Below are 91,681 nucleotides of genomic sequence, written 5' to 3'. Positions count from 1 at the left end.
CGCGCCGGATGTGTTGAGAGCCGTTGCATCGCGCTCCCCCATGCTGCGCCATGTCTTTGCGGATGGCGGTTATGCAGGACCCAAACTGCGCGATGCGCTGAAAGCCATCGGACGTTGGAGCGTCCAGATCGTCAAACGCTCCGACACCGCCGACGGGTTCGAGGTTCTGCCACACCGATGGGTGGTCGAGCGCACCCTTGCTTGGCTGGGCCGATGCCGCCGCCTGTCAAAAGATTGGGAAAAATCCATCGCCAGCGCAGAGGCGTGGATCACAATCGCCCACATTCGACGCGTCACACGCCATCTCGCAAGGGATTAATAATGCTCAGATAGTTTTGAATCAGACTCTAAGGTGACGGCACCGCGCCCGCCTCGGTGGACCGGGTCGCACGTCCTGTCGGAAAGGAAGCCAATTTGGCCCCGGCTGATGAAAAATCCATGACCAAGGACGGCGCAGAGATGTCTGCGCCGCAGCAGACGCACGGGCAGCTTGTCCCGTCATTGCGACGCGAACGTCCCAAGGCATCGCTCCGCTGGCGGATCTGGGTCTTGCTCGCCGCTCTCGGGCTGGGCTTGGCGGCGCTGGTGCTGGCCCAGAATTGGATGAACCGCCCGCCGGTCGTGCCGGTCGAGACTGTCGCGCCCGCGCCGGTCACGCGTGTCCTAGCGGTCAACGGGCGGATTGCTGCGGAGAACTCGGTCGAGGTCACGCCGACCGTGACCGGCACACTCACGGCGCTGCCCGTGGCCGAGGGTGATGCCGTCGAGGCCGGGGATACCCTCGCGCAGATCGACGCTGACGCGCAGCGCACGCTGTTGCGTCAAGCGCAGGCCCGGCTGGATGCGGCTCGGGATGCGCGGGCCGAGGCGCGCGCCGAATTCGACCGCGCTGCTGCGCTCGACACCACAGTGGCGCGGTCCGTGCGTGACACCTATGCCCACAAGCTCGAGGCGGCCACGCAGGAGGTGGCCCGCCTCAGCGCCGCACTCGATCAGGCGCGCATCGCGCTCGAGAACCACACCATCCGTGCGCCTGTCGCTGGCCATGTGGTGGAACTCGACGTGGAACAGGGGCAACTCGTCGGCCCTTCCACCCCCCTGATGACCCTCGCCGATCTCGGCACACTGCTGGTCGAGGCCGATGTGGACGAGGCCTATGCCACGCAGATCGCCACCGGCCAGCCCGCCGTGCTGCAACTCGCCGGAGAGACACAGACCCGCGCCGGGCGCGTGAGCTATGTCTCGCGCCGGGTCGATATCGCCACCGGCGGGCTGGCGGTGGAGCTTTCGTTCGACACGCCGATCATCGCTCCGATAGGGCTGACCGTCGCGACCAACATCATCGTGGAGACGCGCGCGGCGGCGCTGACCGTGCCGCGCAGCGCGCTGACGGAGGTGGAGGGCAAGACCGGCGTTTTCCTTCTGCGAGAGGGCCGCGCCATGTTCCGGCCCGTCTCCGTCGTGGACTGGCCCGCCGCGCGGCTCATCGTCACCGAGGGTCTTGCCGAGGGCGACCGCCTCATGACCGAGGCCAATGGAATCACCCCCGGTCAGGCCGTGACGATGGAGCAGCCCTGATGCTATACGCGCTCAAGATCGCGGCGCGTTACCTGACCGCGAACAAGGCGCAGACCGCGCTTCTGGTGTTGGGGGTGGCGGTCGGGGTTTTCATCTTCATCTTCATGTCGGCGCTGATCGGCGGGCTTGCGCAATTCATCCTGTCGCGCACGGTGGGCGATATCGCACATGTCACCATCGAGGCCGAACCTGACGATCCGGCAATCCTGATCGCGCCCGAGGGCTATGTCCTCGTCGTGGCACAGCGCGGTCGCACGCGCACCGCCTCTCTGGCCGAGGCCGCCACCTGGCTGCCGCTGATCGAGGGCGTGCCGGGGGTCAAGGCGGTCTCGCCACAGATCACCGGGGCGGGCTTTCTCACGCGCGGCGCGCAGGTCGAGCAGGTCAGCGTGACCGGGATCGAGCCGGGACGCGAGGCCGCGATCCTCGATCTTCCCGGCTATATGGTCGAGGGGCGGGCGCGTGTGGGCTCGGGGTTGATCGTCCTTGGCCGGGAACTGGCCGAGGATCTCGACCTGTCGCTGGGCCAACCGCTACGACTGGAAAGTTCCCAGGGTGTCACCGCCCTGCTCACGCTCTCGGGCATCTTCGAGACCGGCAACGGCGCGCTCGACGGGGCGCGTGCCTTTGTCAGCCTTTCGACCGCGCGCACCCTCTTTACCATGCCGCAGGGGGCCAGCCGGATCGAGATCAAGCTTTTCGATCTCAACGCCGCCGATGCCAAGGCCGCGCGCATCCGCAGCCTCACCGGGCTGGATGCCGTGCCCTGGACCGACGGTGCCGAACAGCTGATGGAGGCGCTCGATGCGCAGGCGCAGACCGGCTATTTCCTAAAGACCTTTGCGCTCATCACCATAGTGATCGGTGTCGCCTCGGCGCTCTTGCTCTCGACCTATCGACGCCGCCCGGAAATCGGCATCATGCGCGCCATGGGCGCGGGGCGCGGCTTTGTTGTCTTTGTCTTCGTGGCGCAGGGCGCGCTTGTCGGGCTGATGGGCGGCGTCATGGGGGCGGCCTTGGGTTATCTCGCGCTGCTGCCCTTCCCCCCGCGCGAGGCGTTCGAGCCGGGCACCCTGCCGATGGACATCACCCAGGGGTCCTACGGGCTGGCCATCACCCTCACGGTGATCGGCGCGATCCTCGCCTCGATCCTGCCTGCCCGCTCAGCGGCGCGGGTCGATCCCGTCACGGCGATCGGCCAATGAGCGCGCTGCTGGATGTCCGCGATCTGGTCAAGACCTTCGGGACCGGCGAGGCCGAAACCCGCGTGCTGCGCGGCCTCTCGCTGCATCTGGAGCGAGGTGAGATGGCAGCTCTGCTTGGCCCCTCCGGATCAGGCAAGAGCACGCTTCTGAGGATCCTGGGTACGTTGATGAAACCCACATCGGGCCAGTATCTGATGCTGAGCCAGGATCTCATCGCCGCCGACGACCGCGCATTGACCGAGTTTCGCAACCGCCATATCGGCTTTGTCTTTCAGTTCCATAACCTGCTGCCCGATTTCACCGCGCTGGAAAACGTGATCTTCCCCACAGCCGTGCGCGAGGGCCGCGAGACATCGCAGGCCCGCGCGCGCGGACGCGCCCTGCTCATCCGCATGGGGCTGGCAGACCGAATCGACTTTCCCGCCACCAAGCTTTCTGGCGGCCAGAAGCAACGCGTCGCCGTGGCGCGCGCCCTGATGAACAGCCCCGAACTGGTCCTGGCGGACGAACCGACAGGCAATCTCGACCGCGTCTCGGCGATGCAGGTGATGGACCTCATCGCACAGATCAACCGCGAGGAGGGCACCACATTCCTGATCTCGACCCATGACGAGAAGATCGCAGACCTCTGTCAGCGGCAGATCGTGGTGGGCGACGGTGTGGTAACGGGCTAGGTCCTTCGCCTGTAGCCAACACGGAGGTTCTTCACGACATACCGCACTCCTTTTAATTTCGATCTCAACCGTCGGTCCATGCTGAAGGGGGCCGCCGCGTCCGGTCTTGCCGCAGGGCTGTTCGGTGTCGCGTCCGGCCCGGCCCGCGCCGCACCGTCGCGGGGCGGCACGTTTCGCGTCGGCGTGCATGACGGCAGCAGCACGGATAGCTGGGATCCCGCCACAACGGCGAGCATCCTTATGATCCACTCCAGCCACGTCGCCCGCGCCTATCTGACTGAGATCACCAACGAGAACACGCTTGGACCCGACCTTGCCACCGATTGGCAGGCCCTTGGCAAGGACGGAAGCGAATGGCGATTCGAGCTGTCGCGCAACGCCACCTTCCACGACGGGCGCGCAGTCACGGCAAAGGACGTGATCGCCTCGATGAACCACCACCGAGGGCCCGAGACGACCTCGGCCGTGGCACCGCTTCTATCGGACGTCACCGATATCCGCGCTGACGGAGAACACGCGGTGATCTTCACCCTTTCGACCGGCAATGCGGACCTGCCCTATCTGTTGTCGGATTACCATCTGGTGATCCAGCCCGCGACAGAGGATGGCGGCATCGACTGGGCGAACGGTATCGGCTGCGGTCCCTACAAAGTGACCGAATTCAAGCCCGGCATCCGTGCCGCGTTCGAGCGGCACGACGGCCGGCACCGCGCGGGCAGCGGGGCATGGTTCGACGCGATCGAGATGACGGTGCTCAACGATCCCAACGCAAGGCAGGCGGCGATCGTCGCCGGCGATGTCGACGCGGTGACCGATATAGACCTCAAGACCGCCTCCATGCTGGCCCGGGCCCCCGGGGTCATTCTCGACGATGTGCCCTCGGGCACGCATATCACAATGCCGATGTTCTGCGACGTGGCCCCGTTCGACGATGTCAACGTGCGGCTCGCGCTCAAGCACGCGATGAACCGTCAGGAAATCGTCGACAAGATCCTGTTCGGGCGCGGGGTGATCGGCAACGATCATCCGATTGGCACGACGATCCCGTATCATGCCGACCTGCCACAGCGGGAACAGGACCTCGACCGCGCACGCTATCATCTCAAGAAGGCCGGTCATGACCGGCTCTCGGTGCAGATCTCGGTCAATGACACACTGCTGTCACGGGCCACGAACATGTGTTCCCTCTTCGCCGAACAGGCGCGCCCCGCCGGTCTCGACATCAAGGTGAATCAGGAGCCGGCCGATGGGTATTGGTCGAATGTGTGGCTGAAAAAGCCGTTCTGCGTCGTATCCTGGGCCGCGCGCCCCACACCGGACGTGATGTTCTCGCTGGCGTACAAGGCCGGGGCTGACTGGAATGAAAGCCATTGGGAAAACGAACGGTTCAACACCTTGCTGCTTCAGGCCAAGTCCGAACTCGACGAAGCTTTGCGCGCCGAGATATACGCCGAGATGCAGTCCTTGTGCCGCGATGATGGCGGCACCATCGTGCCATTTTTCCGAAACCGCACCTCGGCGCGGCGCGACAACGTCATGCACACCGAAAGCATCGCCTCGGTCTGGGAACTCGACGGCGCGCGGGGCTATCACCGCTGGTGGTTCGCCTGATCCCGAGCGGACGTTGGCTGACTGATCGTCTCGCGACATCGGTCGGCCAGCCAGCCATGGCCAGACATTAGGCCCAGGGTGAAATGAACGCACCAAGGTGCCAAAGACGGATGATGGTGGCTGAGGGCTTTTTGACCGGATAGGCTGTTGTCTGGAACAAGACTGGATCTGGAGGATAGCACGATGAAGAAACTTGCCTTGGCACTCTGTCTGACGCTGGCGGCGGGGACGGCGATAGCGGACGGTGCCGTCGGGATCACCAAAGATATGCTGTCGGTCACCCTGCAAACCGCGAATGGCCCGGTGGAGATCAACAGGATCCAGGACACCGAAAACACGATCAGCGGCGAATGGGCACTGACCTCACGTCCCTGTCCCGAATTTTGCATTCAGCCGCACAGCCCGCTGGAGGGTGTGACCACGATCGGCGAACTCGAGTTGATCGAGATTCTACAGGATCAGGAGGCCGTGGTGGTCGATAGCCGAACCAGCGACTGGTTCGCGAGCGGAACGATCCCGGGCGCGATCAACATTCCCTATACATACGTTCTGGACGAACTGGCCCGGTTGGGCTGCGAGCCGGATTTTGACGGGTGGGACTGCGAGCAGGCAAAGCGCGTTGCACTGTTTTGCAACGGGATATGGTGTGGCCAGTCGCCAACTGCGATCCGCAACATGGTCGAGGCCGGATACCCTGCCGACCGCATTTTCTATTATCGCGGTGGCATGCAGGTCTGGCGCCTGCTCGGCCTCACGGTCACCGGCGACGGGTAACGGACCATTTGCTTGGGTCTCGTTCTCGCGGTCTCAGAAACAGAGGCTTTGGGCCTAGTTGTCCCATCCCGGATGATCATATAGACCCTCGCCGAACTGCTATGCATCCCTGATATTGACGCGGTCACAGACAGTTCACGGAGGATGAAATGGCAGCGCAGGAACAGGACAACGCAGATAAGGTCACCGTTATCAAGGTGCCCGAAGCGGTCGGGGTGTTCGACACGTTCGAACGCTTGCAGGCGGCATTCTATGACCTGCGCAGCGTGGGTTTCCACCATTCCGACATCAGCCTTCTGGGAGAACAGGACACGCTGGAGGAAAAACTCGGGTCGGCCTATTGGCGGGCACCGGAGCTCGAAGATGACCCCAGAGCCCCCAGAGCACATTTCGTCTCTGAAGAGGCGATGGGAGAGCTTGAAGGGGCCATTGCGGGCGGGTTCTTCTTTGTCGGGTCCTATATCGCGATGGCCGCGATGCTGACCCCGGTGAGTACGCTCGCGGCCTCGATCGCCGCCATCGCAATCTGGGGGGCGCCGTCAGCGGTGATCGGGACACTTCTTGCCAGCCGCGTCGACAAGAAACACCGGGAATATTACGAAAATCAAATCCGGCATGGTGGCATTCTCATGTGGGTGCGCACCCGCGACAAAGAGCACGAGGAACTGGCGGTCAAGATCATGAAGGAGCATTCAGGACGGGACGTGCATGTGCACCCCTGGAGTGAATAGCGTCTGGTTGCAATGTTTGAACAGGCCGATCCGCTGGTGAGGGCTTATGACTACAGCGATCGTCCCGGTGCAGACCCGGGCGTGCACGCGTTGCCACGGTTTTTGACGACGTAAATGTTGAGACATGCCACGGCTCGCAGCATGCAAGGAAAAGATTCGTGATCGACAGAATACGCGCCAGCCAGACCAAAGACGCCCTGCTGCAAGATCTCTACGAGATGCGGGGGCGCATTCCCCTGAGTTTTGAGGTGTTTCCGCCCAAGAGCTCTGACCTGTGCATGGCACTGCATCACACTGTCGATCAGCTCGCCCCGTTGGCGGGTCGTGGGTTTTCGGTGACCATGAGTTCAGGGGGCGCGACGCGGGACCGCACCGTTGATACCGCGGCCGCGATCGCGACACGCACAGGTCGTCCGGTGATGGCGCACCTGGTATCGCTGGGCCTGTCGCGCGACGCGGTACTCAACACGGCTGACGACCTATGGGCGCGTGGAATCCGGCGCATCCTCGCGCTGCGTGGGGATCGCCCCAAGGGAGAATCCGGGGGCTTGCCGCCGGGGTTCGACCATGCGTCCGAACTGGTGGAGGCGTTGCGCACGAGGCATGACTTCGAAATCGCCGTGGCGGCGCATCCCGAAACGCATCCCGAAGCCGAAACGCTGGACCAGGATATCGGGTATCTCAAGCGCAAGCTGGATGCCGGGGCCGGGTCCGCGTTTTGCCAGTTCGTACTGGACCCGGCAACCTACAGTCGGTTCCTTGAGGACTGCGGGCAGCACGGGGTCGATGAGCCCATCGTTCCGGGGCTGATGCCGCTGGAAAGATGGCCCCGCCTGAAACGCTTTGCGCGGATGAACGGGGCAATGGTGCCGGATTGGCTGCCAACTTTTCGCCCGCGCCGAGACCACGCCCGAACTTGAACCCTATCTTGCGGCGACCATGACGAGCGAACATGCCCGGCAGCTGATCGCCTATGGCGCGCCCGAGATGCATGTCTACACGATGAACCGCTGGCCACTTTCGATGGCATTGGCAACGGTCCTCGGAAACAAGTGACGCGTCAGGACAGATGCCTGGCCAAACTTTACGGCCAATACCCGGGAAGGCCGCCAAAGACAGGTCCACGCCGACCTTGAACAACGAAAGAGTTCGTAAGCCTCTGCGGTACCGAAAGGTCCGCCGATGTCAATCCAGTGTATCATGTCTGATTGCCGCGCAGCCCGAAAGGGCGGACCCACCGGCCCCGGACGCAGCCTTTGCCAAATCACGCAAAGCGCTGCGCAGCACGTCCTCGAGAATGGGATGGTATAACGGCATCGCCAGCATGCCTGCCACCTTCGACCGCCAATGACAGCAGATGGGCCAGGTGCTCGGCGGCGGGCGTACAAATCCCCGCACCCAAAGGCTGTCCCGTGTCACAGGTGGCATAGATGCGCAATACACCACAGCTGGTCTGGGCATACGCGCGTGCTTGTTCTGATATATCGAAGCTCGCCGTTTCTAAGTCGCTATCCTCCAGATCGGAGAGCGTCGCGCCGATATGCGCGACTTGTGGAGTTGAGTACACGATGGATAGGGAAGTACGCCCGGCAAATTCGGTTCCAGTTGAATCTAGCGCAGCCATGCAGCCCGCGATATGGCCTTCGTCGGCAGCCTAGTGCATCAGCGCGCGGATGCCGCTCGCGTCGCCGGCCAGAAACAACTGATGATCCCCGATCCGACCGTAAGAGACGCGATGCAGCACGCTATCACGCGATCAAAACATGAACATGTGCCGCACACGGCATCACACAACATATTGAAATTAAATTTAAATCTTTACAATCCATCATCGGGCCGCCTCTCATTCTAACATATTGTTTTACAGTAGATACTCCTCTTTGGGCAAACTGCTAACGGCGGATATGACTACGCTGGAATACGGCGCAGTATGTCAGAATTTGCCCCTCTACGACGACACGATGCACACACAGTGCACACGAAAATTTGGTCTGCCGCCATATCCCCTGCAGTGCCTGCCGGATCCAGCAGCTCCGTCTTTCTCGATGCGATGCTTGGCGAGATCAAAGAAGGCCATGCAAGGAGCGCTGAAGTCATGCGCCTACGACCAGGAGGCCGCGGTCAAGATTCGATGGGCTATCGATACAGCTTCAGCTCACTGCCGCAATTGCACTGCTTACGCGAATTTCCCACGCAAGCACTAGGTCCAAAAATGCGCAGAAGTGTAAATTATTGATTTATATTGTTTTTTGGCGCACCCGAGAGGATTCGAACCTCTGGCCTCTGCCTTCGGAGGGCAGCGCTCTATCCAGCTGAGCTACGGGTGCATACCGTTCGCGAGTTGCTTACGCCATGCTTACGCAAGAATTTCGTCGACATGAAGAGCAAACCCGACATTCGCTCAAACCGTTGTTTAGTCACTTCTTTCTTCCAACACAACCAAGCATTACCAGCCTTGACTTCTGCCTTCGGAGGGCAGCGCTCTATCCAGCTGAGCTACAGGTGCCTTAAAGCGGGGTATATCGACGCTCGCCAGCCGTCGCAATCGAAAAAGCGTCAGGCAAAAAGCTCATGCGCCAGTTCCAGCGCCTCGATCAGACGATCGACCTCTTCGCGCGTGTTGTAGAGCCCGAAGGAGGCCCGGCAGGTCGCGGTCAGGCCCAGATGATCCATCAGCGGCCCGGCGCAATGATGCCCGGCGCGCACGGCGACACCCTTCTTGTCGAGAATGGTCGAGATGTCGTGGGCGTGTGCGGCACCGTCCAGTGTCATGCTGAAAATCGCCGCCTTGTCAGATGTTTGCCCTTGGATGTTCAACCAGTTCAACCCATTGAAACGCGTCATGGCATAATCTCGGAGCCCGGCTTCATGCGCGGCGATATTGTCCATGCCGAGATCCATCATATAGTCCAGCGCCACACCAAGCCCGATGATCTGCACGATCGCAGGGGTGCCGGCCTCGAACTTCATCGGCGGGTCGTTATAGGTCACCGCGTCGCGGCTCACCTCCTTGATCATGTCGCCGCCACCGATGAAGGGGCGCATCTCGGCCATGCGGTCCTTTTGCACATAAATCGCGCCGGACCCGGTCGGCCCATAGAGCTTGTGCCCGGTGATGGCATAGAAATCGCACCCCATGTCAGCGACATTCACCGGCAGATGCACCGCCCCCTGAGAGCCGTCCACCAGCACCGGAACGCCCTCTTCGTGGGCGCCGGCGCAAACGGATTTCACATCAACAACGGTCCCCAACACGTTGGAACAATGGGTAATTGCGACAAGCTTCGTCTTCGGTCCAATGGCGTCGATCACGGCCTGCGGATCAAGATGGCCCTGCGCGTCCACTTCGACCCATTTCAGGACCACGCCCTGTCGTTCGCGCAGGAAATGCCAGGGCACGATATTGGCGTGATGCTCCATCACGCTCAGCACGATCTCGTCGCCCGGCTCCATCCGCGGCATGGCCCAGCCATAGGCGACCATGTTGATGCCTTCGGTGGTACCGGTATTAAGGACGATCTCATCCTCACTGGCCGCCCCGAGAAAGCGAGCAATGGTTCCGCGCACGCCCTCGTACTTGTCGGTGGCCAGATTGGAAAGGTAATGCAAACCTCTGTGAACATTGGCATATTCCATGGAATAGGCCTGCGTGATCGCGTCGATCACCACCTGCGGCTTTTGCGCCGAGGCCCCATTGTCGAGATATGTGAGCGGCTTGCCGTTCACCTCGCGCGCTAGAATTGGAAAATCGGCACGGATCTTGTTCAAGTCATACATCGTTCAGTCCATTCCCATCGCCGTCACGCCGATCAGCGACAAAAGTAGTGTCAGTCCGATCGAAATCCCGATCAGGGCAACGACCAGCAACATAGCGGACCTGCCAAGACTGTCGAACCCATGGGCGACATTCATGAAATTGAGCAGAATCCATATCCCGTAAATCCCCGCCCCCATCACCAGAAGCGCCGCCAGACCCGGCAGCAGGAACATGAACACGAGCGCCGCGACCTGAACGGCGAGGCGCATGAACTGCAACCATGTGATCATGCCCAAAACGTCCTCGAATCGCGCCGCGCCGCCAAGTGCCCGTCCGCCCCAGAACAGCATGATGATCGTCAACACGGTTGTGGCAAGAAGCAGCGTCAGCACCATCACCGGCGAGGATGACAGCGGCAAGAGCATCCCGGCGGAGGGGGCTGGAAATAGCGCGGTGGAGACGAAGAAGATCAGCGTATTGAGGATGCAGGCCAATACCAGCGCCGACCAGAGAGTCGCGCGCGGCAGGTTTGTCTCCATCAGCATCGCGCCCGCCCGCGCCGGTGCCCGGATCGTCTCGATGAAAAGAGGTCTGAGGGTGTCGATCACGTCGCGTTCCTTCCTGCCTGAACCAGCCCCGCGATCCAGAACCAGCCGAAGACCAGCAGCCAGATCAACCCGACCGCTTTTTCCCCGGGTCCCGGTCCGATAAACCCTGCGATCATCCCATGTAACAATAAAATCGGGGCAGAGGCCAGCAACGCCCAGAAGAGCGCCAGACGCGCGGCATAACCTGTAACCTCGCGTCGCAAAAGCCGAAACGGCAACAGGCTCAGGAACGCCAGAAAATAGAAGGCCAGCGGCGCGATGAACACCCACGCCATCAGGCTGCCGCCCAGAAGCGGGTTGAGCGCCTCGCCGCTCTGATGTGCCTGCCGTGCGAGCCTTGGCCATTGCGCCACGAACACCAGCCCGCAGCCCGCCATCAGAAAGGCAAGCGCCCGGTCCTCGCGCGGGCCGGCGTCGAGAAACCGGGCGATGACCTTTTGCGGGCCGCGATAGGTGGCCAGCATATCGCGCGTCACCGACATCAGCCGCTGCGCCGCGAGAGCCAACCTTCGAGACGCGCCGCCATTTCGGTGCGCAATGTCTCGTCCTCGATCTCGTCCACCGCCTGGGCCAGAAAGGCCAGCGTCAGAAGGTCGGTGGCGACGTTGCCGGGAATCCCCCGTGCGCGCAGGTAGAACAGCGCATCCTCGTCGATCGCGCCGGAGGTGCTGCCATGCGAACAGGCCACATCGTCGGCGTAGATCTCAAGCTCTGGCTTGGCGAGGAACTGGCTGTCGCCATCGAGCAGAAGCGACTGGCTGATCTGATAGCCATCGGTTTGCTGCGCGCCCGGTTTGACGAGGATCTTGCCCTGAAACACGCCGGTGGCGCCGTTGCGCAGCACCTTCTTGAACACCTGCCGCGATTCGCAATTTACCGCGTCATGGGTGACAAACACCGTATCGTCACCGTGAAAATCCCCGTCGCCAAGCGCCGCGCCGGCCACATGCGCCACCGCGTCGTCACCCGTCAGTTCGATCACGCATTCGTTCCGCGTCATCTTGCCGTTGACGGTCAGCGTGAAGGATTTGAACGTGCTCTCCCGCCCCAGCCGGGCAAAGATATGGGTTGCCGCGCGGCGTTCGTGATCGCGCCCCTGCGCACGCACATGATGAAACGCGGCGCTGTCGGCCACGTCGACCTCCATCACCTTGTTGAACCGCGCCGCTGCCGGCCCGTTTTCCAAAAGAGTGAGGGAGGCTCCCTCCTCCACCTTCATGACATGGTGCAGAATCGCATCGGAAGATGTTGATTCGTGGTGATAAATCAGGCTGACAGGTTTGCTCACATGGCCCGTGACACGGATCAGGATACCATCGCTCGCATAGGCGGTGTTGAGCGCGGCAAGCGGGCGGTCCACCGGCGTCTGTCCGCGCGTTTCCAGCACGCCATAGAGATCGCGGGCCCAGTGGATGTCCTGCGCCGCGACATCGGCGAGCCGCTCGATCTGAAGCCCCTCGCCCTCCAGCGGGTCGGAGGCCGCCGCATCGAACACGCCATCCACGAAGACGATCTTCAGCCGCTCGATTCCATCAAACACCGGCGCCTCGTCATGGCGGAATACCGCGGCCTGCGGGGCTTCGGGTTGCACCAGCGTTCCCGGCGGGGTGAATTTCCAGTATTCGTCGCGCGCCGCGGGAAGGCCCATGGTCCTCACCCGGTCCTGCGCGGCCCCCCGCGCACGAGCCAGCCATACGCCGCTTTCGGGCAGGCGCAGCGCGGACAGACGCTCCTCGGTGGCGGTGATCTTGGGTTGTGCCAATGCCATCACGCCACCTCGGAGAGAATGTCGCCATAGCCGTTTTCCTCGACCTCGAGCGCAAGCTCCGGCCCGCCGGACTTCACGATACGGCCATCGGACATGATATGCACCACATCGGGCTGAATATGGTTCAGCAGGCGCTGATAGTGGGTGATCACGAGGAACCCGCGCCCTGCGCCGCGCAGCGCGTTCACACCGTCGGCCACCAGTTTCATCGCATCCACGTCAAGGCCGGAGTCGGTTTCGTCCAGGATGCACATCTTCGGCTCCAGCATGGCCATCTGAAGGATCTCGTTGCGTTTCTTCTCGCCGCCCGAAAAGCCGACGTTGACCGGACGCTTGAGCATGTCGGCGTCGATCTGAAGCTCCTTGGCCTTCTGACGGATCAACTTGAGGAACTCGGTCGCGTTCATCTCTTCGAGACCGCGCGCCTTACGCTGCGCGTTCACGGCGGTACGCAGGAAGGTCATGTTGCCCACACCGGGAATTTCCACCGGATACTGAAAGGCCAGAAACAGGCCAATCGCGGCGCGCTCCTCGGGTTCCAGATCAAGCAGATCGTGCCCTTCGAGCGTCGCGCTCCCCTCGGTCACCACATAGCCGTCGCGGCCAGAGAGCACATAGGACAGCGTCGATTTGCCAGAGCCGTTCGGCCCCATGATCGCATGCACTGTCCCGGCCTCGACCGACAGATCCACACCCTTGAGAATTTGCTTATCCTCTTCTTCAAGTTTGACGTTCAGGCCCTTGATTTCCAACATTATATAGTCCTTCGCATTTCCCGGGCGCAAAGGCCCGTCCATTCCGTTTGTGCGGTGCGGCGCGGTCGTTACCCGACAGAGCCTTCAAGGCTGATCGCCACGAGTTGCTGCGCTTCCATGGCGAATTCCATTGGCAGCGCCTGAAGCACTTCCTTGGCAAAGCCGTTCACGATCAGCGCCACGGCCTCTTCCTCGTCCATGCCCCGCTGGCGGCAATAGAACATCTGCTCGTCGTCCACCTTGGAGGTCGTCGCCTCATGCTCCACCCGGCTCGAATTGTTCTTCACCTCGATGTAGGGCACCGTATGCGCGCCGCATCTGTCGCCGATCAGAAGGCTGTCGCACTGCGTGAAGTTGCGGCTGTTCTTGGCTTTCGGATGCATCGAGACAAGCCCGCGATAGGTGTTCTGCGCCTGTCCGGCGCTGATCCCCTTGGATACGATCCGGCTTCGGGTGTTGCGCCCCAGATGCACCATCTTCGTGCCCGTGTCGGCCTGCTGATGGTGGTTGGTGATGGCGATCGAATAGAATTCGCCCTGGCTGTCATCGCCGCGCAGGATGCAGGACGGGTATTTCCATGTCACCGCCGACCCGGTTTCCACCTGCGTCCACATTACCTTGGACCGATCGCCGCGACAGTCGGCTCGCTTGGTCACGAAGTTGTAGATGCCGCCCTTGCCGTCTTCATCGCCGGGATACCAGTTCTGCACGGTGGAGTATTTCACCTCCGCATCCTCCAGCGCGATGATCTCCACCACCGCGGCGTGAAGCTGGCTCTTGTCGCGTTGCGGCGCGGTGCAGCCTTCGAGATAGCTGACATAGGCGCCCTTGTCGGCGATGATCAGCGTGCGCTCGAACTGCCCGGTGTTTTCCGCATTGATACGGAAATAGGTGCTCAGCTCCATCGGGCAGCGCACCCCCGGCGGCACATAGACGAACGATCCGTCCGAAAACACGGCCGAGTTGAGCGTGGCATAGAAGTTGTCGCTCACCGGCACGACGCTGCCGAGATATTTCTTCACAAGCTCGGGATGATCGCGGATCGCATCGGAGATGGAACAGAAGATCACGCCGGCGTTCTTCAACTCCTTCTGGAAGGTCGTGCCAACGGACACGGAATCGAACACCGCGTCCACCGCGACCTTGCGCTCGCCGTCGCGCGCCTCTGCCGGGGTGTCGCCCGCGCCTTCCACGCCTGCGAGGATCATCTGCTCCTTGAGCGGGATGCCCAGCTTGGCATAGGTGTCAAGCAGCTTGGGATCGACATCGTCGAGCGACTTGGGCTTTTGTTCCATGCTCTTGGGACGGGCATAGTAATACTGGTCCTGAAAGTCGATCTGCGGATAGTCCACCATCGCCCACTCAGGCTCTTTCTTCGACAGCCAGCGCCGATAGGCTTCAAGCCGCCAGTCGGTCATCCACTGCGGCTCCTCGTTCTTGGTCGAGATCAGCCGCACGATATCCTCGGTCAGCCCCTTGGGGGCATAATCCATCTCGATATCGGTTTCCCAGCCGTATTTGTATTTTCCGCCGACCTCGCGCACGGCATCGACCGTTTCCTGATCGACTCCTTCCTTCACCTCTGTCGTCTGGTCCAGAGTGGCCATGTGACGGTCTCCTTTCTCACTCATGCCGCGCGTGCGCGGTGTTTCCTGAACCGGGCCAGCCATGTTTCGGCAAAGCCCAGCACGTCCTGTTCGCTCGTCTGCGGGCCAAGGCTCACGCGAATCGCGCTGGCCGCCGTGGCCTCGTCATGTCCCATTGCGGCAAGCACCCGGCTGGCGCGGACCTTGCCCGACGAGCAGGCCGAGCCTGCCGAGACGGCATAGCCCGCAAGATCCATCTGCATCACCTGAGTCTCGCCTTTCCAGCCGGGCGTGGCAAAGCAGCTTGTGTTCGGCAGCCGTTTCACCTCTTTCCCGACAAAAATGGTGTGTTTTGTCTCGGTCGCAAGGGTCTCTTCCATCATATCGCGCAATTCGGCGACCCGTTGCCACACGCCAGCGGCCAGATCCCGCGCCGCGGCCGTGGCCGCCGCGGCAAAACCGGCCGCGCCGATCACGTTCTCCGTGCCCGCGCGGCGCCCCATCTCCTGCCCGCCGCCGCGAAGCTGTGCCGCAAGATCCGTGCCGCGCCGCATCACCAGCGCGCCAATACCTTTTGGCCCGCCCAGCTTGTGCGCCGAGACGAGCGCCATCTGCGCGCCCGACCAGTTGAACGCGACCGGCAGCTTTCCGAACGCCTGCGTCATGTCGCTCACCGCCAGCCCCTGCGGCAGATCCTGTACGATCCCGGTTTCCGAATTGGCCCGTTGCAGCACCGATTGCGCGGGATCGTCCACCCGCACCGCGCCAGAGGCCCCCACCGGCAGATCGGCGTCGATCCACGCCGCCACCGCGTCATGCTCGATATCCCCGCCATGCAGGCCCCGACCCGCGAGCGCCAGCGCCGCCGCCTCCGTCGCGCCGGAAGTAAAGATCACATCCGCGCCATCCGCGCCGAAGGCCGCCGCGATCTCGCCGCGCGCCCGCTCCAATAGCGCCTTGGCCGCACGCCCCTCCGCGTGAACGGAGGACGGGTTGCCCACCACGTCCATCGCCGCGATCATCGCCGCGCGCGCCTCTGGCCGAAGCGGGCCGGTGGCATTGTGATCAAGGTAGACACGGGTCATGCGGGGTCGGCCTCTTCGCGGGCTTCTGCATCCTCATCGACAACCGAAAACAGCGTCGGCACCGCCGGACACGGGGCCAGATCGTTTTGCACCACGTCCGAAAGCCGCGTCTGGTGCAAAAAGACATAGACCTGCGCCGACAGCCCTTCCCAAAGGCGGTTGGCCATACTCTGCGCCTTTGATCCCGACAGCCCGCCGGTGGCCCCGGCCCCGGTATGCAGCGCCGACACCGTTTCGTCGACGGCGGCAAGAATATCGACCACCCGGATCTCGGTGGACGGACGGCCAAGCCGGTATCCGCCCCCCGGCCCGCGCACCGATTCCACAAGGCCCGCGCGGCGCAGCTTCACGAAAAGCTGCTCCAGATATGGCAGCGAGAGGTTCTGCCGCCGCGAGACATCCGACAGCGTGACAAGCGAGCCCGCAGGCTGCAGCGCAATATCGGCCAGTGCCACCACCGCATATCGGCCCTTTGTAGAGAGTTTCATGTCACGCGCTCCCAGCGTAATTGAGCGAACAGATTGACCTTGTCGGTCACACAGCTTAGATCGGCAGACGCTCCGGATTTACCCGGATAAGAATGTTAGAATTGTTCTAAGGTGTCCTAGCGAATTCGTCAAGAATGACCGGCATCTTATTGGCAGGAGACAGCAACACCTATGCCCGAGGTTATTTTTCCCGGTCCCGAAGGCCGCCTCGAAGGCCGTTACCATCCGCAAAAGGAACATGACGCGCCTATTGCCATTGTCCTGCACCCCCACCCCCAGTTCGGGGGCACCATGAACAACAAGGTTGTCTACAACCTGCACTACGCCTTCTACAAGTTGGGGTTCACCGTGCTGCGGTTCAATTTCCGCGGCGTGGGACGCAGCCAAGGCGAATACGATCAGGGCGTGGGCGAGCTGTCGGATGCGGCATCGGCGCTCGATTACCTCCAGTCGATGAACCAGAACTCCAAACACTGTTGGGTCGCGGGCTTTTCCTTCGGCGCATGGATCGGAATGCAGCTACTGATGCGGCGGCCAGAGATCACCGGCTTTGTCTCCGTCTCGCCCCCGGCGAACATGTATGACTTTTCCTTCCTCGCGCCCTGCCCCAGCTCCGGTCTGGTCATCAACGGCACGGCCGACCGCGTCGCGCCACCGCCCGACACACGGCATCTTGTTCACAAACTGCATGAACAGAAGGGAATCACCGTCACCCATTCGGAGATCGAAGGCGCCGGGCATTTCTTCGAGGAACCGTATATGGACACGATGATCGACACGGTCAGCGACTATGTGAAACGCCGCCTGACCGAATCGACACGGTAACCGCATGGACAATTTTGAAGAGCTTGCAGAAAGACTGGCCCTCGATGTTCTCGCCGCGCGCGAGGAACTGGGCACAGATCAGCTTGTGCAGGAGATCGCCGACGTGCTGGAGGCGTCTTCTTCCACAATGCACGAGGCGTTCATGACCGCTGTGCGCGTCCATACCGCAGAGGCCCGCGCGCGCGGTGTGCTCAACGCCAAGCTCAAGGCCGCGGGCAAGTCCCTGCCGGAACGCTAGGCGCAGGACGTCCCCCGGACGCCCGGGACGTGTGCGGCATATGCGTCATTTCAGTATACAACCGCATACGATCTTTTCAGCCCGCATCTTATCGGCTAAACCGCCCCCAATTCCGATTCACCTCCACAGGAAGGGACTCCCATGACCAAAATCAAGGTGGACAATCCCGTCGTCGAACTCGACGGCGATGAAATGACCCGGATCATCTGGGACTTCATCAAGCAGAAGTTGATTCTGCCCTATCTCGATGTCGATCTGCTCTACTACGATCTCGGAATCGAGGAACGCGACCGCACGGATGACCAGATCACCGTGGACGCCGCCGAGAAAATCAAGGAAATCGGCGTCGGCGTGAAATGCGCCACCATCACCCCCGACGAACAGCGGGTGGAGGAGTTCGGCCTCAAGAAGATGTGGCGCAGCCCCAATGGCACGATCCGCAACATCCTTGGCGGCGTGGTGTTCCGCGCGCCGATCATCTGCCAGAACGTCCCGCGCCTCGTGCCCGGCTGGACCAAGCCCATCGTGATCGGACGCCACGCCTTCGGCGATCAGTATCGCGCCACCGACATGAAATTCCCCGGACCGGGCAAGCTGTCGATGAAATTCGTCGGTGAGGACGGTCAGGTGATCGAACATGAAGTCTATGACGCGCCGTCGGCCGGCGTCTACATGGGCATGTATAACCTCGATCAGTCGATCTACGACTTTGCCCGCGCATCGCTGAACTATGGCCTCGACATGGGCTGGCCGGTGTATCTGTCCACCAAGAACACGATCATGAAAGTCTATGACGGCCGCTTCAAGGACATCTTCCAGGAGGTTTACGAGACAGAGTTCGAGGAGGCGTTCAAGAAGAAGGGTATCCACTACGAACACCGTCTGATCGACGACATGGTGGCCTCGGCGATGAAATGGTCGGGCGGCTATGTCTGGGCTTGCAAGAACTACGATGGCGACGTGCAGTCGGACACCGTGGCGCAGGGCTTCGGCTCTCTCGGCCTGATGACCTCGCAGCTCATGACCCCCGATGGCAAGATCATGGAGGCAGAGGCGGCCCACGGCACCGTGACGCGCCACTATCGCCAGCACCAGAAGGGCGAGGAAACCTCCACCAACTCCATCGCCTCGATCTACGCCTGGACCGGCGGGCTCAAGCACCGCGCGAAGCTCGACGGCAACGACGCGCTGATGACCTTCGCCACCATACTGGAAAAGGTTGTCGTGGATACCGTCGAATCGGGTTTCATGACAAAGGATCTGGCGCTTCTCGTCGGTCCCGATCAGAAATGGCTCACCACCATGGGCTTTCTCGAAAAGGTCGACGAGAAACTCAACAAATCGCTCGCGGGCTGACACGCCCCTGCCGACATGCAAGACAAATGGCCGCTCCCCTCGGGGGGCGGCTTTTCCTTTGGCGGCAGGGCGCGTAAGGCTGTGCCATGAGCCAGACCGACACCCGCAACGAGCCGCACCGCAACGCCCCGGCGCACAGTGTGCTTGAGGATGCGTTCGCCTTCGTCACCGGCACGACACTCTGCGCGCTTGCGATGACCATGCTGACCCATCTGGGCATCATCACCGGGCAGACCGCCGGGCTTGGCGTGCTTCTGAGCTATGTCACCGGCTGGGGCTTCGGGCCGGTGTTTTTCGTGATCAACCTGCCCTTCTATTTGCTGGCTTGGCTGCGCATGGGGCCGCGCTTCACGGTCAAGAGCTTCATCGCCGTGGGGCTTTTGTCGGCCATCGCCACGGTATTGCCGCGCTTTGTCACCTTCGCCCATCTCGACCCGCTCATCGGCGCGCTTCTGGCCGGGGCGCTGGCGGGCATGGGGCTGATCGTGCTGTTTCGCCACGGCGCCTCTCTCGGCGGGGTCGGGGTGCTGGGGCTCTATCTTCAGGACAGGATCGGGTTTCAGGCCGGCTGGACGCAGCTCCTCTTTGACGCTGTGCTCTTTGCCGCCGCCTTTTTCGTGCTCGACGCGCCGCTGGTGGCGTTTTCTCTGGCCGGGGCGATCGTGACCAACCTCATCATCGGCATGAACCACCGCCGCGACCGCTATATCGCGACCTGACGGGCGGCAATGCGGTGGACTCTCGCGCCGGCCCCCGCCACGGTGCAGCGGATCCGCAACCGCGCATTGGAGAGTCCGGCCATGTCCACCGCCCTGCATCTGGCCAAACCCGGCGATCTCGGCCGGCTGCTGCCCCTGATCGCCGCACATCACGCCGAACAGGGGGTAGAGCAAAGCGACGAGGCCCGCGCCGATGCGCTTTGCCCGCTTCTGGACGAAAGCCCGCACGGGGTGGCCTATCTCATAGGTCCGGCGCGCGCGCCGGTGGGCTATGTCATCGTCACCTTCGGATGGTCGCTGGCCTTCGGAGGGCTCGACGGCACCGTGGAAGAGCTTTACATCCGTCCCGCCGTGCGAAGGCGCGGCATGGGGTCGGACCTGCTGCACGCCCTGCCCCGCGCGCTTGGCGGCGCCGGCCTGCGTGCCCTGCATTTCGACGTGGACCGCGGCAACGCTTCGGCGCAACGCCTCGGCACCCGCGCCGGATTTACCGCCCATGAAGGCACGATGCGGATGACGCGGCGCCTCTGAGACCCTATATGTGTCCCATGACCCTGCATATCCCCTTCGATAACACCTACGCCCGCCTGCCCGACCGGCTTTTCGTGGCGCAAGACCCCACGCCCGTCGCGGCCCCGCGCCTGATCGCTTTCAACAACGCGCTGGCCGACGACCTTGGCATAGACGGCCCCCGCGACGAGGCAGAGCTGGCCCGCGTCTTTTCCGGCAACGAGGTGCCGGAGGGCGCGAATCCGCTCGCGCAACTCTATTCCGGGCATCAGTTCGGTCACTGGAACCCGCAACTGGGCGACGGGCGTGCCATCCTTCTGGGCGAGGCGCGCACCCCAGCGGGCCGCTTCGACATTCAGCTCAAGGGCGCCGGGCGCACCCCCTATTCGCGCGGCGGCGACGGGCGCGCCTGGCTCGGCCCGGTGCTGCGCGAGTATGTCCTGTCCGAAGCGATGCACGCGCTTGGCATCCCCACGACCCGCGCCCTCGCCGCCACCGAGACAGGAGAGCGGGTCGTCCGCGACGCCGCCATGCCCGGCGCGGTGCTCACCCGCGTGGCCGCCAGCCACATCCGCGTCGGCACCTTTCAGGTGCTCGCGGCCCGCCGCGACGAAGAGGGGCTCAAGGCGCTCTACGATCACGCGGTGGAGCGTCACTACCCCGGGGCGAAGGACCCCGTGCAGTTTCTCGACGCCGTCATCGCGCGGCAGGCCCGGCTTGTGGCGCAATGGATGGGCGTGGGCTTCATCCACGGGGTGATGAATACTGACAATTGCTCCATCGCGGGCGAGACGATCGACTATGGCCCCTGCGCTTTTCTGGACGACTATCACCCGATGACGGTGTTCTCCTCCATCGACCGGCAGGGGCGCTATGCCTATGCCAATCAGCCCGATATTCTGGTGTGGAACATGGCGCAGCTGGCCACCGCGCTGGTGCCGCTCATGCCCGACACCGACACGGCGGTGGAGCAGTTCACCGCCCTGATCCACGCCATGCCCGCCCGGATTGAGGCGCACTGGCGCGAGATTTTCCGCGCCAAGATCGGGCTTTCCAGCGAGGAAGAGGGGGATCACGCGCTGATCACATCGCTGCTGGAACTGATGGCGCAGCAGGGCGCGGACTTCACCAACACCTTCCGCGCGCTGGCCACCGGCACGGCCCCGCGCGATCAATTCACCGACCGCGATACCTTCGACGCATGGGCCGAAGGCTGGCAGGCCCGGCTTGCGCGCGAGCAGGGCGATCCGCAGGCGCTCATGCGCGCGGCCAGCCCCGCGCTCATCCCGCGCAACCACCGGGTGGAGCAGATGATCCAGGCGGCGGTGGCGGGCGACTACGCCCCCTTCGAGCGGCTCATGCAGGCGCTCGCCGCGCCCTATGACGATCCGGAGGATACCTTCGCCGACCTCACCCGCCCCCCCGCGGAGGGCGAGCACGTGCGCCAGACCTTCTGCGGAACCTGACGCCCCCCTTCATCCTTGGTCAAAATACTCCGGTCCGGGGGCGGCGCCCCCGGGATTGCCTCTTAACCCAATCTTCACAGTTTCCCACCGAACGCAGGGTTAACGGGGCAAATCCCGCAAACGATACCGACGCGATACCGACAAAATACCGACGTTATACCGACATGGGTTTTTCAGCGTTAACAACGACTTGAGGCGATTCGCGGAATTACCCCGGCGGCACGCGCCGCGACCGGCGGTTGATCAGCACCAATCCGACCGCCACAAGCGCCAGCGCCCCCCAGATCGTCAGCCCCACCTGCTCGCCCAGAAGCGCCCAGCCCATCAACACGCTGAACACCGGCGACAGAAAACTGAAGGACGCCACCGCGGAGGCCGGATAGACCGTCATCAGCCAGAACCAGAACAGATAGCCCGCGCTCACCACCCCCAGCGCCTGAAAGGCGATCCCGGCGTAGTGGATCGCCTCCGGCTCGCGCGTCAGCGCCCCGAAGAGAGGCGCCACCGCAAGAAGAATCACAGCCGAAACAATGAGTTGCCACAAAAGCTGCATCTCCGGGCGCAGTTCCGACACCGGCGTGACCCGCACCACCAGCACGATCCCCGCCCATCCCAGCGCTGCCCCCAGCGCTAGCACATCGCCCAGAAGCGACGCCTCGCCCGCCTGCCGGTCCGACACCGCCCACGCCACGCCGATCATCGCAAGCACCAGCCCCACCATGCGCCGGCGCGTCAGCCCCTCGCCGGGCAGCAGGAAATGCCCCGCTAGCGCCAGCCAGACCGGCATGGAATAGAAGATCACCGAGGCCCGCGCCACCGTCGTCAGGTCCAGGGCATTGTAAAGACAGATGAATTCCGCGCAAAACAGCAGCCCGACAAGGATGCCGGAGCCAAAGGTGCGCCGGTTGAACACGAACGGAAGCCGCCGGAGCCACATCCATCCGGCCACCGCCGCCACCCCGATGATCGAGCGCAACGCCGCCGCGAACACCGGGTTGAACCCGTCATTGGTGACCTTGATCACCACCTGATTGAAGGCCAGCGTAAAGGCGAAGATCACCAGCGCCGTGGTGCCGAAAAGGTCGATCTGATCCTTGCGTTCCATCGCGCCAAAGGACTGGCCTGACAGGGAAAAGTCAAGACGGATAACCAGTGACTCTGTTGGCGCCGCGTGTAGGCGCCATCACTTCCTGTCAGTCCGCCGCGGACGTTTGGCCCTGCCGAAAAGCCGCGGATTGCGTGCCACGAAATCGGCGATCGCCGCCGACAGCCCGCTCTTGTCGCGCCCCTTGAGGTAGAAGAACCCGGCAAGCGCCCCGAGGGTCGCGCCACAGACGTTCACGATCATGTCCAGCATCGTGTCCATCAAACCCGATCTTTGCATGTTGAAGCCGAAAATCTGGTCCATCGCAAACTCGAAAATCTCCCAGATCGAGCCGATGGCCACGGCGAAACAGAAGCCGAAAAACGCCAGCGCCCAATGCGGGGCCGTGTACCTATCCCCTTGAAACATTGTGAAAACCACAAGGAACCCGATCAGCCCGAATCCGATCGCAGAGCCACCGTGCATCAGGATGTCCCACCACCAGAACCGATCGTAGAACCCATAGACCTCGCCCAGCAGAAGCGTCGCGAACACGAAAAGCGCGATCGCCGCCTGAAACGCTCGCGGCACCACGATCCGCACATATTCCGCCAGAAGAGTCGGGATCACGCCAAGCGCCAGCGTCGCCAGCGCCACGAAGGCCAGATTCCATTGCGCCTCGTAGACCGCGACGAAAAAGGCTATTGCGGTCACGCCCCAGATCGCCAGTGTCAGATATGCCTGATCGGATAGTTTCATGGTCACACACAAGCCCGAAAACATCGAGAACTCAAGCCCGGCTCTGCTGCGGCTGGCCAGTTACAACCTTCAGAAATGCGTCGGCCTCGACATGCGCCGCCGCCCCGACCGAACCCTGCAAGTACTTGCCGATCTGGGGGCGCAGGTCGCGGTCCTGCAAGAGGCCGACAAGCGCAGGGCGCCCCGCCCTGCCGCGCTTCCGCATGCTATGGCGGAGCATGAAGGATGGCGCGTGCTGCCGTTCGGACAGCCCGGGGGCTCCCTGGGCTGGCACGGCAACGCCATGCTGGTACGCCCCGAGGTGACCGCGCTGGAGACCGCGCATATCGAACTGCCGGGGTTGGAGCCGCGTGGCGCAATCCGGGCCGATCTGCTGACGCCCATCGGCCCCTTGCGGGTAATCGGGCTGCATCTGGGATTGATCCGACGCTATCGCATCCTGCAACTCAACGCGCTGGCCCACGCGCTGCAAGGGTTGCCCCCCCTGCCAACGGTGATCGCCGGCGATTTCAACGAATGGGGGCGGACCGCCCCGCTGGAGGCCGCGCTCCGGGGGCTGCGCCTGCTGTCCGCACGGGCCAGCTTTCCCGCCGCGCGTCCGGTGGCCGCCCTCGATAGGATCGCGCTTGGCCCCGGTCTTTTGGCACACGCGCACGACAGCCACGGGGCGCGCCCGGCACATATCGCGTCCGACCACTTGCCAGTCTGGGCCGACATCGCACAGGATGGTTGAAATGGGTGGCATGGCCTGCGCCAAAGGGCTAGACCCACCAAACCCACGCAACCGGGATGCACCGATGACCGACACGATCCTATCGCGCTGCGAGGCTGCGGGCCTGCGCCTGACCGAACAACGCCGCATCATCGCCGCCGTTTTGCAAGAAAGCACGGACCACCCCGACGTGGAAGAATTGCACGCCCGCGCGGTGGAGCGCGATGCCGCGATATCTCTGGCCACGGTCTATCGCACGGTGAAACTTTTCGAGGAAACGGGGATCATCGAGAAGCTGGAGTTCGGTGACGGGCGCGCCCGCTACGAGGATGCGGAGCGGGAGCATCACGATCATCTGATCGACCTGTCGACGGGTGAGGTGATCGAATTCGTCGATCCCGAGATCGAGCAGCTACAGGAACGGATCGCCCGCAAGCTCGGCTATCGTCTCAAGGGACACAAGCTCGAACTTTACGGCGTGCCGATCCGCAAATGACTACTACCGGCCCGTCATGACCCGCACAAGAAGCGTTGCGCGGCGTCGAAATTCACTGCTCAGAAGCTTCCCTTCGGCCACGCGCGCGGGATCCTTCGCGGCGCGGGTCAGGACGGCCCCGGCCTGCCAGGCGGCGAGCAACGCAGGTCTCGCCCCGCGTTCAATCGCGCCGCGCCGCGCCCGTTTCAGCCGCGCAAGCCCCTCGCGGGCCAGCGCCTGCACCGCCTCGGGTCGACCATCGGCAAGTGGCTGCTTTCCGCGAGCCTCAAGCTCGGGAATGGCACAGAACCAGTTGGCCAACCCCGTTGCATAGCCCGCATCACTCAACAGATCGACATCCTGCGCACCAAGGCTCTGCCCAGCCACCAGCATGAGCGTACCGCCTGTCGCTTCGATATACGCGCGAAAGGCATCCTCGCTCTCGAAAGACTGCTCGTGAACATCCCAACGCCGCGCCTCGATCAGTGTATCAAGGGTGCGCGCCATGTCTGGAGACAAGCAGTCGGACAGGGGCGTGACCACCTCATGCCGGCGCACCGTGCCCCCGGTGGCGATCTCCTCGAGCGCATCACGCCACCATTGAAGGCGCATCTCCGCGATCAGCGGCTCCTGCGTAACCCAGGGCGCGCGCGCCACTTCCAGATTGAAGGCATAGATTGGAAACAGCCGCACCCGCGCGTCCGGCGGCGCCGCCATCACCGCCAGAAACCTGTCGGGATCGCCCCGTCGCACCAGATCGGCGCAGGCGCTCAGATCGTCAGAGACCATCGAGAAACTCCGAAATATGTCGCGCTGCATTGGGCGAGTCGACCAGTTCGAGATGCCCGACTCCATCAATCAGGCGATACCGCCCCGCGTCGGTGACCGCGCTCATGGTCGGCTCGAACCGTTCCGCGCGAAACGCCTCGTCCCTTCGCCCGGCAAGCAGCAGGAACGGCGGCAGCGAGGCGATATCGACGAGGTAGTCGTCACGTGGCGCAAAAGAGGTGTTGAGCGCGTAGGAATAGGCGGTGGTCGCCTTCTCCCCCTCCGGGCTATTCAGAATCTCCTGTGGCATGGCGAACTGAATCACGGTCAGATGGTTCAGTGCGGTGACACCCACAGCGTTCAACATGGAAAGCCCGATGATCCGCCGCGTCAGTGGGCGCGCCCAGCCAGCGGAATTGTCGCGCACCGTGGGGGCGTCGTATTTCAGGAAGGGTGCAAGAATCACAGCCGCATCCATCATCCCGCCATGTTTGCCACCGGCAAAGCGGATCGCCAGCCCGCCACCAGAGCTGTGCCCGGCCAGAACCACGGCCTGCCCCTTGGCACGATGCGCCGAGACCAAATCGGCGATATCATCTTCGAGCTGACCGATGTAGGCCACGTCACCGCGCGGTCCGGGTCCCATGTAGTGCCCGCGCAGATTGGGAATGAGCACCTCCGCCCGATCCGACAGTGCACGCGCCAACCCCAGCATCTGCCCGCCGTACCAGCCCGAGCCATGCAGCAACACGAGAAGCGGCGCCCCCCTATGGGGGGCTGACAGATGGAAAGAGTGCAGCACCGCCCCATCGCGCGCCCGATCTTCTATCACAGGAAGCGACCTCGTTGACCCGCGCGAAAGAACTTTTGAAAAATCAAGGCTCTGCCCGTCGATCTTTGCGCGCTCCTGCTGCGAAAGGATCAACCCAAGAGACAGTGCTGGATATGCCAGAATCGTGATTGCCAGCCCGATGAAAAGAAAGCGGGATACACGTGTCACGTCGCTACCGGCGCCTTGTCGCGCATCAGTTTCCAGTTGATCGCATCGAGCAGCGCCTCGAACGACGCATCCACGATGTTGGGCGAGACACCCACCGTGGACCAGCGCCGTCCCTGCCCGTCCTCGCTATCGACGATGACGCGCGTGACAGCCTCGGTGCCGCCCTGGGTGATGCGGACCTTGAAATCCACCAGCCGCAGATCGTCGATATAGTCCTGATAGGGGCCGAGATCCTTCGCGAGTGCCTTGGAGAGCGCATTGACCGGGCCCCGGTCCTGCCCGGTCTCATCCATCGACTCGGACACAGAGAGCGTCTTTGCGCCGCCGATCTTCACGACCACCACCGCCTCCGACAGGCTCACCATCCTGTTGCGCTTGTTCTTGCGGCGCTCCACCGTGACCTTGTAGCGCTTGACCTCGAAATACCGTGGCATCTGACCAAGCTCGTCGCGGGCGATCAACTCGAAACTGGCTTGCGCGGTGTCATAGCTGTAACCTTCCGCCTCGCGCGCCTTCACCCGATCAAGGATACGCCCGAGCGCCGGGTTGCCCTTTTCGACCTCGATCCCCGCATCCGCCAGCCGCGAGCGCAGGTTCGACTGCCCCGCCTGGTTCGACATCGGCACGATGCGCGTGTTGCCGACAAGGCCCGGATCGATATGCTCATAGGTCGTGGGGTTCTTCAGGATCGCGCTGGCATGAAGTCCCGCCTTGTGCGCGAAGGCCGAGGCCCCGACGTAGGGCGCCTGCCGCATAGGTACACGGTTGAGAATATCGTCAAGCTTTCGAGACGCCCGCGTCAGCCCCTCAAGTGCCGTGAGCGTCACGCCGGTCTCATAGCCGCTCGCATAAGGCTCCTTGAGTAGCAGAGTCGGGATCAGCGTGGTCAGGTTTGCATTGCCGCAGCGTTCGCCTAGACCGTTGAGCGTGCCCTGAACCTGCCGCGCGCCCGCGTCGATCGCGGCCAACGAATTGGCCACGGCGTTTTCGGTATCGTTGTGAGTGTGGATGCCGACGTGATCGCCGGGGATGCCCGCCGCGATCACGGCGCGGGTGATCTTATGCACCTCGGGGGGCATGACCCCGCCGTTGGTGTCACACAGCACGATCCAGCGCGCCCCCGCGTCATAGGCCGCGCGCACCGTTTCCAGCGCGTAATCGGGGTTGGCCTTGTATCCGTCGAAAAAATGCTCTGCATCGAACAGCGCCTCGCGCCCCTGCACCACCATGTAAGCCACGGAGCGGGCGATGTTTTCGGTATTCTCGGCCAGCGTGATGCCAAGCGCCGCCTTGACATGGAAATCATGTGACTTGCCCACAAGGCAGACCGCCCGCGTGCCCGCGTTCATCACGGCGGCCAGCACATCGTCATTCTCCGCGCTCATCCCCGCCCGCTTGGTCATGCCGAAGGCGGTGAAGGTCGCACGCGTGTCGGGGCGCGTGTCGAAGAACGCGCTGTCGGTGGGGTTGGCGCCGGGCCAGCCGCCCTCGATGTAGTCCACGCCAAGCGCATCGAGCGTTTCCGCGATCTGGCGCTTTTCATCGGTTGAGAATTGCACGCCCTGCGTCTGCTGCCCGTCGCGCAAGGTGGTGTCGTAGAGGTAGAGGCGTTCTCTGGTCATGCCGCACGCCCCTCTCCACCAGCTGCCCGCGCGGAATCATGGCGCGCCTCGGCGCGCCGCCGCGCAGCGCCCGACCGCCCCCCGGGCGGGCGCTTTTGCAACGTCGCAACCCGCAAAACCGTCGCAGTATGTGGACCCATAAAGTGCCCTGCATCATCGTCGCAGCGCCCCCCCGCGGTCGGGCCCTGCGCGGCTTGCTGGCGGTGTGCGGACAGGCGCATCACTTCAACGCCTCCAGCTTCGAGGGGTCGAAATCGGGGCCGAGGACAAGCTCAACACCTTCCTTGCTAATACGCACCTCAACGCCATTGGCCTTAAGTTTATCTTTAAATTCATCAACTTCCGAGAAGTCTTTCTTTTTCTTAGCGGCGTCCCTCAATTCTGAAAGACGCGAAGCCAGACGTAGAAGCTTTTCAGGATCAAAAACTGGAATATCGCTTCTCGCAAACTCAAGATTAAACAAACCCAAGAACGCTAAGGCATCAGCCAAAGCCTGCGCAGCGGCAAAGCGATCTACAACATCCTCATCCTCAGCGAGAGAGAGAAAACCGTGAAGGTGTTTAATATACTCGTGTGTATTCATGTCACTTGCCAAAGCGTCGATGAAGTAGTCATCCACTTTTTCAGGCTGCGGAACGACATGGGGCAGCATTCCTAGAAGGACTCGATGCATGTCCCGAAGCGTCCGCTCCGCCTCCCGCGCCTTCTCCGCCGTCCAGTCCATCGGCTTGCGGTAGTGCGTGGACAAAAACACAAAGCGGATCACCTCGCCCGGTATTCCCTGATCCAGCAGATCCCGCACAGTGAAGAAATTGCCGAGGCTCTTGGACATCTTCTTGCCCTCGACCTGCAACATCTCGTTGTGCATCCAGACGCGGGCGAACTCCCCCTCGGGGTGGGCGCAGCAGCTTTGCGCGATCTCGTTCTCGTGGTGCGGGAACATCAAATCGTTGCCACCGCCATGGATGTCGAAGGACTCGCCCAGCAATTCATAGCTCATGGCCGAACATTCAATGTGCCAGCCCGGACGCCCCCGGCCCCAGGGGCTGTCCCATCCCGGCTCCCCTTCCGCGGCGGGCTTCCACAGGACGAAATCCATCGGGTTGCGCTTGTAGGGGGCCACCTCCACCCGCGCGCCTGCGATCATGTCGTCGACCGTGCGGCCCGAAAGCTCCCCATAATGTTCTTTCCAGCTGTCCACGGCAAACAGCACATGCCCCTCCGCCTCATAGGCGTGGCCCTTGCCGATCAGATCCTCGATCATGGCGACCATCTGCGGGATATACTGCGTCGCGCGCGGCATCTGGTCCGGCTCCAACGCGCCCAGCTCGGCCATGTCGTCGAGAAACCACTGCGTCGTCTCGGCCGTGATCTGGTCGATCGGGCGGCCCGTTTCTTCGGCGCGGCGAATGATCTTGTCATCCACATCGGTGAAATTGCGCACATAGGTGACGTGATCGGGCCCATAGACATGGCGTAGCAGACGATAGAGCACATCGAACACCACAACGGGCCGCGCATTGCCCAGATGCGCCCGGTCATAGACCGTCGGCCCGCAGACATACATGCGCACGTTTTCGGGGTCGATCGGGGTAAAATCCTCTTTCTTGCGGGTCTTGGTATTGTGCAGCTTGATCTGTGTCATGACTCGTCCTTGCGCGCGCGCCCTTGCCGCGGCGGGCTTAGCAACTTCGTGTCATGTTGGAAACAGAAAGAAGGGCCCGCCGGATGCTCTCAGGCGGGAATGCAGCAGATAATGATGGTGACTGCGCTCTTCATGGGCGGGACCATAGGCAGCCGCGCACGCAGGGTCAAGATGCAGATCTGGCCTACACCACTCCCAGCCTGACGGGCGGCACCTGCTGCCCCATTCTACGGTTGATGACCGGCCCGCGTGCCTTCGGCCCAGTCTGCTTGGAACCATATTGGGGCAAACGCCGTCGACCGTCAGGCGCGGCGGCGGCGACCTCCAGTGCGCCCGGCGCGGCCGCGTCCCTCTTCGCCGGCCTTGGGCGGCCCCTTGTTGTAGCGGATCCACTCCCCGCCATGCGGATCGTTGTTCGTCAGCAGGTTGGCGGCGCGGATCGCCTCCATTTCGGAGCCGGGGCGCGGCTTGGTGGAGCCAAGACCGAAGAGTTGCACGAAGGTTTCGTCGTCCATGTCCTCGGGCAGGACGATGCCGCGCGCGGCAACTTCGGCCTTCTTTTCCGCGATCTTTGAGGGGGGCACCGGCAACGCGACGGGGTTCATGATCGCGGAGGTCATGCCCGCCGCCATCGCCATCGGCAGGAAGGCATTGTTGATGCCATGGCGGTTGGGCAGGCCGAAGGAGATGTTGGAGGCCCCGCAGGTGGTGTTCACGCCCAACTCGTCGCGCAGCCGTCGCACCAGCGCGAACACCTGCAAGCCGGCGGTGGACATCGCGCCAATCGGCATGACCAGCGGGTCGACCACGATGTCATGCGCGGGGATGCCATAGTCGGCAGCCCTCTCCACGATCCGCTTGGCCACGGCAAAGCGCACATCGGGGTCCTCGGAAATGCCGGTATCGTCGTTGGAAATCGCAACCACCGGCACGTTGTATTTCTTGACCAGCGGCAGGATCGCCTCAAGCCGCTCTTCCTCTCCCGTCACCGAGTTCAGAAGCGGACGGCCCTCGGCGGCCTGAAGCCCGGCCTCGAGCGCGCCGGGCACAGAGCTGTCGATGCACAGCGGCACATCCACCAACCGCTGCACCAGTTCGACGATTTTCGTCATGAGCGGCGGCTCTGTCTCGTTGGGGTTGGGGTTGGAGTTGTAGACCACGCCTGCGTTGATATCGAGCACACTGGCCCCTGCCGCGACCTGCGCCAGCGCGTCCTGCTCAACGGTGGAGAAATCGCCCGCCTCCAGATCGGCGGCGAGTTTCTTGCGGCCGGTGGGGTTAATGCGTTCCCCGATGATACAAAAGGGCTCATCAAAGCCGAGGATCGCGGTTGTCGTTTTCGATTCGACGATGGTGCGTGTCATGTGAGATCCTTCAGGCGGTTGCATTGGCGGGCGCGGCAGAGGCGCCCCCGTGTTCGATGGCCCAGTTGGCATTGGTCTTGATACCGCCAAGCGGGAAGAAATGCACCTTCTCGATATTGAAATCGGGGGTCGCGGTCTTGTGGCTGGCCAATTCCGCGATCACATCGGTCGGCTCATAGGGCAGCATCAGCTTGGTCACGTCCATCGCGCGTTTCTGAAGCACCTTGAGCGAGGGGCCGACACCGCAGGCGATGGCGAATTTGATCAGCGTCTGAAGCTTGGCCGGACCGGCGATACCGATATGGATGGGCAATGTGATTCCGGCGTCACGCAGGCTGTCGGCCCAGGCGATGATCGGCTTGGCATCAAAGGCGAACTGCGTGGCCAGCGCCATCTCGGCATCGGTCGTCTCGTTGAACCGCTGTTTCCAGCGCAATGCCTCAATCACGTTGCGGTCCGAGCCGTCGGGATCGATGTCGCGGTTGCCTTCGGGGTGACCGGCCACATGCAGGCGCGTGAACCCCGCCTTGTCGAAAAGACCGGTTTCCAGAAGCTGCATGGAGGAGTGAAAATCGCCGTGCGGGTTGGTCACACCGCCGGCCAGCACCAACGCCTGATCGACGCCTGCCTCGCCCTGATACATGGCGATCCAGTTGTCCAGCGTCGCGCGATCCTTGATGATGCGTGCGGGGAAATGCGGCATCACAGAGTAGCCTTCGCGCGCGATCCGGCGTGCGGTGGCAACCATCTCCTCGATCGGAGTGCCCTCGATATGGGCGATATAGACGCGAGTCCCCTCGGGCAGCAGATCGCGGAAATCCTCTACCTTTTCGGCAGTGCGAGGCATCACCTCGATGGAATAACCCTCAAGGAACGCCTCCACCTGCGGAGATGTGGTGCGGACGGTCTCGGTCTTTTTCTTGAAGTGCAGCAGAGCCATCACGGCCTCCCATAGCGCGTTCGGGGTCATTCCCAGCCTTCATTAGCGATCAGCGCCTTGAGTCGCGCCTGATCGTAGTCCGCCTCGATCCGGGCCGCCTCGGCCGCGACAATCTCGGCGGGATCGCCGTCTACGGGATGGGGATCGGCCTTTCGCCATTCGGCCAGGTAGTCATCCGTTCCGGATGCGCCCACCTTCATCGCCGCCCGGTCAATCGCCTGTTCAAAGCGTTCGGTCAATTGCTTCTTGGCACCGCGGCGGCCCTTGCCGACAATGACCTGGGCCGGGATGTCGCGCCAGTAAACGATGGTGACGTCGGGCATGGGGTCTGATTCCTCGTCTTCGGTGGGCCTTTGGTACTGCACGCGCCCGCGCCGCCCATGCACAATATCGACAAGTGAGCGTCGTTCCGCGACCCGGATGCAGGTCTATTCCGAACTTACCGGGCTGGCCACAGCGCGGGGTGTGAAAAAAACCGATAATGATGATGAACGGCGCGTGGCGCTTGCACCTGTGCGGGCGAGACACTAGGTTCAGAACAACTCGAAATGGAGGGCGTGCCAAGATGACGCCCAAGCGTCCCGATGGTGCGGGAGCATTCCCGATTCCGGTTGAAAGCCCCGCGCCGAAACCACCGGATCCGAGCGAGCTTTACGCCGCATTGGATTTGGGAACGAACAGTTGCCGGATGCTGATTGCCCAGCCGAAGGGCAATCAGTTTCATGTGATCGACAGCTTCTCCAAGTCGGTCCAGCTTGGTGTCGGATTGGAAGGCACCGGAAGGCTCTCGCGCGGCTCCATGCGCCGCACAGTGCAGGCGCTACGCATCTGCCAGCAGAAAATCAAGCGCCACAAGGTCAAGCGGATGCGTCTGGTGGCGACCGAAGCGTGCCGCAGGGCGCGCAACGCACGCGATTTCATCCGGCAGGTGGAGCGGGAGACCGGGCTGCGTCTTGAGGTGATCCAGCCCGAGGAGGAGGCGCGGCTTGCCGTTATCTCCTGCGCGCCGCTGGTCTCCACACGGACCGAGCAACTTCTGGTGGTCGATATCGGCGGCGGATCCACGGAACTGGTCTGGATCGATCTGTCCACCGTGCCACCACGCGAACGGCCCAAGGCGATCATGCGGCTGCATACCGGGTTTGCCGCCGTCGAAAGCCCCTTTCCCGCCGCGCGCGTCGTGGACTGGATCTCCGTGCCGCTGGGTGTGGCGACGCTGCGCGATCAGTTCAACGACGTGGAGGATGACGCCGCGCGCTTTGCGCTGATGAGCTGGTTCTTCGAAGAAAACCTTGCCGAATTCGCCCCTTACGCGAACGATCCCAAACGCGAGGGATTTCAGATCATCGGTACCAGCGGCACGGTCACCACCGTCGCGGCAAGCCACCTGGATCTGCGGCGCTATGACAGGACCAAAGTGGACGGGCTGCGCATGAGTTCGGAGCAAATCGACAAGGTGATCCGAAGTTACCTCGACCTCGGCCCCGTTGGGCGGCAGCACGATCCCAGGATCGGGCAGGATCGGCATGCGCTTATCATGTCGGGCAGCGCGATCCTTCAGGCACTTCTGCGCTGCTGGCCGACCGACCGGCTCTCTGTGGCGGACCGGGGGTTGCGAGAGGGGCTGCTCTATGCCCAGATGAGCGCCGATGGCGTGCTGGAGGACGGGCCGTTCTGAGCGCCCCGCCAATCTCCGCCGCCCCTCTTGTCAAGCGGAGCGAATTGCCATAAACGGCGCCCATCCCGGTCGGTTCTCCGACTCGGGCGTTTGTGTTGTCCCCGTCTGTGGCGTCAGGGTTTTCTTCGGCCTGCATCGCACCGGCGAAGGGGGAAAGCAGAAGCGGACCCAAGGAATAGTGACCTGATCTCTGGCGGGCCGATTGCATGATCGAAGCCCGGAAGAAGACCAAGAGCTCTGAGGCGCGGCACAACTTCGCGGGCAAACTGCGAGCAAAAGGAGAATTGCGATGGACCTGATCGCACAGCTCGAGGCGGAACAGATTTCCGACCTTGGGAAGACTATTCCAGATTTCAAGGCCGGCGACACCGTGCGCGTCGGCTACAAAGTGACCGAAGGCTCGCGCACGCGGGTGCAGAATTTCGAGGGTGTCTGCATCAGCCGCAAGAACGGCGAAGGCGTCGCCGGAAGCTTCACCGTGCGCAAGATTTCCTTCGGTGAAGGCGTGGAACGGGTGTTCCCGCTCTATTCGACCAACATCGACGCGATCGAGGTCGTGCGCCGGGGCAAGGTGCGCCGCGCCAAACTCTACTATCTGCGCGATCGCCGTGGCAAATCGGCCCGGATCGCGGAAGACAACACATACAAGCCCAAGAAAAAAGCGTAAGGAGTGGTCTGATGAAAAAAGACATCCATCCCGAATACCACTTCATCGACGTGAAGATGACCGATGGCACCGTGGTCAAGATGCGCTCCACCTGGGGCAGCGAGGGCGACATGCTGTCACTCGACGTGGACCCCAGTTCGCATCCGGCCTGGACCGGCGGCTCGTCGCGACTGATGGATACCGGCGGTCGCGTCTCCAAATTCAAGAAGAAGTACGAGGGCCTGGGATTCTGATACCGGCCCTCCGATGATTTCGGAAAACGCCGCTCTCCCACGGGGGGCGGCGTTTTTCATGGATACCGGCACGTGCCCCGATACTGGCGAGCACGCGGCGAACCCGTTAGACTGACGCCCGACAAGGGATTGAGACAGATGGCAAAGAATACATCCGGACGCGGGCAGCGCGATCTCAAGGTGAAGGTGAAGACCGCCCGCGGGCGCAAGCTCAGCTCCACTCGTTGGCTGCAACGGCAACTCAATGACCCCTATGTGAAACGCGCCCAGACCGAAGGCTATCGCGGGCGTGCAGCCTTCAAGATACTGGAACTGGACGAAAAATACCGCTTTCTCGTGCCCGGTGCGCGGGTTGTGGATCTGGGGTGTGCCCCTGGCGGCTGGTGTCAGGTGGCCGTCAAGCACGTCAATGCATTGGGCGAAAAGCAGGGCAAGCGCGTCGGTCGGGTGCTGGGCATTGACCTGCAGGAAGTGGAGCCGATTGCCGGGGCAGAAATCCACCAGCTCGATTTCATGGACGATGGGGCCGACGATCAGGTGAAAGCCTGGCTGGGCGGCAAGGCCGATGTCGTGATGTCGGACATGGCGGCCTCGTCCTCGGGGCACAAGCAGACCGATCACCTGCGGATCATCTCGCTTTGCGACGCGGCGGCTGAATTCGCCTTTGACGTTCTTGAGGTGGGCGGTACTTTCGTGGCCAAGGTGTTGGCGGGCGGCGCCGAAGGAGAACTTCAGAAGCGGCTGAAACAGCGGTTCGAGAAGGTCGCGAACATCAAACCGCCCGCGTCGCGTTCCGACAGTTCCGAAAAATTCGTGGTGGCGACCGGGTTTCGCGGGACTCCGGATTAACCCGCTGAAATCACAGAAAAACCCGTTTTGGTAAAACGTCGGTATTTTGTCGGTATCGCGTCGGTGTCGAGATACCGGAAAACACCTGTGGTGGCAATGATGACCGCGCCGCACGCTCCGGCCTTCATCTTTGCAACAGTACTCCGGGGTCCGGGGCAGCGCCCCGGGGCCTGCGCGGCCCGAGCGCAAGACATGAGGCGCGCGCATCGCGCGCTCCGCTCGATCAGACGCCGGAGGTGGCGCGGCGGGTGAGAATCTGCCGGCGCAGGAAGGCCAGCACGAAGAGCGCGGTGAGGATCAGGATGATCGTGGGTGCCGGGGCGCTGTCGAGAAAGAAACTGGCATAGGTGCCCGCCAGCATCGCGCCCATGCAAACACCGACTGCCACGATCAGCATCGCGCCGAAACGGCGCACCAGCAGAAAGGCGATCGCCCCGGGGGCGATCAGAAGCCCGATGGCCAGGATCAGCCCCGCCGCGCTCAGCGTCGCCACGATGGTCAGTGACAGCGCCGCCAGAAGACCGTAGTGCAGCCAGCCCACCCGCAGCCCCGAGGCCTGCGCCTGCGCCGGATCGAAGGCATGCAGAAGCAGGTCGCGCCACTTGACCAGCAGCACGAGCGACACGGCGGCGGCGATCAGCCCCGAGGTCAGGATCTCCTGCCCGTCCACGCCCAGCATGTTGCCGAAAAGGATATGATCGAGATGGGCGTTGGTCTCGATCGAGACATAGAGCACGATGCCAAGCGCGAACATGCCCGAGAACACAACCCCCATGACGGTATCCTGCTTCACCCGGCTGTTGTTGGCCAGATAGCCGGTGGCCACGGCGCAGGTCATGCCTGCGGCAAAGGCCCCGATCAGAAGCGGTAACCCAAGGATATACGCCAGCACGATCCCCGGCAGCACCGCGTGGCTTACCGCGTCGCCCATAAGCGCCCAGCCCTTGAGCACGAGAAAGCACGACAGAAGCGCCGTGGGCACCGACACGATCATGGCAATGAAAAAGGCATTCTGCATGAAGCTGAAGCGGAACGGCATGAGCAGGCTGTCCACGATCTCCATCACGCGGCCCCTCCCTGCCCCGTGCCGCGAAGCGCGGCGGCGGCCTTGCGCCGCGCGGCCAGAAGCCCGTGTTTCGGTGCAAAGACGAAGGCGGCAAGGAAGATCAGCGTTTGCAGGCAGACGATGATTCCGCCCGTCGCGCCGTTGAGAAAAAAGCTCGCATAGGCGCCGGCAAAACTCGTGACCGCACCGATCACGACCGAAGCGACCAGAAGCCGGGGAAAGCGGTCGAAGAGCAGATAGGCGGTCGCCCCGGGTGTAACTACCATGGCAATGACCAGAAAGGCGCCCACGGTCTGCATCGCGGCCACCACGCAGGCCGACAGCAGAGTGAAGAACACCGCCTTGAGCAGGCGCGGGCGCAGCCCGATGGAGCGCGCGTGCGTTTCGTCGAAGAAGACCACCATGAGATCTTTCCACTTCGCCAGCAGGACGACCAGCGACACCACCCCGATCAGCACGAGCTGAAGCGTGTCAGAAGGCGAAATGGCGAGGATATTGCCCATCGTGATGGTCTGCACCGAGACAGACATCGGGTTGATCGAGACCATGAACAGCCCCAGCCCGAAGAAGGAGGTGAAGATCAACCCGATGATCACATCCGGCTTCAGCCCGCTGCGATCCGAGAGGAACAGCATGGAGCCGGCCGCAAGCCCGCCGGCGATGAAGGCGCCGAGCGCGAAGGGCAGGCCGAGGATATAGGCGCCGGCCACACCCGGCACCACCGAATGCGAGAGCGCATCGCCGATGAGCGACCAGCCCTTGAGCATCAGATAGGCCGACAGGAAGGCGCAGACGCCCCCCACCAGCGCCGAGACCCACATGGCGTTGGTCATGTAGCCATAGGCGAAGGGCTCCAGCAGGGTGGAGATCATGCCTCGCCCTCCGGTCCGGCGGTCCGGGTCTTGTCGCCATAGTGCACGAAGGGTCGTTCATCGTCGGTCAGGATCGTCACCTCGCGTGCGTCGTCGTCGTCGTGCAGGTCTGATCCGCCAAGGGTGAAGTGACGCAGAACGCCGCCGAAGGCGCGCACGAGATTCTCGCGGGTGAAGGTGGTTTCCGTCCGGCCAAAGGCCAAAACCGTCCCCTTCAGCAAAACGGTGCGGTCGCAGAATTCCGGCACTGAGCCGAGGTTGTGCGTGGAGACGAGCATCACCCGGCCCTCGGCGCGCAACTCGCGCAATAGCGCGACGATCTGTTCCTCGGTCTTCACGTCCACGCCGGTAAAGGGTTCATCGAGCAGGATCACCTGCCCGTCCTGCGCCAGCGCGCGGGCGAGAAAGACGCGCTTGCGCTGACCGCCCGACAGCTCTCCGATCTGGCGGTGACGGTGCTCCAGCATGCTCACGCGCCCCAGCGCATCCTCCACCGCCGCGTGATCGGCGGCGCGCGGGCGGCGCAGGAATCCCATGTGGCCGTAGCGGCCCATCATCACCACGTCCTCGACCAGCACCGGAAAGGACCAGTCCACCTCTTCGGCCTGCGGAACATAGGCGACAAGGTTTTCGCGCAGGGCCTGTTTCACGCTGCGCCCCAAAAGGCGGATGTCGCCCTTTGCCGTGGGCAGAAAGCCCATGATCGCCTTGAACAGCGTGGATTTGCCCGACCCGTTGACGCCCACCAGCGCGGTGACCGTGCCGCGCGGGATCTCGAAGCTGGCGTCGCGCAGCGCGGTGTGACCGTTGCGGTAGGTCACGGTCAAGTCGTGCGCGAGAATGCCGCCGCCGGGGCCGTCGGCGGCGAAATGGGCTTCGATCAGCTTGCTGTCATCGAGCATGGGTCATTTCTCCTTGCTCATGGCGCCGGTCAGCCCGTCCACCACCGTTTGCGAGGTGACGCGCAGCAGGTCGAGATAGCTTGGTACCGGGCCGCCCGGGGCGCTCAGACTGTCGACATAGAGCACGCCGCCATAGGCCGCGCCGGTTTCGCGGGCGATCTGCTTGGCGGGGGCGGTGTTGACGGTGCTTTCGCAAAAGACAACGGGAATGTCATGGGCGCGCACCTTGTCGATCACCATGCGGACCTGTTGCGGGGTGCCGACGGAATCGGCGTTTATCGGCCAGAGGTATAGCTCTTTCAGGCCAAAATCGCGGGCGAGATAGGAAAAGGCCCCCTCGCAGGTCACGAGCCAGCGGCGGTCTTGGGGAATCTCCGCGATCCGATCACGCAATGGTTCCAATGTGGCGCGCAGCTCGTCCTTGTAGCGCTCTGCGTTGGCGGCGTAGGTGTCGGCGTTGGCGGGGTCATGCTCGGACAGGGCGCTTGCGATATTGTCAATGTAGATCAGGGCGTTATCCAGACCCATCCAGGCGTGCGGATTGGCCTGGCCCTCATAGCTGCCGCTGCCGATGGCGATCGGGTCGATGCCGTCGCTGAGCGTGACGGAGGGTTTGTCGCCCAGATTGGACAGAAACTGCTCGAACCAAAGTTCCAGGTTCAGGCCGTTCCAGAGGATCAGGTCGGCGTCATGGGCGCGCAGGATGTCGCGCGGGGTGGGTTGATAGCCGTGGATCTCCGCCCCCGGCTTGGTGACGGAAACCACGTCGGCGGCCTCTCCGGCGACATTGGCGGCCATGTCGGCCAGCACGGTGAAGGTCGTGACGACCTTGAGCCGCTCTTCGGCGCTGGCCGGCAGGGCGAGAAAGATGGTGGCAAAGGCGGCGGCGAGCCAGCGCAGGGGGCGTTGGGGCATGGGGGTCTCCGTTTGGGGTCTTACTTGTGTAAATGCGAAGCGTTTGCAAATGTCAAGTAGAATGAGAATGATTTGCAATATGAAGACGGCGGATCATCAAGATGTGAGCTGTTTGCTCAGCCAGCGGCGGAAGCTGACGAGCGGCGGGTAACTGTCGTGCGCCTCGGGCCAGACGAGGTAATATTGTCCAAGACTGATGCGGGGGGCGGCGCTGACCTCGATCAGGCGGCCGCTGGCGATGTCGGCCTCGGCCAGAAAACTCGGCACGAGGGCCACGCCCAGCCCGTGAATGGCGGCCTGCGTCATGGTCGAGAACTGGTCGAAGAGCATGCCCGAGAGCGCGGGGCTCGGCACGTCGCGGGCGGCGAACCACCGCTCCCACGCGTCGGGACGCGACTCGAGATGCAGAAGCGGCAGCGACAGAAGATCCCCGGGCGCGGTCACGGGCGCGGGCGTCAGGTCGGGGGCAGCGACGGGGACCACGGTTTCCGCCCAGAGCGGCAGGTAATGCACGTCGGACCAGTTGCGCCGCCCGAAGTGAAAGGCGGCGTGGAACGGCTCCGCCCCGAAATCGAAGGGGCGCAGCCGGGTGTTGAGGTTGAGCGTGATTTCGGGATGGCGTGCGGTGAAGTCGCGCAGGCGCGGGGCGAGCCAATACATGCTGAAGGCCGGCAGGATCGACAGATCGAGGCTTCCTCCCCGCGGATTGGCGCGCAGTTTCAGGGAGCTTTGCGCAAGCTGGGTGAGCACCTGACGCACCGAAGCAACGTAATCGGCCCCGGCGGGAGTGAGGGAAAGGCGTGGGCTGGTCCGGTCAACCAGCGGCGCGCCCATCTGCTCCTCAAGCTTCCGGAGCTGGCGGCTGATTGCGCTTTGGGTCAGCGACAGCTCGCGCGCGGCGGCCGAGGCGCTTCCAAGCCGGTCCACGGCTTCGAGCGCGAGAAGCGCGTTGATCGAGGGCAGGAAGCGGCGGGGCGCGATCATATGATTTTAACTCATGGCCTTGGGCGTTTCTATCAATAGAAATTCGATGTATTAAACGCAATACTGCGGCAAGGCATGTCATTCACCGCCCTGCCCCATTCGCCAACGGCATGGGCGGGCCGCAAACGGGGCTTTCATGGATCGCGCCAGCATCGTTCACGACAATTTCCTGCGCCGGGTCGCCGCGCGCGACTTCCCGGCAGGGGGCGGCGCCGCGCCGGGGCTGACCGCACCGGAGGGGGTAACGCTTTTCCGGGCGCAATGCCTGAGCCGGGCGCTCGACCTGACGAGCCGGGAGATGCAGAAGGCGGGCACGGGATTTTACACCATCGGATCGAGCGGGCACGAGGGCATGGCGGCGGTGGCCCATGCGCTGCGCCCTGATGACATCGCCTTTCTGCACTACCGCGACGCCGCGTTCCAGATCGCGCGAGCGCAGCAGGTGCCGGGGCAGACAATGACATGGGACATGCTCCTGTCCTTTGCCTGTTCGCGCGAGGATCCGACATCGGGCGGACGGCACAAGGTTCTGGGCTCCCGGGCGCTAATGATTCCGCCGCAGACCTCGACCATCGCCAGCCACCTGCCCAAGGCGGTGGGGGCGGCCTATGGCATCGGCGCGGCGCGGCGACGCCCGCCCGAGCATCGCGCGCTGGCCGACGGCGGGCTGGCGATGTGCAGCTTCGGGGACGCCTCGGCCAATCATTCGACCGCGCAGGGGGCGATCAACACCGCGGGATGGACGTCGGTGCAGGCGGTGCCGCTGCCGCTTCTGTTCGTGTGCGAGGACAATGGCATCGGCATTTCGACCAAGACGCCCGCCGGCTGGATCGAAGCTTCCATGCGGCACCGGGCCGGAATGCGTTATTTCCGGGCTGACGGGCTGAACCTTTACGAGACATTCGCCGTGGCGCGGCAGGCGGCGGAGTATGTGCGCAGTCGCCGCAAGCCGGCGTTTCTGCATCTGCGGACCATCCGGCTTTACGGTCATGCGGGCGCGGATGTGGCCACCAGTTACCTGCCCCGGGCGGAGGTGGAGGCCGAGGAGGCCAACGATCCGCTGCTGCATTCCGTGCGCCTTCTGGCAGAGGCGGGCGCGCTGGAGCCCACCGACGCGCTGTCGATCTATGAGGACACCCGCGCGCGGGTGGAGCGGGTCGCGGCGGAGGCGGTCAAACGGCCGCATCTGGACAGCGCCGAGGCCGTGCGTGCGAGCCTGATCCCCCCGCCCCGCCCCTGCGCGCCGAGGAACGGCCCCGCGCCCGAGGACCGCGCCGCCGCCTTTGGCGGCGACATGCGCGCGATGGAGCAGCCGCAGCCGATGAGCCGGCTGATCAACTGGGCGCTGACCGATCTGATGCTGGAGGTGCCGGAGGTCACGCTCATGGGGGAGGACGTGGGCCGCAAGGGCGGAGTCTATGGCGTGACGCAAAAGTTGCTGGCCCGTTTCGGCGCGGATCGGGTGATCGACACGCTTCTGGACGAGCAATCCATTCTGGGCCTTGCCATCGGTATGGCGCACAACGGGTTCATTCCGGTGCCCGAGATCCAGTTTCTCGCCTATCTGCACAACGCCGAGGATCAGCTCCGGGGGGAGGCGGCCACCCTGCCCTTCTTCTCTGACGGGCAGTTCACCAACCCGATGGTGGTCCGGATCGCCGGCCTTGGCTATCAGCGGGGGTTCGGCGGGCATTTCCACAACGACAATTCGCTCGCCGTGCTGCGCGATATTCCGGGGCTGATCCTGGCCTGCCCGTCGAACGGGCCGGATGCCGCGCGGATGCTGCGCGAATGCGTCCGGTTGGCGCGCGAGGAACAGCGCGTGGTGGTGTTTCTGGAGCCGATCGCGCTTTATTCGATGCGCGATCTGCACGAGGCGGGCGATGGCGGCTGGATAGGGCCCTATCCGGCCCCCGATGAAAGGATCGCATTGGGCGAGATCGGGGTGCATGGTGAGGGGCGAGATCTGGCCATCGTGAGCTATGGCAATGGCGCCTACCTGTCGCGTCAGGCGCAGGCGGAGTTGATCGAGCGGGGTGTGCAGGCGCGGGTGATCGACCTGCGTTGGCTGGCCCCGCTGCCGCAGGATGCCCTTTTGCAAGCGGTGGAGGGGTGCGGCGCGGTGCTCGTGGTCGATGAATGCCGGCGCACCGCAAGCCAGTCGGAGGGATTGATGACCCTGTTTTCGGAGCACGGCGTGGGACCGGCGGCGCGGGTGGTGGCCGAGGATTGCTTCATCGCCACCGGCCCGGCCTATGCCGCCCCCCTGCCGTCGCGAGAGGGCATCGTGGACGCGGCGCTGGCGCTGACGGGGGGGCGGCGATGACGCGGCGGGCGGTGGTGATCTGCCCCGGGCGGGGCACCTATAATCGCGCCGAGCTGGGCTATCTCGCGCGGCATCACGCGGGGGCGCCGTTTTTGCCGGTGTTCGATGACCGGCGCGCGGCCGAGGGGCAGGAGACGTTGACCGCGCTGGACGGTGCGGCGCGGTTTTCCGCGAAGACCTATGCGCGCGGCGATGTCGCCTCGCCACTGATCTACGCCAGCAGTCTACTCGATGCGCGGACGCTGGCCGGCGATGTGGAGGTGGTGGCCGTCACCGGCAATTCGATGGGCTGGTACACCGCGCTCGCGGTGGCCGGCGCGGTGACGCCGGAGGGCGGGTTCGAGGTGGTCAACACCATGGGCCGGCTGATGCACGAGCATATGATCGGCGGGCAGCTTGTCTATCCGGTCGTGGATGCGGACTGGCGCGACGATCCGGCGCGGCGCGCGGCGCTGCTGGCGCAGGTGGCGGAGATTGACGCGCGGGCGGGCTGTCGCCTTGGCCTGTCGATTGCGCTTGGCGGAATGCTGGTGCTGGCGGGCAACGAGGCAGGGCTGTCGGCCTTCGAGGCGGCGGTACCAACGGTGGAGGGCCGCTTTCCCATGCGCCTGCCCGGTCACGCGGCGTTTCACACCGATATGCAGGCGTCGGTGGCCGAGGCGGGGCGCGCCGCTCTGCCCCGCGATCTGTTCGGTGCGCCCGAGCGCCCGGTGATCGACGGGCGGGGGCGGATCTGGTGGCCGCATGGCACCGACCGCGCCGCGCTTCATGACTACACGCTCGGTGCGCAGGTGATCACGCCCTATGATTTCACGCGCGCGATCACCGTGGCGGCGCGGGAGTTCGCCCCCGATCTGTTCATTGTCACCGGGCCGGGCACGACGCTTGGCGGGGCGGTGGCGCAATCGCTCATACTGGCCGGATGGCAGGGCATGACCTGCAAGGCCGATTTCGAAGAAGCGCAGAACGCGCGCGGGCTGCTGGCCGCCATGGGGCGGGATGATCAGCGGCGCGACGTGATATGCAGGAAAGGAGACAGGACATGACATATACGGAGATTCTCAAGGCGGCGAGGCTGGATCCCGAAACGTTTCGGGGCGGCGAACTGACGGTCACAACCCCGGTCGATGGCACCGAGGTGGCGGCGCTGCGGCAACACACGCGCGCCGACGCGGAGGCGGCGATTGCCCGTGCGGCGGGGGCGTTCGACAAATGGCGCCGCGTGCCCGCGCCCCGGCGCGGAGAGCTGGTGCGCCGGCTGGGTGTGGCGCTGCGCGAGGAAAAGGAAGCCCTGGGCCGACTCGTCACGCTCGATTGCGGCAAGATCGTTCAGGAAGGTCTTGGCGAGGTGCAGGAGATGATCGACATCTGCGATTTCGCGGTGGGGTTGTCGCGGCAGCTTCACGGGCTGACCATCGCGTCGGAGCGGCCGGGCCATGCGATGCGCGAGACATGGCACCCCAAGGGGGTGTGCGGGGTAATCACCGCCTTCAACTTTCCGGTCGCGCCATGGTCGTGGAACGCGGCGTTGGCGCTTGTCTGCGGCGATCCGGTGATCTGGAAGCCGTCAGAGAAGACGCCGCTCACCGCGCTGGCGGTTCAGGGGATCTGCGACCGGGTGTGCCGGGACTTCGGAGAGGATGCGCCCGAAGGTTTGATCCAGACGCTCGTGGGCGGGCATGAGTTGGGACAGGCGCTCAGCGCATCGGAGGATGTGGCGATCGTGTCGGCCACCGGCTCTGTGCCGATGGGACGCGCGGTGGCGGGCGAGATGGCCAAACGCCTTGGCCGCACCATCCTGGAGCTTGGCGGCAACAATGGAATGATCGTTGCCCCCTCCGCCGATCTGGAAATGGCGCTGCGGGCCATCGTGTTCTCGGCGGTGGGCACGGCGGGGCAGCGGTGCACGACCCTGCGCCGGCTGATCGTGCACGAGGATATCTATGACGACCTTCTGCCGCGGCTGATCGCGGCCTATGAGACGCTGCCCATCGGCAACCCGCTGGAGGATGGCACGCTGGTGGGGCCGTTGATCGACAAGGCCGCCGCCGGGGCGATGGCGCAGGCGTTAAAGCAGGCGCAGGCCGAAGGCGGCACGGTGCATGGCGGCGGCGCGGTGCTCGAGGATGATTTCCCGGGTGCCGCCTATGTCGCGCCCAGCATCGTGGAGATGCCGCAACAAAGCGCGATCATGCACCACGAAACCTTTGCGCCGATCCTCTACGCGGTGAAATACAAGACGTTGGAAGAGGCCATCGCGCTGCATAACGCCGTGCCGCAGGGGCTGTCGTCCTGCATCTTTTCCACCGACCTGCGGGAGACGGAAACCTTCCTGTCGGCGGTGGGATCGGATTGCGGCATTGCCAATGTCAACATTGGCCCGTCGGGCGCCGAGATCGGCGGGGCCTTTGGCGGCGAGAAGGACACCGGCGGCGGGCGCGAAAGTGGCTCGGACGCGTGGAAGGGGTATATGCGGCGGCAGACCCAGACCATCAACTATTCGCGCGAGTTGCCGCTCGCGCAGGGGATCAGGTTCGATATCTGAAACCCCAAAAAGGGAGGCAAAATGACTACGGAGGACGAACGCGGCCTTTGGGCCGTCACCTGTGCCGAACAGGGGGGCGCGCCGATGCTGACGGACGACCGCGAGGCGGATCTGGTGATCGTGGGCGGCGGGTTCACCGGCTGCGCCGCCGCGCTTGAGGCGGCGCGGAGCGGCGCGCGCGTCTGCCTTCTGGAAGCGCGCGACATCGGCTTTGGCGGATCGGGTCGCAATGTCGGGCTGGTCAACGCCGGGCTGTGGCTGCCACCGGCCGATATTCGCAAGATCATGGGGGATACGGCGGGCGACAGACTGTCGTCCATCCTTGCCGAGGCGCCGGACCAGGTGTTCGGGTTGATCGAAGCATACGGCATCGAATGTGAGCCGGCGCGGGGGGGCACGCTGCATTGTGCCCATGCCCCGGCAGGCCGCGCGGAATTGGAGCGGCGGTGCGCGCAGCTTGCCGAACTGGGGGCACCGGTGACCCTTCTGGATAAGGCGGAAACCGCGGCGCGCACGGGGGCGGCCTGTCTGCACGGCGCGCTGTTCGACCCGCGCGCGGGCACGATCCAGCCGCTTGCCTATGCGCGCGGGCTGGCGCGGGCGGCGCAGGTGGAGGGCGCGGAAATCTTCGAGCACAGCCCGGCCAGCGCGGTGCGGCGGCACGGCGATCTTTGGCAGGTGGAGAGCATGGGCGGAACCGTGCGTGCGCCGGCGCTTCTACTGGCAAGCAATGCCTATCACCTGCCGTTTGAGGGGTTGGAGCCACCCGCCGCCGTGCCGGTGCATTTCTTCCAGATGGCCACGCGCCCGCTGCCGGACGATCTGCGCCGCACGATCCTGCCGGGCGGCGAGGGATGCTGGGACACGGCGACGGTCATGTCTGCCTTTCGCACCGATGCGGCGGGGCGCGTGATCGTCGGCGGGATCGGCGCGCTCGATCATGGCGCATCGGGGTTTCACCGGGGCTGGGCGCCGCGCAAGCTGGCCGCGTTGTTTCCCGCATTGGCCGGGCAGCCGCTGGACATGGCGTGGCAAGGGCGGATCGCCATGACCTCGGATCACGTGCCCAAGATCACGCGGCCCGGGCCGGGCGCGCTTGCGGTGCATGGCTATTCGGGGCGCGGTATCGGGCCGGGCACGGCGTTCGGCATACGCATGGCGCGGGCGCTTCTGGACGGCGATGAAAGCCCCCTGCCCGTCGCGCCGCTGGACCACTATTCAGAGCGGCTGACCGGGCTGCGGGCCATCGGCTATGAGGCCGGCGCGACGCTGGCCCATCTGACCGGCGCGCGCTGAGCCGGGCTGGTCAGGCGACCTCGCAACGCAGGGTCTGATGCGGGGATTCCCCGAATTTTTCGCGGTAGGCTGTCGAGAACCGCCCGAAATGCGCGTGCCCGGAGCGATAACATGCCTCCCCCACCGTCATGTCGGAGGCGCCTTCCAGCAGCAGGTGGCGCGCGAAGCGAAGGCGCAGATCGCGCAGGTATTGCATCGGTGTCACATCCAGTTCACGCCGGAACGCCATTTGCAACGAGCGCGGTGTCACACCGGCCGCGGCCGCGATGGCCGGCAGGCTGAGCGGCCCCTCCATCCGGTCGTGGATGACCGTGAGCGCCCGGCGCAGCGCCGCAGGAGGGGCTGCCGGAGACAGCCGGTCGAGCAATGGCGAGATGGTGCTGGGCTGCGCCTCAATCAGATCGGCGACGAGGGTTTCCTCGATCAGTCGCTGGTGCAGGCTATCGGTTCCGGTGAACGCCTCTGCGCTCTCGGCGGCGCGGACAAGCGCGCGCACCCCCCGATACCAGCCGCGCAGGCCCGCACGCGTGAGATCCAGACGGGGATCGAAGCGGAGCCCGCCGGTGATGTCGCAGCCCGTCAAATGTTGCACTGTCTCGTGCATGTAGGCGCGGTCGATCTGCACAAGAAGCTGCTCGCATCCCGCATGCCAGCGCATCTTCGTGCGCCGGTCGGGGTTCAGCAGGCTGGCCGTGCGCGGATCGGACCGGACGGTCCGGCACCCGTTCTGAATCGCGGCCGTCCCGAAGAGCGGGATCTGGATGAGAAAGAAGCTCTCAAGCTCACCGGGTTCAATCGCCACGTCCGCGCCATAGCGCAGATAGTTCAGAGAGACATGGCGGCCTCGCGCGCGATTCTGGCAGGCATCGAACCGACCGTCGACCGACCTGCGATCAAGGCGATGGGCACAGAAATGCCGCGACACGATTTCGCGTGCCTCGTCAAGATCTGCGGTGTGAAAGCGGCGATGCCGGGCCAGCGGCACCGCCTGCGCGGTTCCTTCCATGGCCGAAGTGTAGAGCAGCCGACCGCTCTCGGGCAAGAAACAAACCCGCCCCTGCCCTTGCAGGACCGTTTCTTTCGCAAAACGGATAATGGAGAGCGCACGGGATGTGTTTAGACTCCTCCCACCAATAAGGAAGCCAACAGGAGAGAGCGATGAAAGACGGAATGGGAATCACCGCCGCAGCCGACGGGATCGACGGCGTGGCATGGAATGTGGTGGGGCACACCTACACGCCGAAATTGCTGAGCGACAATGCCTTCATCTGGCATGCCGTGGTCCCGGCGGACACCTTTGTGCCGCCGCATATCCACCCCACACAGGACGAGTGGATCATCATGCTGGAGGGCGCGCTTGAGGTCGAAATGGGCGGGCAAACCCACAAGGCCGGTGCCGGCGATACCATCCGAATGCCAATGGGCGAGGCGCATGGCATCTTCAACCGCTCTGGTCAGACTGCAACCTGCGTTTTCGGCGTGGCGCCGTCGCGCAAGTTGTTCGATCTGTTCGGTGCGCTCGACGGCGTGACCGACCCCAATGAGCTGGTGCGGCTTTCGGCACTGCATGAAGTCGATTTCCTGCCGCCGCCGGAAAACGGCTGAGGCGCGCGGCTAAACCGACAGGGAGATAACAATGATCAAGAAAAAGAACGTCGCCGTGATTGGCGGCGGGGTCAGCGGTTTGGCTGCGGCCAAGGCGTTCGACGAACGCGGACACAGGGTGTTCGGATTTGAGCGGAGCCACGATTTCGGGGGGGTGTGGGAATTGTCGCGCTCGTATCCGGATGTGCAGACGCAATCGCCCAAGGATCTTTACCGCTTCACCGACCACCCGATGCCCGACGACTACCCCGAGTGGCCCAAGGGCCCGCAGGTGCATGCCTATCTGCATTCCTATGCGGACAAGCATCGTCTGGCGCGGCTGTTCCAGCTCAACACCAGTATTGTATCGATGGATCGCCGCGCCGATGGCAAGCCGGGATGGACGCTGACGATCGAGGCGGCGGGGCATGAGCGCAAGCAGGATTTCGATTTCGTCGCCATCTGCACCGGGCAGTTTTCCGACAAGAACATCATCAGCCACCCCGGTCAGGATGAGTTCGTCGCCAATGGCGGCCGCGTGATGCACAGTTCGGAATACACCGACAGCACCCTTGCGAACGGCAAGCATGTGCTGGTGCTCGGCGGGTCGAAATCGGCCACCGATCTGGCGGTGAACGCGGCCAAGAACGGCGCGAAACAGGTGACGATGGTCTATCGCGAGAATGTCTGGCGCATGCCGTATTTCGTCGGCGGGATCAATTTCAAGCGCCTGCTTTACATGCGCGCGCAGGAGCAGCAGTTCAACGCATGGGGCAAGTCGCCCATGCAGCGGGTCGTGGCGGCGGCGTTCAAACCGCTGGTCTGGGCGAACTTTCGCGGGCTGGAAACGCTTCTGAAGCTGCAACTGGGGCTGAAGAAATGGAACATGGTGCCAGACACGCCGATCGAGAAGGAAGCCTCCTGCTCCCTGCCCATCGTGACGCCGGGGCTCTTCGAAGGGTTCCGGGCCGGCACGATCAAGCCGATTCAGGGCACGATCGACCACTATGAACCCGGTCACGCGGTGTTGACCACCGGCGACAGGATTCCCTGCGATCTGTCCGTGCTTGCGGTGGGCTGGAAGCTTGGCGTGCCCTATCTGCCCGAGGCGGAGAAGAAAAAGCTGATCGACGAGGACGGGCAATATCGGGTCTATCGGCTGTCGGTGAATCCCGATCTGCCCGACATGGGGTTCGTCGGCTTCAACTCGAGCTTCTGCACGGTGTTGGGGGCGGAGATGATCGCCAACTGGCTTGTCCGCTATGCCGACGGGCAGCTTGCACATCAGCCGAGCGATACCGAGATGCGCGACAATATCGAAATGATGCTCAACTGGCGGCGCAAGGAACGTCCCGCCGCGAAGGTCTATGGCGGGCTGTGTTCTGCCCCCTTCCACTTTAAGCACTTCGACGAGTTGCTGGCCGATATCGGCGCAAGAAAGCGCAAGCGCGCCAACCCGCTGGCCGAGCAATTCTCCTACCCGAACGCCGCCGCCTATGGCACCTATCTGGCCAGCGCACCGCAATATCACGCGGGTTGATCACGCCTTGGGCCAGGAACAGCAGGGGGTATGCCGCAATCGTGGCGTACCCCCTTTCCCTTTGATCGGATCGGCGCCCAGTGTGGCAGCCCGCCGTTCCATGATCCGGAACTGTTCTACAATTCGGGCGTTGCCCCCTGTTGACGGGATGCGACGTTTGCCGTTCAATCCGGTGACCGGCAGAAACCCGCCCATGCACCCAAGCTCGATTGGACATACCCATTCCGATGCTAGATTCCGCAGGCGAACCAAAACGGAAAGTTCTGATGAACACATTGAATCAACATCCCGCTGTCAGGCTTCGGGCGCTTGCCTTCTGGCTTGGGCTTGCTATCGCCACTCTGCTTGCCGGCGCCGCATTGGCGGAGTCAGACGAGGCGGTTGACAGGCCCGATTGGCTTCCGTCCGAAATCGTCCTGCCAGAGGATGCCAAGATCGGGGATGCTCGCGAAATCGGCTCTTACATCAAGATGGTATCCTTCGAGACCGAGCAGGACGCGGAAGCGCTGCTTGATACGTGGGAGGACGAATTGTCCGGCGCAGGTTACCAGATCATGCGGAAGCTTGATGAGAGTATCGAGTCAACCGTCGAGTTTTCGGGCAATGGGGTTCAGAACGGCAAGATCGTGATTGCGCCGGTCACGCCCGATGCCAAAACCACCATTGAAATCGACATGACGCTTCAGTGAGAAACGGTGCGCGTCCTCGCCCCGATAACGGGCGTCAATCGCAGTTGTTGTGCTGTCTCCACATTGCAGGGTCGTGACCGTCAGGAACGGTAGCGCACGGATTGGACGTGTACCCGCGCAAACGGTTGTAAGAGTCGATCTGCGCCTCTGTCAGTATGGATGGCGTCATAAGGTGCCGCGACAGGTGGATGAAACGCAGGTCGGCCCGTGCGGCGGCGGCGGTGTCGATAAGCTGGCGCAAACGGGCGCTATCCAGTTCCCCTGAGCGAAAGGCAGCCTCGATCGCCTCTTCGGCCGCGATGAGGCGATTTCCGACCTCGCGCGCCTCTACCTGCATCGCGTCGAAAATGACTTCGATCTCAGCCACCTGCCCGACGGAGAGGCCGATCTCGTCCCGCAACTCCAGCAGATGGGCGGGGCCGGGCATGCCGTTCAGTTCTGCCGGAAGGGCAAGACCCCATCCGCCGCCCCGGCGCAGTTCTTCAAGATCGCTTTCGGAAAGCGATTTGATCTCGCGCTCCTGAAGACCGGCATAGGGCGCGTCTTTGTCACCATGTCCGTTGTGGCCTGTCTGCGACTGTGCTGCCACGGCCCCGAACAGAGACGCCATCGCAATGAAAACGGTAATCTTCTTCATGGTGCTCTCCGTCTTTTCTGCGTCTTGAGATTCGTTGTCCGACCTTTGCATTCACGTTATATCCTTCTTCGGAAGTGGTGCAATTTGGTCTTGATCGCCCACTCTGAAAGGGCACTCTCAGCCTGAACCATCGCGCACAAGTGAAACAAGCGGCTGTGAGGCCATAGTGAAACACGACAAGGGGCGGCCGGACACGCCGCAAAGGGGGAGCGCGGCAGAAGTCTTTGCCGTATTCCTGAAACTTGGCCTTACGTCATTCGGCGGCCCGATCGCGCATCTGGGGTATTTCCGCGATGAGTTGGTCACGCGGCGCGGGTGGCTTTCGGACACGGCCTATGCCGATCTGGTCGCACTGTGTCAGTTCCTGCCCGGTCCGGCCTCCAGCCAGGTGGGATTCGCGCTGGGTCTCATGCGGGCGGGATGGCTTGGGGCGCTTGCGGCCTTCTGCGCCTTTACCCTGCCTTCCGCGATCTTGCTGTTTGCCTTTGCCATGTCGGCGGCGCAACTGTCCGGACCGATCGGAACCGGGGCGCTGCACGGGCTGAAGATCGTGGCAGTGGCGATTGTCGCGCAGGCGGTCTGGGGCATGGCGCGCAACCTGTGCCCGGACCGCGAGCGCGCGACCATTGCGCTTTCGGCCGTTCTGGTGCTGGCGTTCGTGCCCGGGGCGGCGGGCATGGTGGGGGCAATCGCGCTCGGCGCGGTGGCCGGATTCGCGCTCGGAGGCGACACGCGCTGCGAGGGCGGGCATTTGTCGGTGCCGGTGTCGCGTGGCGCGGCGATTGCGGCATTGACGGTTTTCGGCGGTCTTCTGGCCCTGCTTCCGCTTGTTGCCGGGCAAGGTCAGACATTTGCGGTGATTGATGGCTTCTACCGATCTGGCGCGCTGGTCTTTGGTGGGGGGCATGTGGTCCTGCCGCTGCTTCAGGCCGAGGTGGTGCAACCGGGTTGGATCACGACGGATGAATTTCTTGCCGGCTACGGCGCGGCGCAGGCGGTGCCCGGCCCGCTGTTCACCTTTGCTGCCTATCTGGGGGCCGTGCTGGGGCCGGAGCCGAACGGGGTTGTGGGGGCCGCTCTGGCACTGACAGCGCTGTTTTTGCCCGGATTTCTGATCCTCGTGGGGGTGCTGCCGTTCTGGGACAGCTTTCGTCGCAAGACATGGGCCCAATCGGCGATGCGGGGGACCAATGCCGCAGTGGTCGGAATACTCGGGGCGGCGCTCTACTCTCCGGTATTCACAAGCGCGGTCACCGATTTACAGAGCTTCTCACTGGCGCTGGGTTGCTTTGTCCTGCTGACGGCGTGGAAGGCCCCGCCGTGGATCGTTGTGATCGTGGCGGCGACAGGTGGTGCCGCCCTGACGCTCTGACGCGGACAACTCAGGACAATCCACGAAAGACAAAGATGGCCCCGACCGCGATCATGAGCGCATAGATTCCCATGATCCTCAGCCCGAAGCCACCACCACTCGCGAAAACAAGGGCAATGCCGCCCTTGACGGCAGTATTGACCGACACAGCCAGGACGATGGCCCCCGTCGCGGTGACAATCGCCAGATCCTCCCCCGCCATGCGCGACACGGATATGGTCAGAGCGTCCACATCGGCGATACCGGAAAACCCGGCGGCGGCATATATGCCGCCGGTTCCGAACCAATCCCGCAGGAAATGCGTGATCAGGACGACAACAGACAATATGACACCGAACGACAAGGCCGTTCTCAGAGCGAGAGGATTGGAGAGCTCCTCAAGCTCTGACGGCGCGCCGCCCTCGTGATCCGCGAGCAGTTTCAGCACAACCGCCCCGGTAAACCCGATCATGGCCATCAGCACCATCGGAGGCGCAAGCGATGGTATCAGACTGCGTTCGAAGATCGCGGAAACGGCCAGAATACGCAGGCAGGTGACAGACCCCGCGACCACAACCCCGACCGCAAGGATGGGGCGCAGTTTTGTGTCATCGCGCGCCATGCGCGAAAACGCCAGTGTCGTGGACGTGGAAGACGCCATGCCGCCGAAAAGCCCGGTGATCAGTATGCCAAGCCGTGCCCCCGCAACCCGGATTGCCAGATATCCGAAGAACGACAGCCCGGCCACCACGACCACGGCCCACCAGAGTTCATAGGGGTTGAGCACACCGCCGGGTCCGTATCCCTGATCGGGCAGAAGCGGCAGGATGACGACCGAGATCACCGCCAGTTGCAGGGCCGCATAAAGTTCGTATTCACGGATTTTCGTCAACCAGCGGTGCAATATGTCCTTTGTCGCCAGAAGCGAGGCGGCAGCGACGGCGGCGGTGGCGGCGGGCGCCACCTCCGCCACAACCGAGGCGGCCCCGAGGCCGAACGCCAGCAGCAGGGCTATCTCTGTTGTCATACCGATGTCGTTTTGCTTGCGAAGGCGTGTCCAGTAGCTCAGCCCGACGAGCACACACACACCGAACAACGCGATCCCGAGAAAGATCTCGCCAAGGATCAAACTCAGCCATCCGCAGACACCGCCGAAAAGGCCCGTCAACGCAAATGTGCGAATCCCGGCCATGCGGTCACCTTCGGCCTCGTTGCGGCCATGCCAGCCGCGTTCAAGCCCGAAAAGCAACCCGATCGCGACGGCCATCGCAAGCCGCTGGTATAGATCCGTGTCCTCCATCCCTTCGGCCCTGACCCCACAGTGTTTCGCGTGTTCGATTGTCCACCGAAGCGGAATATTCCCCGGGTCCTTGCCCTATCGCGGGAGAAGGCGAGGTTTACCTGCCACGCCCTAGAGCTCCTCACGCAGTTGTGCATAGGTGAGGGCCGCGAAGATACCAGTGCCCCCGAGAACATTGCCTGCCAGTGCGGGCAATATCCCGCCGAGGACCGCAGAGGCAAGCCCAAGCTCTGCGCGGAACACGAGGATGAAAAGTTCGGTCGATCCCGCAACGACATGTGACATGTCCCCAAGGCCGATCATGTAGGTCAAGAGCACGATCATCAACACCTCGCCCGCGCTTTCCATGCGTGGCAGAATCCAAACCAGTGCAGCGATGATGAAACCGGCCGGTATGCCCCACATGAAATGTTCCATCGCCGTCGCCTCTGCGTAGTGGCGCGAGACCTGGAGTATCCCGTCCAGATGGCCCGGCGGCACGATACTGCCATGATCAAGAACGAACGCCGCAATGGCGCAGCCTGTCAGGTTGGCAACGAACACGATCCCCCACAACCGGGCGATCTGCACCAGCTTCGCCCGGGTCGGTGCCTGAAACAGGGGCAGAATGGGGGTGATGGTGTTTTCCGTGAAAAGCTGCATCCCCCCAAGGATCACGATCAGAAAGCCGATCGTGTAGCCGATGTTGGAAACCGCCGGCGCCCATGCGGCATCCGGCAGCATGGAAACCAGAAACCCCTTGCAGAGCACCGAGGTGCTGATTGCGAGTCCTGCCACCACGCCCGACCACCAGAGCGCGCGCGAGGAACGGGAGAGCTCATGCTCGCCTTCTCTGCGGATCGCTTCGAAGATGACCGAGCTTGGCACGGATTCATACTCTTCGACCCGTGCATGCTTGTCGTGATCGGAATCCTGTTGCTTGGCCAAGAGTATGCGACTCCTTTTGGAAATGCTGCTTCTATCAAGACATTTGAACCGCAAACGGCGGCGACGTATAGGCCAAAGGTATGCAAGAATCGACTTTGCACTCTGGCAGACATCGGAAACCGCCGCATGTGCGCCACGCAGGTCATATCGCCGGCAGGCGCAGGAAGAATACCGTGCCACCATTCGTTCCGCTTTCAAAAGTGATCGTGCCGCCGGCGCGCGTGACGATCTTGCGGGTAATGGACAGGCCGAGGCCGGTCCCCTTTCCCTTCTTGGTCGAGAAGAAGGGATCGAAGATGCGGTCCTGCTCCTCCGGCGCGATACCCACACCTTCATCCGCCACTTCGATCAGGATGTGGCGGCGACCGGTGTCGTCGTCCTGTTCATCTCGGCTGCGTATCTGGATGGTGCCGCCATCGGGCATGGCCTGGATGGCGTTGATCAGAAGATTGACAATCACCTGCTGCAACTCTGTCTCGTTCATGGCGACATTCGTTGAAGCGGACAGATCGAGCGCGATGTCGATATCGGCGTGGGACAGCCCATGCTGCACCAGAGGCACGCTGGAGCGAAGCACCGCGTTCGGGTCTATGCCCTCCTCGTCCAACTCAAATTCCTCCGGACGGGCAAACCTCAGAAGTTTGGCCACCAGAATGGTGATCGCCTGAATCTGCTCCTGAACAAGGCGGAACTCGGTCTCGAAAGTCTCGACTTCGGGGCCGAGGTTTTCCTGAATCACATCCAGATTCCCCTGGATCACCGCGAGCGGATTGTTGATCTCATGCGCGACACCGGCGGTGATCTCGCCAAGGGCGGCGAGTTTTTCCGACAGGATAAGCTGTTTCGAAGTCAGTTCGATCTGGCGATTGGCTTCTTCCAGATCGCGGGTGCGCATTCGAACCCGCGATTCGAGTTCTTCGGCCCATTCGCGCAGGCGCCGGTCGCTTTCCTGCACCTGATCGAGCAGATCGTCGAGGTGACGCGCCAGACGGGAGAGTTCATCGCCCTGCCCCGCAACGCCGGATCGGGCTGTCAGATCGCCGCGCTCCACCCGTGTGATCGTGTTGTTCATCCTCTCCAGCGGACGAAAAATGCCATGGGAGAACTTGAGCAGGAGCGGAACGCTAATGGCAAGCACCAGAAGGAAGCTGCCCCAGATCATTAACTGCGTGCGCTGTTCGGCGGCGCGGAACGGTGCCTCGAGAAACCCGACATAGAGCATGCCCACACGCTTGCCGAAACTGTCCAGGATCGGCTCATAGGCGGATATGTACCAATCGTTCACCACGAAGGCCCGTGCCGTCCAGATGGCACCGCGCCCAAGCACCTGTTCGCGCACCTCGGCGGACACGCGGGTGCCAAGGGCACGCCGCCCCTCGAACAGTCGGACATTGGTGCTGATGCGCACATCGTCGAGAAAGAGCGTCGCCGTTCCCAGGCTTCCGCCCATCAGGCTCCCGGGTGGGTAGACAAGGGCGTTCATCTCGTCGATGAACCCGAGGTTCCGGTTGAGCAAAAGTCCCCCGACAAGGGCGCCACCGTCCGCTGGCGCGGCCGCGTGAACCACCATGCCGCGCGACTCGCGCGTTCTGTCCGTCGGCACCGCGGCCTGTGTTTCGACAAGATCGATCCGGGCGCGTGATGCCATTTCCTCCGATATCGCGGAGAGGGTTTTGGCGTCGAAGATGTCGATGACGCTGCCATGCTGCCCCTTCAGGGCGTCCTGCACCACCGGCCAGCGCTCGGGGTCGGGCGGCGGTCCGTTCTGCGCCGCGACCCTCGGCGCGCGCCCTTCCCCGACATAGTAGAGAAAATCGAGTCCCATTTCACGGCGCTGATCTTCCAGAAACGCTGCCATACCGCTCCCGTCGCGTCGCGCATCGTGAAAGCGGACAGATTGCGCCAGCGCCGAAATTTCCGCGCCGCGACGCTCCAGAAGCCCGCCAAGGTGTTGGCGCGCCACGGTCAGGTCGCCCGAGACCTTGGCCGTCAGCACCTCGTCGTAGCGCACGCTCCAGTTCTTCACGGCGGTGAAAAGCAGCAGCGGAAGCAGAACAAGAATGGGCAGCAGCGCGATAAGCAGAAGACGCAACCGGACCCTGTAGCCCGCGAAAAGCCCCGTCTTGCGAGGGTCAGCCATGCCACATGCTGAATTTCCGGTCGATGGTGCGGCGCGAGACACCCAGACGGCGCGCCGCCTCGGCCCGGTTTCCACCACAAGCTTCGACCACCGAAAGAATATGCCGGCGTTCCATCGCGTGCAGGGATTCCACCGGCTCCGCCTCCCCCTCCTCGGTAGGTCCGGCGAACTCGGGTGGAAATTCCCCGAGGATCAGTGATCGTTCGATCACGTTGCGCAACTCGCGGACATTGCCCTGCCAGTCGTAGCGCGCCATGTTCAGCAGCACCCGTTCCGTGAGCGGCAGGGGGTCGATCCCGAGTTGGCGCGAAATCTTGCTCATGAAAAGTTCCGCCAGTTCGGGAATATCGCCCACCCTCTCACGCAATGGCGGCATTTCAATTCCGATCACGTTGATCCGGTGATAGAGATCGGCGCGGAACCGTCCCTCGTCGATCGCCATCTTGAGATCGCCGTTCGTGGCAAAGACGAACCGCAGGTTCAGCGGAAGTTCGCGTGTCGCACCCTCCGGACGCAGGCGTCCATCTTCGATCACCCGCAGCAACGCCGCCTGAACGGGTCCCGGCATTTCCGCAACTTCATCCAGAAAAAGGGTTCCACCCGATGCGTGAACCATGAGGCCCGAGTCGTCCGGCCGATCGCCCTTGCCGAAGAGATCCGTGGCAAGCTGCTCATGCGAGAGGGCTCCGCAATTGATCGGAACGAACGGGCGGTCGGCCCTGTCCGACAGCGCATGCAGGGTGCGCGCGGCGATTTCCTTTCCGGTCCCGCTCTCGCCGGTGAACAGTATTGGCGTCTGCACCGCCGCCGCCCGCTCCAGCATCTTGCGGATGTTTTCGATCCGGGGCGAGGTGCCGAGCAGGCGCCCCCGAGCGGCCAGGCTGTCGGACTGAAGCTCATATTTCAGCAGAAAGTTCTCGCGCCGCAGGTGGCGTTCCGTCATGCAGCGTGTGATGGCGTTCAGGATCTGGTTCGAGCGAAAAGGCTTGAGCACGAAATCGGATGCGCCGACCCGCATCGCCTGGATCGCGGTTTCCAGATCGGCATAGGCGGTCATCAGCACCACTTCCGCAAAGAAACCCACCCGCCGCTGGTCCTTCAGCCAGTCGAGGCCGGATTGCCCCGGCATCACGTTGTCGAGGAGCACCAGGTCGAAATGATGCGCATCGAGAAGCAGCGACGCATCCTCGGCGCTGGCGGCGGTCATGACTTTCTTGCAGCGCGGCTCCAGCGTGCGCAGAAGATAATTGCGCATACCCGGTTCATCGTCCACGACGAGAACCGACACATACCGCATCCCGCGGTCTCTGGACAGTTGCGTCACATCCTCGGACGCATCGCCATCACTGGAAGAAACGATGTTCATAGCACAAGACTATATGGGTTTGCGGCAGTTTACATCAATCCAGACGCACGGATGGTCCGGATGTGGCGTCCTGACTGGAAAATCCGGCATAGTCGAGACCGAAATCCGCGGCGACCGCGATCACGGCAACCGCCAGAAAGGCGAAGATCATGCTTTTCATGGTTCATGCTCCCTGAGCATTGACGTATCGGCGCAGGCATTGCGTGTCAGGGTCCATCGGATCACTCCGCCGGTTTATGGTCGGCACCGTGCGCGGTGTCGTCGGTGACTTCTTCGTACCACAATCCGTGGTGTTCCTTGGCCCATTGTTCATCGACCTGACCGCTTCCCATCGCATCAAAGGCCCCCTCCATCCCGACGGAACCGATATAGATGTGCCCGAAAATCATCGCGATGAATACGAAGGCGATGATGGTATGCCAGATCTGCGAAAGCTGCATTTCCTCATGTGGCATGAGGGTTTCCGGCAGCGGCTCCATCCCCAGAATCCCGGGTATACCGAAGGCGTTCAGCTTTTCGAAGGTGGGTGCGAACATCGGAAGTTCGAACGGAAAGAGAAGCGACAGGCCCGAGGCCGAAATCGACACACCGAGCACGACGACACCCCAGAAAATGAGCTTCTGCCCGGCATTGAACTTGCGCGCAGGTGGATGCACCCCCTTGGAAAAGAGGCCCCCTGCCACGGCAATCCATTTCAGGTCATGCTTGTTGGGAATATTGTGGGCGATCCAGAGCACGGTGACCATCACCAGCCCCAGCATGAACGCCCACGACACGTTGTTGTGCACCCATTTGCCTGCAATCGCGAAGGGGGCATAGGCCTCATGACCGATCAGCGGAATGATCGCCATGCGTCCGAACAATAGCGTCAACCCGGTTATTGCCAGCAGGACAAACGACCCGGCGAGCAGCCAGTGCGCAAACCGTTCAATCGCATCAAAGCGTTGAATCGTCGTGCCGGCCTTTTCACCGTCAATGCGGATGCGCCCGCGCAGAAGCAGGAACAGCAGGAGAATCGCGAGCACGCCGAGCAAGAGATACCCGCCATAGGTGGCCAGCGGCCCCTCCCGGAACTCCAACCACCTCATGCCACTGTCCTGAATAACAACCTCGGCGGCCGGGCCCCGCGCCGAAACGCTCAGATCGCCCAGTTCATCGAGCCTCCCATAGCGAAACGCGCGCCAGAACTCGGAGTCGGCCACGCCGCCAAGAACGCCAAGCTGGTCACGTTCATCGGCAGCAGCGGCCGGACTTCCGATCGCCTCGCTGCGGAAACTCTCGTCGATCTTCTGGTCGTTCTGGCGCTTGAGAATATCCTCGAGCGTCTGCGCCCCGCCTGTGGTCGCGCGGGGCCCATCCACTCCCTGTGCAATGGCGGGAACCGAAATCGACAGAACGCAAAGACAGGCGAAAACAAGGTTCAGGAACGATTGGATGATGCGCGACATGGTCGGACAATCCCTTGGTCAAAGACGAAATTCCCGCGGTCGCAACCGCGGGGCTATTCGCGCATTCGGGCGGGCATCCAAGAGCCCGCCCGCAATGCTCCGGCTTCAGTTGGCCTTCTGGTCGTAGGCCGTGCCCCAGCCCCACGCACCGGACCCGAAGCCACGGGCGACCACGCGCTCGCGGTAGATGTTGGACACCACATCGCCATCGCCTGCCAGAAGCGCCTTGGTCGCGCACATCTCGGCGCAAAGTGGCAGCTTTCCCTCGGCGATCCGGTTGCGCCCGTACTTGGCGAACTCTTCGGTGGAGTGGTTCTCTTCCGGGCCACCGGCGCAGAAGGTGCATTTGTCCATCTTGCCGCGCGATCCGAAATTGCCCGCCTGCGGATACTGTGGCGCGCCAAACGGGCACGCATAGAAACAATAGCCGCAACCGATGCAGAGATCCTTGCTGTGCAGCACGATCCCGTCTTCCGTCTGGTAGAAGCAGTCGGTCGGACAGACCGCCATGCACGGTGCATCCGAGCAGTGCATGCAGGCGACCGAGATCGACCGTTCGCCGGGCTTGCCGTCGTTGATCGTGACGACCTTACGCCGGTTGATGCCCCAGGGCACCTCGTGCTCGTTCTTGCAGGCGGTAACGCAGGCGTTGCATTCGATGCAGCGCTCGGCGTCACAGAGGAACTTCGCTCTTGCCATTCTCTTAACTCCTTATGCTGCGCTGATCTTGCAAAGTGTAGCTTTGGTTTCCTGCATCTGGGTCACCGAGTCATACCCGTAGGTCTGCGCGGTGTTGGTCGATTCCCCCAGAACGTAGGGATCGGCCCCTTCGGGGTATTTGGATCTCTGGTCCTCTCCCTGGAACTGTCCGCCGAAGTGGAAGGGCATGAAGGCCACGCCCGGACCCACCCGTTCGGTCACCATGGCCATGACCTTGACCTTGCCACCCTCGGGGCCCTCGACCCAGACCTGAGCGCCGTCCCGCACGCCCAGATTGTTGGCATCGCGCGTATTGATCTCTACGAACATGTCCTGCTGCAACTCGGCCAGCCAGGGGTTGGAGCGCGTCTCATCGCCGCCACCCTCATATTCCACCAGTCGGCCGGACGTCAGGATGATCGGGTAATCTTCGCTGAAGTCCTGCTTCTGGATGGAAGCATAGAGCGTCGGAAGGCGATAGAACTTCCGGTCCTCGTAGGTCGGGTAGTCTTCCACCAGATCGCGCCGGTTGGTATAGAGCGGCTCTCGGTGAAGCGGCACCGGATCCGGGAACGTCCAGACGACGGCACGCGCCTTGGCGTTGCCGAAGGGCGCGCAGCCATGTGCGATGGCCACGCGTTGAATCCCGCCGGACAGGTCGGTTTTCCAGTTGGTGCTCGCGCCGGCAATCCCGTCGATGACAGACCGTTCCTCTTCGGTCAGATCGCCATCCCAGCCCAGATCCATCAGCATCTGCATTGTGAACTCCGGATACCCGTCCTGAAGCTCGGCGCCCGGGTTGGACACACCTTCGGCGAGAAGATTCTCACCATTGCGTTCCACCCCGAAGCGGGCGCGGAACGGCAGACCGCCATCTTTCACCGGCGTGTTGATGTCATAAAGGTTCGGTGTGCCGGGATGGTTCATCTCTGCGGTGCCCCAGCATGGCCATGGCAGACCGTAGTGGTCACCATCGCACGGCCCGCCGCTCGCACGCAGGGTCGTCCTGTTGAACGTGTGCTGGTTGGCCATATGCAGCTTGAGCCGTTCCGGCGACTGGCCGGTGTAGCCGATGGTCCACATCCCCTTGTTGAACTCACGGGTGATGTCCTCGATATTAGGCTCATGCTCGCTGTCCATGGAGATGTTGCGCAGCAGCCGGTCCTCGAAACCGAACTTCCGGGCAAAGCGCGCGATGATCTCGTGATCGGTCTTCGCCTCGAACAGCGGTGCAAAGATGCGATCGCGCCATTGCAACGACCTGTTGGATGCCGTGACGGAACCGCGGGTTTCGAACTGCGTGGCCGCCGGCAGCAGGTAGACGCCATCGGTGCGATCGTGCAGCACCGCCGAGACGGTCGGATACGGATCGACCACGACCAGCATGTCGAGCTTTTCCATCGCCGTCTTCATCTCGGTCATACGGGTCTGAGAGTTAGGCGCATGTCCCCAAAGAACCATGGCCCGCACGTTGTCAGGCTGATCGATGTTCTCCTTGTCTTCAAGAATGCCGTCGATCCAGCGCGACACCGGAATGCCAGTGCGGTTCATCAGGTTGACGGTCTTGCCGTCCTCCCCTTCCGCCTGCTGAAAACGTCCTTTGAGCCAGTCGAGGTCTTCTTCCCAGACTCGGCTCCAATGGGCCCATGACCCTTCGGCCAGACCGTAGTAGCCTGGCAGGTCGTGGCTAAGCACTCCGAGGTCGGTTGCACCCTGCACGTTGTCATGACCGCGGAAGATATTGGTGCCGCCGCCAGACACTCCCACGTTGCCAAGCGCGAGTTGAAGCACGCAATAGGCGCGTGTGTTGTTGTTGCCCGTGGTGTGCTGTGTGCCGCCCATGCACCAGATTACGGTGCCGGGGCGGTTATTGGCCAGCGTCCGGGCCACACGCTCCATCTGGCTGCCGGGCACTCCGGTGACCCGCTCCACTTCGTCCGGGGTCCACTTCTTCACCTCATCACGGATCTGGTCCATCCCCCAGACACGGGTACGGATGAACTGACGATCCTCCCAGCCGTTCTCGAAGATATGCCACAGAAGGCCCCAGATGAGCGCAACGTCGCTGCCCGGCCTGAGCCGGACATATTCATCAGCATGAGCCGCGGTGCGGGTGAAACGCGGATCGCAGACGATCAGCGGTGCGTTGTTCTCTTCCTTCGCCTTGAGCACATGCAGAAGAGAGACCGGATGCGCCTCGGCGGGATTGCCGCCGATGATGAAGATCGCCCGACTGTTGTGAATGTCGTTGAAAGAATTGGTCATGGCGCCGTAGCCCCATGTATTCGCAACGCCCGCCACAGTGGTGGAGTGGCAGATTCGCGCCTGATGGTCGACGTTGTTGGTGCCCCAGTAGGCTGCGAACTTGCGGAACAGATACGCCTGTTCGTTGCTGTGCTTGGCCGATCCAAGCCAGTAGACGCTGTCCGGTCCGCTTTCCTCGCGGATTTCCAGCATCTTGTCGCCGATCTCCTCAATGGCGTCTTCCCAGCTGATACGCTGCCATTCGCCATTTACCTTTTTCATCGGATATTTCAGACGGCGCTCGCCATGCGCATGTTCACGCACGGAGGCGCCCTTCGCGCAATGCGCCCCGAGGTTGATCGGACTGTCAAAACCGGGTTCCTGTCCGATCCAGACCCCGTTATCGACCTCGGCCACAACGGTGCAGCCAACCGCGCAGTGGGTACAGACCGATTTCACCGTATCGACAGCCCGGCCGACAGCATCCTGCGCCCGGGCGCGGGTGACGGTGCCGCCGGTCATGCCAAGGGCGGCCAGTCCGCCGATGGTCAACCCCGACCCGCGCAGGAATGCGCGCCGGTCAACGGATTTATCTGCGACCGCAGACAGAAGCGGCGTCCGGTGCGCATGTAGCGCCATGCCGTTGGTTTTTTTTCTAAGCATCCTCATCTCCCTTCCTGAGCCGGTTTGGTAATGCGCGGTGGCCCGCGCCCTGTCCGGCGGCGATCGCTCTCAGAACCGTGTGGACTCATAGTAGGCACGGGTATGTGCGGTGTCCGACAGTGCCGACGAGGCCGTGTCGGTGGTTGCGGCCTCGGCCTCATTTGATCCGACGGCGACGGCGGCGACAGCGGCTGGTGCCCCGGTCGCGGCCAGTTTGAGAAAATCGCGGCGGTTCGTGTTTTCGTGTTTGGATTTATCCGACATCGGCATGCTCCTCCTCGTAACGTGCCATTTCCATTCAGTGTGCCACTGGTCCCGGGGCCAGCGGCCTTGCATCGTATCAGCCTGCGCCCATCCGGAAGGCTTCGCGCTCGATTCCCATGAATATCCGTCCGACAGTTCCGACCGGGGCATAAAAGACAGAGGTCTTCGCGCCCTCCAGATCGCTGAAGAAATGCGGTGCCCAAGGGGCGATATGACGGTTGAAGAACGTCTGCTGAGAGCCAAGAGAGGCCGGCGCGCCAAAGCGTCCCTCGATCAGGCCCGCCATCATCTCCATCAGGCCGGCAATGTTGTCCTCGGGCTCATAGACGTTCGGCGCGCGCTCGATCTGTCGCTCCGCCATGTCCCTGCGCAGGACCGCCAGAGGCTTCTCATGAAGAAAACCCGTCATGTAGAAGCTGGCATAGGGGAGCAGTTCGCCCCGTCCCAACCCGATGAACAGGTCGTTGAATTCCCGCGTTGCCTTCTTCTGGGTGGTTTTGCCCGCCAGATTTGCGAGCACCGAAACGGACTGCCCGAGTTGCGATCCGTCGCCGCTCAGCCGGGCGCATTGGTCCAGAAGCGCCTGTGACGGGGGGCGCGCCAGAAGGGCAGCGAGAAAATCGTAAAGTTCCGCGCGGAGCCTGTCTTCTTCTGCGATTGCGGCTGGGTCGATCCTGGCTGCTTCGCTCATCTTGTGTCCTTCTTACTCATCGCTGAATGCAAACCGCATATGGCGGCGCGAGACCGGTGGGGAGGGCACGTCTTCGGGGTCGGTAAAGACCGCATCGGCTTGTGCCTCGGTCGCATGTTGATTCGGATTTTCTGCCGCGGGCTCATCGTCGAGAGGCGTGGCTTGCGTGTGTGATGCGGACGCGCCGACAAGATCGTCTTCTGTGATCGCCGCTTTATCGGCCGCCAGCCGCGCCACATGGGCGAACATGCCCTTGCCCACCTCGTAGGCCGTGCTCATCCCCGGCACGATCGTTGCCGCATCGGTATAGTCCTCACCATGATCGACCAGCCCATCGAGGTTGGCCAGAACCGGGTTCGACCGCCACAGCCGGCGCATCGCGCGGTTGCGGAGCCTGTGGGGAACCGCATCCCGCATGAAGACGGAAAAATCGTCGCCCGCCTGCAACCCGTCGGGGTCGGGAAGATCCAGTTCCTTCAGAATCTCCTCATCGCTTTTCTCGGCCTCGGTGCGCGCGATCTCATCCTGAAGACGGGCCTCCTCTTCGGCGCGCCTTGCGGCGGCCTCCGCTTCCGTCTCGGCCTGCACCGCGGCGCGGCGGCGTGACCAGAAATCCTTGCCGTCACGTCCCATCACGACTTCCCCCGAACAGAATTGTGCGGCGCCCGGTAGACATCCGACAATTGCCTGATCCGAGGATCACCCTTGCCGTCCTCAACCAAATCCGTATGCGTGCGGTCGCGCTTGCGCTTGACGAAATCCTCTTCCACATGATGCGCATGAACGAAGTCGCGAACCCAGGAGATCAAGGAAAGCGGCATCGGCACCAGTTCCACAAGACCATCTCCGCTTTCGGCATATCCCTGCCCTTCGTAGGCGTTGGCTGTGATCAACTCGGCCTTCCATGGCATCCGCGCCGCGGGATTCAACTCGTCACGGAAAACAGCATAAACGCTCGGCGTTTTCGATGAGAGAGCGACAAGATATCCTTGCGTATCAGAGGAGAACAGATCGAGTGACAGCGTGGCAGCGTGGTATTCCACGGCGTCCCCTTCGCGCCGCATCTCTTTCCAATCGGCAGGGCCCGCCCCGGGAATGACGGCGACCGGATGCCACGCCCATTTCGCCCACCGAGTTATCCCGGGGTTTCTTCGGACGATTATACCGACCGGCAGGCTGTCACTCACGATGGTCATGGTGTTTTGATTTGCTCCCTGATTCTGCGGTGTATTTGCATACCGTTCTCTTCATAAAGGAATCCCGCGCGCATCCGGTCCAGCCAAAATTCACAAACCGCTCTCAAAACAGCAAATCGCCGCAATGCGGCGGACAAATTGTCCACTTCTGAAGTGGCAGGAGTTCAAATTGAGGGGCGAATTGTCCCAAACAGCTTTTCCTATTGTTTTACTCTGGATTTTTAATTCGGTTTTCTCGCGAATCGCCCTTTCACCATCGCCGAGTCTGCGCCATGAAATTCTAAGGCGAGCGTCAGAACCTGCTGAGACATGACGTGCCTGCGGCTGCAATCGGGGGGAGGGCTCCATGGCCAAACGACTGATTTTATGTGATTGCGCGGGATCGCAATCTCTGGATTCGAATGCTCTTGAAGAGGCCACAGGGGTACGCTGTTCTCGCGTTCATTCCGCGCTCTGCACAGCCGAGATCGAAAGCGCAGCACGTTTCATTCAGGAAGGTGACGCCATTCTGGCTTGCCAACAGGAAGCGCCCCGATTTGAAGAGCTTGCCGCCGAACTGACATCCGAAATACCGCATTTTGTGGATATTCGCGACCGCGCCGGGTGGTCCGACGACGTGTCAGCGACGGCAAAAATGGCGGCTCTGATCGCCGAATCCCAGGTTCAGACACCCACGGCAAAATCGCTGGATGTCACATCAGAGGGCGTGTGTCTGGTGATGGGTACTGCCGACATCGCCTATCCCGTCGCCGAACGGCTGTCTCGGAGTCTCGCGGTGACTGTACTGGTAACCGACGACGAGGACCCCCCGTTGAGCCGCGATTTCGAGGTGATACGCGGTCGTCTCAAACGGGCGCAGGGCAGTATGGGGCATTTCAGGCTGCGCATCGACCAGTTGCAGATTCTTCAGCCTGCGGGGCGCGGGGCTTTCACCTTCACCGCCCCCCGTGACGGCGCGGAAACGGAATGCGATGTGATCCTCGATCTGTCGGGCGGCACGCCACTCTTCCCAGCCCCGCACAAGCGCGACGGATACCTTCGTGCCGATCCGGGTCATGCCGGCGCCGTGCAGGATGCGACATTCGACGCCGCACACTATATCGGCACCTTCGAGAAAACCCTGTTTCTCGCGCTCGACTCGCATCTTTGCGCCCATTCGCGCGCTGAGCAAACTGGTTGCACCCGCTGTCTGGATATCTGCCCGACGGGGGCAATTTCACCTGACGGAGAGCATGTCGCTGTCGATCCGATGATCTGCGCGGGATGCGGCGCCTGCGCATCGCTCTGCCCTTCGGGCGCGATCAAATATGATGCGCCCCCCGTCGGTGCCGTGCTGGCGCGCCTGCGCGCGCTTGCGGAAACCTATCTTGCCGCCGGCGGACAGGCCCCACGCCTTCTGGTGCATGACGACAGCCACGGGGCCGAGATGATCCGGCTCGCCGCCCGTTTCGGGCGCGGGTTGCCCGCCGATGTTCTGCCGCTTTCGGTGGACGCGCTTGCCAGTTTCGGCCATGCCGAGATTCTGGCCGCCCTGTCCATGGGATTTGCGGACATTCGCATCCTTCCCGCCCCCCGGACCGAGCGCGAGCCAATCGCCTCCGAGATTGAACTGGCCGAGGCGATGGGTGGCGCGGGGCGCATTGCTATTCTGGACGTGGGCACCCCCGATGCGATGAGCGATGCGCTCTTTGAGGCCAAGGTCCGACCTCAGGACGCAGCGCCCAAACTTCTCATGGGTGATCGGCGGCAGATCGCCCGAATGGCCGCCAAGGCGCTGATGCCGAACCAGGAAACGCCGGTCCCCTTGTCAGAGGACGCGCCCTACGGCGCGATCGTCGTCGACAAGGACGTCTGCACCCTGTGTCTGTCCTGCGTGTCTCTGTGCCCGTCGGCGGCGCTTGTGGACAATCCGGACAAACCAGAACTGCGCTTTCAGGAGGATGCCTGCCTGCAATGCGGTCTCTGCGCCAATATCTGCCCGGAAAACGCCATCGCGCTGGAGCCGAGGTTCGATCCGAGCGACGACGTGATGAAGCTGCGCACCCTGCACGAGGAAGAACCATTTTGCTGCATCGAATGCGGCGCGCCGTTCGGTGTGAAATCAACCGTGGAGAGGATTGTCGAAAAGCTTGAAGGCAAACACTCGATGTTCGCGGAGGAAGGGGCTGGCCGGTTGATCCGGATGTGCAACGATTGCCGAATCCAGGCCCAGTATCACAGCACCGACAATCCTTTTGCCACGAGAGAGCGGCAGACTGTGCGCACGACAGAGGATTACCTGAGCAAACGCCGCGATCACTGATGCTGAATTTGCGCGCCAAGATCGGCTGGCGGGATCGTCGCCACATAGGCCAGCAACGCCTCCACTTCGCCGAGCGTAAGAACGACAGGAGCGATTGTGGGCGGGCGATTGGGAAGGAAGGGGGGACTCACCCCTTCGACCCGCACGAACGACGGGTGCGGGTTGAGCGTGTAGAACGCCATGAACCGCTGCGCCCAATCCGGCATCGCGCGCAGCCCCATGAACGACAGGGTGGAGCCGATCGTGCTGCGATCCTCCTCGGCGACACGATGGCAGCGTGTGCAATGCGCCTCTGCCACGTCCTTCCCCAGATCAGGATCGCCGTCGAACTCCACCTCCGCCACTTCTGTTTTCCGCTCTGGCGCAGTGAATGGCTCACCCTCCGAAGGCTCGAACGCGGTGATCGTCTTGCGCCCGATATCCGAAAGAAGCCAGTCGGCGAAACGACGCGCGGCGTCATTCTCTCCGGTCAGGGCAATTCCGAATGTCGTCCCGCCGCGCCTTGTCACCGGCCTGCCCTGCCCTGCCCCGAACACCGCATCCGGTGCGTCGCTGACGATCTCGGCGTGGCGCTGGGTCTTGAGCGAGAACCGTGGCAGGATATACTGAACAAGGCCCGAACGCTCCAGCTCCGGCGCGACTGCAAGGCGAAAACGGCGCGCGTCCTGGGTCAACGCGATCCCCGGGATCAAAAGCACGGCGCAGGCGATCAGAATGGCTCGCATGATTTCATCTCCCATGGCAGCAGGTTAGGAATGGGCTTGTGTCATGGCAATCACTCAATCCGGATCGGAGACTCACGATGAACGAAGAAATGAACATGTCCATGCGCAAGTTTCTCAAGCAGGTTGGAGTCACATCGCAACAGGCGATCGAGGCGGCGCTGCGCGAGGCGGGGGCCGAGGCTGACGGAAAGACGCACAAGATCAGGATGGTGCTGACCTGCGACAGCCTTGATCTTGAACATGTTGTCGAAGGAGAGATCAAAGGGAACGCCAGCGAATGAGTGTCACCCGAGAGACCGTTCTGGAGACGTTGCGCACAGTGGAAAACCCGGTCGGCGGCGGCGACATCGTCTCCTCCGGGATGGTTCGTGCATTGACGGTCGATGACGGGAATGTCCGCTTTGTTCTGGAAATCGATCCGGCCCGCGCCAAGGCGATGGAGCCGGCCCGCGATGCCGCGGAAGCGGCGCTGAAGGCGTTGCCGGGGGTTGCGGCGGTCTCCGTGGTTATGACGGCCCATTCGGCCGCGCCCGATCCACCCGACCTGAAGGGGGCTGCAAAGCCGAAGCCGCAGGGCCCGGAAAAAATTCCCGGCGTAGACAGGATCGTCGCCATCGCCTCGGGCAAGGGCGGCGTCGGCAAATCCACCGTCTCTGCCAATCTCGCCACGGCGCTCGCAGCCGAAGGGCGGCGCGTGGGTTTGCTGGACGCGGACGTATATGGCCCAAGCCAGCCGCGCATGCTGGGCGTCTCGGGTCGTCCCGCCAGCCCGGACGGCAAGACCATCCTGCCTCTGCGCAACCATGGCGTGACGCTGATGTCGCTGGGCCTGATGACGCAGGAGGACGAGGCCGTGGTCTGGCGCGGACCGATGCTCATGGGCGCCTTGCAGCAAATGCTTTTTCAGGTGCAATGGGGCGCGCTCGATATCCTGATCGTCGATCTTCCCCCCGGCACCGGCGATGTGCAGATGACGCTGTCGCAAAAGGCGCAGGTTGACGGGGCCATCGTCGTTTCGACGCCGCAGGACATCGCGCTTCTCGATGCCCGAAAGGCGATCGACATGTTCAACAAACTCGGAACACCAATCCTTGGCCTTGTCGAGAACATGAGCGTGCATGTCTGTTCCAACTGCGGGCACCGCGAACACACTTTCGGGGAAGGCGGCGTTACGCGCGAGGCCGAGAAGCTCGGAGTTCCCGTGCTCGCGGAAATTCCGCTGCATGTCGAGATCCGCACCTCCGGAGACGGCGGCGCGCCGGTTGTGGTCAGCAGCCCCACAAGCCCGCAGGCCAGCGCGTTTCGTGATCTTGCCCGGACCCTGATCGCCGAGGGGACGGCATGAACCTGACCCCGCAATTTCCGCCACTGATCAAGGGGCTGGCGGCCGGTCCCGCCAACCCGCTTCAGATCGCCTGTACCGAGGCGGCGCGCGGCACCGATGCCGGACTCCTGCCATGGTCGATCACCGACGACCGTCTCCGCGCGGCCCTCGTTCTGGCCCCCGAGGAGCCGCTGGCGCGGTCGGCGGCCGGATTTCTGGCCTGCGCGGTGGGTCTGCAAAACGCTCTCGGCGTGCTGGTGCCACCAGAGACCGCGGTGCATCTGGAATGGTCGGGCAGCCTTCGTATCAACGGCGGCCATGCGGGCGGCCTGCGTCTGATTGGCGCCACCACCGATCCCGATACCACCCCGAACTGGCTTGTGGTCTCTCTCGAACTGACGCTGAGCCTGCCTGACAGCGATCGCATGGAACCGGGCCAGACGCCGGACTGGACCTCGCTTGCGCAGGAGGGCTGCGACGATCTGGATGCCGTTTCTCTTCTGGAGGGATGGGCACGCCATTCGCTCCGTTGGCTGCATGAGCTTGATCAGCCACAAGGTCGGGCCAATCTTTACCGCCAGTGGAGAGAGCTGGTCTGGCACCTTGGCGAAGAGACACAGGTCACAATCCCAGGCGAACGGCTGCAGGGCACGTTCCTTGGCGTCGACGAGGATTTCGGTATGCTGATCAAACCCGCAGAAGGGAATGCCCGCCTGATCCCGCTGTCCGCATTGGTGGAAAAGGACTGACCCATGTATCTGGCACGCGCAATTCATTTTGACGAAAGCGACATGAACGTCTTTCACTCCCCGGCCCGCACAGGGGAATGGGCTGTTTCCGGAGGGTTCGAGTTTTCCAACTGGTCCGAGGGCGATCTCGTCGGCAAGGCGCGGCAGGCGTTCGCGAATGGCTGGCTTGGGGTGGAAACGTTCGGCCGGGTGACGTTTGTCGCCGTGACCCGGATCGAACCTGCGGAATACGACAGTCTTGCACAGGGGCTCGCCCGTCATTTCGTCGAAATCTACGGCGCGCCCTCGCTTGAGGCGGCCTTGCCTGTCGCGCGCGAGGAACTGGACCAGACGGCCGATCTGTGCGCCGACCACGCCCCCAACACCGTGCTCACCGTGGCGAGGGAGCTGACAGACGCCGGCGTGCGCGAACAGTACCGCTTCATAGAGCCGTCGGAGGCCGGGCTGGACCAGCTCGCAATCCACTCCACCCCCGAAGAATAGGCCGCCCCCGACCTCAGCGCCGGAGGCAGCGGGCGCGTCACTCGACCTTGGCATTGAAGGTAAAGAGCCGCTCACCGTTGAGCGTGTAGCCGTTGATCAGTGCCTTGCCGGTATCGCTGACCAGCCACTCCTCAAGCTGCATCGCCAGATCGTTCTTCACATGAGGATGCTTTTCGGGGTTCACCGGCAGATAGGCGTACTGGTTGAACAGCACCGGATCGCCTTCGAACACCATCTCCAGATCGGCCTTGTTGGCGAACTTGAGCCAGCTGGCCCTGTCGGACATGATATAGGCGTTCATCCCCGCCGCGGTATTGAGCGCCGCGCCCATTCCCTGACCGACCGCACGATACCAGCCTTCCCGCTCGGGATTGAGACCCGCCTCTTCCCAAAGACGTTGCTCCATCTTGTGCGTGCCGCTGGCATCGCCGCGGCTGACAAAGGGCGCTTCGGCGTTGGAAATGGACCGCAGCACGTCAACCGCCGTGTCCGCGCTGCGCACTCCCGCCGGATCGTTCTTTGGACCGACAAAGACAAAATCGTTATACATGATCTCGCGCCGATGGGTGCCGTTGCCTGCGGCGAGCCAGTTTTCCTCCGACGCGCGCGAATGCACAAGCACAGCGTCAACGTCGCCCGCTGCGCCAAGCGCAAGAGCCTGCCCGGTTCCGACAATCAGGAGCTGCACATTGATGCCGGTATCGTCCTTGATTTGAGGCAAAAGGACATCAGCGAGACCAGAATTGGCAAAGGATGTGGTGACCGCCAGCTTCAGGACTTCGGCCTGCGTCGCCGTGGCAATCATCACCGCGACGGTGGCGATAACAAGTCTCTTCAGCATCATAGAAGAAGCCCTCCGGTCAGGTAGGTCTGGGCTTCTCTGGTCTTCGGCGCCGTGAAAAACGCCGTGCCCTCGGCATGCTCCACCAGGCGCCCGTCATGCAGGAACAAGACTGTCCCGGCCAGCCGGCGGGCCTGCCCGATATCATGTGTGGACATGATGATGCGCGTTCCGGTATCGCGAACGCGGCACAGTGTCTCTTCGATTTCCTTGGTCGCGCGCCCGTCGAGATTGGCGCAGGGTTCATCGAGAAACAGAACCTTGGGCGCGCGGATCAGGGCGCGAGCCAATGCCATCTTCTGCTTCTCGCCGCCCGACAGCACCCGCACGGGTTTCTCAAGGTCCACTGTCAGCCCCACCTCATGCGCCGCCGCCTGTGCGGCCTTGCGCGCAGGGCCGCGCGCCACGCCGTCAAGCCGCAAGGGATAGGCGATGCAATCGACAACCGAGCGCCGCATCAGCACCGGCGATTGAAAGACAAACGCTTGCCGCAGGCTGTCGGCATGATCGTCGTCGCACCATCTGATCGTGCCCGATCTGATCCGCTCCAGCCCGTGTATCGCCCGCAGAAGTGTCGTCTTACCCGCCCCATTCGGGCCCATGACGATTACGATCCCCGTATCATCGAGCCGAAAACGGATATCCTGAAGGATCGCCCGGCCCTGCCGGCGCAGGGTCACGTTCTCAAGCTCCAGCCAGCAGGTCTTGCGTTGCCCTACCATCGTGCGCTTCGCTCCGTACGCGAGAGAATGTGAATTGACAGGTTCACGACAATTGCCAGCCCGATCAGGACGAACCCCAGCGCCAGCGCCATGGCAAACTCGCCCTTTCCCGTCTCCAATGCGATCGCGGTTGTCAGAACACGGGTGGCATGGTCGATATTCCCGCCCACGATCATGATTGCGCCAACCTCGCCGATGGCACGGCCGAACCCGGCCAGCGAGGCGGTCATGAGCGCCCGCCGCCCGTCCCAGAGCAGGGTGCCGATGCGCTGCGCCTTGCTGGCGCGAAGCGAAATCAGCAGATCGTGGTAATCGGCCCACAACTCGCGGATCGCCTGATGCGCGACCGAGGCGACAATGGGCGTGATGATGATGACCTGCGCGATCACCATGACGGTCGGCGTGAACAACAGCCCCAGAACGCCAAAAGGCCCGGACCGGGAAAACAGAACATAGACGATCAGCCCCACGACCACGGGCGGCAGACCCATGAGCGCGTTCAACAACGCGATCACGAAGCGGCGGGCCGGAAAGCGGTTGATCGCCAGCCACGCCCCCATGGGTAACCCGATGATCGTCGCGATGATCGCGGCGGTCAGGCTGACCGAAAGGGATAATGCCGTGATTTCAACCAGATCACCGTTCAGCGTCACAATCAGTTCCGCCGCCTGAGCCAGCCCCAGAAGAATGTCATTCATGCCATTTCGGCCTGCTGTCCGTCTTGCTCATCCGCTTTGACTAGCACCGCCTTGGCAGGGATAAAAATGGACAAAATGACCTTGACCGCGCGCAATGCAGACAATTTGTCCAGACCTGCGCCGGGGTGTCTGACTTTCTGCGCTCAGTAGTCTCTTTCGAAGAACAGGCCGATACCGGTCTCCCCATCCTCTCCCAGTCGACCACGCGCGGTGATGTCGGGGGACACCTGAAGGTTGAGGTTGATCTCGGTCTCTCCGGCTCCGTTGACCGATACTTCGGAGTAGATGTTTTCCGACAGGTATTTCCCGGCGCGCGCCTCGACGTTTCCGCTTTCATCCGTGGTCACGTCCAGATCGTCCAGCGCGAAGGTGCGCCGCAGTTGGCCTGTCACCCCGGTGCCCCCCGCCCCCGACAGCGTGCGCAGCGCAGAGGCAAGCCGCACCGCCTGAAGCGGCGAGATGCGCGTGGCGTCCCGCCCGAACAGCAAAAGCGACAGGATCTCATCCTGAGGCAGTTCCGGAACCGATGTCAGAGTCAACTCCGGCGCGCTGGCCAGTCCTTCGATGGCGAGCCGGATCGCCACGCCTTCGGCATCGGTTGTGGCCGCGAAGCGAACAAAGGGATCGAAAGCGCCCTGAAGCGTCAGAAGCCCCTCGGTCAGCGTCAGACGCTTGCCCAGAATATCGAACCGACCACGGACCAGTTCGAACCGGCCCGACGGCTGAATGTCGGCGGTTGTGCCCCCAAGCCGCAGTTGCCCCCCAAGTTCCGCGTCAAGGCCCCGCCCCCGAACGAAGATTCGCGATGGCGCACGGATCAGAAGATCGAGAGGATAGGCCGGGCCAGCCGCCTCTCGCCCACCCTGACCAAGCAGCCCCGCCCATTCACGAACCCGCCGCACATCAGCCGGCTCATTGATGTGAACCAGTCCGGGCAAGCCGGAATATCGCAGAACCGAAGTGTCGGACAGGCGCAGCTCCGCCGTCCCGAGGGTCAACTCTCCGCCGATGCGCGCACCGCCCGCCAGCGCGCCCTGCACCGTCACGTTGCCAGAGGCGGAGGTCTGATAGAGCCGCGCCTGCCGCAGCACCACCTCGGTCAGCGTCAATGACAGATCGGCGTTGAACGGCGGGGTCAACCCGATCACACCATCGCCGGAAAACCGTCCGCCCGTCGACACGGTACCGCTGCTGGTGATCCGCGCCTGACCACCGGAAAGTCGCGCCTCCGCGTCAATTTCCCCCAGCGCGATGAAAAGCGATGGAAGCGTGACACGGGCACCCTGAACAGTGACATTGCCCGACAGAGAGCCGGGCGCAAGCGGCCCGTTCAGCGCAAGATCGAAGCGCGCCATCCCCGATAGCGAACGAGGGCGCAGCCGTGCATTGGCAAGACCGAGCGGGGCCGCACCCCGGATCTGCAAGTCGCCGCGCCGCACATCGGGCGAAAGCTCTCCGGTCACGGATAGCGCGGCCCCGCCGGGCCCGGAGCCGTCAAACTCGATCTCCCAGTCTCCGCTGCCTCGCCGTGCGGTGCCGCTGGCAGAGATCGGACCGCCAAGATCGGGAACGATCACTGCGGCGTTCCGCAGGTTGGCCTCGAACTTCACTTCCTGGGTGGAGTCCGTCATCGTTCCGGACAGCCGCGCTAACACCTCCGGCGTGTCCAGAACGATCTCCTCCGCATTCAGGCGCCCATCGGTGGCGCGGGTCAGACGGGCACTGACCACCCCCTCGCCGCGCAACAGCGGATCGACACTGGGACTATCGAACACCAGATCACGCGTTCTCAGTTCCAGTGAAAGTTGCCCCGCAAGGGTGTCGAGGCTGGCCGACACGTCCGCTTCGATCTCTGCCGCCCCCCCGAGAGGCCGCCCGGCCACATCCGAATAGGGCGCGATGCTGTCGATCTGTCCGGTCAACCGGCCAGTGATCTGCGGGTCATCTCCGTTCAGGCCGGTCAGCGTCGCGTCAAACCGCAACTCCGTTCCGCCGGGCAGGCTGGTGGTCCCGTTGACCTGCCAGCGTCCCTCCTGCCCCGTCGCTTCAAGCGCAAGCTGCGCGGGCCCCTCGGCCCCCGCTATGACGCGCGAAAGATTCTCTATCTCGGCGTTGAGTTCAGCCTCGCCATCGGCCGGGCCAAGCCGGGCTGCGCCGCTGATCCGGGCATGATCGCTTTGCAGCAGAAGGTCCTCCACCCGGCTGCCATCGGTGTCGCGGACCAGTCCGAAACGCAGGCTGGCGTCCCCCTCCAGAAGAGGATCAATCTGAGGCTGATCCAATGCAAGATCGCTTGTCGTGCCTCGGACACGAAGATCGGCGGTGCCCGCGACCGGGGACACGTTCCCGGCAATGGCAAGCTTCGCCGCACCGGCAAGGGATCGCCCCGCAAGGCGCGAAAAACGGCCCAGGTCGCGGGCATCCAACGTCAGATCAAGGGTTGTCGGAATCTCGAGCCCTTCCCCCGACAACGACAGCGCGACCTCGCCGGACACCCCGTAGTCCTCCCCTTGAAGCGTCAACCCCGTCAAGGTCAGAGGGGCGCCCTCCTCCCAGTTCAGCGAGAGATCCCCCCCGATCCGGGAGCCAACTGCATCCGCCATCGCGTCATCGGCAAGTTGCACCCCGTCCGCATCAAGACTCAGTTCACCTGTCACGGCCCCCGTTGTGCCATCTTGCGGCACGCGCAGGGCGCCCTGCGCGGTCAAGGACAGCCGTCCGATCCTGTTGTCGTCCAGCTCAACTCCATCGGCACGCGCGTCAAACTGCCAGCCCTCCCCGGCGGCGCGATCATAACGCGCCGTGATCTCCGCACCTGACAAAGCCACTCCGCCCGCCCCGGCAGGCAATAGAACGCGCCCGGTTTCGGGGTCGGCAATCGTGCCCGTCAACGACAATGTCTCGGGCCAGCCATCTGCCGCGATGGCCCCCTTTGCCGAAATCCGCAGGGCGCGGGCGGTCAGATCGAGAGTGTCCAGCACCCGCCGCCCGTCCGGCATTTCGCGCGCGGTCAGGACAAGCGCAATTTCGTCCCCGAAGAAGGGGGCGAAATCCGGGGCGAACAACGGTGCGAGATCGCCGCGCAGATCCGCCCCGATCTCCCGCGCCGACACGGCCTGCCCGGTCTCTTCCGCTTCGCCTGTGCTGCGTACAGTGACCGCCCCCGACAGACGCTCAATGCCGTCTGTCCGCAAGGCAACCTCGGCGGCGAAGTCGTCCAGCGGCGCATCGCCGGCAATCCGCAACTCAAGCGCGGGCCGGCCCGGCAGATCCAGAAGCCGCGCTGCAATTCCGTTTGCGGCCTCTTCAAGGGCGAGGTCCACGGAAAGGTGGCGTGTTTCGTTCACGTATTGCCCAGACAACGTCAATTCACCGCGCGCACCGTCGGTGCGCCGGATGCTCAGATCCGCCGTTCCTTCGCCACTCTCCAACTGCGCCTCACCATCCACGGCAAGCGTCACCTCTTCGCCAAGCAAAGGCGCACCAAGCGCAACCCGCGCCAGTTTAAAGGCATCGACATGCACCGCGACCGGGAGCTCGGGCAGTTCAAAGGGCCCGCGCGCGGCCGGTTCGGGCACATCACGCTCTTCACCCCGCGGCAGACGGGGCAAATCGACCTCCTCGGCCGATAGCTCCGTCACTTCAAGTGACCCTCGCAAAAGGGCGGCGCGGTTCCAGTCCAGAACCAGACCGCGCAGCGTGATCCACACCCCCTCGTCATCGGCAATCGTCAGCGTATCGATCGTGGCGCGCCCGCTCAGCGCCCCGGCGAACCCTTCAATCCGAACCTGTCGCCCCATGGCGGACAGATTGTCCTCCAGAAAGGATTGCAGGATTCCCCTGTCACGCGCCTCTGAGTCGCTTTGCCCAAGGGACATGACCGGCCAGAAACACAGTATCAAAAGCCATAGCCAGCGCATCAAAAAGCCTGCCCGATCCCGATATAGAGTTGCATTCCGTCGCCTGTATCTCCCGAGAGCGGGCCGGCAAGATCCAATCGAATCGGCCCCACCGGCGTGTCATAGCGAAGACCCACCCCACCACCGGAGTGCCATTCTCCACTGTCGTCATAGAAACTCTCGCTGCCGATATAGCCCGCGTCGGCAAATCCCACGACACTGATGTTGCCGGACACGCGCGCGCGCAACTCCATCGACAACCCGACAAAGCTGCGCCCGCCAGTCATGTCACCGCCCCCAAGATCGACGCCGAGCGACTGATAGGGATGGCCGCGCACCGTGCCACCGCCCCCCGAGTAAAACAGGTAGTCGGCAGGCGCGCGATTCAGCGACGGCCCGAACAGCGCACCGAACTGCATCCGGCCTGCAAGCACAAAATCGCCGTCACCGTCAAGGCTGCGATAGGCGCGCCCGTCAAACGACAGGCGCGCGCCGTCCGCGCTTCCGCCCAGATTGACAAAGGGCTTCAGCCCGGCCCGCAGATAGGTGCCGTCAGTTGCATCAAGAATGTCATCGCGCCGATCCCACGTCAGACGGGCGGGAAAGGTGGCCAGCGTAATCTCACGTCTGCCCGGACCGAGCCGCCGGGCGAATACGTCGCGCACCCGCTCGTGTTCCACTGCAATGCCCTGATCGAAAGTCAGCGTCTCCGATATCCTCCAGCGCGCACCGATCCCTGCCATGATCCGGTCTGTGCGAAAGGCTGGCTCATCGAGATATTCAAGCTCCGTTTCCAGATACAGATCGGTATCGGGTCCCCAGATCGCCGGTCGCTCCAGCCGGGCACCGAGGCTGAAATCCATTCCGCTGCTGCGGGCGCCGATATCGGACACTTCGGCATCCACCCGAAACCGCTCTGCCCCGCCCAACAGGTTCCGGTGCAGCCAGAACCCGGATAGTGTCAGCCCCTCAAGCGAGGACAGTTCCGCCCCTGCACCAAAGCGGCGGGGCTTTTCATCGACAAGCTGCACGTCGACATCCATGGTATTGCCGGGTCCAAGGGTCTCCCCCTCGCTGAGCGCGACCGACCGGAACGCCCCGGTGCGGCGCAGGCGGCGGGCGGCGGCCTCGAGCGCCTCGGGCGAAAACCGCTCACCCTCCGGCAGCCCCGCGATCTGGCGAATCCTTTCTTGTCGCACATTGCTTTGCGAAGTGACCCGCAGCGATCCGAAACGCACCAAAGGTCCGGGCAGGAGCCTCACCCGCGCATCGAGAATCTGCCGGGCGTGATCTGCGGTCAGGGAGGAATCGGCGACCTCGACCTTCGCATGCCCCGCCTTGCGCCAGCCTTCCACACCCGTGTCGACTGCCGCGCGCACGGTATCGGCGCGTGCCCTCTCATCGCGGCGAAACGCCTCCGGCAACTGCACGCCTCCCGGCAGGGGCGCAACTTGCGCCACCCCGAAACGGAACGGCGGGCCGGGATCGACGCGCACCTCGATGGCCTGAATCGCATCAGGGCGCTGCAAGGGCGGAATCTGCGCGGCCTCACGACCATCCACACGGATCGAGACCGTGCCGCCATAGTACCCCGAGGCATAGAGGGTCTCCAGCATACGGGTATAATCGCTCAGAGCCGCGGACATCACATCCTGCGCGTCGGAAACATTGTCGCGCTGCGCCGCCGAGAGGGCCGAGGCACTCAGCAACCTGCCGCGCAGCTCCGACTCCTCTGTGCCGATCACCCGGATATCGAACGTCTCGAACGCATGAGCGGGCAAGGTCACCCCGAGAAAGGCGACGCTGCTGGCAATTGCGACGACCAGACGGGGTAATTTCACGAAGACAATCCTTTCCGGGCGCTGTTCTTGTAACCGACCTCAAGATAGAGCGCCAGAGAACCGACGACCACCTGGATTTCTTCCCGGTACACGGATCCCGGCATCTCCTCGCCGATGTGGCAACACCCCGTCGAAAATCTCCGCGGATTCCCTGTTCTTTCCTAGGAATATCTGGCGCGCACCATCTATAATCAATAAAGCGAAATCAGCGTATCAGAATCCGGCAAGGGTGCCAAACATGTCACAACAGAGTCGAGGATGGCACGTTTTGCGCCTGATGCTGTTGTACTGTGCGGCGGCTCTGATTCTCGCTGGATGCAGCCCGCGCCCCGGCCCCGATGTTCTCAAACCCGTGGGCTCTTCCGCCGCATCCGGGCAGGTGATGCAAATCTATGTCGCGACGACGCGCGCCAAGGCGTCCGGTATCGGATATTCCGCCGAACGCGCGTCTGAACTGAGTTATGCGGTCTATGACGTGTCCATCCCGCCCACACATGAGCCCGGTCAAATCGAGTTTCCGAGCGGAGAGGCCGATCCACGAACCGATTTCACCGTCGTCGAAAGAACCGAACTCGATCGTGGCACCTTTCTTGCCGGTATCAGGCGCAACAGTAGGCAGTCACAGACGGGGACCGCCGGTGTTTTCGTGCATGGCTACAACTACAGTTTTCAGGAATCGCTGTTCCGACTGGCCCAGATCTCGGCGGATGCCAATATCGACGGCGTGCCCGTGCTCTTTGCCTGGCCCTCGGACGCGCACCCTCTGGCGTATGTCGCGGACCGGGAGGGCGCCAGCTTTTCGCGGGATGCCCTGGCGGACCTGCTGGCCGACATGAACCACGGCACCGGTCGGACCTTGCTTTTCGGCCACAGCATGGGGGCATGGCTGTCGATCGAGGCGCTGCGCACATTGAAGCTTCGGGGGGCGCGGCATGTTCTCGACCGGCTTGACGTGATTCTCGCCGCGCCCGATATCGACATCCATGTGTTCGATTCCCAGATGCAGGTCATCGGCACAATGAAAGAACCGATTGTCGCACTCGTCTCACCGGATGACCGGGCGCTCGCGCTATCGGGGCGTTTGTCGGCACAACGACCACGTCTCGGGGCGCTCGCGGTTGACGACCCGCGCGTCGTTGCCGCCGCAAAGCGTTCGAATGTGCAGGTGATCGATATTTCGCAGATCGAAACCGACGATCTGACGGGGCACGGGCGGTACATCCGTCTCGCCGCGCTCTATCCGCGGCTCGTGGCAACCGAAACCCAGGGGCGCGGCGTGCGCACGGCCGGGGCCTTCATCTTCGATGCGCTCGAAGAGGCGCTTCTTCTTCCCGTCGTTCGAGCAAGGGCCAACTGAACCCTGCAAGCGAGACCCGTCAATTCCCGTCGCTGCCTTCCGTCTCGATCTTGAGCGACGTGCCGCAATGCTTGCAGTGGATGGCGTCCGGATCATGCCGTGTCAGGCCGCATTCAGGGCACTTGTAATGCACTTTGGACGGCTGAAAGATCGCCCGCGCCAGTTGCACGAACAACGCCACCCCCACGACCATGATGAACACCGACAGAAGCTTGCCGCCCGTCGTTGGCAGGGTGATGTCGCCGAACCCCGTCGTGGTCAGCGTCGCCACTGTGTAATAAAGCGCATCGACATAGGCCGCGATGCCCGCGCGGTCGTCAAAGGCCAGAACGAAGACAAATGACGTGGTCACGAAGATGAAGACAAAAAGGTTGACCGCCGCATAGACAGCGTCCTCATGCAGCCGGAAAAACCGGCTTTCGCGCCTGAGATCGCGGATCAGGTGATAGGAATGAATGAGCCGCAAGCCCCGCAGAATTCGCAGGAATGCCAGGTCATCCGCGAAAAACGGTGCCAGAAGTAGCGATACGATCACAACGGCGTCCGCGATCGTATACACCTGCATCAGCATCTTGCGTCGGTTCTCGGCCACCCAGAGCCGGGCGCTGAAATCAAGCAGGATGAGCCCCCCCAACACCGTGTTCACCACGGTCAGAAGCAGGCTCGGAGACATCGCCGCCGTGATGATGAAATAGAGGATGGTCAGCGTGTCAAAGACGATAAGGCCATAGCGAAACCGCTGCGCCCTCCGGCTGCGCCCCTGATACAAGAGCCTGACACTTCGATGCAGCTTTTCCATGTACCCTCACAAAATGAACCCGACCACACATCCACAGCCCAGGGGGCGACCGCAAGGTTTCCTCATCTCACCGCAGGCTTTTTGTCAGCCTGTCGGAACCTGTGCCGCGCCGTCACCTCTCCGATATCGCCCGCCCGGCAATGAATACCTCTGATACAGCCCGGTCGTCGCCCATCATGATCGTGGGGAAGACCGCCTCCCACAGATCGTCGGCCCGCTCCGTCCGCTGTGCGATATCGGGGGTGGAGGCCAGATCGAGCACCACCAGATCGGCCTCTATCCCGGGTGCGAGGTTGCCGATCCGGTCGCCCATGTGCAGCGCTGCCGCCGATCCGGCCGTCGCCAGCCACAAAAGCTGCGCGGGATGCAGCGGGCTGTGCCGCAATTGGCCGATCTCATAGGCCGCCGCCATGGTGCGCAGCATCGAAAAGCTCGACCCTCCGCCGGTATCGGTGGCCAGCCCGATACGCGGCCCCTCGGCGATCAGCCCGGCCATGTCGAACAGGCCCGATCCGATAAACGTGTTCGATGTCGGGCAATGGATCAAGGACGCCCCGATCTCGGACAAGGCCGCGCGCTCGCGTGGCTCAAGGTGGATCGCGTGCCCGTAGAGCCCCCGCTCGCCCAGAAGCCCGAACATCTCGTAGGTTTCAAGGTAGTCGCGCGCCTTCGGGAATAGCTCTTTCACCCAGGCGATCTCGTCGGTCTGCTCACTCAGGTGGGTCTGCATCAGGCACGCCGGATGCTCTGCCCAGAGCGCCCCCATCGCCTCAAGCTGCTCGGGCGTGGAGGTGGGCGAGAACCGCGGCGTGATGGCATATTCAAGCCGGTCCACCCCGTGCCAGCGCTGCAACAAGGCGCGACTGTCGTCATAGGCGCTCTGCGCCGTGTCCCGAAGCCCCTCCGGCGCGTTGCGATCCATGCAGGTCTTGCCCGCCACGACCCGCTGCCCGCGCGCCTGCGCCTCGGCAAAGAACGCATCGACCGAGGCGGGGTGAATGGTGCAGAAGCTGGCCATCGTCGTCGTGCCATGGCTTGCCGTCAGATCCAGATAGCGCGCCGCCACCTGCCGCGCATAGGCCGGATCGGCAAAGCGCACCTCCTCGGGGAAAGTGTAGCTCTCAAGCCAGTCGATCAGCCGCTTGCCCCAGCTCGCGATGATCCCGGTCTGTGGATAATGCACATGGGCATCTACAAATCCCGCCATGATCAGCCCGTCGCCGAAATCGCGCCGCGCCGCCTGCGGATGGGCCGCGCAAAGATCCTCGGCCCGCCCCGTCGCCGCGACCTTCCCGTTCTCGATCAGCACCGCGCCGCGCCGCTCATGACGGGCCGCGTCCTGCACCGCAGTGCCGAACGGAGAGGTATCGAAGGAGAGGGTCTGTCCCAGTAAAAGCACCGTGTCGCGCATTCGGAGATTCCTTTTCAAGACGCTGCGAAACCCGCAGTTTTCCCGGCAATTTGCCCTTTCAGGATTGAGTTTTCCAGCCAAATCCACCTAATGTCCCGCCAGACGGCAAGAGGGGTGGCGACATGACCGAAGACATCGATCAGGACCTGCCCGATTCTGACCATGAAGAGGCCGCTTACAGCCTTGACCGGCGCACCGTAGCCGCGATTCTCGGCGCGGTGGAAGCGGGTGACCGTGCGCAGCTCACCGAGTGGATGGAGCCGCTCCACCCCGCCGACATCGCCGATCTTCTGGAGCAGATCAGCGCCTCCGACCGGCGGCGGCTGGTGCAGCTCTATGACCGCGAATTCGATGGCGACATCCTGTCAGAGCTTGATGAGAGCATCCGCGAAGAGGTGATTGCGGCGCTCCACCCCGAAATTCTAGCCGACGCGGTGCGCGATCTGGATTCCGACGATGTCGTGGATCTGGTCGAGGATATGGACGCGCCGCAGCAGGCGGTTATTCTCGGCGCGCTGGAAGATGCCGACCGCGTCGCGGTGCAACAGGCGCTCAGCTATCCCGAGTATTCCGCCGGTCGCCTGATGCAGCGCGAGACAATTGCCGCGCCCGAGCATTGGACCGTCGGCGACGCCATCGATTTCATGCGCAATTCCACGGAGCTTCCGGAACAGTTCTATCATGTGATCCTTGTCGATCCGCGCATGCACCCGGTGGGCAATGTCACGCTGGGCAAAATCATGGCCGCCTATCGCGCCACGCCGCTCAGGGATCTGGTCGAGGATATGTTCCAGGTCATTCCCGCCACTCAGGACGAGGCTGACGTCGCCTATGCCTTCAATCAGTATCACCTGATTTCAGCCCCCGTGGTGGATGACGAGGGGCGGCTTGTAGGTGTGATCACCATCGACGACGCGATGTCCGTGCTCGATGAAGAGCATGAAGAGGACATCATGCGCCTTGCGGGTGTGCATGAAGAATCGAGCCTGTCGGACACCATCTTCGAGGCGGCGAAGGGGCGCGCGCTGTGGCTTTTCGTCAACCTGCTGACCGCGATTCTTGCCTCGCTGGTGATCGACATGTTCGCCGAGACGATCAATCAGATGGTCGCACTCGCCGTGCTGATGCCGATTGTCGCGTCGATGGGGGGGAACGCGGGCACCCAGACCATGACCGTCGCGGTGCGCGCGCTCGCCACCCGTGACCTGACGGCCCAGAACGCCATGCGCGTTGTGGTGCGCGAGATGTCGGTCGGAGCGCTCAACGGATTGGTTTTCGGACTTCTGATGGCGCTGGTGGCCGGGTTCTGGTTCGGGGTGCCGATGCTGGCGGCGGTGATCGGGCTGGCAATGCTGCTGACGCAGATTTCGGCCGCGCTTGGCGGAATCGTCATTCCCATGTTTCTCGACCGGATGAAGATCGACCCGGCGCTGGCCTCCGGGCCTTTCGTGACCACAATCACCGATGTGGTCGGCTTTTTCGCCTTCCTGGGGCTCGCCTCATGGATTCTGCTATGACCAATTTTTCATCGGCCGATCTTTCCGTCGTCAAGGCCGCCGCGCGCAAGGCCGCCTTCGCCCGTCGCAAGGTCGCCTTCGAGACGGCAGAGCCCGGGCAATCGGCGTATCTGTCCGCCTTTCTGGCCGGATATCGCGGTGTGCCGCTGGCCGGCTACCTGCCCATCCGCACAGAGATCGACCCCCGCGCCGCCATGGCCGAGGCCGCCGCCTATGGACCCGTCGGCGTGCCGGTGATCGAGGGGGCGGGCCTGCCGCTGAAATTCTCCAGCTGGCAACCGGCCGGGCCACTCAGAGCGGGGCCCTTCGGCGCGCAGGTGCCGCTGGAGGACGTGTTTTTCGAACCGGAGATCGTGATCGTCCCGCTTGTCGCCTTCGACGCGCAGGGCGGGCGTCTGGGGTATGGCGGCGGATTCTACGACCGCACGCTGGAGATGCTGCGCGCGCATCGCCCCACGCTGGCCGTGGGCTTTGCCTTTGATGCGCAGGAGGCCGATAGCCTCCCGCTGGAGCCGACGGATCAGCCGCTTGACCTGATCATCACCGAATCCGGCGTCCACAGCTTCTGATCTCCGGGCCGCCTCCTGCCTGCGTCGCTCTGCCTCTCGCCTGCTCAAAAACACGGCGGCGGCAAAGGTGCCACTTGCTCATGCGCGGGAAGCGAATTACGCAACACACATGAAAATTCTGTTTCTCGGAGATGTGATGGGCCGCGCGGGCCGCGCCGCCGTCATGGAAAGACTGCCAAAGCTGCGCGAGGCGTGGCGGCTCGATTTCGTGGTCGTGAATGGCGAGAATGCCTCCAATGGCATGGGGCTGACCGGCGATCATGCAAAGGTGCTGCTGGAGGCGGGCGCCGACGTGGTCACGCTGGGCGATCACGCCTTCGATCACAAGGACATGCTGCAATTCATCCAGACCGAACCGCGTGTTTTGCGCCCGCTCAACTTCGCGCATGGCGATGTGCCGGGGCGCGGCGCGGGCGTGTTCGAAGCGCGCGGCGGGCGCAAGGTTCTGGTGGCGCAGGTGCTGGGTCAGGTCTTCATGAAACGGCCCTTCGACGATCCCTTCTCGGCCATCGACAAGGTGCTGCGCAGCCATCCGCGCGGTGGCATGGTGCAGGCCAGCATCGTGGACATGCACTGCGAGGCGACATCGGAAAAGATGGGCATGGGCCACTACTGCGACGGACGGGCGAGCCTTGTCGTCGGCACCCACACCCATGTGCCCACCGCCGACGCCCAGATCCTGCCGGGCGGCACTGCGCTGCAGTCTGATGCGGGCATGTGCGGCGATTACGATTCCGTCATCGGCATGGAAAAGACCGAACCCCTGCGCCGCTTCGTCACCGGCATGGCAAAGGGGCGTTTCACGCCTGCGGTCGGAGATGTCACGCTGTCGGGCGTCTACCTTGAAACAGATGATCGCACCGGCATCGCCACACGAATCGACATGGTGCGTCTGGGCGGGCGCCTGCCGCAGTCGGAACCGGCCCAATGACAAGCCCGGTTGCGCTCTTCGGCATGTTGCTGGTGCTGGGGGCGGGCTGGGGCCTCTCACAGCCCCTGAACAAGATCGCGGTCTCCGAGGGGTATCAGCCGCTGGGAATCATATTCTGGCAACTGGTGATCGGCGCGACGGTGCTTGGCACATTGCGCAGCGCGCAGGGCAAGCCACTTTCGCTCGCCCTGCCCTACTGGCGCACCTTCGTGCTGATCGCGATTGTCGGCACGCTTCTGCCCAACAGCTTTTCCTATCGCGCGGCGATACACCTCCCGGCGGGCGTTCTGTCGGTGATGCTGTCGCTCGTGCCGATCTTCGCCTTTCCCATCGCGCTCTGGCTTGGCATTGACCGCTTTACCCTGCCGCGCATGGCCGGGCTCGTGGTCGGTCTGGTCGGTGTCGTGATCCTTGCGAATCCCGACAGCATGCCGGACCCGTCGATGGTCTGGTGGCTGCCGATCGCGCTCGTGGCGCCGTTCTGCTACGCGGTGGAGGGTAACATCGTGGCCAAATGGGGCACGCAGGGTCTTGGTCCCGGCCATGTCCTCTTTGGTGCATCGGTTCTCGGGATTTTCATCGCACTACCGCTGGCGGTGATCTCGGGACAGTTCATTTCCCCCTTCACCGATTGGAATGCACCGGAATATGCGATTCTGATCACTTCGCTCGTGCATGTGGCCGTCTATACCGGATACGTGTGGCTGATGGGTCAGGCGGGATCGGTCTTTGCCGCTCAGGTCGCCTATATCGTGACGGGCGCGGGCGTGCTCTGGTCGATGCTGATTTTGCACGAACGCTATTCGCTTTGGATATGGCTGGCGATGGGCATCATCCTTGTCGGGATGGCGCTTGTTCAACCACGGCGCAAGGTGGCTATTGCCCCGATCGTGCCGCCGGGCAATGTTGGCGGCTGAGGCGGGGTCCGGAGGGGTCATGGGTCTGTTCGAGTTTTCGCAGAATATGCAGGCGGGCATCACGCTGGCCACGGTGGCGGTGATGTTCCTGCTGTTCCTGCGCGAGAGTTTCCCGACAGAGGTGGTGGCGATCATCGGCGTCGCGGTTCTGCTGGTGCTTGGCGTTCTGCCCTATGAGGGTGCGCTTTCGGTGCTGTCGAACCCCGCGCCCTGGACCATTGCCGCGATGTTCATCGTGATGGGCGCGCTGGTGCGCACCGGCGCGCTGTCGAGCTTTACCCGAATGGCCGAGAAACAGGCTTCGGTGCGCCCGCGGCTGGCCATCGCCATGCTGATCGCCTTTGTCGTCCTCGCCTCGGCGGTGGTGTCGAACACGCCGGTGGTGGTGGTGATGATCCCGGTCTTCATCCAACTGGCCCGGACATTGGGCACGTCGGCAAGCAAACTGCTCATTCCGCTGAGCTATGCGGCCATCCTCGGCGGCACGCTGACGCTCATCGGGACATCGACCAACCTTCTGGTCGATGGCGTCGCGCGCACCCACGGTCTCGCGCCGTTCAGCATTTTCGAAATCACCCCGCTGGGGATCGTCCTCGTGGCCTGGGGCATGATCTATCTGCGGCTGATCGCCCCGCGCCTGCTGCCTGAACGTCACAGCATGGCCGACCTGCTGTCGGATCGTTCGCGCATGAAATTCTTCACCGAGGCGGTGATCCCCCCCGATTCCAACCTGATCGGGCGCGAAGTCACGGGCGTGCAACTGTTCAAACGCGATGGCGTGCGGCTGGTGGATGTGGTCCGGGGCGATCTGTCACTGCGCCGCAACCTCGATGGCGTCACGCTCGAAGTGGGCGACAGGGTGGTGTTGCGCACACGAATGACCGAGTTGCTCAGCCTGCAACGCGACAAGTCCCTGCGGCGCGTGGATCAGGTCTCGGCGGTGGAAACCACCACGGTGGAGGTGCTGATCACCCCCGGCTGCCGCATGGTGGGCCGGCGGCTCGGCTCGATGCGCCTTCGGCGGCGCTATGGTGTCTATCCGCTGGCCGTGCATCGCCGCAACCAGAACATCGGCCGCCAGCTTGACGAGCTGGTGGTGCGCGTCGGCGACACGCTTCTGCTCGAAGGCACCCCCGAGGATATTCAGCGCCTTGCCAGCGACATGGACATGGTCGAGGTCAACAAGCCCACGGAACGTGAATACCGCCGCCGTCACGCGCCTATCGCGCTGCTTGCGCTCATCGGGCTGGTGGCGCTGGCGGGCTTTGGCGTCGCGCCGATCTTCCTTCTGGCAATACTTGCGGTTGCGCTGGTGCTGGCCACCCGCTGCATCGACGCCGACGAGGCGTTTTCCTTCGTGGACGGGCGGCTTCTGGCGCTGATCTTCGCCATGCTCGCCATTGGCGCCGCGCTGGAAAGTTCAGGCGCCGTGACGCTCATCGTCGAGGCTCTGGCGCCTTTTCTCGGGATGCTGCCGCCCTTCCTCGTGGTCTGGGCGATCTACCTGCTGACCTCGGTGCTGACGGAACTGGTGTCCAACAACGCCGTGGCCGTGGTCGTCACCCCCATCGCCATCGGTCTGGCAGAGGTCATGGGCATCGACGCCCGCCCCCTCGTCATCGCGGTGATGGTCGCCGCCTCGGCCAGTTTCGCCACCCCGATCGGGTATCAGACCAATATGCTGGTCTACGGCCCCGGCGGCTATCGCTTCACCGATTTCCTGCGCGTGGGCATACCGCTCAACCTGTCGGTCGGGCTGCTGGCCAGCGTGGTCATTCCCTTCCTCTGGCCGCTTTAGGGCACAAGCGCCCACTCTTCACAGTGGCCAGAACACAAGGATCGCCGGCACGGCCACCGCCACCACGATGACCTCCAGCGGCAGCCCCATGCGCCAGTAGTCGCCGAAGCGATAGCCGCCGGGACCAAGCACAAGCGTGTTGTTCTTGTGCCCGATGGGCGTGAGGAACGCCGAAGAGGCCGCCACCGCCACCGCCATCAGGAAGGGGTCCGCCGACACGTCCAGTATCCGCGCCATCTCGATTCCCACCGGGGCGGCGACGATGGTCGTGGCCGTATTGTTGAGCACATCCGAAAGCGTCATCGTCACCGCCATGAGAACCGCAAGAACCGCCCATGCGGGAAACCCTGCGGTCAACCCCACGAGCGCATCTGCGATCAGTTCCGTGCCCCCCGCCTCGTCCAGCGCCGCGCCAAGCGGGATCATCGACCCCAAAAGCACGACCACCGGCCACTCGATCTCGTTGTAAAGTTCTGTAATGGGGATGATCCGCGTGATCACATAGGCCACGGCAACGCACCCAAGCGCAATCGGCAGGTAAAGCACCCCGAAGGACGCCAGCGCCACGGCAACGAAGAAGATCCCGATGGCCATCCATGTCTTGCTGTCCTGAGTCACCGACAGCCCGCGATTGGCCAGCGGCAGAACGCCGAGCCAGTGCGTCACTTCGCTGCCGCGGTCCTTGGGCACAAGCAGAAGAACGATGTCACCGGCCTTGATCGAGGTTTGGCGAATCAGACGCTTGAGTCGCTGACCCTGTCGTGACAGGCCCAGCAAGAGCGCCCCCTGCCGCCATGTCAGCCCGACCGACTGCGCCGTCTTGCCGACGATCCGCGCATGCTCCGGCACCACCGCCTCGATCAGATCAAGCCCGTCTCCCGCCGCCTTCAGCTTCTCCTCGCGCTCATCATCCGAGAAGTTGAGCGATGTGGCGGCGCGGAACTCGTCGATCGCCTCGGGCCGCCCTTCCAGAACGATACAATCCTCGGCCTGAAGAAGAGAGTTGCGCGCCGCACCATAGCGCCGCTTGCCGTCGCGGGTCAGCCCGATCAGCGCCACGTCGGTCTTGTCGGCGGTCTCCTGCAACTCGCTGAGCCGTTTGCCGATATGCTTGCTCTCGTCCGGCACGGTCAACTCCGCGATATACTCCGCAAGATCGGACACCTTGGCCACGGCATCGTCGCGCACCGGGATCAGACGCCAGCCAATCAGCGCCACGAAAATCAGCCCCGCCAATGCCACCAGCGCGCCCACCGGGGCGAAATCGAACATCTTGTAGGACTCGCCAAGCGATTCCTGGCGAATCGAGGCGATGATGATATTGGGCGGCGTTCCGATCAGCGTCGCCATCCCGCCAAGGATCGTGGCGAACGACAACGGCATGAGCGAGAGGCCGGGGCTTCGGCCCGCCTTGCGCGCGGTCTGGATGTCCACCGGCATCAGAAGGGCCAGGGCGGCCACGTTGTTCATGAAGGCCGACAGGATACCGCCGATCCCGCCCATGAGTGCGATATGCGTGCCAAGGCCCCGCGCGCTGTCCACCATCGTGCGGGTGATCAGATAGACCGCGCCCGACCGCACAAGCCCCGCCGAGATCACCAGAACCAGCGCCACCACGATCGTGGCCGGATGACCGAAACCGGAAAACGCCTGATCGGTCGGCACCACGCCCACAATCACCCCGAACATCAGCGCGGTGAAGGCCACAAGGTCATAGCGAAACCGTCCCCAGATCAGCAGCACGAAGACTGCGACGAACAGTGAAAAAAGGATGATCTGGTCCTGCGTCATGCCCGTGCCTCCAGGTGGTCCCTATCCGGCCCGGCCCCCGCGGCGCCGGTGCCCGTGTCCTATAGCCCCAGCTTGTCGCGCATGAACGCCAGCGCCGCGCTGAGACCGTCCGGCGTAATGCCGTGGCCGGTGCCCTTCATGACATGGGCAAAGACATCGCGGAATCCAGCCTCCTGCAAGGCTTCGGCCGCTTCGGGCAGCGATTGAGGCGGTACCATCTCGTCCGCATCACCATGCACCAGAAGGATGGGCGGGCGGCTCACGACCTCATCGCGCAGCAGCTCGGGCGCGAGGATGCGGCCCGAAAAGCCGACGACACCCGCGACCTCGTCCTCGCGGCGCGGCGCGACATGCAGCGCCATCATCGTGCCCTGGCTGAAGCCGAAAAGCACCACCTGCTCGGGCAGCACGTCCTCATCGACCATCACCGCGTCGAGAAAGGCGTTCAGATCGTTGACCGCCGCCCGCATCCCCATCTCGGCCTCCTCCTCGGACGACCCGTCGATCCACGGGATCGGGAACCACTGGAACCCGAAGGGCGCCCCGGCGCAGGCCTCCGGCGCATCGGGGGCGAGAAACAACGTATCGGGCAGATGCTCGGACAGCGGATCGGCCAGCCCCATCAGGTCTTGTCCGTTCGCCCCGTAGCCGTGCAGGAAAATCACGACAGAACGTTTCGACCCCGAAACCGGCTCCTTGCGCTGCGTGTTCAATACCCGTGTCATCTGATCCCTTCCCTGTCCTTGGCCACCTGGTAGTAGGCCCACAAAAGCCGCGCCGCAACCGCCCGCCACGGCGACCAGTCCTGTGCCATCACGCGCAGGACACGCTCCTTCGGGCGGTCCTCCAGATCGAACAGAAGACGCGCCGATTCCTGCAAGGCCAGATCGCCCGATGCAAAGACATCCGCCCGTCCAAGGCTGAACATCGCATAGATTTCCGCCGTCCAGATCCCGATTCCCGGCACTTCGGTCAGCGTGGCAACCACCTCGTCGGTCGGGGCCTCGCGCAGCGCGGCATAGTCGATCCGCGCCGCCGCCAGCGCACGGGCATAGCGGATCTTCTGCCGCGACAGCCCGCAGGCGCGCAGATCCTCGTCGCTGGCCCAGAGGATCTTGCGCGGCCCGGTCAGCCGCGCCGCCCGCATCCGGCCCCAGATCGCATCGGCGGCCGCCACGCTCACCTGCTGGCTCACGATGGCGTTCAGAAGCTCCTTGAACCCGTCGGCCCGCCGGCGCAGCGGCAGCGGGCCCGTCTGCTCCAGCGCATGGGCAAAGCGCGGCTCCTGCCGGGCCAGCCACACGGCCCCTTCGGCCACGCAATCGGGCGTTTCTATGATGCGTCCGACCATTCAGGTTCTCCCCTTGTTCGCCGCGCCATTCAACCCGCCCTGCGCCCGGCCTGCAATGCCCGATCCGCGGATGGGGCACTTGCAAACCAAAATTCGCGCAAACCCGCCGCCGCCCTCTTTTCTTCCCCGGGAAACGGATATAGCCATTCGCATATGACCCAGGTAGTCGATGACAGCCGCGCGCGGCGCACCGTGTTCATTCTCGTTCTCGCGCAGGCATTCCTCGGCGCGCAGATGCCGATGATCTTCGTCGTCGGCGGGCTGGCGGGGCAATCGCTGGCGGCAAATGCCTGTTTTGCCACGCTGCCGATCTCGCTCATCGTGCTGGGCTCGATGCTTTCAGCCACGCCGATCTCCGCCATCATGCAGAAATTCGGCCGCCGCGCGGGGTTCATGCTTGGCGCGACGGGCGGCGCGCTCGGCGGGGCAATCGGCGCCTACGGGCTCTATCTGCACAGCTTTCCCGTCTTTCTGCTCGGCT

Annotated in this window: 88 protein-coding genes and 1 tRNA gene (1 of these 89 running past the window's edge); 40 read left to right on the top strand and 49 right to left on the bottom strand. The window is 63.3% G+C overall.

Annotated features, from left to right (window positions below):
• The 8 genes from BMW66_RS06725 to BMW66_RS06690 form a co-directional block, all read left to right on the top strand.
• The coding region (locus BMW66_RS06725) for a transposase (protein ID WP_139196130.1) at nucleotides 1-319 on the top strand (319 nt) is incomplete at its 5' end.
• A 119-nt stretch (nucleotides 320-438) separates the two neighbouring features.
• Nucleotides 439-1,578 (top strand): efflux RND transporter periplasmic adaptor subunit, encoded by a 1,140-nt coding sequence (locus tag BMW66_RS06720; RefSeq protein ID WP_245729394.1) that lies wholly within the window; start codon nucleotides 439-441, stop codon nucleotides 1,576-1,578.
• On the top strand, nucleotides 1,578-2,783 hold the full coding sequence (locus BMW66_RS06715; RefSeq protein ID WP_093116734.1) for an ABC transporter permease: 1,206 nt from the start codon (nucleotides 1,578-1,580) through the stop codon (nucleotides 2,781-2,783). Before BMW66_RS06720 ends, BMW66_RS06715 begins: the two co-directional genes overlap by 1 nt.
• Entirely contained in the window at nucleotides 2,780-3,457 is a 678-nt protein-coding gene (locus tag BMW66_RS06710) for an ABC transporter ATP-binding protein (RefSeq protein ID WP_093116732.1), read from the top strand. Before BMW66_RS06715 ends, BMW66_RS06710 begins: the two co-directional genes overlap by 4 nt.
• Before the next feature lie 78 nt (nucleotides 3,458-3,535).
• On the top strand, nucleotides 3,536-5,068 hold the full coding sequence (locus BMW66_RS06705; RefSeq protein ID WP_093116730.1) for an ABC transporter substrate-binding protein: 1,533 nt from the start codon (nucleotides 3,536-3,538) through the stop codon (nucleotides 5,066-5,068).
• Between the two features lie 183 nt (nucleotides 5,069-5,251).
• Nucleotides 5,252-5,842 carry a rhodanese-like domain-containing protein gene (locus tag BMW66_RS06700; RefSeq protein WP_093116728.1) on the top strand — a complete coding sequence of 197 codons (591 nt, stop codon included), beginning with the start codon at nucleotides 5,252-5,254 and terminating at the stop codon, nucleotides 5,840-5,842.
• Between the two features lie 149 nt (nucleotides 5,843-5,991).
• Nucleotides 5,992-6,573 carry a hypothetical protein gene (locus BMW66_RS06695; protein ID WP_093116726.1) on the top strand — a complete coding sequence of 194 codons (582 nt, stop codon included), beginning with the start codon at nucleotides 5,992-5,994 and terminating at the stop codon, nucleotides 6,571-6,573.
• A 158-nt stretch (nucleotides 6,574-6,731) separates the two neighbouring features.
• Nucleotides 6,732-7,493: a methylenetetrahydrofolate reductase gene (locus tag BMW66_RS06690; RefSeq protein WP_093116724.1), complete on the top strand. Its 762-nt coding sequence runs from the start codon at nucleotides 6,732-6,734 to the stop codon at nucleotides 7,491-7,493.
• Between the two features lie 344 nt (nucleotides 7,494-7,837).
• On the opposite strand, the gene BMW66_RS06685 is transcribed toward BMW66_RS06690, so the two are convergent.
• From BMW66_RS06685 to iscR, 10 genes are all read right to left on the bottom strand, one after another.
• A complete protein-coding gene (locus BMW66_RS06685; protein ID WP_093116722.1) occupies nucleotides 7,838-8,197 on the bottom strand; it encodes a hypothetical protein in 360 nt (119 codons plus the stop codon).
• 626 nt (nucleotides 8,198-8,823) lie between these two features.
• Nucleotides 8,824-8,900, bottom strand: a tRNA-Arg gene (locus BMW66_RS06680).
• 229 nt (nucleotides 8,901-9,129) lie between these two features.
• Nucleotides 9,130-10,350: a cysteine desulfurase gene (locus BMW66_RS06670; RefSeq protein WP_093116720.1), complete on the bottom strand. Its 1,221-nt coding sequence runs from the start codon at nucleotides 10,348-10,350 to the stop codon at nucleotides 9,130-9,132.
• A 3-nt stretch (nucleotides 10,351-10,353) separates the two neighbouring features.
• Nucleotides 10,354-10,938 (bottom strand): Yip1 family protein, encoded by a 585-nt coding sequence (locus tag BMW66_RS06665; RefSeq protein WP_093116718.1) that lies wholly within the window; start codon nucleotides 10,936-10,938, stop codon nucleotides 10,354-10,356.
• A complete protein-coding gene (locus tag BMW66_RS06660; protein WP_093116768.1) occupies nucleotides 10,935-11,420 on the bottom strand; it encodes a YIP1 family protein in 486 nt (161 codons plus the stop codon). Before BMW66_RS06660 ends, BMW66_RS06665 begins: the two co-directional genes overlap by 4 nt.
• Nucleotides 11,420-12,706: a Fe-S cluster assembly protein SufD gene (sufD, locus tag BMW66_RS06655; protein ID WP_093116716.1), complete on the bottom strand. Its 1,287-nt coding sequence runs from the start codon at nucleotides 12,704-12,706 to the stop codon at nucleotides 11,420-11,422. Before sufD ends, BMW66_RS06660 begins: the two co-directional genes overlap by 1 nt.
• Entirely contained in the window at nucleotides 12,706-13,461 is a 756-nt protein-coding gene (gene sufC / locus BMW66_RS06650) for a Fe-S cluster assembly ATPase SufC (protein WP_093116714.1), read from the bottom strand. The genes sufD and sufC overlap by 1 nt, the downstream gene beginning before the upstream one ends.
• 68 nt (nucleotides 13,462-13,529) lie before the next feature.
• Complete coding sequence (gene sufB, locus BMW66_RS06645) at nucleotides 13,530-15,068, bottom strand: Fe-S cluster assembly protein SufB (protein WP_093116712.1); 1,539 nt, start codon at nucleotides 15,066-15,068, stop codon at nucleotides 13,530-13,532.
• A gap of 20 nt (nucleotides 15,069-15,088) precedes the next feature.
• Nucleotides 15,089-16,132 carry a cysteine desulfurase family protein gene (locus BMW66_RS06640; RefSeq protein WP_093116710.1) on the bottom strand — a complete coding sequence of 348 codons (1,044 nt, stop codon included), beginning with the start codon at nucleotides 16,130-16,132 and terminating at the stop codon, nucleotides 15,089-15,091.
• Nucleotides 16,129-16,620, bottom strand: coding sequence for a Fe-S cluster assembly transcriptional regulator IscR (gene iscR, locus BMW66_RS06635; RefSeq protein ID WP_093116708.1), 492 nt, complete (start codon nucleotides 16,618-16,620; stop codon nucleotides 16,129-16,131). The genes BMW66_RS06640 and iscR overlap by 4 nt, the downstream gene beginning before the upstream one ends.
• Before the next feature lie 171 nt (nucleotides 16,621-16,791).
• Between iscR and BMW66_RS06630 the strand changes: the two genes are divergently transcribed.
• The 6 genes from BMW66_RS06630 to BMW66_RS06605 all read left to right on the top strand — a co-directional run bounded on the left by BMW66_RS06630 (nucleotide 16,792) and on the right by BMW66_RS06605 (nucleotide 21,734).
• Complete coding sequence (locus tag BMW66_RS06630) at nucleotides 16,792-17,445, top strand: alpha/beta hydrolase (protein WP_093116705.1); 654 nt, start codon at nucleotides 16,792-16,794, stop codon at nucleotides 17,443-17,445.
• Between the two features lie 4 nt (nucleotides 17,446-17,449).
• Nucleotides 17,450-17,683 (top strand): hypothetical protein, encoded by a 234-nt coding sequence (locus BMW66_RS06625; protein ID WP_093116703.1) that lies wholly within the window; start codon nucleotides 17,450-17,452, stop codon nucleotides 17,681-17,683.
• Between the two features lie 141 nt (nucleotides 17,684-17,824).
• Nucleotides 17,825-19,039: an NADP-dependent isocitrate dehydrogenase gene (locus BMW66_RS06620; RefSeq protein WP_093116700.1), complete on the top strand. Its 1,215-nt coding sequence runs from the start codon at nucleotides 17,825-17,827 to the stop codon at nucleotides 19,037-19,039.
• 86 nt (nucleotides 19,040-19,125) lie between these two features.
• The gene (locus tag BMW66_RS06615) at nucleotides 19,126-19,758 is read left to right on the top strand and encodes a YitT family protein (protein ID WP_093116698.1); all 633 of its coding nucleotides are present in this window, start codon (nucleotides 19,126-19,128) and stop codon (nucleotides 19,756-19,758) included.
• A gap of 9 nt (nucleotides 19,759-19,767) precedes the next feature.
• Nucleotides 19,768-20,289: a GNAT family N-acetyltransferase gene (locus BMW66_RS06610; protein ID WP_425441311.1), complete on the top strand. Its 522-nt coding sequence runs from the start codon at nucleotides 19,768-19,770 to the stop codon at nucleotides 20,287-20,289.
• A gap of 17 nt (nucleotides 20,290-20,306) precedes the next feature.
• Complete coding sequence (locus BMW66_RS06605; RefSeq protein WP_093116696.1) at nucleotides 20,307-21,734, top strand: protein adenylyltransferase SelO; 1,428 nt, start codon at nucleotides 20,307-20,309, stop codon at nucleotides 21,732-21,734.
• A 208-nt stretch (nucleotides 21,735-21,942) separates the two neighbouring features.
• Here the strand turns inward: BMW66_RS06605 and BMW66_RS06600 are convergent, their stop codons facing one another.
• Nucleotides 21,943-22,839 carry a DMT family transporter gene (locus BMW66_RS06600; protein ID WP_093116695.1) on the bottom strand — a complete coding sequence of 299 codons (897 nt, stop codon included), beginning with the start codon at nucleotides 22,837-22,839 and terminating at the stop codon, nucleotides 21,943-21,945.
• Nucleotides 22,840-22,917: 78 nt separating this feature from the next.
• Nucleotides 22,918-23,577 (bottom strand): DUF2238 domain-containing protein, encoded by a 660-nt coding sequence (locus BMW66_RS06595; RefSeq protein ID WP_093116692.1) that lies wholly within the window; start codon nucleotides 23,575-23,577, stop codon nucleotides 22,918-22,920.
• Between BMW66_RS06595 and BMW66_RS06590 the strand changes: the two genes are divergently transcribed.
• Both BMW66_RS06590 and BMW66_RS06585 read left to right on the top strand, forming a co-directional pair.
• A complete protein-coding gene (locus tag BMW66_RS06590; RefSeq protein WP_093116690.1) occupies nucleotides 23,576-24,310 on the top strand; it encodes an endonuclease/exonuclease/phosphatase family protein in 735 nt (244 codons plus the stop codon). The two genes, BMW66_RS06595 and BMW66_RS06590, sit on opposite strands and share 2 nt — an antisense overlap.
• A gap of 64 nt (nucleotides 24,311-24,374) precedes the next feature.
• Nucleotides 24,375-24,785, top strand: a complete 411-nt coding sequence (locus tag BMW66_RS06585; protein ID WP_093116764.1) for a Fur family transcriptional regulator — start codon at nucleotides 24,375-24,377, stop codon at nucleotides 24,783-24,785.
• Between the two features lie 3 nt (nucleotides 24,786-24,788).
• On the opposite strand, the gene BMW66_RS06580 is transcribed toward BMW66_RS06585, so the two are convergent.
• The 7 genes from BMW66_RS06580 to BMW66_RS06550 all read right to left on the bottom strand — a co-directional run bounded on the left by BMW66_RS06580 (nucleotide 24,789) and on the right by BMW66_RS06550 (nucleotide 32,426).
• Nucleotides 24,789-25,553, bottom strand: coding sequence for a squalene/phytoene synthase family protein (locus tag BMW66_RS06580; RefSeq protein WP_093116688.1), 765 nt, complete (start codon nucleotides 25,551-25,553; stop codon nucleotides 24,789-24,791).
• Complete coding sequence (locus BMW66_RS06575; protein ID WP_093116686.1) at nucleotides 25,543-26,532, bottom strand: alpha/beta hydrolase; 990 nt, start codon at nucleotides 26,530-26,532, stop codon at nucleotides 25,543-25,545. Before BMW66_RS06575 ends, BMW66_RS06580 begins: the two co-directional genes overlap by 11 nt.
• Nucleotides 26,529-28,154 carry a citramalate synthase gene (gene cimA, locus BMW66_RS06570; protein ID WP_093116684.1) on the bottom strand — a complete coding sequence of 542 codons (1,626 nt, stop codon included), beginning with the start codon at nucleotides 28,152-28,154 and terminating at the stop codon, nucleotides 26,529-26,531. The genes BMW66_RS06575 and cimA overlap by 4 nt, the downstream gene beginning before the upstream one ends.
• A 220-nt stretch (nucleotides 28,155-28,374) precedes the next feature.
• Nucleotides 28,375-29,799: a cysteine--tRNA ligase gene (gene cysS, locus BMW66_RS06565; RefSeq protein WP_093116682.1), complete on the bottom strand. Its 1,425-nt coding sequence runs from the start codon at nucleotides 29,797-29,799 to the stop codon at nucleotides 28,375-28,377.
• A 302-nt stretch (nucleotides 29,800-30,101) separates the two neighbouring features.
• Nucleotides 30,102-31,163 (bottom strand): methyltetrahydrofolate cobalamin methyltransferase, encoded by a 1,062-nt coding sequence (locus tag BMW66_RS06560; protein ID WP_093116680.1) that lies wholly within the window; start codon nucleotides 31,161-31,163, stop codon nucleotides 30,102-30,104.
• Between the two features lie 10 nt (nucleotides 31,164-31,173).
• Nucleotides 31,174-32,103, bottom strand: coding sequence for a methylenetetrahydrofolate reductase (locus BMW66_RS06555; protein WP_093116762.1), 930 nt, complete (start codon nucleotides 32,101-32,103; stop codon nucleotides 31,174-31,176).
• Between the two features lie 26 nt (nucleotides 32,104-32,129).
• Nucleotides 32,130-32,426 carry a virulence factor gene (locus BMW66_RS06550; protein ID WP_093116677.1) on the bottom strand — a complete coding sequence of 99 codons (297 nt, stop codon included), beginning with the start codon at nucleotides 32,424-32,426 and terminating at the stop codon, nucleotides 32,130-32,132.
• Between the two features lie 242 nt (nucleotides 32,427-32,668).
• Between BMW66_RS06550 and BMW66_RS06545 the strand changes: the two genes are divergently transcribed.
• The 4 genes from BMW66_RS06545 (at nucleotide 32,669) to BMW66_RS06530 (ending at nucleotide 35,530) form a co-directional block, all read left to right on the top strand.
• Nucleotides 32,669-33,781, top strand: a complete 1,113-nt coding sequence (locus BMW66_RS06545) for a Ppx/GppA phosphatase family protein (protein WP_093116675.1) — start codon at nucleotides 32,669-32,671, stop codon at nucleotides 33,779-33,781.
• A gap of 289 nt (nucleotides 33,782-34,070) precedes the next feature.
• Nucleotides 34,071-34,448: a 50S ribosomal protein L19 gene (rplS, locus tag BMW66_RS06540; protein ID WP_093116673.1), complete on the top strand. Its 378-nt coding sequence runs from the start codon at nucleotides 34,071-34,073 to the stop codon at nucleotides 34,446-34,448.
• Between the two features lie 11 nt (nucleotides 34,449-34,459).
• Nucleotides 34,460-34,681, top strand: coding sequence for a 50S ribosomal protein L31 (gene rpmE / locus BMW66_RS06535; RefSeq protein ID WP_093116671.1), 222 nt, complete (start codon nucleotides 34,460-34,462; stop codon nucleotides 34,679-34,681).
• A 138-nt stretch (nucleotides 34,682-34,819) separates the two neighbouring features.
• Nucleotides 34,820-35,530, top strand: coding sequence for an RlmE family RNA methyltransferase (locus BMW66_RS06530; protein WP_093116669.1), 711 nt, complete (start codon nucleotides 34,820-34,822; stop codon nucleotides 35,528-35,530).
• Between the two features lie 223 nt (nucleotides 35,531-35,753).
• On the opposite strand, the gene BMW66_RS06525 is transcribed toward BMW66_RS06530, so the two are convergent.
• The 5 genes from BMW66_RS06525 to BMW66_RS06505 all read right to left on the bottom strand — a co-directional run bounded on the left by BMW66_RS06525 (nucleotide 35,754) and on the right by BMW66_RS06505 (nucleotide 40,269).
• Nucleotides 35,754-36,587: a metal ABC transporter permease gene (locus tag BMW66_RS06525; protein WP_093116760.1), complete on the bottom strand. Its 834-nt coding sequence runs from the start codon at nucleotides 36,585-36,587 to the stop codon at nucleotides 35,754-35,756.
• Between the two features lie 5 nt (nucleotides 36,588-36,592).
• Nucleotides 36,593-37,468 carry a metal ABC transporter permease gene (locus BMW66_RS06520; protein ID WP_175483183.1) on the bottom strand — a complete coding sequence of 292 codons (876 nt, stop codon included), beginning with the start codon at nucleotides 37,466-37,468 and terminating at the stop codon, nucleotides 36,593-36,595.
• On the bottom strand, nucleotides 37,465-38,370 hold the full coding sequence (locus BMW66_RS06515) for a manganese/iron ABC transporter ATP-binding protein (protein ID WP_093116667.1): 906 nt from the start codon (nucleotides 38,368-38,370) through the stop codon (nucleotides 37,465-37,467). The genes BMW66_RS06520 and BMW66_RS06515 overlap by 4 nt, the downstream gene beginning before the upstream one ends.
• Nucleotides 38,371-38,373: 3 nt before the next feature.
• On the bottom strand, nucleotides 38,374-39,285 hold the full coding sequence (locus BMW66_RS06510; protein ID WP_093116665.1) for a metal ABC transporter substrate-binding protein: 912 nt from the start codon (nucleotides 39,283-39,285) through the stop codon (nucleotides 38,374-38,376).
• A 96-nt stretch (nucleotides 39,286-39,381) separates the two neighbouring features.
• Nucleotides 39,382-40,269, bottom strand: coding sequence for a LysR substrate-binding domain-containing protein (locus BMW66_RS06505; RefSeq protein WP_093116663.1), 888 nt, complete (start codon nucleotides 40,267-40,269; stop codon nucleotides 39,382-39,384).
• Nucleotides 40,270-40,405: 136 nt separating this feature from the next.
• Between BMW66_RS06505 and BMW66_RS06500 the strand changes: the two genes are divergently transcribed.
• Genes BMW66_RS06500 through BMW66_RS06485 form a run of 4 tightly spaced genes read left to right on the top strand, consistent with a single transcriptional unit; the run spans nucleotide 40,406 to nucleotide 46,436 of the window.
• Nucleotides 40,406-42,595 (top strand): thiamine pyrophosphate-dependent enzyme, encoded by a 2,190-nt coding sequence (locus tag BMW66_RS06500; protein WP_093116661.1) that lies wholly within the window; start codon nucleotides 40,406-40,408, stop codon nucleotides 42,593-42,595.
• Entirely contained in the window at nucleotides 42,592-43,641 is a 1,050-nt protein-coding gene (locus tag BMW66_RS06495) for an ACP S-malonyltransferase (RefSeq protein WP_093116659.1), read from the top strand. The genes BMW66_RS06500 and BMW66_RS06495 overlap by 4 nt, the downstream gene beginning before the upstream one ends.
• Nucleotides 43,638-45,140, top strand: a complete 1,503-nt coding sequence (amaB, locus tag BMW66_RS06490; protein ID WP_093116657.1) for an L-piperidine-6-carboxylate dehydrogenase — start codon at nucleotides 43,638-43,640, stop codon at nucleotides 45,138-45,140. Before BMW66_RS06495 ends, amaB begins: the two co-directional genes overlap by 4 nt.
• A gap of 21 nt (nucleotides 45,141-45,161) precedes the next feature.
• On the top strand, nucleotides 45,162-46,436 hold the full coding sequence (locus BMW66_RS06485; protein WP_093116655.1) for an NAD(P)/FAD-dependent oxidoreductase: 1,275 nt from the start codon (nucleotides 45,162-45,164) through the stop codon (nucleotides 46,434-46,436).
• A gap of 10 nt (nucleotides 46,437-46,446) precedes the next feature.
• Here the strand turns inward: BMW66_RS06485 and BMW66_RS06480 are convergent, their stop codons facing one another.
• Nucleotides 46,447-47,442 (bottom strand): AraC family transcriptional regulator, encoded by a 996-nt coding sequence (locus BMW66_RS06480; RefSeq protein ID WP_093116756.1) that lies wholly within the window; start codon nucleotides 47,440-47,442, stop codon nucleotides 46,447-46,449.
• Between the two features lie 152 nt (nucleotides 47,443-47,594).
• Here BMW66_RS06480 and BMW66_RS06475 point away from each other — a divergent pair, with 152 nt between their 5' ends.
• The 3 genes from BMW66_RS06475 (at nucleotide 47,595) to BMW66_RS06465 (ending at nucleotide 50,249) form a co-directional block, all read left to right on the top strand.
• Complete coding sequence (locus BMW66_RS06475) at nucleotides 47,595-48,041, top strand: cupin domain-containing protein (RefSeq protein ID WP_093116653.1); 447 nt, start codon at nucleotides 47,595-47,597, stop codon at nucleotides 48,039-48,041.
• Between the two features lie 31 nt (nucleotides 48,042-48,072).
• Nucleotides 48,073-49,560 (top strand): flavin-containing monooxygenase, encoded by a 1,488-nt coding sequence (locus tag BMW66_RS06470; protein WP_093116651.1) that lies wholly within the window; start codon nucleotides 48,073-48,075, stop codon nucleotides 49,558-49,560.
• 266 nt (nucleotides 49,561-49,826) lie between these two features.
• Nucleotides 49,827-50,249, top strand: a complete 423-nt coding sequence (locus BMW66_RS06465) for a hypothetical protein (RefSeq protein ID WP_093116649.1) — start codon at nucleotides 49,827-49,829, stop codon at nucleotides 50,247-50,249.
• Nucleotides 50,250-50,283: 34 nt separating this feature from the next.
• On the opposite strand, the gene BMW66_RS06460 is transcribed toward BMW66_RS06465, so the two are convergent.
• Nucleotides 50,284-50,886, bottom strand: a complete 603-nt coding sequence (locus BMW66_RS06460) for a hypothetical protein (RefSeq protein ID WP_175483182.1) — start codon at nucleotides 50,884-50,886, stop codon at nucleotides 50,284-50,286.
• A 166-nt stretch (nucleotides 50,887-51,052) separates the two neighbouring features.
• Between BMW66_RS06460 and chrA the strand changes: the two genes are divergently transcribed.
• Nucleotides 51,053-52,258 (top strand): chromate efflux transporter, encoded by a 1,206-nt coding sequence (gene chrA / locus BMW66_RS06455; RefSeq protein ID WP_093116647.1) that lies wholly within the window; start codon nucleotides 51,053-51,055, stop codon nucleotides 52,256-52,258.
• 10 nt (nucleotides 52,259-52,268) lie between these two features.
• Here the strand turns inward: chrA and BMW66_RS06450 are convergent, their stop codons facing one another.
• The 12 genes from BMW66_RS06450 to BMW66_RS06400 form a co-directional block, all read right to left on the bottom strand.
• Nucleotides 52,269-53,537 carry an MgtC/SapB family protein gene (locus BMW66_RS06450; protein WP_093116645.1) on the bottom strand — a complete coding sequence of 423 codons (1,269 nt, stop codon included), beginning with the start codon at nucleotides 53,535-53,537 and terminating at the stop codon, nucleotides 52,269-52,271.
• Between the two features lie 111 nt (nucleotides 53,538-53,648).
• Entirely contained in the window at nucleotides 53,649-54,464 is an 816-nt protein-coding gene (locus BMW66_RS06445; protein ID WP_175483181.1) for a formate/nitrite transporter family protein, read from the bottom strand.
• Nucleotides 54,465-54,606: 142 nt separating this feature from the next.
• The gene (locus BMW66_RS06440) at nucleotides 54,607-56,604 is read right to left on the bottom strand and encodes a sensor histidine kinase (protein WP_093116641.1); all 1,998 of its coding nucleotides are present in this window, start codon (nucleotides 56,602-56,604) and stop codon (nucleotides 54,607-54,609) included.
• Nucleotides 56,597-57,970, bottom strand: coding sequence for a sigma-54-dependent transcriptional regulator (locus tag BMW66_RS06435; RefSeq protein ID WP_093116639.1), 1,374 nt, complete (start codon nucleotides 57,968-57,970; stop codon nucleotides 56,597-56,599). The genes BMW66_RS06440 and BMW66_RS06435 overlap by 8 nt, the downstream gene beginning before the upstream one ends.
• 34 nt (nucleotides 57,971-58,004) lie before the next feature.
• Nucleotides 58,005-58,130 (bottom strand): hypothetical protein, encoded by a 126-nt coding sequence (locus BMW66_RS20750; RefSeq protein WP_281242627.1) that lies wholly within the window; start codon nucleotides 58,128-58,130, stop codon nucleotides 58,005-58,007.
• A gap of 61 nt (nucleotides 58,131-58,191) precedes the next feature.
• Nucleotides 58,192-59,418, bottom strand: coding sequence for a formate dehydrogenase subunit gamma (locus BMW66_RS06430; protein WP_093116637.1), 1,227 nt, complete (start codon nucleotides 59,416-59,418; stop codon nucleotides 58,192-58,194).
• A gap of 105 nt (nucleotides 59,419-59,523) precedes the next feature.
• Nucleotides 59,524-60,117, bottom strand: coding sequence for a formate dehydrogenase FDH3 subunit beta (gene fdh3B, locus BMW66_RS06425; RefSeq protein ID WP_093116635.1), 594 nt, complete (start codon nucleotides 60,115-60,117; stop codon nucleotides 59,524-59,526).
• Between the two features lie 12 nt (nucleotides 60,118-60,129).
• The gene (locus BMW66_RS06420; RefSeq protein WP_093116633.1) at nucleotides 60,130-63,024 is read right to left on the bottom strand and encodes a formate dehydrogenase subunit alpha; all 2,895 of its coding nucleotides are present in this window, start codon (nucleotides 63,022-63,024) and stop codon (nucleotides 60,130-60,132) included.
• A gap of 69 nt (nucleotides 63,025-63,093) precedes the next feature.
• Nucleotides 63,094-63,288, bottom strand: coding sequence for a ubiquinol-cytochrome c reductase iron-sulfur subunit N-terminal domain-containing protein (locus tag BMW66_RS06415; RefSeq protein ID WP_093116631.1), 195 nt, complete (start codon nucleotides 63,286-63,288; stop codon nucleotides 63,094-63,096).
• Between the two features lie 76 nt (nucleotides 63,289-63,364).
• Nucleotides 63,365-63,979, bottom strand: a complete 615-nt coding sequence (locus BMW66_RS06410; protein WP_093116629.1) for a TorD/DmsD family molecular chaperone — start codon at nucleotides 63,977-63,979, stop codon at nucleotides 63,365-63,367.
• A gap of 12 nt (nucleotides 63,980-63,991) precedes the next feature.
• On the bottom strand, nucleotides 63,992-64,612 hold the full coding sequence (locus BMW66_RS06405; protein WP_093116627.1) for a DUF3306 domain-containing protein: 621 nt from the start codon (nucleotides 64,610-64,612) through the stop codon (nucleotides 63,992-63,994).
• On the bottom strand, nucleotides 64,612-65,175 hold the full coding sequence (locus tag BMW66_RS06400; RefSeq protein WP_093116625.1) for a DUF3305 domain-containing protein: 564 nt from the start codon (nucleotides 65,173-65,175) through the stop codon (nucleotides 64,612-64,614). Before BMW66_RS06400 ends, BMW66_RS06405 begins: the two co-directional genes overlap by 1 nt.
• 346 nt (nucleotides 65,176-65,521) lie before the next feature.
• On the opposite strand from BMW66_RS06400, the gene BMW66_RS06395 reads away from it, so the two are divergent.
• The gene (locus BMW66_RS06395; protein ID WP_093116623.1) at nucleotides 65,522-67,477 is read left to right on the top strand and encodes a 4Fe-4S binding protein; all 1,956 of its coding nucleotides are present in this window, start codon (nucleotides 65,522-65,524) and stop codon (nucleotides 67,475-67,477) included.
• Here the strand turns inward: BMW66_RS06395 and BMW66_RS06390 are convergent.
• Nucleotides 67,471-68,217, bottom strand: a complete 747-nt coding sequence (locus BMW66_RS06390) for a c-type cytochrome (RefSeq protein ID WP_093116621.1) — start codon at nucleotides 68,215-68,217, stop codon at nucleotides 67,471-67,473. The two genes, BMW66_RS06395 and BMW66_RS06390, sit on opposite strands and share 7 nt — an antisense overlap.
• A gap of 62 nt (nucleotides 68,218-68,279) precedes the next feature.
• On the opposite strand from BMW66_RS06390, the gene BMW66_RS06385 reads away from it, so the two are divergent.
• Genes BMW66_RS06385 through BMW66_RS06370 form a run of 4 tightly spaced genes read left to right on the top strand, consistent with a single transcriptional unit; the run spans nucleotide 68,280 to nucleotide 70,758 of the window.
• Nucleotides 68,280-68,483, top strand: coding sequence for a DUF6494 family protein (locus tag BMW66_RS06385; RefSeq protein WP_093116619.1), 204 nt, complete (start codon nucleotides 68,280-68,282; stop codon nucleotides 68,481-68,483).
• Complete coding sequence (locus tag BMW66_RS06380; RefSeq protein ID WP_093116617.1) at nucleotides 68,480-69,547, top strand: Mrp/NBP35 family ATP-binding protein; 1,068 nt, start codon at nucleotides 68,480-68,482, stop codon at nucleotides 69,545-69,547. The genes BMW66_RS06385 and BMW66_RS06380 overlap by 4 nt, the downstream gene beginning before the upstream one ends.
• Nucleotides 69,544-70,275, top strand: a complete 732-nt coding sequence (locus tag BMW66_RS06375; RefSeq protein WP_093116615.1) for a biotin/lipoate--protein ligase family protein — start codon at nucleotides 69,544-69,546, stop codon at nucleotides 70,273-70,275. Before BMW66_RS06380 ends, BMW66_RS06375 begins: the two co-directional genes overlap by 4 nt.
• Nucleotides 70,276-70,278: 3 nt before the next feature.
• Nucleotides 70,279-70,758 carry a DUF6505 family protein gene (locus tag BMW66_RS06370; RefSeq protein ID WP_093116613.1) on the top strand — a complete coding sequence of 160 codons (480 nt, stop codon included), beginning with the start codon at nucleotides 70,279-70,281 and terminating at the stop codon, nucleotides 70,756-70,758.
• Nucleotides 70,759-70,795: 37 nt separating this feature from the next.
• Here BMW66_RS06370 and BMW66_RS06365 read toward each other — a convergent pair whose 3' ends face one another.
• From BMW66_RS06365 to BMW66_RS06345, 5 genes are all read right to left on the bottom strand, one after another.
• Nucleotides 70,796-71,599 carry an ABC transporter substrate-binding protein gene (locus BMW66_RS06365; protein ID WP_425441313.1) on the bottom strand — a complete coding sequence of 268 codons (804 nt, stop codon included), beginning with the start codon at nucleotides 71,597-71,599 and terminating at the stop codon, nucleotides 70,796-70,798.
• Entirely contained in the window at nucleotides 71,599-72,321 is a 723-nt protein-coding gene (locus BMW66_RS06360; RefSeq protein ID WP_093116611.1) for an ATP-binding cassette domain-containing protein, read from the bottom strand. The genes BMW66_RS06365 and BMW66_RS06360 overlap by 1 nt, the downstream gene beginning before the upstream one ends.
• On the bottom strand, nucleotides 72,315-73,019 hold the full coding sequence (locus BMW66_RS06355; protein WP_093116609.1) for an ABC transporter permease: 705 nt from the start codon (nucleotides 73,017-73,019) through the stop codon (nucleotides 72,315-72,317). The genes BMW66_RS06360 and BMW66_RS06355 overlap by 7 nt, the downstream gene beginning before the upstream one ends.
• A 143-nt stretch (nucleotides 73,020-73,162) precedes the next feature.
• Complete coding sequence (locus BMW66_RS06350; protein WP_093116607.1) at nucleotides 73,163-76,939, bottom strand: translocation/assembly module TamB domain-containing protein; 3,777 nt, start codon at nucleotides 76,937-76,939, stop codon at nucleotides 73,163-73,165.
• A complete protein-coding gene (locus BMW66_RS06345; protein ID WP_093116605.1) occupies nucleotides 76,939-78,759 on the bottom strand; it encodes an autotransporter assembly complex protein TamA in 1,821 nt (606 codons plus the stop codon). The genes BMW66_RS06350 and BMW66_RS06345 overlap by 1 nt, the downstream gene beginning before the upstream one ends.
• 238 nt (nucleotides 78,760-78,997) lie before the next feature.
• On the opposite strand from BMW66_RS06345, the gene BMW66_RS06340 reads away from it, so the two are divergent.
• Entirely contained in the window at nucleotides 78,998-80,116 is a 1,119-nt protein-coding gene (locus BMW66_RS06340) for an alpha/beta hydrolase (RefSeq protein WP_093116603.1), read from the top strand.
• Between the two features lie 19 nt (nucleotides 80,117-80,135).
• On the opposite strand, the gene BMW66_RS06335 is transcribed toward BMW66_RS06340, so the two are convergent.
• Nucleotides 80,136-80,915, bottom strand: coding sequence for an ion channel (locus tag BMW66_RS06335; protein ID WP_093116601.1), 780 nt, complete (start codon nucleotides 80,913-80,915; stop codon nucleotides 80,136-80,138).
• Between the two features lie 112 nt (nucleotides 80,916-81,027).
• Entirely contained in the window at nucleotides 81,028-82,326 is a 1,299-nt protein-coding gene (guaD, locus tag BMW66_RS06330; protein WP_093116599.1) for a guanine deaminase, read from the bottom strand.
• A 122-nt stretch (nucleotides 82,327-82,448) separates the two neighbouring features.
• Here guaD and mgtE point away from each other — a divergent pair, with 122 nt between their 5' ends.
• From mgtE to BMW66_RS06305, 5 genes are all read left to right on the top strand, one after another.
• Complete coding sequence (gene mgtE / locus BMW66_RS06325; RefSeq protein ID WP_093116597.1) at nucleotides 82,449-83,843, top strand: magnesium transporter; 1,395 nt, start codon at nucleotides 82,449-82,451, stop codon at nucleotides 83,841-83,843.
• Nucleotides 83,840-84,412 carry a 5-formyltetrahydrofolate cyclo-ligase gene (locus BMW66_RS06320; RefSeq protein ID WP_093116595.1) on the top strand — a complete coding sequence of 191 codons (573 nt, stop codon included), beginning with the start codon at nucleotides 83,840-83,842 and terminating at the stop codon, nucleotides 84,410-84,412. The genes mgtE and BMW66_RS06320 overlap by 4 nt, the downstream gene beginning before the upstream one ends.
• A 109-nt stretch (nucleotides 84,413-84,521) precedes the next feature.
• Nucleotides 84,522-85,343 (top strand): TIGR00282 family metallophosphoesterase, encoded by an 822-nt coding sequence (locus BMW66_RS06315; RefSeq protein ID WP_093116593.1) that lies wholly within the window; start codon nucleotides 84,522-84,524, stop codon nucleotides 85,341-85,343.
• Nucleotides 85,340-86,260 (top strand): DMT family transporter, encoded by a 921-nt coding sequence (locus BMW66_RS06310; protein ID WP_093116591.1) that lies wholly within the window; start codon nucleotides 85,340-85,342, stop codon nucleotides 86,258-86,260. Before BMW66_RS06315 ends, BMW66_RS06310 begins: the two co-directional genes overlap by 4 nt.
• A gap of 19 nt (nucleotides 86,261-86,279) precedes the next feature.
• Nucleotides 86,280-88,058, top strand: coding sequence for an SLC13 family permease (locus tag BMW66_RS06305; protein WP_093116752.1), 1,779 nt, complete (start codon nucleotides 86,280-86,282; stop codon nucleotides 88,056-88,058).
• An 18-nt stretch (nucleotides 88,059-88,076) separates the two neighbouring features.
• On the opposite strand, the gene BMW66_RS06300 is transcribed toward BMW66_RS06305, so the two are convergent.
• From BMW66_RS06300 to BMW66_RS06290, 3 genes are read right to left on the bottom strand one after another with little or no spacing between them, the layout of a single operon-like run.
• Nucleotides 88,077-89,849, bottom strand: coding sequence for an SLC13 family permease (locus BMW66_RS06300; RefSeq protein WP_093116589.1), 1,773 nt, complete (start codon nucleotides 89,847-89,849; stop codon nucleotides 88,077-88,079).
• Between the two features lie 59 nt (nucleotides 89,850-89,908).
• On the bottom strand, nucleotides 89,909-90,574 hold the full coding sequence (locus tag BMW66_RS06295) for an alpha/beta hydrolase (RefSeq protein WP_093116587.1): 666 nt from the start codon (nucleotides 90,572-90,574) through the stop codon (nucleotides 89,909-89,911).
• Nucleotides 90,571-91,200, bottom strand: a complete 630-nt coding sequence (locus tag BMW66_RS06290; protein WP_093116585.1) for a DNA-3-methyladenine glycosylase family protein — start codon at nucleotides 91,198-91,200, stop codon at nucleotides 90,571-90,573. The genes BMW66_RS06295 and BMW66_RS06290 overlap by 4 nt, the downstream gene beginning before the upstream one ends.
• A 153-nt stretch (nucleotides 91,201-91,353) precedes the next feature.
• Between BMW66_RS06290 and BMW66_RS06285 the strand changes: the two genes are divergently transcribed.
• Nucleotides 91,354-91,681 carry the start of an MFS transporter gene (locus BMW66_RS06285; RefSeq protein WP_093116583.1) on the top strand. The gene runs 887 nt beyond the window's last position, so only the first 328 of its 1,215 coding nucleotides appear in the window; the start codon lies at nucleotides 91,354-91,356; the stop codon falls past the right edge of the window.

It is taken from the genome of Salinihabitans flavidus (assembly GCF_900110425.1).
Lineage (GTDB): Bacteria > Pseudomonadota > Alphaproteobacteria > Rhodobacterales > Rhodobacteraceae > Salinihabitans > Salinihabitans flavidus.
Note: the sequence above shows the minus strand (reverse complement) of the source record. Positions and strands in the feature narration are given on the sequence as shown.

What these genes read in the sequence shown, in the direction of transcription:
- BMW66_RS06720 (WP_245729394.1), top strand. Translation starts at nt 439, where the DNA reads ATGACCAAGGACGGCGCAGAGATGTCTGCGCCGCAGCAGACGCACGGG.
- BMW66_RS06715 (WP_093116734.1), top strand. Translation starts at nt 1,578, where the DNA reads ATGCTATACGCGCTCAAGATCGCGGCGCGTTACCTGACCGCGAACAAG.
- BMW66_RS06710 (WP_093116732.1), top strand. Translation starts at nt 2,780, where the DNA reads ATGAGCGCGCTGCTGGATGTCCGCGATCTGGTCAAGACCTTCGGGACC.
- BMW66_RS06705 (WP_093116730.1), top strand. Translation starts at nt 3,536, where the DNA reads ATGCTGAAGGGGGCCGCCGCGTCCGGTCTTGCCGCAGGGCTGTTCGGT.
- BMW66_RS06700 (WP_093116728.1), top strand. Translation starts at nt 5,252, where the DNA reads ATGAAGAAACTTGCCTTGGCACTCTGTCTGACGCTGGCGGCGGGGACG.
- BMW66_RS06695 (WP_093116726.1), top strand. Translation starts at nt 5,992, where the DNA reads ATGGCAGCGCAGGAACAGGACAACGCAGATAAGGTCACCGTTATCAAG.
- BMW66_RS06685 (WP_093116722.1), bottom strand. Translation starts at nt 8,197, where the DNA reads ATGGCTGCGCTAGATTCAACTGGAACCGAATTTGCCGGGCGTACTTCC.
- BMW66_RS06670 (WP_093116720.1), bottom strand. Translation starts at nt 10,350, where the DNA reads ATGTATGACTTGAACAAGATCCGTGCCGATTTTCCAATTCTAGCGCGC.
- BMW66_RS06660 (WP_093116768.1), bottom strand. Translation starts at nt 11,420, where the DNA reads ATGTCGGTGACGCGCGATATGCTGGCCACCTATCGCGGCCCGCAAAAG.
- sufD (WP_093116716.1), bottom strand. Translation starts at nt 12,706, where the DNA reads ATGGCATTGGCACAACCCAAGATCACCGCCACCGAGGAGCGTCTGTCC.
- sufC (WP_093116714.1), bottom strand. Translation starts at nt 13,461, where the DNA reads ATGTTGGAAATCAAGGGCCTGAACGTCAAACTTGAAGAAGAGGATAAG.
- sufB (WP_093116712.1), bottom strand. Translation starts at nt 15,068, where the DNA reads ATGGCCACTCTGGACCAGACGACAGAGGTGAAGGAAGGAGTCGATCAG.
- BMW66_RS06640 (WP_093116710.1), bottom strand. Translation starts at nt 16,132, where the DNA reads ATGACCCGTGTCTACCTTGATCACAATGCCACCGGCCCGCTTCGGCCA.
- iscR (WP_093116708.1), bottom strand. Translation starts at nt 16,620, where the DNA reads ATGAAACTCTCTACAAAGGGCCGATATGCGGTGGTGGCACTGGCCGAT.
- BMW66_RS06630 (WP_093116705.1), top strand. Translation starts at nt 16,792, where the DNA reads ATGCCCGAGGTTATTTTTCCCGGTCCCGAAGGCCGCCTCGAAGGCCGT.
- BMW66_RS06625 (WP_093116703.1), top strand. Translation starts at nt 17,450, where the DNA reads ATGGACAATTTTGAAGAGCTTGCAGAAAGACTGGCCCTCGATGTTCTC.
- BMW66_RS06620 (WP_093116700.1), top strand. Translation starts at nt 17,825, where the DNA reads ATGACCAAAATCAAGGTGGACAATCCCGTCGTCGAACTCGACGGCGAT.
- BMW66_RS06615 (WP_093116698.1), top strand. Translation starts at nt 19,126, where the DNA reads ATGAGCCAGACCGACACCCGCAACGAGCCGCACCGCAACGCCCCGGCG.
- BMW66_RS06610 (WP_425441311.1), top strand. Translation starts at nt 19,768, where the DNA reads ATGCGGTGGACTCTCGCGCCGGCCCCCGCCACGGTGCAGCGGATCCGC.
- BMW66_RS06605 (WP_093116696.1), top strand. Translation starts at nt 20,307, where the DNA reads ATGACCCTGCATATCCCCTTCGATAACACCTACGCCCGCCTGCCCGAC.
- BMW66_RS06600 (WP_093116695.1), bottom strand. Translation starts at nt 22,839, where the DNA reads ATGGAACGCAAGGATCAGATCGACCTTTTCGGCACCACGGCGCTGGTG.
- BMW66_RS06590 (WP_093116690.1), top strand. Translation starts at nt 23,576, where the DNA reads ATGGTCACACACAAGCCCGAAAACATCGAGAACTCAAGCCCGGCTCTG.
- BMW66_RS06595 (WP_093116692.1), bottom strand. Translation starts at nt 23,577, where the DNA reads ATGAAACTATCCGATCAGGCATATCTGACACTGGCGATCTGGGGCGTG.
- BMW66_RS06585 (WP_093116764.1), top strand. Translation starts at nt 24,375, where the DNA reads ATGACCGACACGATCCTATCGCGCTGCGAGGCTGCGGGCCTGCGCCTG.
- BMW66_RS06580 (WP_093116688.1), bottom strand. Translation starts at nt 25,553, where the DNA reads ATGGTCTCTGACGATCTGAGCGCCTGCGCCGATCTGGTGCGACGGGGC.
- cimA (WP_093116684.1), bottom strand. Translation starts at nt 28,154, where the DNA reads ATGACCAGAGAACGCCTCTACCTCTACGACACCACCTTGCGCGACGGG.
- cysS (WP_093116682.1), bottom strand. Translation starts at nt 29,799, where the DNA reads ATGACACAGATCAAGCTGCACAATACCAAGACCCGCAAGAAAGAGGAT.
- BMW66_RS06560 (WP_093116680.1), bottom strand. Translation starts at nt 31,163, where the DNA reads ATGACACGCACCATCGTCGAATCGAAAACGACAACCGCGATCCTCGGC.
- BMW66_RS06555 (WP_093116762.1), bottom strand. Translation starts at nt 32,103, where the DNA reads ATGGCTCTGCTGCACTTCAAGAAAAAGACCGAGACCGTCCGCACCACA.
- BMW66_RS06550 (WP_093116677.1), bottom strand. Translation starts at nt 32,426, where the DNA reads ATGCCCGACGTCACCATCGTTTACTGGCGCGACATCCCGGCCCAGGTC.
- BMW66_RS06545 (WP_093116675.1), top strand. Translation starts at nt 32,669, where the DNA reads ATGACGCCCAAGCGTCCCGATGGTGCGGGAGCATTCCCGATTCCGGTT.
- rplS (WP_093116673.1), top strand. Translation starts at nt 34,071, where the DNA reads ATGGACCTGATCGCACAGCTCGAGGCGGAACAGATTTCCGACCTTGGG.
- rpmE (WP_093116671.1), top strand. Translation starts at nt 34,460, where the DNA reads ATGAAAAAAGACATCCATCCCGAATACCACTTCATCGACGTGAAGATG.
- BMW66_RS06530 (WP_093116669.1), top strand. Translation starts at nt 34,820, where the DNA reads ATGGCAAAGAATACATCCGGACGCGGGCAGCGCGATCTCAAGGTGAAG.
- BMW66_RS06520 (WP_175483183.1), bottom strand. Translation starts at nt 37,468, where the DNA reads ATGATCTCCACCCTGCTGGAGCCCTTCGCCTATGGCTACATGACCAAC.
- BMW66_RS06515 (WP_093116667.1), bottom strand. Translation starts at nt 38,370, where the DNA reads ATGCTCGATGACAGCAAGCTGATCGAAGCCCATTTCGCCGCCGACGGC.
- BMW66_RS06510 (WP_093116665.1), bottom strand. Translation starts at nt 39,285, where the DNA reads ATGCCCCAACGCCCCCTGCGCTGGCTCGCCGCCGCCTTTGCCACCATC.
- BMW66_RS06505 (WP_093116663.1), bottom strand. Translation starts at nt 40,269, where the DNA reads ATGATCGCGCCCCGCCGCTTCCTGCCCTCGATCAACGCGCTTCTCGCG.
- BMW66_RS06500 (WP_093116661.1), top strand. Translation starts at nt 40,406, where the DNA reads ATGGATCGCGCCAGCATCGTTCACGACAATTTCCTGCGCCGGGTCGCC.
- BMW66_RS06495 (WP_093116659.1), top strand. Translation starts at nt 42,592, where the DNA reads ATGACGCGGCGGGCGGTGGTGATCTGCCCCGGGCGGGGCACCTATAAT.
- amaB (WP_093116657.1), top strand. Translation starts at nt 43,638, where the DNA reads ATGACATATACGGAGATTCTCAAGGCGGCGAGGCTGGATCCCGAAACG.
- BMW66_RS06485 (WP_093116655.1), top strand. Translation starts at nt 45,162, where the DNA reads ATGACTACGGAGGACGAACGCGGCCTTTGGGCCGTCACCTGTGCCGAA.
- BMW66_RS06480 (WP_093116756.1), bottom strand. Translation starts at nt 47,442, where the DNA reads ATGGAAGGAACCGCGCAGGCGGTGCCGCTGGCCCGGCATCGCCGCTTT.
- BMW66_RS06475 (WP_093116653.1), top strand. Translation starts at nt 47,595, where the DNA reads ATGAAAGACGGAATGGGAATCACCGCCGCAGCCGACGGGATCGACGGC.
- BMW66_RS06470 (WP_093116651.1), top strand. Translation starts at nt 48,073, where the DNA reads ATGATCAAGAAAAAGAACGTCGCCGTGATTGGCGGCGGGGTCAGCGGT.
- BMW66_RS06465 (WP_093116649.1), top strand. Translation starts at nt 49,827, where the DNA reads ATGAACACATTGAATCAACATCCCGCTGTCAGGCTTCGGGCGCTTGCC.
- BMW66_RS06460 (WP_175483182.1), bottom strand. Translation starts at nt 50,886, where the DNA reads ATGAAGAAGATTACCGTTTTCATTGCGATGGCGTCTCTGTTCGGGGCC.
- BMW66_RS06450 (WP_093116645.1), bottom strand. Translation starts at nt 53,537, where the DNA reads ATGGAGGACACGGATCTATACCAGCGGCTTGCGATGGCCGTCGCGATC.
- BMW66_RS06440 (WP_093116641.1), bottom strand. Translation starts at nt 56,604, where the DNA reads ATGGCTGACCCTCGCAAGACGGGGCTTTTCGCGGGCTACAGGGTCCGG.
- BMW66_RS06435 (WP_093116639.1), bottom strand. Translation starts at nt 57,970, where the DNA reads ATGAACATCGTTTCTTCCAGTGATGGCGATGCGTCCGAGGATGTGACG.
- BMW66_RS20750 (WP_281242627.1), bottom strand. Translation starts at nt 58,130, where the DNA reads ATGAAAAGCATGATCTTCGCCTTTCTGGCGGTTGCCGTGATCGCGGTC.
- BMW66_RS06430 (WP_093116637.1), bottom strand. Translation starts at nt 59,418, where the DNA reads ATGTCGCGCATCATCCAATCGTTCCTGAACCTTGTTTTCGCCTGTCTT.
- fdh3B (WP_093116635.1), bottom strand. Translation starts at nt 60,117, where the DNA reads ATGGCAAGAGCGAAGTTCCTCTGTGACGCCGAGCGCTGCATCGAATGC.
- BMW66_RS06420 (WP_093116633.1), bottom strand. Translation starts at nt 63,024, where the DNA reads ATGCTTAGAAAAAAAACCAACGGCATGGCGCTACATGCGCACCGGACG.
- BMW66_RS06415 (WP_093116631.1), bottom strand. Translation starts at nt 63,288, where the DNA reads ATGTCGGATAAATCCAAACACGAAAACACGAACCGCCGCGATTTTCTC.
- BMW66_RS06410 (WP_093116629.1), bottom strand. Translation starts at nt 63,979, where the DNA reads ATGAGCGAAGCAGCCAGGATCGACCCAGCCGCAATCGCAGAAGAAGAC.
- BMW66_RS06405 (WP_093116627.1), bottom strand. Translation starts at nt 64,612, where the DNA reads ATGGGACGTGACGGCAAGGATTTCTGGTCACGCCGCCGCGCCGCGGTG.
- BMW66_RS06400 (WP_093116625.1), bottom strand. Translation starts at nt 65,175, where the DNA reads ATGACCATCGTGAGTGACAGCCTGCCGGTCGGTATAATCGTCCGAAGA.
- BMW66_RS06395 (WP_093116623.1), top strand. Translation starts at nt 65,522, where the DNA reads ATGGCCAAACGACTGATTTTATGTGATTGCGCGGGATCGCAATCTCTG.
- BMW66_RS06390 (WP_093116621.1), bottom strand. Translation starts at nt 68,217, where the DNA reads ATGGGAGATGAAATCATGCGAGCCATTCTGATCGCCTGCGCCGTGCTT.
- BMW66_RS06385 (WP_093116619.1), top strand. Translation starts at nt 68,280, where the DNA reads ATGAACGAAGAAATGAACATGTCCATGCGCAAGTTTCTCAAGCAGGTT.
- BMW66_RS06380 (WP_093116617.1), top strand. Translation starts at nt 68,480, where the DNA reads ATGAGTGTCACCCGAGAGACCGTTCTGGAGACGTTGCGCACAGTGGAA.
- BMW66_RS06375 (WP_093116615.1), top strand. Translation starts at nt 69,544, where the DNA reads ATGAACCTGACCCCGCAATTTCCGCCACTGATCAAGGGGCTGGCGGCC.
- BMW66_RS06370 (WP_093116613.1), top strand. Translation starts at nt 70,279, where the DNA reads ATGTATCTGGCACGCGCAATTCATTTTGACGAAAGCGACATGAACGTC.
- BMW66_RS06365 (WP_425441313.1), bottom strand. Translation starts at nt 71,599, where the DNA reads ATGCTGAAGAGACTTGTTATCGCCACCGTCGCGGTGATGATTGCCACG.
- BMW66_RS06360 (WP_093116611.1), bottom strand. Translation starts at nt 72,321, where the DNA reads ATGGTAGGGCAACGCAAGACCTGCTGGCTGGAGCTTGAGAACGTGACC.
- BMW66_RS06355 (WP_093116609.1), bottom strand. Translation starts at nt 73,019, where the DNA reads ATGAATGACATTCTTCTGGGGCTGGCTCAGGCGGCGGAACTGATTGTG.
- BMW66_RS06350 (WP_093116607.1), bottom strand. Translation starts at nt 76,939, where the DNA reads ATGCGCTGGCTATGGCTTTTGATACTGTGTTTCTGGCCGGTCATGTCC.
- BMW66_RS06340 (WP_093116603.1), top strand. Translation starts at nt 78,998, where the DNA reads ATGTCACAACAGAGTCGAGGATGGCACGTTTTGCGCCTGATGCTGTTG.
- BMW66_RS06335 (WP_093116601.1), bottom strand. Translation starts at nt 80,915, where the DNA reads ATGGAAAAGCTGCATCGAAGTGTCAGGCTCTTGTATCAGGGGCGCAGC.
- guaD (WP_093116599.1), bottom strand. Translation starts at nt 82,326, where the DNA reads ATGCGCGACACGGTGCTTTTACTGGGACAGACCCTCTCCTTCGATACC.
- mgtE (WP_093116597.1), top strand. Translation starts at nt 82,449, where the DNA reads ATGACCGAAGACATCGATCAGGACCTGCCCGATTCTGACCATGAAGAG.
- BMW66_RS06320 (WP_093116595.1), top strand. Translation starts at nt 83,840, where the DNA reads ATGACCAATTTTTCATCGGCCGATCTTTCCGTCGTCAAGGCCGCCGCG.
- BMW66_RS06315 (WP_093116593.1), top strand. Translation starts at nt 84,522, where the DNA reads ATGAAAATTCTGTTTCTCGGAGATGTGATGGGCCGCGCGGGCCGCGCC.
- BMW66_RS06310 (WP_093116591.1), top strand. Translation starts at nt 85,340, where the DNA reads ATGACAAGCCCGGTTGCGCTCTTCGGCATGTTGCTGGTGCTGGGGGCG.
- BMW66_RS06305 (WP_093116752.1), top strand. Translation starts at nt 86,280, where the DNA reads ATGGGTCTGTTCGAGTTTTCGCAGAATATGCAGGCGGGCATCACGCTG.
- BMW66_RS06300 (WP_093116589.1), bottom strand. Translation starts at nt 89,849, where the DNA reads ATGACGCAGGACCAGATCATCCTTTTTTCACTGTTCGTCGCAGTCTTC.
- BMW66_RS06295 (WP_093116587.1), bottom strand. Translation starts at nt 90,574, where the DNA reads ATGACACGGGTATTGAACACGCAGCGCAAGGAGCCGGTTTCGGGGTCG.
- BMW66_RS06290 (WP_093116585.1), bottom strand. Translation starts at nt 91,200, where the DNA reads ATGGTCGGACGCATCATAGAAACGCCCGATTGCGTGGCCGAAGGGGCC.